Source organism: Xanthomonas sp. XNM01 (assembly GCF_014851915.1).
GTDB lineage: Bacteria > Pseudomonadota > Gammaproteobacteria > Xanthomonadales > Xanthomonadaceae > Pseudoxanthomonas.
Map to the genome: position 1 here is coordinate 342866 of NZ_JACVAP010000004.1, position 112569 is coordinate 455434.

100 protein-coding genes, 2 tRNA genes and 1 pseudogene (1 of these 103 running past the window's edge) are annotated in these 112569 nt (G+C 70.0%); 56 read left to right on the forward strand and 47 right to left on the reverse strand.

Annotation, left to right across the window (positions count from 1 at the left end; translation table 11 throughout):
- Positions 1-247: 247 nt before the first annotated feature.
- Entirely contained in the window at positions 248-988 is a 741-nt protein-coding gene (locus IB242_RS15620) for an SOS response-associated peptidase family protein (RefSeq protein ID WP_192281525.1), read from the reverse strand.
- Positions 989-1117: 129 nt separating this feature from the next.
- Positions 1118-1519, reverse strand: coding sequence for a hypothetical protein (locus IB242_RS15625; protein ID WP_192281528.1), 402 nt, complete (start codon positions 1517-1519; stop codon positions 1118-1120).
- Between the two features lie 259 nt (positions 1520-1778).
- Between IB242_RS15625 and IB242_RS15630 the strand changes: the two genes are divergently transcribed.
- A complete protein-coding gene (locus IB242_RS15630) occupies positions 1779-2099 on the forward strand; it encodes a hypothetical protein (RefSeq protein ID WP_192281531.1) in 321 nt (106 codons plus the stop codon).
- A gap of 151 nt (positions 2100-2250) precedes the next feature.
- Here IB242_RS15630 and IB242_RS15635 read toward each other — a convergent pair whose 3' ends face one another.
- Positions 2251-3201, reverse strand: a complete 951-nt coding sequence (locus tag IB242_RS15635) for a LysR family transcriptional regulator (protein WP_192281534.1) — start codon at positions 3199-3201, stop codon at positions 2251-2253.
- An 87-nt stretch (positions 3202-3288) separates the two neighbouring features.
- Here IB242_RS15635 and IB242_RS15640 point away from each other — a divergent pair, with 87 nt between their 5' ends.
- Entirely contained in the window at positions 3289-4065 is a 777-nt protein-coding gene (locus IB242_RS15640; RefSeq protein ID WP_192281537.1) for an NAD(P)H-dependent oxidoreductase, read from the forward strand.
- A gap of 464 nt (positions 4066-4529) precedes the next feature.
- On the opposite strand, the gene IB242_RS15645 is transcribed toward IB242_RS15640, so the two are convergent.
- Positions 4530-4724 (reverse strand): hypothetical protein, encoded by a 195-nt coding sequence (locus IB242_RS15645; RefSeq protein WP_192281540.1) that lies wholly within the window; start codon positions 4722-4724, stop codon positions 4530-4532.
- A gap of 159 nt (positions 4725-4883) precedes the next feature.
- Positions 4884-5351, reverse strand: coding sequence for a DUF4126 family protein (locus IB242_RS15650; protein ID WP_192281543.1), 468 nt, complete (start codon positions 5349-5351; stop codon positions 4884-4886).
- 501 nt (positions 5352-5852) lie between these two features.
- Here IB242_RS15650 and IB242_RS15655 point away from each other — a divergent pair.
- Entirely contained in the window at positions 5853-7031 is a 1179-nt protein-coding gene (locus IB242_RS15655; RefSeq protein ID WP_192281545.1) for a hypothetical protein, read from the forward strand.
- 253 nt (positions 7032-7284) lie between these two features.
- Entirely contained in the window at positions 7285-7770 is a 486-nt protein-coding gene (locus tag IB242_RS15660) for a pyridoxamine 5'-phosphate oxidase family protein (protein ID WP_192281548.1), read from the forward strand.
- A 171-nt stretch (positions 7771-7941) separates the two neighbouring features.
- Here the strand turns inward: IB242_RS15660 and IB242_RS15665 are convergent, their stop codons facing one another.
- From IB242_RS15665 to IB242_RS15675, 3 genes are all read right to left on the reverse strand, one after another.
- On the reverse strand, positions 7942-9492 hold the full coding sequence (locus IB242_RS15665; RefSeq protein ID WP_192281551.1) for a S41 family peptidase: 1551 nt from the start codon (positions 9490-9492) through the stop codon (positions 7942-7944).
- Positions 9493-9585: 93 nt separating this feature from the next.
- Complete coding sequence (locus tag IB242_RS15670; protein ID WP_192281555.1) at positions 9586-9819, reverse strand: hypothetical protein; 234 nt, start codon at positions 9817-9819, stop codon at positions 9586-9588.
- A 275-nt stretch (positions 9820-10094) separates the two neighbouring features.
- Complete coding sequence (locus IB242_RS15675; protein ID WP_225540714.1) at positions 10095-11195, reverse strand: hypothetical protein; 1101 nt, start codon at positions 11193-11195, stop codon at positions 10095-10097.
- A 168-nt stretch (positions 11196-11363) separates the two neighbouring features.
- Between IB242_RS15675 and IB242_RS20745 the strand changes: the two genes are divergently transcribed.
- A complete protein-coding gene (locus tag IB242_RS20745; protein WP_304952519.1) occupies positions 11364-13856 on the forward strand; it encodes a methyl-accepting chemotaxis protein in 2493 nt (830 codons plus the stop codon).
- Between the two features lie 391 nt (positions 13857-14247).
- Here the strand turns inward: IB242_RS20745 and IB242_RS15685 are convergent, their stop codons facing one another.
- A complete protein-coding gene (locus tag IB242_RS15685) occupies positions 14248-17040 on the reverse strand; it encodes a PAS domain-containing protein (protein WP_225540716.1) in 2793 nt (930 codons plus the stop codon).
- 542 nt (positions 17041-17582) lie between these two features.
- On the opposite strand from IB242_RS15685, the gene IB242_RS15690 reads away from it, so the two are divergent.
- Together IB242_RS15690 and IB242_RS15695 are read left to right on the forward strand one after the other, a co-directional pair.
- A complete protein-coding gene (locus IB242_RS15690) occupies positions 17583-19676 on the forward strand; it encodes a hypothetical protein (protein ID WP_192281558.1) in 2094 nt (697 codons plus the stop codon).
- Between the two features lie 142 nt (positions 19677-19818).
- Positions 19819-20043 (forward strand): hypothetical protein, encoded by a 225-nt coding sequence (locus tag IB242_RS15695; RefSeq protein WP_192281561.1) that lies wholly within the window; start codon positions 19819-19821, stop codon positions 20041-20043.
- A gap of 39 nt (positions 20044-20082) precedes the next feature.
- Here IB242_RS15695 and IB242_RS15700 read toward each other — a convergent pair whose 3' ends face one another.
- The 4 genes from IB242_RS15700 to IB242_RS15715 all read right to left on the reverse strand — a co-directional run bounded on the left by IB242_RS15700 (position 20083) and on the right by IB242_RS15715 (position 22317).
- Positions 20083-20307 (reverse strand): hypothetical protein, encoded by a 225-nt coding sequence (locus IB242_RS15700; protein ID WP_192281564.1) that lies wholly within the window; start codon positions 20305-20307, stop codon positions 20083-20085.
- A gap of 77 nt (positions 20308-20384) precedes the next feature.
- Positions 20385-21179 carry an exodeoxyribonuclease III gene (xth, locus tag IB242_RS15705; RefSeq protein ID WP_192281567.1) on the reverse strand — a complete coding sequence of 265 codons (795 nt, stop codon included), beginning with the start codon at positions 21177-21179 and terminating at the stop codon, positions 20385-20387.
- Positions 21179-21790, reverse strand: coding sequence for a DUF488 domain-containing protein (locus IB242_RS15710; protein WP_192281570.1), 612 nt, complete (start codon positions 21788-21790; stop codon positions 21179-21181). The genes xth and IB242_RS15710 overlap by 1 nt, the downstream gene beginning before the upstream one ends.
- A 17-nt stretch (positions 21791-21807) precedes the next feature.
- Positions 21808-22317, reverse strand: coding sequence for a ferritin-like domain-containing protein (locus IB242_RS15715; RefSeq protein WP_192281573.1), 510 nt, complete (start codon positions 22315-22317; stop codon positions 21808-21810).
- A 229-nt stretch (positions 22318-22546) separates the two neighbouring features.
- On the opposite strand from IB242_RS15715, the gene IB242_RS15720 reads away from it, so the two are divergent.
- A complete protein-coding gene (locus IB242_RS15720) occupies positions 22547-22924 on the forward strand; it encodes a glycine zipper 2TM domain-containing protein (protein ID WP_192281576.1) in 378 nt (125 codons plus the stop codon).
- Positions 22925-23033: 109 nt separating this feature from the next.
- Positions 23034-23603 (forward strand): hypothetical protein, encoded by a 570-nt coding sequence (locus IB242_RS15725; protein ID WP_192281579.1) that lies wholly within the window; start codon positions 23034-23036, stop codon positions 23601-23603.
- 560 nt (positions 23604-24163) lie between these two features.
- Here IB242_RS15725 and IB242_RS15730 read toward each other — a convergent pair.
- The 5 genes and pseudogenes from IB242_RS15730 to IB242_RS15750 form a co-directional block, all read right to left on the reverse strand.
- A pseudogene (locus tag IB242_RS15730) lies at positions 24164-24466 on the reverse strand (biopolymer transporter ExbD); the annotation flags it as partial.
- Positions 24467-24699: 233 nt separating this feature from the next.
- A complete protein-coding gene (locus IB242_RS15735) occupies positions 24700-24915 on the reverse strand; it encodes a hypothetical protein (protein WP_192281585.1) in 216 nt (71 codons plus the stop codon).
- A 232-nt stretch (positions 24916-25147) separates the two neighbouring features.
- Positions 25148-25786: a YiiX/YebB-like N1pC/P60 family cysteine hydrolase gene (locus tag IB242_RS15740; protein WP_192281588.1), complete on the reverse strand. Its 639-nt coding sequence runs from the start codon at positions 25784-25786 to the stop codon at positions 25148-25150.
- A 181-nt stretch (positions 25787-25967) separates the two neighbouring features.
- Entirely contained in the window at positions 25968-26912 is a 945-nt protein-coding gene (locus IB242_RS15745) for a DUF808 domain-containing protein (protein ID WP_192281592.1), read from the reverse strand.
- A 416-nt stretch (positions 26913-27328) separates the two neighbouring features.
- Positions 27329-29464 (reverse strand): TonB-dependent receptor, encoded by a 2136-nt coding sequence (locus IB242_RS15750; protein ID WP_192281595.1) that lies wholly within the window; start codon positions 29462-29464, stop codon positions 27329-27331.
- A gap of 359 nt (positions 29465-29823) precedes the next feature.
- On the opposite strand from IB242_RS15750, the gene IB242_RS15755 reads away from it, so the two are divergent.
- From IB242_RS15755 to IB242_RS15775, 5 genes are all read left to right on the forward strand, one after another.
- Entirely contained in the window at positions 29824-30441 is a 618-nt protein-coding gene (locus IB242_RS15755) for a TetR/AcrR family transcriptional regulator (protein WP_192281597.1), read from the forward strand.
- A gap of 69 nt (positions 30442-30510) precedes the next feature.
- Positions 30511-31629 carry an efflux RND transporter periplasmic adaptor subunit gene (locus tag IB242_RS15760; protein WP_192281600.1) on the forward strand — a complete coding sequence of 373 codons (1119 nt, stop codon included), beginning with the start codon at positions 30511-30513 and terminating at the stop codon, positions 31627-31629.
- Entirely contained in the window at positions 31626-34703 is a 3078-nt protein-coding gene (locus tag IB242_RS15765; RefSeq protein ID WP_192281602.1) for an efflux RND transporter permease subunit, read from the forward strand. The genes IB242_RS15760 and IB242_RS15765 overlap by 4 nt, the downstream gene beginning before the upstream one ends.
- On the forward strand, positions 34703-35986 hold the full coding sequence (gene fabF, locus IB242_RS15770; RefSeq protein ID WP_192281605.1) for a beta-ketoacyl-ACP synthase II: 1284 nt from the start codon (positions 34703-34705) through the stop codon (positions 35984-35986). The genes IB242_RS15765 and fabF overlap by 1 nt, the downstream gene beginning before the upstream one ends.
- Before the next feature lie 74 nt (positions 35987-36060).
- Positions 36061-36570 (forward strand): helix-turn-helix domain-containing protein, encoded by a 510-nt coding sequence (locus IB242_RS15775; RefSeq protein ID WP_343237165.1) that lies wholly within the window; start codon positions 36061-36063, stop codon positions 36568-36570.
- Between the two features lie 109 nt (positions 36571-36679).
- Here IB242_RS15775 and IB242_RS15780 read toward each other — a convergent pair whose 3' ends face one another.
- Both IB242_RS15780 and IB242_RS15785 read right to left on the reverse strand, forming a co-directional pair.
- Positions 36680-39541 (reverse strand): TonB-dependent receptor, encoded by a 2862-nt coding sequence (locus IB242_RS15780; protein ID WP_192281611.1) that lies wholly within the window; start codon positions 39539-39541, stop codon positions 36680-36682.
- A gap of 238 nt (positions 39542-39779) precedes the next feature.
- Complete coding sequence (locus tag IB242_RS15785) at positions 39780-41282, reverse strand: alpha/beta hydrolase (RefSeq protein WP_343237158.1); 1503 nt, start codon at positions 41280-41282, stop codon at positions 39780-39782.
- A gap of 343 nt (positions 41283-41625) precedes the next feature.
- Here IB242_RS15785 and IB242_RS15790 point away from each other — a divergent pair, with 343 nt between their 5' ends.
- The 3 genes from IB242_RS15790 (at position 41626) to IB242_RS15800 (ending at position 45183) form a co-directional block, all read left to right on the forward strand.
- Positions 41626-43335 (forward strand): sensor histidine kinase, encoded by a 1710-nt coding sequence (locus IB242_RS15790; RefSeq protein ID WP_192281615.1) that lies wholly within the window; start codon positions 41626-41628, stop codon positions 43333-43335.
- Positions 43323-44024 carry a LytTR family DNA-binding domain-containing protein gene (locus tag IB242_RS15795; RefSeq protein WP_192281618.1) on the forward strand — a complete coding sequence of 234 codons (702 nt, stop codon included), beginning with the start codon at positions 43323-43325 and terminating at the stop codon, positions 44022-44024. Before IB242_RS15790 ends, IB242_RS15795 begins: the two co-directional genes overlap by 13 nt.
- A 460-nt stretch (positions 44025-44484) precedes the next feature.
- The gene (locus IB242_RS15800) at positions 44485-45183 is read left to right on the forward strand and encodes a DUF1963 domain-containing protein (protein WP_192281621.1); all 699 of its coding nucleotides are present in this window, start codon (positions 44485-44487) and stop codon (positions 45181-45183) included.
- 10 nt (positions 45184-45193) lie between these two features.
- On the opposite strand, the gene IB242_RS15805 is transcribed toward IB242_RS15800, so the two are convergent.
- Positions 45194-47176: an EAL domain-containing protein gene (locus IB242_RS15805; RefSeq protein ID WP_225540719.1), complete on the reverse strand. Its 1983-nt coding sequence runs from the start codon at positions 47174-47176 to the stop codon at positions 45194-45196.
- Between the two features lie 278 nt (positions 47177-47454).
- Between IB242_RS15805 and IB242_RS15810 the strand changes: the two genes are divergently transcribed.
- The 6 genes from IB242_RS15810 to IB242_RS15835 all read left to right on the forward strand — a co-directional run bounded on the left by IB242_RS15810 (position 47455) and on the right by IB242_RS15835 (position 54771).
- Complete coding sequence (locus tag IB242_RS15810) at positions 47455-47796, forward strand: DUF3817 domain-containing protein (RefSeq protein ID WP_192281624.1); 342 nt, start codon at positions 47455-47457, stop codon at positions 47794-47796.
- 144 nt (positions 47797-47940) lie between these two features.
- Positions 47941-48168, forward strand: a complete 228-nt coding sequence (locus IB242_RS15815; RefSeq protein ID WP_192281627.1) for a DUF378 domain-containing protein — start codon at positions 47941-47943, stop codon at positions 48166-48168.
- Between the two features lie 316 nt (positions 48169-48484).
- A complete protein-coding gene (locus IB242_RS15820) occupies positions 48485-50407 on the forward strand; it encodes a S9 family peptidase (protein ID WP_225540776.1) in 1923 nt (640 codons plus the stop codon).
- A gap of 687 nt (positions 50408-51094) precedes the next feature.
- Positions 51095-52591 (forward strand): SulP family inorganic anion transporter, encoded by a 1497-nt coding sequence (locus IB242_RS15825; protein ID WP_192281632.1) that lies wholly within the window; start codon positions 51095-51097, stop codon positions 52589-52591.
- Positions 52592-52737: 146 nt separating this feature from the next.
- Complete coding sequence (locus IB242_RS15830) at positions 52738-53694, forward strand: polysaccharide deacetylase family protein (RefSeq protein WP_192282193.1); 957 nt, start codon at positions 52738-52740, stop codon at positions 53692-53694.
- A gap of 366 nt (positions 53695-54060) precedes the next feature.
- On the forward strand, positions 54061-54771 hold the full coding sequence (locus tag IB242_RS15835; RefSeq protein ID WP_192281635.1) for an outer membrane beta-barrel protein: 711 nt from the start codon (positions 54061-54063) through the stop codon (positions 54769-54771).
- A gap of 190 nt (positions 54772-54961) precedes the next feature.
- On the opposite strand, the gene IB242_RS15840 is transcribed toward IB242_RS15835, so the two are convergent.
- The gene (locus IB242_RS15840; protein WP_192281637.1) at positions 54962-56689 is read right to left on the reverse strand and encodes a M28 family metallopeptidase; all 1728 of its coding nucleotides are present in this window, start codon (positions 56687-56689) and stop codon (positions 54962-54964) included.
- A 101-nt stretch (positions 56690-56790) separates the two neighbouring features.
- Positions 56791-57462: a hypothetical protein gene (locus IB242_RS15845; protein ID WP_343237159.1), complete on the reverse strand. Its 672-nt coding sequence runs from the start codon at positions 57460-57462 to the stop codon at positions 56791-56793.
- 128 nt (positions 57463-57590) lie between these two features.
- Between IB242_RS15845 and IB242_RS15850 the strand changes: the two genes are divergently transcribed.
- Together IB242_RS15850 and IB242_RS15855 are read left to right on the forward strand one after the other, a co-directional pair.
- A complete protein-coding gene (locus IB242_RS15850) occupies positions 57591-58826 on the forward strand; it encodes a peptidoglycan DD-metalloendopeptidase family protein (RefSeq protein WP_225540720.1) in 1236 nt (411 codons plus the stop codon).
- Between the two features lie 157 nt (positions 58827-58983).
- Entirely contained in the window at positions 58984-60363 is a 1380-nt protein-coding gene (locus IB242_RS15855) for a S41 family peptidase (RefSeq protein ID WP_192281643.1), read from the forward strand.
- A 13-nt stretch (positions 60364-60376) separates the two neighbouring features.
- On the opposite strand, the gene IB242_RS15860 is transcribed toward IB242_RS15855, so the two are convergent.
- Both IB242_RS15860 and IB242_RS15865 read right to left on the reverse strand, forming a co-directional pair.
- Positions 60377-60697: a DUF1820 family protein gene (locus IB242_RS15860; protein WP_192281646.1), complete on the reverse strand. Its 321-nt coding sequence runs from the start codon at positions 60695-60697 to the stop codon at positions 60377-60379.
- A 71-nt stretch (positions 60698-60768) separates the two neighbouring features.
- Positions 60769-61461, reverse strand: coding sequence for a rhomboid family intramembrane serine protease (locus IB242_RS15865; RefSeq protein WP_192281649.1), 693 nt, complete (start codon positions 61459-61461; stop codon positions 60769-60771).
- A 201-nt stretch (positions 61462-61662) separates the two neighbouring features.
- Here IB242_RS15865 and IB242_RS15870 point away from each other — a divergent pair, with 201 nt between their 5' ends.
- The gene (locus IB242_RS15870) at positions 61663-63015 is read left to right on the forward strand and encodes an outer membrane protein transport protein (protein WP_192281652.1); all 1353 of its coding nucleotides are present in this window, start codon (positions 61663-61665) and stop codon (positions 63013-63015) included.
- Positions 63016-63078: 63 nt separating this feature from the next.
- On the opposite strand, the gene IB242_RS15875 is transcribed toward IB242_RS15870, so the two are convergent.
- Both IB242_RS15875 and IB242_RS15880 read right to left on the reverse strand, forming a co-directional pair.
- Positions 63079-64254, reverse strand: a complete 1176-nt coding sequence (locus tag IB242_RS15875) for a M20 aminoacylase family protein (protein WP_192281655.1) — start codon at positions 64252-64254, stop codon at positions 63079-63081.
- Between the two features lie 194 nt (positions 64255-64448).
- A complete protein-coding gene (locus tag IB242_RS15880) occupies positions 64449-65258 on the reverse strand; it encodes an SDR family oxidoreductase (RefSeq protein WP_192281658.1) in 810 nt (269 codons plus the stop codon).
- Positions 65259-65421: 163 nt separating this feature from the next.
- Between IB242_RS15880 and IB242_RS15885 the strand changes: the two genes are divergently transcribed.
- Positions 65422-66840 (forward strand): hypothetical protein, encoded by a 1419-nt coding sequence (locus IB242_RS15885; protein ID WP_225540722.1) that lies wholly within the window; start codon positions 65422-65424, stop codon positions 66838-66840.
- An 855-nt stretch (positions 66841-67695) separates the two neighbouring features.
- On the opposite strand, the gene IB242_RS15890 is transcribed toward IB242_RS15885, so the two are convergent.
- The gene (locus IB242_RS15890) at positions 67696-68178 is read right to left on the reverse strand and encodes a YajQ family cyclic di-GMP-binding protein (RefSeq protein ID WP_192281661.1); all 483 of its coding nucleotides are present in this window, start codon (positions 68176-68178) and stop codon (positions 67696-67698) included.
- 96 nt (positions 68179-68274) lie between these two features.
- Here IB242_RS15890 and IB242_RS15895 point away from each other — a divergent pair, with 96 nt between their 5' ends.
- The 4 genes from IB242_RS15895 to IB242_RS15910 all read left to right on the forward strand — a co-directional run bounded on the left by IB242_RS15895 (position 68275) and on the right by IB242_RS15910 (position 71839).
- Complete coding sequence (locus tag IB242_RS15895) at positions 68275-69171, forward strand: DMT family transporter (protein WP_192281664.1); 897 nt, start codon at positions 68275-68277, stop codon at positions 69169-69171.
- A 118-nt stretch (positions 69172-69289) separates the two neighbouring features.
- Entirely contained in the window at positions 69290-70294 is a 1005-nt protein-coding gene (locus tag IB242_RS15900) for a methionine ABC transporter ATP-binding protein (RefSeq protein WP_192281667.1), read from the forward strand.
- Positions 70291-70989 carry a methionine ABC transporter permease gene (locus IB242_RS15905; protein ID WP_192281670.1) on the forward strand — a complete coding sequence of 233 codons (699 nt, stop codon included), beginning with the start codon at positions 70291-70293 and terminating at the stop codon, positions 70987-70989. The genes IB242_RS15900 and IB242_RS15905 overlap by 4 nt, the downstream gene beginning before the upstream one ends.
- Before the next feature lie 49 nt (positions 70990-71038).
- Positions 71039-71839 (forward strand): MetQ/NlpA family ABC transporter substrate-binding protein, encoded by an 801-nt coding sequence (locus IB242_RS15910; protein WP_192281673.1) that lies wholly within the window; start codon positions 71039-71041, stop codon positions 71837-71839.
- A gap of 80 nt (positions 71840-71919) precedes the next feature.
- Here the strand turns inward: IB242_RS15910 and IB242_RS15915 are convergent, their stop codons facing one another.
- Positions 71920-72552, reverse strand: a complete 633-nt coding sequence (locus IB242_RS15915; RefSeq protein WP_192281676.1) for an OmpW family outer membrane protein — start codon at positions 72550-72552, stop codon at positions 71920-71922.
- Between the two features lie 256 nt (positions 72553-72808).
- On the opposite strand from IB242_RS15915, the gene IB242_RS15920 reads away from it, so the two are divergent.
- The 3 genes from IB242_RS15920 to lpdA all read left to right on the forward strand — a co-directional run bounded on the left by IB242_RS15920 (position 72809) and on the right by lpdA (position 77098).
- Positions 72809-73330 (forward strand): DNA-deoxyinosine glycosylase, encoded by a 522-nt coding sequence (locus IB242_RS15920; protein ID WP_192281679.1) that lies wholly within the window; start codon positions 72809-72811, stop codon positions 73328-73330.
- 203 nt (positions 73331-73533) lie between these two features.
- Positions 73534-74937, forward strand: coding sequence for a dihydrolipoyllysine-residue acetyltransferase (gene aceF, locus IB242_RS15925; protein ID WP_192281682.1), 1404 nt, complete (start codon positions 73534-73536; stop codon positions 74935-74937).
- A gap of 16 nt (positions 74938-74953) precedes the next feature.
- Positions 74954-77098 carry a dihydrolipoyl dehydrogenase gene (lpdA, locus tag IB242_RS15930; RefSeq protein WP_192281685.1) on the forward strand — a complete coding sequence of 715 codons (2145 nt, stop codon included), beginning with the start codon at positions 74954-74956 and terminating at the stop codon, positions 77096-77098.
- A gap of 853 nt (positions 77099-77951) precedes the next feature.
- Here lpdA and IB242_RS15935 read toward each other — a convergent pair.
- Positions 77952-78755: a hypothetical protein gene (locus IB242_RS15935; RefSeq protein WP_192281688.1), complete on the reverse strand. Its 804-nt coding sequence runs from the start codon at positions 78753-78755 to the stop codon at positions 77952-77954.
- Between the two features lie 303 nt (positions 78756-79058).
- Here IB242_RS15935 and IB242_RS15940 point away from each other — a divergent pair, with 303 nt between their 5' ends.
- The 13 genes from IB242_RS15940 (at position 79059) to IB242_RS16000 (ending at position 89839) form a co-directional block, all read left to right on the forward strand.
- Positions 79059-79463 carry a hypothetical protein gene (locus IB242_RS15940; RefSeq protein WP_343237160.1) on the forward strand — a complete coding sequence of 135 codons (405 nt, stop codon included), beginning with the start codon at positions 79059-79061 and terminating at the stop codon, positions 79461-79463.
- Between the two features lie 24 nt (positions 79464-79487).
- Positions 79488-80285 carry a F0F1 ATP synthase subunit A gene (gene atpB / locus IB242_RS15945; protein WP_192281691.1) on the forward strand — a complete coding sequence of 266 codons (798 nt, stop codon included), beginning with the start codon at positions 79488-79490 and terminating at the stop codon, positions 80283-80285.
- Positions 80286-80352: 67 nt separating this feature from the next.
- Positions 80353-80634 carry a F0F1 ATP synthase subunit C gene (gene atpE / locus IB242_RS15950; RefSeq protein WP_013534007.1) on the forward strand — a complete coding sequence of 94 codons (282 nt, stop codon included), beginning with the start codon at positions 80353-80355 and terminating at the stop codon, positions 80632-80634.
- Between the two features lie 122 nt (positions 80635-80756).
- On the forward strand, positions 80757-81227 hold the full coding sequence (locus IB242_RS15955) for a F0F1 ATP synthase subunit B (RefSeq protein WP_192281694.1): 471 nt from the start codon (positions 80757-80759) through the stop codon (positions 81225-81227).
- A gap of 1 nt (position 81228) precedes the next feature.
- Positions 81229-81756, forward strand: coding sequence for a F0F1 ATP synthase subunit delta (locus IB242_RS15960; RefSeq protein WP_192281697.1), 528 nt, complete (start codon positions 81229-81231; stop codon positions 81754-81756).
- 84 nt (positions 81757-81840) lie between these two features.
- Positions 81841-83388, forward strand: a complete 1548-nt coding sequence (gene atpA, locus IB242_RS15965) for a F0F1 ATP synthase subunit alpha (protein WP_192281700.1) — start codon at positions 81841-81843, stop codon at positions 83386-83388.
- Positions 83389-83508: 120 nt separating this feature from the next.
- Positions 83509-84372, forward strand: coding sequence for a F0F1 ATP synthase subunit gamma (gene atpG, locus IB242_RS15970; RefSeq protein WP_192281703.1), 864 nt, complete (start codon positions 83509-83511; stop codon positions 84370-84372).
- 105 nt (positions 84373-84477) lie between these two features.
- Positions 84478-84858: a hypothetical protein gene (locus tag IB242_RS15975; protein ID WP_192281706.1), complete on the forward strand. Its 381-nt coding sequence runs from the start codon at positions 84478-84480 to the stop codon at positions 84856-84858.
- 112 nt (positions 84859-84970) lie between these two features.
- Positions 84971-86410 carry a F0F1 ATP synthase subunit beta gene (gene atpD / locus IB242_RS15980; RefSeq protein WP_192281709.1) on the forward strand — a complete coding sequence of 480 codons (1440 nt, stop codon included), beginning with the start codon at positions 84971-84973 and terminating at the stop codon, positions 86408-86410.
- Between the two features lie 111 nt (positions 86411-86521).
- A complete protein-coding gene (locus IB242_RS15985) occupies positions 86522-86944 on the forward strand; it encodes a F0F1 ATP synthase subunit epsilon (protein ID WP_192281712.1) in 423 nt (140 codons plus the stop codon).
- Between the two features lie 229 nt (positions 86945-87173).
- Positions 87174-88220, forward strand: a complete 1047-nt coding sequence (trpD, locus tag IB242_RS15990) for an anthranilate phosphoribosyltransferase (RefSeq protein WP_192281715.1) — start codon at positions 87174-87176, stop codon at positions 88218-88220.
- Between the two features lie 93 nt (positions 88221-88313).
- Positions 88314-89108: an indole-3-glycerol phosphate synthase TrpC gene (gene trpC / locus IB242_RS15995; RefSeq protein WP_192281718.1), complete on the forward strand. Its 795-nt coding sequence runs from the start codon at positions 88314-88316 to the stop codon at positions 89106-89108.
- Positions 89105-89839: a haloacid dehalogenase-like hydrolase gene (locus tag IB242_RS16000; RefSeq protein ID WP_192281720.1), complete on the forward strand. Its 735-nt coding sequence runs from the start codon at positions 89105-89107 to the stop codon at positions 89837-89839. The genes trpC and IB242_RS16000 overlap by 4 nt, the downstream gene beginning before the upstream one ends.
- Before the next feature lie 36 nt (positions 89840-89875).
- On the opposite strand, the gene IB242_RS16005 is transcribed toward IB242_RS16000, so the two are convergent.
- Both IB242_RS16005 and crp read right to left on the reverse strand, forming a co-directional pair.
- Positions 89876-90625, reverse strand: a complete 750-nt coding sequence (locus IB242_RS16005; protein WP_192281722.1) for a sulfite exporter TauE/SafE family protein — start codon at positions 90623-90625, stop codon at positions 89876-89878.
- 57 nt (positions 90626-90682) lie between these two features.
- Positions 90683-91372, reverse strand: a complete 690-nt coding sequence (crp, locus tag IB242_RS16010) for a cAMP-activated global transcriptional regulator CRP (RefSeq protein WP_192281738.1) — start codon at positions 91370-91372, stop codon at positions 90683-90685.
- A 138-nt stretch (positions 91373-91510) separates the two neighbouring features.
- Here crp and speD point away from each other — a divergent pair, with 138 nt between their 5' ends.
- Together speD and sugE are read left to right on the forward strand one after the other, a co-directional pair.
- Entirely contained in the window at positions 91511-92305 is a 795-nt protein-coding gene (gene speD, locus IB242_RS16015) for an adenosylmethionine decarboxylase (protein ID WP_192282204.1), read from the forward strand.
- Positions 92306-92479: 174 nt separating this feature from the next.
- Positions 92480-92803 carry a quaternary ammonium compound efflux SMR transporter SugE gene (gene sugE / locus IB242_RS16020; RefSeq protein ID WP_192281741.1) on the forward strand — a complete coding sequence of 108 codons (324 nt, stop codon included), beginning with the start codon at positions 92480-92482 and terminating at the stop codon, positions 92801-92803.
- A gap of 64 nt (positions 92804-92867) precedes the next feature.
- Here sugE and coq7 read toward each other — a convergent pair whose 3' ends face one another.
- Positions 92868-93509: a 2-polyprenyl-3-methyl-6-methoxy-1,4-benzoquinone monooxygenase gene (coq7, locus tag IB242_RS16025; protein WP_192281744.1), complete on the reverse strand. Its 642-nt coding sequence runs from the start codon at positions 93507-93509 to the stop codon at positions 92868-92870.
- Between the two features lie 210 nt (positions 93510-93719).
- On the opposite strand from coq7, the gene rplM reads away from it, so the two are divergent.
- The 3 genes from rplM (at position 93720) to IB242_RS16040 (ending at position 94775) form a co-directional block, all read left to right on the forward strand.
- On the forward strand, positions 93720-94148 hold the full coding sequence (gene rplM / locus IB242_RS16030) for a 50S ribosomal protein L13 (protein WP_192281747.1): 429 nt from the start codon (positions 93720-93722) through the stop codon (positions 94146-94148).
- A gap of 9 nt (positions 94149-94157) precedes the next feature.
- A complete protein-coding gene (gene rpsI, locus IB242_RS16035; RefSeq protein WP_192281750.1) occupies positions 94158-94550 on the forward strand; it encodes a 30S ribosomal protein S9 in 393 nt (130 codons plus the stop codon).
- A 150-nt stretch (positions 94551-94700) separates the two neighbouring features.
- Positions 94701-94775: transfer RNA gene (locus IB242_RS16040), tRNA-Gln, on the forward strand.
- A gap of 501 nt (positions 94776-95276) precedes the next feature.
- On the opposite strand, the gene IB242_RS16045 is transcribed toward IB242_RS16040, so the two are convergent.
- The 10 genes from IB242_RS16045 to ccoN all read right to left on the reverse strand — a co-directional run bounded on the left by IB242_RS16045 (position 95277) and on the right by ccoN (position 104392).
- Positions 95277-95996 (reverse strand): sulfite exporter TauE/SafE family protein, encoded by a 720-nt coding sequence (locus IB242_RS16045; RefSeq protein WP_192281753.1) that lies wholly within the window; start codon positions 95994-95996, stop codon positions 95277-95279.
- An 8-nt stretch (positions 95997-96004) separates the two neighbouring features.
- Entirely contained in the window at positions 96005-96208 is a 204-nt protein-coding gene (ccoS, locus tag IB242_RS16050; RefSeq protein ID WP_192281756.1) for a cbb3-type cytochrome oxidase assembly protein CcoS, read from the reverse strand.
- Positions 96205-98643: a heavy metal translocating P-type ATPase gene (locus tag IB242_RS16055; protein WP_192281759.1), complete on the reverse strand. Its 2439-nt coding sequence runs from the start codon at positions 98641-98643 to the stop codon at positions 96205-96207. The genes ccoS and IB242_RS16055 overlap by 4 nt, the downstream gene beginning before the upstream one ends.
- A 10-nt stretch (positions 98644-98653) precedes the next feature.
- On the reverse strand, positions 98654-99154 hold the full coding sequence (locus IB242_RS16060; protein ID WP_192281762.1) for a FixH family protein: 501 nt from the start codon (positions 99152-99154) through the stop codon (positions 98654-98656).
- A complete protein-coding gene (locus IB242_RS16065; protein ID WP_192281765.1) occupies positions 99151-100710 on the reverse strand; it encodes a 4Fe-4S dicluster domain-containing protein in 1560 nt (519 codons plus the stop codon). The genes IB242_RS16060 and IB242_RS16065 overlap by 4 nt, the downstream gene beginning before the upstream one ends.
- A gap of 213 nt (positions 100711-100923) precedes the next feature.
- Entirely contained in the window at positions 100924-101223 is a 300-nt protein-coding gene (locus IB242_RS16070) for a hypothetical protein (protein ID WP_192281768.1), read from the reverse strand.
- A 6-nt stretch (positions 101224-101229) separates the two neighbouring features.
- Entirely contained in the window at positions 101230-102168 is a 939-nt protein-coding gene (ccoP, locus tag IB242_RS16075) for a cytochrome-c oxidase, cbb3-type subunit III (RefSeq protein ID WP_192281771.1), read from the reverse strand.
- Positions 102168-102311, reverse strand: coding sequence for a cbb3-type cytochrome c oxidase subunit 3 (locus IB242_RS16080; protein WP_192281774.1), 144 nt, complete (start codon positions 102309-102311; stop codon positions 102168-102170). The genes ccoP and IB242_RS16080 overlap by 1 nt, the downstream gene beginning before the upstream one ends.
- Complete coding sequence (gene ccoO / locus IB242_RS16085; protein ID WP_192281777.1) at positions 102308-102940, reverse strand: cytochrome-c oxidase, cbb3-type subunit II; 633 nt, start codon at positions 102938-102940, stop codon at positions 102308-102310. Before ccoO ends, IB242_RS16080 begins: the two co-directional genes overlap by 4 nt.
- Positions 102941-102952: 12 nt before the next feature.
- A complete protein-coding gene (gene ccoN, locus IB242_RS16090) occupies positions 102953-104392 on the reverse strand; it encodes a cytochrome-c oxidase, cbb3-type subunit I (protein ID WP_192281780.1) in 1440 nt (479 codons plus the stop codon).
- A gap of 309 nt (positions 104393-104701) precedes the next feature.
- On the opposite strand from ccoN, the gene IB242_RS16095 reads away from it, so the two are divergent.
- Positions 104702-107413, forward strand: coding sequence for a bifunctional acetate--CoA ligase family protein/GNAT family N-acetyltransferase (locus tag IB242_RS16095; protein WP_192281784.1), 2712 nt, complete (start codon positions 104702-104704; stop codon positions 107411-107413).
- A gap of 190 nt (positions 107414-107603) precedes the next feature.
- On the opposite strand, the gene IB242_RS16100 is transcribed toward IB242_RS16095, so the two are convergent.
- A tRNA-Met gene (locus IB242_RS16100) sits at positions 107604-107680 on the reverse strand.
- Positions 107681-107797: 117 nt separating this feature from the next.
- Here IB242_RS16100 and IB242_RS16105 point away from each other — a divergent pair.
- Complete coding sequence (locus tag IB242_RS16105) at positions 107798-108394, forward strand: RNA pyrophosphohydrolase (RefSeq protein WP_192281787.1); 597 nt, start codon at positions 107798-107800, stop codon at positions 108392-108394.
- Between the two features lie 171 nt (positions 108395-108565).
- A complete protein-coding gene (locus tag IB242_RS16110) occupies positions 108566-108763 on the forward strand; it encodes a (2Fe-2S)-binding protein (protein ID WP_192281790.1) in 198 nt (65 codons plus the stop codon).
- A gap of 20 nt (positions 108764-108783) precedes the next feature.
- Here IB242_RS16110 and IB242_RS16115 read toward each other — a convergent pair whose 3' ends face one another.
- Entirely contained in the window at positions 108784-109113 is a 330-nt protein-coding gene (locus IB242_RS16115) for a hypothetical protein (RefSeq protein ID WP_192281793.1), read from the reverse strand.
- 163 nt (positions 109114-109276) lie between these two features.
- Here IB242_RS16115 and bfr point away from each other — a divergent pair, with 163 nt between their 5' ends.
- Positions 109277-109747, forward strand: a complete 471-nt coding sequence (bfr, locus tag IB242_RS16120; RefSeq protein ID WP_192281795.1) for a bacterioferritin — start codon at positions 109277-109279, stop codon at positions 109745-109747.
- Between the two features lie 268 nt (positions 109748-110015).
- Here bfr and IB242_RS16125 read toward each other — a convergent pair whose 3' ends face one another.
- The gene (locus tag IB242_RS16125) at positions 110016-112361 is read right to left on the reverse strand and encodes a hybrid sensor histidine kinase/response regulator (protein WP_225540785.1); all 2346 of its coding nucleotides are present in this window, start codon (positions 112359-112361) and stop codon (positions 110016-110018) included.
- Between the two features lie 198 nt (positions 112362-112559).
- Positions 112560-112569: the end of an EAL domain-containing response regulator gene (locus IB242_RS16130; RefSeq protein ID WP_192281801.1), read on the reverse strand. Its footprint extends 1922 nt past the window's final position; 10 of the gene's 1932 nt are visible here — the last part of the coding sequence; the start codon falls outside the window, past its right edge; its stop codon occupies positions 112560-112562.

Below are 112569 nucleotides of genomic sequence, written 5' to 3' on the forward strand. Positions count from 1 at the left end.
CGATAAGTCGTCAACATCGGATCTGGCGAATAACCTAACTTTATGTGTCAATACCGATGATTTCGGCTGGTGCGCACGGTCTCTCACCGCTGACGGGTTGGGTGCTTACGTTTGCCCGGGCGGCATTCCTCGAGAAGAGCCTTCGGCGAGCGTCACTCCGGGGCCCGGTGTCGAAGAGGCGCCGTGTCCCGATGCGGCTGCCGACGCATTCCCCGGCTCGCTTCGATCCCGTCGTATCCGGCGGCGGTCAGTCGTCGGCATCCGCATCGTCCCAGGACGCTTCTTCCTCCTCCAACCGTGATGCGGCTTCCGCGACCGGATCCGCCGGCTCCAGCAGCGTGTAGTCATCGAGCGCGGGATCGTGGATGCGGCGGCTCACCGGGTAGCTCTCCAGTGCGGGCTGCAGGGCACGACGCGCCAGCGTGGCCGGCGAGGTGATGTCGCCGGCCAGCCAGCGCAGGGCGAGGGACGGATCGAGGAAGACCGGGCCGTCCTTGGTGAGTGGCGACGGAATGGCCGGGTTGGGGCCGGTGAGGATGGTGAAACTCAGCAGCGATGCGCCGGTTTCAGCATCGTCCCAGCGCTCCCAGAGACCGGCCGCCAGCAGTGCCAGGCCATCGCTGCGCTGGATGAAGTGCGGCCACGGCGGCGGGTGCTGGCGGGCCCACTTGTAGTAGCCGGACATCGGCACGACGCAGGGACGCTGCTTCCAGGCCTGGGCGAAGACGCGGCTCGTCGGCGCGCGCTCCAGGCGCGCGGTGACCGTCGTGTAGCGGGTGGCCGGCTCCCTGGACCAGCGAGGCACCAGGCCCCAGGCCATGTCCGCCGCAACGGCGCCGCCCGGGTCGGCCATCGCCAGGACGCAGGCGGGCTTGCCCTTGCCGATGTTGTAGCGGTCGGGTGCGCCCGCCAGTGCGGCAGCCACCTCGTCGGGCAGACCGATCGGCAGCACATCGACGTCGGCGAAGGCCTGGGCGAATCGGCGCATGCGGCAAGCTTGGGCGCGGTGTCGTGAGTCCGTCGTGGACCACGCGTGGTTCTGGTGCGGCGCGGGCAGTCGTCTTCATCAATCGGGGCACCTCGGTCCTGCCGGGGCAGGCCAGGCGTGGCGCCGTCGTCACCCGCGTGCCGGGCGGATGGAGATCGCCGGGAAGGCGTCGACGTGGTGGAAGAGGATCCGCGGATGCGCCGGCAGCCCGGCCGCTGCGGCTTCCAGCATCCGGATCAACCCCTGGTCGCCCTGTGCGATGGCCTCGGGCCAGTGCGGATACACCCCGGCCAGCGCGATCTCGAAGGTCGAACTGCCCAGCTCGTCGACGATGTCCTCGAGCAGTCCCCAGTCCTGCGCGGCATCGACCCGCCCGAGGATCTTATCCAGCGACGTGTCCGGATGGAGGCGCCACGCCCACAGGTTCAGCCAGGGCGTACCGACCGAGGTGTCGATGACGGCTTCCACGAGGTCCGCCTCGTGGTGGGCCTGGAGGAATCGGCGGAGTGCAGCCTGCAGGGAGGATTCCATCGGGACGTTGTCGAATGGGAGGCGGGAGGCCTGGGGCAAGGCACTGCGGTGGCGAGTCGGCGTGCAGTGCCACGTTTTGCCGCGCGGGATCGTGGAACGGCGCGCTCTGCTGTCGCCGTGCGGCCATGATGCCGCAGGGAGCTGGCATGCGCTGGACCCTTCTGCTGACGCCACGCGGACGCCGCTGGCGGAATCATGCCGAGGGGCGCGCTGGGTGCGTCCCAGGCAGCGCCACGTCCAGGAGCACAGAAGGGAGACCATGAGCCGAAAGACGCGCATCAGCCTGCTGGCGGTCCTTGTCCTGCTGCTGGTCGTTGCCTGCACGCAGCTGACGCTCTTCGTCACCCAGCCGATCTCCACGGCGCCCGAGGGCAGCACGCTGGTGATGCTGCGCACCGACCGCACCCGGTTCATCGACAGCGCCGATGGCGTCTGCCTGCGTCAGTACGGCGCCGTCTCGGTGTTCTGCCGGCTGGCCATCGTGGGCGAGACCAACCTCCAGGGCGTCGTGCTGCTGCGACTGCCCTTCAGCCAGACCCTGTACGACATCTCCACCGGCGTCCGCCGCTACGCGGAGTGAGAGGTTGCGGCAGGGAGATGCATCCTGCGCTGCGGTCAGGTCGGCCGGTCGCGCCGCGCCTCAATGTGCAGATGTGGGATCGACTGTCTGCTGCGGTGCCCCGCGCGCGATTCCCGCGATGCGTGAGTGCTGGTGGGCGCCGTGATGTCTTTCATTGTGGGAAAGCCGATGGCGCCGCCTCTTTGCTGTGCAGGCGACGCCCATCGTCCTGGCACTGGCCCGCGATGAATTCCCGCAGCCAGCGATGCGCGGGGTCGCGATGCACGCGTTCGTGCCAGAGCATGGCCATGCGGTAGCCGGGCACGGCGACCGGCGGCGGCACGGCCTTCAGCGCGGGCTGTCCGCGCACCAGGCGTTCGGGCAGCACCGCCACCAGGTCGGTGCATGCAAGGGCGGCGGGCACGAACAGGAAGTGTGGGACCGACAGCGCGACGCGGCGTTGCGCGCCCACGGTGTCGAGCGCTGCGTCGGTGGCACCGCGGAAGCCGCCGCCGTCGGGCGAGACGATCACGTGGTCCAGCGCGCAGAACCGCGCCAGGGTGGGGCGGCGCCGCAGAGCGGGATGGTCGGCGCGTCCGACCAGCACGTAGCGCTCGTCGAACAGGGCGCGCTGGCGCAGGCCGCCGGGCGCATCGTCTTCGGTATGGAAGGCCAGGTCGATCCGGCCGTTGTCGGCCTGCGCGGCGAGCTGCCGCGGGACCATCTCGTGGATGGCCAGGCGAATGCCTGGCGCCACGTTGCGCAGCGCCTGCAGTGCGGGCAGCACGATGGTGGTGGCCGCGTAGTCGCTGGCGGCCACGTGCCAGGTCAGCGTGGCGGCGGCGGGATCGAACGCTGCCTGCGGCGCCACGGCCTCGCCCAGTGCATCGAGTGCGGCCCGCAGTGGCGCGTGCAGGGCTTCGGCGCGCGCGGTGGGGCGCATGCCGCGTGGCCCGGGCAGCAGCAGCGGGTCGTCCAGCATGCCGCGCAATCGCGCCAGCTGCGCGCTGACCGAGGGCTGCGCGAGGTGCAGGCGCTCGGCGGCGCGGGTGACGTTGCGCTCGCTCAGCAAGGTGTCGAGGGTGACCAGCAGGTTGAGGTCCAGTCGCCTGATATCGATCATGGTGATACCGGGAATCACGAAAATCCATTTCGACTATAGCCCGGCAGTGGCTAGCGTGGATGCTCCCCCTGCCACGGCCTGCCATGCATGAACATCCTGATCGTCTACGCCCATCCCGAACCGCTGTCGCTCAATGGCGCCCTGAAGGACTTCGCGGTCCGGCACCTGCAGTCGTGCGGGCATGCGGTGCAGGTGTCGGACCTGTACGCGATGCGGTGGAAACCGCTGCTGGACCGCGACGACGGCCTGGACGGCCCGGCCGGTGAACGCTTCGACCCGTCGCAGGATTCGTTGCGCGCGTTCGTGCAGGGGCGGCAGCGTCCGGACATCGCCGCCGAGCAGGAGAAACTGCGCTGGGCGGATGCGGTGCTGCTGCAGTTTCCGCTGTGGTGGTTCTCGATGCCGGCCATCCTCAAGGGCTGGGTGGAGCGCGTGTACGCCTGCGGGTTCGCCTACGGCGTGGGCGAGCACTCGGACACGCACTGGGGCGACCGGTACGGCGAGGGCACGCTGGCCGGCAAGCGCGCGATGCTGGTGGTTACCGCCGGTGGCTGGGAGCCGCACTACGGTGCGCGCGGCATCAACGGACCGATCGACGACCTGCTGTTCCCGATCCAGCACGGCACCCTGCATTACCCGGGCTTCGATGTGCTGCCGCCGTTCGTGGTCTACCGCACCGGCAGGATGGACGCGGCGCGCTTCGAGGCGACCTGCGTGGCGCTCGCTGCCCGGCTTGATGCGCTGCAGACCACGACGCCGATTCCGTTTCGCCGGCAGAACGGCGGCGACTACGCGATTCCTTCGTTGACGCTGAAGCCCGAGGTCGCACCGGAGGTCACCGGCTTCGCCGCGCACCTGGCCTGAGATGGTAGGCCGCATGGCTGGCCGGCATATCGGTCAGGACAGTGCCTGGAGTGGCACGGCGTCTACCGGTGCAATGCCGGCTGTCGACCGGATCGCTGCCGCCGGGCATGTCCGCGTGCGGAGCGGGAGCGCGCCAGCGTCCCGGCCCGGGGCGGGCACGACCACCAGCCTGTCCGCTGAGGACGCGCTGCATGATCGTGCCGCAGCCGGTGCCGGCGCGTCCGCGAGCTGGTTCGCGCGAAGACGGGACCGATCGGCATGATGCGTTCCGGGAGGCGGGGTCACCGGAAGCCGGTGCACGCTGCCGGAGCCACCACACCGCCAGCCATGCCGCGCTGCGCAGGCCGGTCATGCTGCTGGACCGGGACACAGCGCGCACCGGCGGCGTGCCGGCGTGGAACGCGGACACTGACCTGGCTGCCTGCCGTCGTCGGGAGCCCGGGCGATGCGCGGCTGCGCGCCGTTCAGGATGCGGCGAGCGAGGCCTGCAGTGCGGACGCCAATGCAGCGTCGCCATTGACCAGGTCGGTCCATCGCAGCGTCACGCCCTTGCGCTTGCCCTTTTCGACCAGCTTCAGGCCATCGGTGTCGAGGGTGAGCGTGTATGGGCGCCCGTCGATGGCGACTTCGCGGCGCAGCGGTCTGTCGAGTGGCGTCATGGCCATCTTCCGGTGGGGGCACCGGCCCGCACGGACGTGCACGGGCCGGATGCAGGTGGAACGCCCACGGAGTCGTGGGACATCGGCCGGGCATGCATGGTGTCGCACGCCTGGACCATGCCGGATGCGCGCTGCGTCGCCTGGTGGCAACGCTGCGGTTCAGTGTTCCCGCCTGGCCGCATCCTGGGCGATCAGTGCCGCAGCGGCGACGGCGATGGCGTCTTCCACCGCGCCGGTGGGCGTCTGTCCGTAGCGGCGCAGGGCCCGCATGCGCAGGTCGAAGGTCAGGTAGGCGGCGCCGACGGCGACGCCCGCACCGAGCAGGGCCGCGAGGCCACGCTGCCTGCGTGGGGCGAGTGCGGCGCCGGCGATCATGCCGGTGGCGACGCGGGCGACCATGCCGGCCGGCACGATGCGGTCCGGCGCGGTCTTCATCTTGTCGCCGATCAGTTCGCCACCGGCCAGCGCAAGCATGCCGGCGCTGGCCAGCGGATTGGCGAGCAGGCGCGGCGCACCGTTGTCGCGTGGCAGGGTGCCGCTGCGCGCGGCATTGGCGACCGCGGCCAGGGGCGTCATCGCCCGCATGCCCGCGACGGCGCCCATCAGGATCGCGTGGATCAGTGCCATGGGAGGATCCTCGTGCGGTTGGACGGAAGCGACGCCGCGTCGACGTCGCGCTGCCGGCCAACGGTAGGCGCGCGGGCGTGTGCGCGATGACAACGCTGCGGACGGAAAGTGTGCGGGGTGCGGCTGCCGGTGGCGGGTAGGGCCGGTCCGGTGTGATGGCATCGGACGGACGAGTGGCCGGTGCGGCGGGTGCACCGCCGGTGGAGCCTGCACTCGACATCGACGGTGGACGTGGCAGCAGCAGGGCCGCTTCCGCAGACCGAGCGGCTGTGTTCCATGCCATGCACGCGAAGCGTCGATGGCGATGACGCTCCCCCGGCATCACGGCGAACGACATGCGGACGGAGCTGTAAATGCAACGAAAACACGTCCGAAACCGGGCATGCGCGTCCGCAACCGGACATCGGTGAACGCACGTCAAGTCGTCCGGGACTTCCGGCATGTGTCCGCTGCACTGTCGATCGCGATCATGCAGCCCCTCTCCGCGAAATCCCGACCGCCATGCTCCGCACGTTCGTCCTGCTGCTCGCTTCCGTCCTGCCATTGCACGCACTGTCGGCCGATGACGCCACGCGCACCCGCGTGGTCGTGCTCGGCGTCGACCATGCGGTGCAGCTGGTGGCCGCGCAGGATTCGCCCGCCCATCTGGAGGCGTTCCTGGCCAGCACCGGCGCCGACGCCATCTGTATCGAGCGCAGTCCGGAGGCATTCGCGCGCAACGACTTCTACGAGTTCACCTACGAGGTGCAGGACGTGGTGGTGCCGTATGCGCGGCGCCAGGGCATCGCCCTGTGCCCGATCGACTGGATGCCGCCGCAGGAGGACGCGCTGCTGGGATTCGGCCTCGATCTGGAGCAGCCGCCCGAGCTCCGGCCGCAGGCCGGTTTCCAGCAGTTCCTGACGTTCGGGCCGCAGGCGCTGGGGCGCACGCTGTTCCATGCCGACGAGCGCGCCAACCTGGCCAGGGTGCATGCGTGGGCGACGACGCCGGCGACCGATGCGCAGCACGACCTGCCGCGTCGCCTGTACCTGTACCGCACCTTCCTGCAGGCCAGGCGCGTGGCCGCCGCGGCGAAGGCGCACCCGGGCGGCACCGTGGTGGTGGTCGTGGGCGAGTTCCACAAGCACGACATCGAGGACGTGCTGGCCAGGGATCCGGCGCTGGCCATCGTGCAGCCCTCGCACTTCGGCGTGCCCGATGCACGGGCGCTGCAGGCGCACGATCGCCACGCGTACCGGGTCGCGATCGCCAGCTTCAACCTGCTCGGCGCGCAGTCGTCCACCGACGCGGTGGACCTGGCGTTCGTCGAACGTGCCGTGCAGGCGATGGAAGCCGAGGGCGACACGCCCGAGGTGCGCCTGTTCCGGACCCGCCTGGAACTGCGCCAGGGCCGGATCGACCGGCGTGCGGCGATCGCCCGGTATCGCGCCATCGCCGACGCGGCCGGAGACGCGAGGTTCGCCTGGACCGGGGTCAAGGACGCCGCGCGGGTCGATTCCTGGTTCGACCCCTACGGCAACCTCGGCGTGCGCCAGCGTGCGCATCTCGAAGCCGCGCGCGAGGCGCGTGCCGAGGGCGACGAGCGGCTGTCCGCGCTGATGCTGGCCCGCGCCGGTGAGGGGTTGAGCCCGCGCCAGCGCGCCCAGCTGACGGGGTACTGGCAGCGCGCCGCGAAGTGATCCCTGCTGCGTGCCGGGGCCGACGCGTGCGTCGGTGGGCGACATCGCTGGTGTGCGGAGGCCGGAGACACGGGACCTTCATCGGCGCGGGCATCGGCAGAGCAGGCGTCGCGCAGGTAGCAGGCAGGTGGCTGACGTGCATGGTGCGACCCGGCTGGTCCGTCGCCACGACGTGCGCCACCCGCCGGTGGATTCACGCCCGCGCGACCGGGCAAGGCGCCAAGTGGGCGTCCCTGTCCCTGGAGCGAGCACGATGGCGACCCCCGACGAACTGGAAAAGAAGTTCTGGAAGGCCCTGAAATCCGACATGACCGTGATGCTGGGGGTGGACGGCCTGGAAGGCGGCCACACCCGGCCGATGACCGCCCAGCTCGAACATGACGAACACGGGCCGATCTGGTTCTTCACCTCCACCGACAACGCCCTGCTGAAGTCGGTGACCACGCCGCAGCGTGCCACCGCGGCCTTCGCGGCCAAGGGGCATGGGCTGTTCGCGAGCATCGGCGGCGTGCTGCAGGCCGACACCGACCGCGCGGTGGTCGAGCGCCTCTGGAACCCCTTCGTCGCCGCCTGGTACGAGGGCAAGGACGATCCGAAACTGGCCCTGCTGCGCCTCGATCCCGACCAGGGCGAGGTGTGGTTGAACGAGAACAACCTGCTGGCCGGGGTGAAGATGCTGATGGGCATCGACCCGAAGAAGGATTACCGCGACAAGGTGGCCAAGGTCGATCTGGACTAGGGCGGAGTGCGGGCCGGGTCGGGCGGTGTGGAATCTCGCCTGGCCCGGCTTACGCCATCGCCGCGGGGGACTGCACGAGGGCGCGTGCGCCGCGCATGCCGCGGGCGATGACGGACCCGGCTCACGGCGGAGCATGCGGTTTTCGGGGGTGGCGGCGTTGACGCGTCCGCGTCAGTGCCGCGACCGCCCTGGCGGACGCTGGTGCGGTGGAGCGCCGGCCGCCGCATCCGCAGGGCAGGCGCCGCGCGGATCGGCATCGTGCTGCACCAGCGCCAGCGCCGCATGCCAGGCACGGTCCCGCGACAGACCGTTCTCGGAGACGCGCGGCGCCACGTCGCAGTCCGGCAGCACGCCGCGCCCGGCAATGGCGGCATCCCAGTCGAAGCGGAAGCGCAGCAGCGGCATGCCGAGGGTCACGCCGCTGTGCGGCAGGGTCACGTCCCAGCTGTAACCGCTGGTGTTGCCCTCGTAGGTGCCGCCGGTCTCCTCGCCGACGAACACGCCACGCCCGACATGGCGCAGCATCGCCGCCAGTTCGGCGCCGCCGGAGAACGTGCGGCCGCCGATGAGGATGGCCAGGCGGCCCGTGTAGACCGGCGCGGCGCGCTCCCAGTGGCTCATCAGGCCTTCGGGCGGCAGGTTGCGGCGGCCCAGGCGGCCGTCCGCAAGCGGCTGCTGGAACGCCATCTCCTCCGCGTCGAACACTTCGTGCGTGAGCGTGGTGCCGGCCGGACTCGTCACCGACAGCATCCGTCCGCGCGCCTCGACCGAGCGATAGCGCTGCAGCGGCTCGGCGACCAAGTGGGAGTAGAGGATGGCCTCGTTCGGCTCGGAACCGCCGCCGTTCTCGCGCAGGTCCAGGATCAGCCGGTCCGCGCCGCCCTCGTGGATCTCCTCGAACAGGCGCTGGATCACCGCCCGGAAGCTGGTGCCGGCTTCACGGTAGATGCGGTTGGAGAAGGTGGACACCTCGAGGTAGGCAATGCCGGGTGCGACCCACTCCAGCGTGGCGATCCTGCGCGCGCGCCCGGGTGCGGGCGGCCGCTCGCGCATCGGGTGCGGGGACAGCCGGGCCTGGCCGGAGCGGCCGTCGGGCGTGCGGTAGCGCAGCGCGAAGCCGGTCTCGTCGCCACGGATGCGATGGCGCAGCACGGCGTAGCAGCGGCCGGGGCACTCGCGCATCGTCCCGGTGAGGATGTCGCCGTCGCGGGCGGACAGCGACGCCAGCTCGTCCAGCAGGGCATCGGCCGGCTCGCCATTGATCGACTCCACCCGGCTGCCGACCGGAACCGCCCGCGCATCGCCATGCGTGCCGCTGACGAAGATGCCTTTGCCGCTCCAGTGCAGGTCCAGCGGCAGCAGCCGTGCATGCGCGCGCTGCCAGTCGCGTGCGGCGTCGCTTGGGGCTACGTCCAGATGTCCTTCGCGGACGTGGGCCATCAGCCTGGCCACGGCCACGTAGACGTCCATGGCATCGTCGGACGCCGCCGCATCCTGCAGTGCGCGCGTCCTGGCTGCCTCCCAGCCGCCGGGCGGCTGATGCCAGTGGAGGTCCGGCAGCGCGGCCTCGGCCACGTCGATGGCCAGCTGCACGTCGTCGCGTGCCTGTGCGGGCGAGAGCGTCGGGCCGTCCCCGGTGGCGCCGTCCACCGCGGTGGCATGGCCGGGCAGCACGGTGCCAAGTACCAGCACGGTCAGCAGCAGGCGGGGCGGCAGGATCATGGTCACGATGCGTCGCCGATGGGACGCAGACGATACCGCAGGCACGCTCCCGCCCCGTGCTCCGGCACAGCGCATGCGTTCATCGCCGCCGGATCAGGGTCTGGGTGCGAAGCGCAGCGCATGGTCCGGATCGACCCGGTCGACGCGCGTCACCATCTCCATGGCGTACGCCTCGGCGCTGCCACGGGTTCTGAAGAAGGTCTGTTCGAACCGGTGGGTGACGCGCCGCCCGCCGCGCTCGACCGTGATGACGCCGAACCAGAAGTCATGGGCCTCGCCTTTCATCGCGCTGGCGGTCAGGGCGAACCCGTCGATGCTGCGTTTCATGGGCGACCACACGCGGTGGCACCGCGTCGTTGCCGGCTTTCGTGGAGGAGCATGGTGGACTCTGCGGGTCTTCCGCTTCTGGAGAATCGCGGCAGGAGGACACACTGCCGGCCTCTGAACGGAAACCTGATGCCGGGTGTCCGGCAGGTCATCGAGCAGGGAACCACTGTACACGCTTTGGCCATGGCGCATGCGTCGGCACCGTGCGCCGCCACGTCCTGGACGCGCCCTGAGCTTTCGTGCACTCGCCGCGGCGATGGCGACGGGTGCGAAGGTCAGAAGTAGAAGCCGACGTTGAGGTTGAAGCGCGAATGCCAGCGTGCGCGGTCGCCATCGTCGATCGCGATGCCGTTGCCGCCGGCGAACCACATGTTCCTGCCGGCGATCCAGTCCATGTAGGTCAGCATGGGGCCCTTCTGCAGGCTGCAGCCGCTGACGTTCTGCCAGGACTCGCGGACACCCGGGCCGGCATGCACCGGCGCGGTCATGCTCAGGTTGTTGTAGCAGGTGACATCGTCCAGCCAGCCGCGCTTGCCGAACGAGTAGGCCACGTTGGCGGTCGGCACGTCGGCTTCGGCCGCGATCTCGAACGGCGCCAGGAAGGCCGACATCGCGATGCGTTCGCCGGGCACGTCGTACCGGTAGCGGGCCCACTGCAGCTGGGTGGTCCAGCCGCCTTGCGTCCACTGGGCGTGCAGCGCGGCGCCGTGGTGGCCGTGGCGACGGCGGCTGCCGACGTCGAGCACGTGGCCGGAGAACGCGGACCCGCCGAGCAGCAGGGTGCCGCCGGCCCAGTCGCTGCTGCGCTCGTAGCGCAGGTGGACCCTGTCCTGCTCGCGGTAGGGATGCTCCGGCGTCTGCGCCACGTCGAACGAGTAGCGCGCGCTGCGGGCACCGTCGCCGTACTCGTCACCGGAGAACCAGCCCAAGTGCACGGTGTGCCCGTCGCGGCCGTGGCTGAGCACCACGCCCGGGTCGTAGTCGTCCTCGATGCCCAGGTAGTAGCCCGAGCCGAACCAGAAACTGTGCGAGGCGGTGGGCAGCAGTCCGAACGGCACCTGCTGGATGCCGGCCTTCAGCACCAGCGCGTCGGTCGCGTTCCAGCCGACGTAGGCGTGGTGCACCGCGTCGAACCCGTCGTACCAGCGGTGCTGGGCCGACACGAACAGCGGCCCGGTGCCGGCGTCGAGGTCCACGCGCAGCAGCTCCAGGTCCAGCCCCTGGGTGGGGCCGTAGTCCAGCCAGCCGTAGTTGAAGCGCACCGCGCCACCGAGGTCGAAATGCGGAGCGGCCGACGAGCCGTCCGCAGCCTGCGCATGGCCCGGCATCCACCAGGCGGCGGCCAGCATGGCCAGGAGTCGGGCTGCGGTCTTCATCGTCGTCCTGTCATCGGGCGGTCGTGGCGGGCGCGCACTATAGCGGCTCGCGCCGGCGCCGACATGAGGCCGCGGCGCGGGGCTAAAGAAGCTGCGCGCAACGCAGATACCGCTCGCCAAGCGGACCTGCGTCGGTCGGGCCGCTGCCCCTCTCCTGCGAGTAGCCCCATGCGCGTTTCCCTGTTCCGCCGCGACAGCGTCGCCGGCCGTCTGATGATCGGTACCGGCCTGCTGGCGCTGGTGTGTTTTGGCCTGACCGCGGCGATCAGCTACTGGCGCAGCAGCGGTGCGCTGCTCGAGTCGTCGCAGACCGTGCTGCGCGAGGTGGCGCACCACGAGGCCAGCGAGATCTCCAGCGAGATCGAGCTGGCGTTCGACACCGGCGCGGTCCTGGCCAACACCCTGCGCGTGCAGCACGGCAAGCCCGGTTTCAGCCGCGAAGCGGTCGCCGCGGTGCTGCATGAGCAGCTGCGCGTGCAGCCGGGCTGGCTGGGCATCAGCACCCTGTGGGAGCCGGACGCGTTCGACGGCCAGGACGCGGAGTTCGTCGGCGCCGACGGCCACGATGGCACCGGCCGCTTCATGGTGTACTGGTCGCGCCAGAACGGCGAGCTGGTGCGCGAACCGATGCACAGCTACGACGTGCCGGGCGAGGGCGACTGGTACCTGAAAGGCCGCGGCACGCACGCGCCGGTGGTCATCGAGCCCTACTACTACCCGGTGGCCGGGGTCGACACCCTGATGACCACGCTGAGCACGCCGATCATGGACGGCGAGCGGTTCCTGGGCGTGGTCAACGTGACCATCGCGCTCGGTGCGCTGCAGGAGCGCATCGCCGCGCTGCGCCCGCTCGATGTCGGGCAGGCCACGCTGCTGTCGCCGCTCGGCGCGGTCATGGCCAGCGCCGACGCCGCCGAGGTCGGCAAGGTCCGCGACGATGCGGACACCGCGCGCGTGCTGGCGGCGATGAAGGAAGACAGGACGGTCAGCGACGAGGCCGACATCGGTGGCACCCGCTCGCTGCGCGTGTTCGTGCCGCTGCGCCTGGGCGATGCGCCGGAGGTGTTCGCGCTGGGCGTCACCGTGCCCAAGCGCCACGTCATGGCCCAGGCGCGCGCGCTGCTGCTGGTGATCGCGGTGGTCGGCCCGCTGTCGGCGGTGCTGCTGAGCGCGGCGCTGCACGTGCTGCTGCGGCGGCAGGTGCTGGCGCCGCTGGCCGAGGCGGTGCGGGTGTCGGCCGCCGTGTCCTCGGGCCGGCTGGACAGCCGGATCGAACCGCGGCGCATGGACGAGATGGGCCAGCTGCTGCAGTCGATGGGCACGATGCAGGGCCAGCTGCGTGCGGTGATGGAGGCGCAGGACCAGATGGCCCAGCGCCACGACGCCGGCGAGATGAGCTACCGGATGGACGCCTCGCGCTTCCCCGGCGAGTACGGCCGCATGGTCGCCGGCACCAATGCGCTGGTGGCCGCGCACGTGCAGGTGCAGCGCCAGCTGGTGGAGGTGATGTCGCGCTACGCCGTCGGCGACATGGGCGCGGACATGCAGGCGCTGCCGGGCGAGAAGGCCGCGATCAGCGATGCGATGGCGGTGACCAAGCGCAACCTGCAGGCGATCAACGCGCAGATCCTGGCGCTGGCCCAGGCCGCCGCGGCCGGCAACTTCAGCCTGCGCGGCGATGCGCAGGCCTTCGACCACGACTTCCGCGGCATGGTGCAGGGCCTGAACACCCTGATGCAGACCACCGACGCCAACCTGGCCGAGCTGTCGCGGCTGCTGCGTGCGATCGCGGCGGGCGACCTCACCGCGCGCATGTCCGGCGAGTTCCACGGCGTGTTCGCGCAGATGCGCACCGACGCCGACGCCACCGTCGAGCAGCTGACCGCCATCGTCGGCCGCATCCAGCACAGCACCGGCGCGATCAACGAGGCCGCCGCAGAAATCGCTGCAGGCAACGACGACCTGTCGCGCCGCACCGAGCAGCAGGCCGCCAACCTGGAGGAGACCGCCGCCTCGATGGAGGAGCTGACCTCCACCGTGCGCCAGAACGCCGAGCACGCGCAGAAGGCCAACACGCTGGTCCAGGCCACCTCCAGCGTCGCCCGCCAGGGCGGCGAGGTGGTGGCGCAGGTGGTCGAGACAATGGCCGGCATCGAAGGCTCCTCGCGCCGGATCAGCGAGATCATCTCGGTGATCGACGGGATCGCCTTCCAGACCAACATCCTGGCGTTGAACGCGGCGGTGGAGGCCGCGCGCGCCGGCGAGCAGGGCCGCGGCTTCGCGGTGGTCGCCAGTGAGGTGCGCTCGCTCGCGCAGCGCTCGGCCGATGCCGCCCGAGAGATCAAGGGCCTGATCGAGACATCGGTGGACCAGGTCGAGCAGGGCGCGGTGATGGTGCGCCGGGCCGGCAGCACGATGGAGGAGGTCGTGTCCTCGGTGCAGCAGGTCACCGAGATCATGGCCGAGATCTCGGCGGCGTCGCAGGAGCAGAGCGCCGGCATCGACCAGGTCAGCCAGACGGTGATCCAGATGGACGAAACCACCCAGCAGAACGCCGCGCTGGTGGAGGAGGCCAACGCCGCCGCGCGTTCGATGGAGAGCCAGGCGCAGGCGCTGCAGGAAGCGGTGGCGATCTTCCGCCTGCGCGACGCACGCGGCTGACGCGGCCGGCCATGGGCGGACGCCGGAGCGGCGTCCGCCTGGGCGATCAGCGCGACCGGACGCGGATGTCCGGATCCAGCCGCGCCGCGACGATGTGCGGCCGCAGCGCCGTCACGCCGCCAGCAGGGTCCGCCATGCCTCGCGGCGGCCGGCGTCGTCGGTCGACGCGATGAGCCGGGTCAGCGCGGCATTGCGGGTGGACGCCAACGCGTCCGCGGCCGGTGCGGGCCAGGCCCGGGCGCGCGCCGGTCGCCTCCCGGTGTCCGCCGGTCACCGGACCGACCAGCTCCCCGTAGGGGGGCGGCACCGAAGCGCTCGCCGGTGCGCAGCCCGCGCGATGGCGGCGCGTCGCCGCCGCCGGCGGTGAAGCGGCACCGCAGCCTGGCCCGGATCAGCGCGACTCGGCCAGCGCCGCCTGCACGCGCGTGGCCAGCTCGTCCACGGTGAACGGCTTGCCGATCAGGTGCACGTCGGAGCTGAGCACGCCGTCCTGGACCAGCGCATTGCGGCTGTTGCCGGTGGCGAACAGCACGCGCAGCTCCGGGCGCCGCCGGCAGGCCTCGTCGGCCAGCTGGCGTCCGTTGACCTCGGGCATCACCACGTCGGTGAACAGCAGCGCGATGTCCGGATGCAGGTCCAGCAGCGGCAGCGCGCTGGCCGCGCCGTCGGCGGCCAGTACCCGGTAGCCCAGTTCGGTCAGCGCGTCGATGGAGAACTGGCGCACCGCCGCGTCGTCGTCCACCACCAGGATCAGCTCCTGGGCTCCGCCCGCGGGCGACGCGGCGCGGCCGTCGGGCGAGGCGTCCGCCGCGATGCTGGCGACCAGGCGCGGCAGATACACCTTCACCGTGGTGCCCTGGCCGGGCGCGGAGTGGATGCGGACGTGGCCGGAGGTCTGTTTGACGAAGCCGTACACCTGCGACAGGCCCAGCCCGGTGCCCTGGCCGACCTTCTTGGTGGTGAAGAACGGTTCGAACGCCTTGGCCACCACCTCCGGCGTCATGCCGCTGCCGGTGTCCGAGGCGCTGATCAGCACGTACTGGCCTGCCGGCACGCCGGCGTGGTCGCCCGGGGCGGGTGCGGCGACCTCGCAGTTGGCCGTCTGCACGGTGAGCCGGCCGCCGCCGGGCATCGCGTCGCGCGCATTGACCGCCAGGTTGAGGATCACGTTCTCGAGCTGGTTGGGATCGGCATAGGTGCACCACAGGCCGGCGGCCAGCGCGGTCTCCAGGCGGACGCTGCCGCCGAGCGAATGCACCAGCAGGTCGGACATGCCGGCGACCAGGCGGTTGGCGTCCACCGGCACCGGCTGCAGCGGCTGCTGGCGCGAGAACGCGAGCAGGCGCTGGGTCAGCTGCGCGGCGCGGCGGGCGCCGTCGATGGCCATGTCGATGTAGCGCGTCATGCGCGGATCGCCATCGCCCATGCGCGCGGCGATCAGGTCGAGCGGGCCGATCACGGTGGCCAGCATGTTGTTGAAGTCGTGCGCGATGCCGCCGGTCAGCTGGCCCACCGCTTCCATCTTCTGGCTCTGCCGCAGCGCTTCCTCCACGCGGGTGCGCTCGGCGACCTCCTCCAGGACGCGGCTTTCCAGGCGCTCGTTGAGGTCCTTCAGGCGCGCGTCGGCGGCCTTGCGCGCGGTGATGTCGATCACCACGCCGACCACGCGGATGCAGCGGTCGCCGTCGAACACGCCGCGGCCCTTGGCGGCCACCCAGCGCACGATGCCGTCCTCGGCGCCGATGGTCCGGTACTCGACGTCGTAGAGCGCGCGGCGCGCGGGGTCGGCGGCCGCCTCGAACGCGGCGCGGGTCGGTTCCAGGTCGTCCGGGTGCAGGCCGGCGTAGAAGTCCGGCAGCCCGACCTCGACCTGCGGCGAGATGCCGAACATCGCCTTGGTCCGCGGCGGCCAGATCAGCTGGTCGTGCACCAGGTCCACGTCCCAGAAGCCCATGTCGCCGGCCTCGGTGGCCAGGCGCAGGCGTTCCTCGCTTTCGGCCAGCGCGGCCTCGGCGGTCTTGCGTCCGGTCAGGTCCAGCATCGCGCCGATCATGCGCACCGGCTCGCCGGCGCCGCCGCGCAGGACGGTGCCGCGGTCGAGCACCGAGGCGTAGCTGCCATCGGCGCGACGGAAGCGGTACTCGCCGCTCCAGGCGGTCCGGTCGCCATCGATCACCGCGTGGATCGTGGTGTCGATGCGCTCGCGGTCGTCGGGATGGATGTGGTCGATCCACCACTGCGCGCAGGTTTCGGTCCTGTCGTGGCCGAACAGCGTGGCCAGCGCCTCGTTCCAGATCACCTGGCCGTCGGCGATGCGCCAGTCCCAGATGGCGTCGTTGGTGGCGCGCGCGGCCAGCCGGTAGCGCTCCTCGATCTCCAGGTGGCGGGCCTCGGCGGCCTTGCGGTCGGTGATGTCCAGCGAGGTGCCGACCAGGCCGACCACGGTGCCGTCGGCGTCGCGCAGCGGCGCCTTGGTCGACAGCCACCAGGCGCGACGGCCGTCGGGGAAGCTCACCTCCTCCTCGAGCTGTTCGGTGCGGCCGCTGGACATGATCCGCTCGTCGGTGGCCATCACCGCCGCCGCCTGCGCCGTGTCCGCGAGCAGTTCGGCATCGGTGCGGCCGATGTACTCCTCCGGCGGCAGGCCGATCAGTTCGGTCGCGCCGCGGTTGCCGATCAGGATCCGGCCCTGGCGGTCCTTGGCGTAGACCACGCCCGGCGCGGCCTCGACGAAGGACCGCAGCAGGGTCTGTGCCTGGTCGCGCTCGGCCTCGATCCGCCGGCGCTCGTCGATGTTGATGACCACGCCGGGAAAGCGCACCGCCCGCCCGTCGGCGTCCTGGTCGACCCGGCCGATCGCCTCGAACCAGCGATAGCCCTCGGCGGCGCCGGCGCGGAACTGGTGCGTGTAGCGGCCCCTGCGGGCGACCGCGTCGGCGACCGCCTCGGTGAGGCCGGGCTGGTCCTCCGGATGCACCGACGCCACCACCTGGGCCAGGCTCAGGCTGTCGCGCGGCAGCGACGGATCCAGGCCGAACGCCTGGGCGAGCGCATCGTCCACGGTCAGGCGGTCGTGCACGAGGTCCCACGACCAGGTGCCGACGATGGCGCCGGCGGCCAGCGCCAGCTTGACCCGCTCGGTGTCGCCCACGCCGCGGCCGGCTTCCGGGTGCAGCGTGCTCATGCGCGCTCCCCGCAGGCGACGGGCGCAGCCGGGAGGAGGACGTGGGAGCGGGGCGTCATTCTGGGCATCGGAAGCACGGTCAGGACTGCGGGCAGCGAATTCGGGGGCGGCCGCGTCGACGCCGCGCCCCGGGACGGCGCATGCGTTGTGCGGCGCAGGCCCAGGCGGCATCCTCCGCGAGCGGGCCGGCGCCGACAAGGGTCGCCGGCGCCAAGTGGGCCGGGGCCGCCGTACAGGCGGCGTGATCCCGGCCCATCCACGCCGCCGGCAGCGGCCACGCAGGCGATACCTTCACGGACGGAGGCAACCCCATGAGCAGCGCGATGCATCCACGCCGGCGACCGGACGTGCCGTTGTCCGCCGTCCGCCGTCCGACAGCGAGGGATGCCCCGGCGGTCCGGTCCGCACCTGGTCCCGCAACGGCCACCGCAGCGGCCGGGCATGCAGCGCATGCCGGGCGCAGCGCGCCGCGCCCGCGCCGCTTCTTCCTCCACTGCGCACCCGGGCGCCTGCCCGTGGTGCTCGCCGCCTGTGTGTTCCTCATGCCGAGCTTCCTGTCGCCCCTGTTCGCCGCGCGTCGCGATGCCGGGTTCCCGCGCCTGTCCGAAAACGTCGCCGGCACTGTGCGGCAGGAAGTGCGCAAGGTCCTGCACGGGCCGCTCGACGGCCTGTTCGCGGTCCCCGAGCAGCGGCAGGTGATCGCCGTGGCCGGCGGCTATCTTTGGCGGTTCGATGCCGACGGCGTGCTGCTCGACACCCTGTGGGCGCCCGGCGACATGCACCGGATGGGCCTGGCCTTCGGCCGGGACGCCTACAACGACTGGATCTTCAGCGGCGAGCAGGCCTTCAAGCCCTACGCGCCGACCGTGGACGGCAACGCGCTGTCGCCGGAGGCGCTGCATGCGATGTTCGACGCCGCCCGCGCGGTGTCCTTCGACCACGACCATGCGCAGGCCTGGGCGCTGCTCTGGGACGGGCAGCGTGCGTGGAAGGTGGACCTCACCCGGCACCGCGACAAGGTGCATCGCGGCGCCTGCGGCGACCGCCCCCGGCCGCAGCGCCGGCCGGACTGGCTGGACAGCTGCATGGACGGCTACACCCGGACGCCGCCGCTGCGCGAGCTCGCGCCCGAGAGTTTCGCCCGCGATGTCGACGACACGCTGCCGCCGCGGCTGCAGGTGGTCGACTTCGATCGCCGCCACTTCCACCTGGAGGAGGGCATCGCCGGCCAGCTGCTCGGTGCGACCGTCGGGGTCGCGCTCAAGGTGGCCTGGGACACGCCGGGCCGGCTGCCCCGTCGCCTCTGGTTCGGCGATGCGCACGTGCAGCTGCAGGTCCGCGACGAGACGCTGCAATTCAAGGTGTTCGTGCCGCGCGAAGAAGACGGGTACGGCTTCCGCCACACGCTGCGCTGGTGGGAGCCGGCCACGCTGATGGCCGATGCCAGCCCGTGGTTCGACATGCGCATGCGTGGCGAGATGCACTACCCGGGCGAGGAAGCGCTGCTGCGTCACTACGTGGACGACATCGGCCTGTACGTGGTGCGGCCGGTGCCGGATGGCCCTGCCGGCGAGGCGGCCACGCCGGGCTGGCGGCCGGTGTTCGAAGGCCCGGGCACGCGCGGCAAGGCGGTGGTCGGCTCCGTGGAGCTGGCGTCGGGAGCACGCGCGCACCGCTGGCTGCGGGCACCGGAGCCGGCGCGCCGCTTCGAGGGCGACCCGCCACGGGTCCCGGTGGACGGGGTCTGGCCGCCGCTGCAGGCGTTGCCGGTGGCGATGACGGTGGAGTGGGGCAGCCCGTTCGATGCCGATGCGTACACCGTCGTGAGGATCGAGCTGCCACCGGAGGCCACGCGTGCCGCGTTCGCCGCGCTGGCGGGCGCGACGGCGCCGCTGGAACTGGTGCTGCAGGCGCCCGACCTGTTCGGTGCCACCGGCACGATGCAGCTGCTGCTGCGCGGCGACGGGCGCAGCGTCGCGCTGCCCGGCGCACGTCTGACCCACCTGACCCGCCCGCTGTTCCAGCAGCGGTGGAAGCAGGGCGACCCCACCCGCCTGGCCCAGCTCGGCAAGAGCGCGGACGCCGCCCGTACCGGGGATGCCGCCGCGCTGCGGATGTTCCTGCAGCAGGCGCAGGCGATGGTCGACGAAAGCGCGCATGTCGCCAGCCGCGCCGCGGGGGTGACCGCCGCCTACGCCGACCTGCTGATCGCCTTCAACACGGCCGGCGACGCCGCGTCGTCCGGCCTGCTGGTCCGTCACTATCTGGAGCAGGTGCACGCGCTGACCTCGGTGCACACCGCCGATCCGAGCCTGCGCTACAACGTCGGCGTGATCGCCAGCCAGACCCTGGCCTTCGCGCTGCACCGCGCCGATGCGCAGGATCTGCTGCAGGCGACGATGACCACGCTGATCAGCGCGCAGTTCGACCCGGCCGAACAGACCAACGCCACCCTGCTCTACAACCTGGCCTGTTACCACGCCAGCCGCGGGGATCGGACACGCATGCTGGAGCATGTCGCGGCGGCCCACCGGCTGGGCAAGCCGACGGCCCAGTTCCTGCGCGACACCGACTTCCAGCCGTACTGGACGGACGCGGCGTTCCACCAGGCCATCGGTGCGGACCGCGACAGGTGAGCGGGAGCCGGCAGCCCGCGGCATCCCGATCGAACCCGCACGGGCCGGCCGCGCCGCGCACCATCGCACGCACACGCGGGCAGCGCCGCATGCCGTCGACGGCTGCACGCCGCGATGACGCCTGGCGGGCCAGGCTTGCCGCATGACGACGAAAGAAGACATCGACACGCAGCTGGACCTGCTGGAGCAGCGGCTGCAGCAGCTGGTCGCCAAGGTGCCGCGCGAGGAGGTGCTGGACGCGTTCGCGCTGGACGCGCAGGTGCTGACCCAGGCGCCGCCGGTGGAGTACATCGCCTACATCGTCGGCCGGATCGAGCGGATGCTGGCCGAGGCGGGCGTGGTGCCGCTGGAGCGCGGCAAGGACTGAGCGCGGTACGGCGCCGCCCGGCGCGCGCCGGGCCATCGTTCAGGGCGTGAACGCGATCCGGTCGCGCTCGATGCCGGCCACCCGCGCGATCATCAGCCTGGCATGCGAATGCGCGGCCAGCTCGGTGCGGAAGAACGCGCGATCCAGCGTGTGCACGAACGCGCGGCCTTCGCCCCGTACCGTGATGGTGCCGTACCAGTAGTTGTGCGCGTCACCCTGCAGCGCGCCCGGCCGCAGGGTGTAGCTGCCAATGTTGCGGCCCATGGATGCGCATGAGGTCCGTCATACGTGAGCGGCCAGCATACCTGCCGGTGCCGTGGAGCCCGTGTTCACGGCGGCGGTCACGCCGGCGCGATCGTCACCCAGGTGGGTGCGTGGTCGCTGGCCTTGTCCTGCAGCCGCACCGCGCGGTCCACGCCGGCATCGCGCAGGCGCGGGGCCAGCACCGGATTGAGCAGGAGGTGGTCGATGCGCAGCCCGCGGTCGCGTTCGGCATGCTGGCGGAAGTAGTCCCAGAAGGTGTAGATCCGCGCGTCGCCATGCACCTGGCGCAGCGCATCGGTCCAGCCCTGCGCGAGCAGCCGCGCATACGCGGCGCGCACCTCGGGCTGGATCAGCGCATCGCGGCGCCACGCCTTCGCGTCGTAGACGTCGACGTCGGTCGGAATGATGTTGAAGTCGCCCAGCACCGCCACCGGATGCGGCAATGCCACCAGCGTGTGCAGGTGCGCCTCCAGCTGCCGCATCCAGGCAAGCTTGTGATCGAACTTCGGCCCTGGCTGCGGATTGCCGTTGGGCAGGTAGACACTGGCCACCACGATGCCGTGGATGGCCGCCTCGATGTAGCGGCTCTGCCGGTCCCGCGCGTCGCCAGGCAGGCCGCGCCGGCTTTCGAGCGGCATCGTTTCGCGCCCGAGCAGGGCGACGCCGTTCCAGCGGTGCTCGCCCTGCCAGATCGCGCCATAGCCGGCGCGCTCCAGCTCGGCGGCCGGGAAGGCGGCATCGACCGCCTTGAGTTCCTGCAGCGCGACGATGTCCGGCCTGGCCTGCTCCAGCCAGGCCAGCAGCTGCGGCAGACGCGTGCCGATGCCGTTGACGTTGAACGTGGCCAGGGTCAGCCGTCCGCGCCGGGCCATCACGGCGCCCCTGCGGCGAACAGGTCGTCCTGCTGCGGTGGATACACCAGGTCCGCGCCGCGGGCACGCGCGGCCGGATTGCCCGGGTGCAGCTGCGCCGGGCGCGCATCCATGATGTGGCGGACCGCATGCCCGCGGTGCTGCAGCAGGTCGGCGATGAGGCGCCGATGGCAGCGCCACCATGGCAGCTCGGCGCACATCAGCGCGCTGCGCCGCCGTGCCGCGGCCTCGAGCGCACGCGCCAGACCGTCCTCGAACTCCGCACTGGTCATGTGGTCGGCATAGCCCTGGAAGGCGGCGTTGGTCCAGCCGCCGTTGGGCGAGCCGGGCTGCACGCGCCGGCGGCCGCCGAGCTCGGGCAGCCACAGGTAGTCGATGCCTGCCTGCGGCAGCTGTGTCGCCAGGGTCTCGCCGGCGAACCACGGGTGGCGGCGCGAACCGGGGAAGCGCCGCACGTCGATGATCGCCTCGACCGCGTGTGCGGCGAGCAGGGCCAGGAACGCGTCCCAGCTGCGGGTGGAATGGCCGACCGTCCACAGTGCCGGACGCGCGACGGCGGCCGCGTCGTGGGGCGCGGCCGCCGTCGTCTGTCGCGTGCCGGCACCTGGCATGCCGATGCTTCCCGCGCTTACTTCTTCGCCGTCACGCCGGGCGTCTCGGCGCGCACCAGGAACTGCTGGGTGATCTCGGGCAGATGATCCCGCAACCACTTCGCCATCGCCTCTTCCTGCACCAGGATCTGCTCGCACACGCGCTGCGTCTCGGTGTCGCCCACTGCCTGGGCGGCGGCGATCAGCGCGGTGTAGGAGGCGATCTCCATGTTCTCGAACACGTAGCCAGCCATTGCACCTTTCACGATCTCGTCGCTGGCGGTCATCCCACCCACGGCCTGGCCGAGCGCGGCGACCTTGCCCATCGTGTCCTTGAGCACCGACGGCGAACTGCCGAGCCGGGTGATGCATCCCTCCAGCAGCTGCTGCTGGCCCTGGGTTTCGCGGATGTGCTCCTCGATGCGCATCTTCAGCCGCGGATAGTGCTCGATGCGGGCGGCCTGGCCTTTCAGCATCTGCTCGGCCTGCTGCTCCATCGCGTGGGCGTCGCGCAGCCAGTCGAGCAGGTGTTCGCGTGCGTCGGTCATGGTGATCTCCATCGGTTGGACGTGCGTCGATGGTGGCGGGCGGCGCCGTCAACGCATCGCGACGTCTGCGTGATCGATTGGTTGGGTTTCCACGGGCGCAACGCCCACGGCGCGGCCACATCCACGTATGCCAGGTGAACGCGGGCGCGGTGCCACGCTGTTTTTCACCGTTCCATGCCCGGGCGCAGCGCAGGCTGCACCGCAAGCCCCGTCCTCCGGAGATCCCGGTATGAACACCATCCGCAAATCCGTCGTCATCGCGCTCGCACCCCTGGTCCTGGCCGCGGCCGGCGCACACGCACAGAGCGGGACGCGCTATGGCCCCGAGGACGAGGGACGCCGCTTCAACGATGGCAGCCGGGTCGTCTGCGAGAACGTCGAGGTCCGCCGCAACAGCTCCGACCCGAACCGCATCGGCGGGACCGCCGCCGGTGCCGTCATCGGCGGCCTGGTCGGCAACCAGATCGGCGACGGCCGTGGTCGCGATCTGGCAACGGTGGGCGGCGCGGTCGCCGGTGGCGCGATCGGCCGCAAGGTACAGGGCGATCGCCAGGAAGCGCGGGGCGACCGGATCGTCGAAACGCGCTGCGAGCGCGTCTGGCGCTGACCGCTGGCGGCATCAGCTGGCCGGGACGCCGATGCACCCGGTCGGTCCACTGATCGTCTGATGTGGTGCGGGCAGCGATGGAGCTGCCCGCATCTCGTTTTCGTCCGCCATGCGTTCCGCCGCGGTCTGGATCGTCATCCGTGGTGGTCCAGCGGCGTTGGTCGATGCAGGCCAGGACCTCGCGTTCGCGTTCCGGAGCCGCAGGGCTCGACGTCGCTTGCGTTCCATCCAGTACCATGCGTTCCCCGCAGACGGTCCGGCGCGCGCCGGCGAGGACGAAGGAGCGCTGGTGTCCGAAAACCCCTACCAACCAGGTGCGTCGGTCGCGGCGGACGCGGCCGTACCGCCCCGGATCAGTACGCTGCGGGTGTGGGTGATTCCCGTGCTGGTGGGTGCGCTGGTGCCGCCAGCGGTGATGGTGTCGCTGCTGGCCACGGCGGGGTACGGCGTGATGTCGCTGCTCATCCAGCCGATGCTCTTTCTCATGTCCCTGGTCAGTGCGTCGATTGCGACGCTGGGCCTGCGACCGTTTCCCCGTCTGCACTGGGCGCTGCGTACCGTCGCGGTCGCTGCGATGGCCACCGTGCTGTTCTTCGTGATGACCGCCGTCCTGGCCCGTTACATTCCGAGGAATCCAATCGAGATACGCCTGCCCGACGCGCATCTGCCATCCGCATAACGCGCGGGCACGCGGTCGGGGGAGCCCGGAACAGAAGGGCGCGAAAGACGGAGACCTCGAACGCGCCGGAATGGCACGGGATTGGCAATGAGGCAGGTGTTGCCGGCCACGCGATGCGTGCGCTGGTGTACGCGAGCAGCCAGAGATGGAAACAGGCAGGGATGAACCCGTCGCCGCCGCCGGTGCGGGCGCTCGCGTCGACCGGGCGAGGACACGCCGCAGCGACCGCGGCGGCGGGCTGCACGCCGCGCACCGATTGAGAGGAAGGCGGCCCGCGGCAGCCAGGGGAGAGAGGACCTGGTGTCGCCACGCGCCGCCTTCCGCAGCGCCGCCACTGTGCCATCCGGACATGACACTGCGATGCCAGACGGCGCCCTGGCGTTGGGCGCGCCGGAGTGTGGCGCGCCGGGTGTACCGAAGAGACCGCGCTCCGCGTGCGACCTGCGCACGGAACGGCGCCGGCCGGGCCGCCGTCCCGTGTCACGCGTCCAGCGACCGAATCCGATCCTGTGCATGCCCGTGGCCTCGGCGGCGGCGAGGATGCGGGCAATGCCCTCTTACGTGGCGCTGCTGTCGCTGGGGAGCCGCGGTTCGGGCAGCTTGCCGGCGTGCGTCTGGATCTCGATGCGCAGACGGGCCTGCAGGTCGCCGGTGGCGAGCGGCGTTCCGTTCCAGCTCAACCGGTGGCCGGCATCCAGCCGCAGGGCGATCGGTGGTGGCGGTCTCAGTCGTTCGGGCGGAACCGATGTCGCCTGCGGCAGCAGGACATGGATCGACCCCGTCACCAGCGGCGCGGTCACGATGAAGGCGGTCGGCAGGACCAGCATCACGCCGACAAGCGGGGTGACGTTGATGTCGGCCATCGGTCCGCTGGCGCCAGCGGTATGGAACGCGCTGACGCACTTCCTGCGGCGGGGCCGGCTGCCCCGCCCACCCGACGCCTGGCGGCGCCTGCGCGCATCCGCCTGCCGCGGAGCCGCGCGCGTGCGGAAAAGGCCCATGAGCCGGCCCGGACAGTGTCTGCCCGGACCGTGGTGTCGCTACTGCCATGCCGACGCCGCTGCCCCGCGGGCGCGCGACGACGGGGCCGGCCGTGTCAGACGCCGCCGAAGCCGCGGCTGGACTGCGCCGCCGGACGGACCGGCATGTCGACATCGATGCCGGCACCGACCAGCACCGGGTCGCCATGCGGCGGAGTGACACTGCCATCGTCCTGCGCGGTGCCCGGGGTGGTGGTCGGGCGCCGGCGCTGCCATGCCTTGTAGGCGATGAATCCGAGGGTGCCGACCGCGGCCAGTTTCAAGAGCTGCATGGGGATCTCCCGTGTCGAAAAACCGGGCTCAGGGTGAACCGGAACGGGTGATCCGGGCGTGACCCGCAGGACGAAACGACGTGATGGACGCACGGTGCGCGCGGCCGTGGCGGATGGCGTTCCGGCGTGCCAGGGACACGTGGCGGGAGACGGCGCCAGGCGGTCGCAGAGGTCGTTGCCGGCGCGCTCACCCGCGGACAGCCGCGCGGGATGCGGCGCACGGGCGTGTGGTTCACTCGAGCGTGCCGACGCGCTCCAGCACCGGTGAGGCGGCCATGTCGTTGGGGTTGGTGCCGGGCAGGCCCTGCGGGACGTCCATGCCCATGCCGCGGTAGAGCGCGATCCAGTGGCCGGAGATCTCGCCGGTCTTCGGATTGCGGAAGTTCATCGGCTGCAGGGCGAACACCGTGTGGCTGCGGAAGGCGCGCTCGATGAAGTCCGAGCAGTAGTAGCTGTCCTCGTCCTGCACGTAGCTGTGGTTGTAGGGCCGGCCAAGCATGCGCCGGGCCTGGTCGATGGCAGCGGGGATGGTGCCGCGCCGGATCGGCCGGAGCCGGTAGACGACCACCTGCCGCTGCCTGGCCTGCGCGGCGTCGAGAAACGCGTCGAGCGGCTGCTGGCGCGAGCCCTCGCCGTCGGCGTGCAGGACGACGTGCCGGTCGGTGTCGTAGGCCACCAGCGCAACATGGTCGAAGCTGGGCTGGCCGTCACGGCGCGTCGCATCGTCGATCGCGCCGCTCAGGCCGGTCCGGGCCGCCGTGACGAACAGCAGGTCGCCGTCCTGGACCTCCAGGGCGACAGCCGACAGGGGGAGGCCTGCAATCAGCAGCAGGAGGATCAGCGCGAGCGTGGAGCGTCGGGTGGTCGGCATCATCGGCGGAGAACGGAGAACGGAGAACGGAGAACGGAGAACGGAGAACGGAGAACGGAGAACGGACGCAGCGACAGGCAGCACACCAGGCCGCGTCGAATGGGGCTGGATCCGCGATCGAAGCTGGCGGCTGTCGCCAGTGGCGACCACGACACCCGGCACATGGAACGCCGGCGCGTCGTCAGTGCTTCGCTCCACGCAGCCTGCCGAAGCCCATCACCAGCGCGACCACGATGGCGCCGGCGACGATGCCGACCGCGGCATTGATCAGCATCGGCAGGACCGCGCCGAGCACGCTGCCCACCGAGGGCAGGGCGGCCGCATCGACCGCCGCCTCGTTGATCCACTCGTGCACCGCATGCACGCCATGGGTGAGGATGCCGCCGCCGACCAGGAACATCGCGGCGGTGCCGGCCACCGACAGGAACTTCATCAGCCACGGGGCGAAGGCGAGGATGCCGCGGCCGAACGCACGCGCGGCGCGCGTACCGGCGCCTTCGCCGCTGCGCTCGGTCAGGTGCAGGCCGGCGTCGTCGAGTTTGACGATGCCGGCGACCAGCCCGTACACGCCGACCGTCATCGCGATGGCGACCACGCTCAGCACCAGGATGCGCGTGGTCATCTCGGCATCGGCGACGGTGCCCAGCGTGATCGCGATGATCTCGGCCGACAGGATCAGGTCGGTGCGGACCGCGCCCTTGATCTTGTCGCGTTCCATCGCGACCAGGTCGACCGCCGGGTCGGCCAGCGCCTCGACCCGACGTGCGTGCTGCGCGTCCTTGTCCTCGCCGCGGTGCAGGAAGCGGTGCAGCAGTTTCTCCGCGCCTTCGTAGCAGAGGAACAGGCCGCCGATCATCAGCAGCGGCGTCACCGCCCACGGGATCCAGGCGCTGATCGCCAGCGCCAGCGGCACCAGGATCAGCTTGTTGCGGAACGAGCCCTTGGCCACCGCCCAGACCACCGGCAGTTCGCGGTCGGCCTTCACCCCGGTCACCTGCTGCGCGTTCAGCGCCAGGTCGTCGCCGAGCACGCCGGCGGTTTTCTTCGCGGCGACCTTGGTCATCACCGATACGTCGTCGAGCACGGTGGCGATATCGTCGAGCAGGGCGAGCAGGCTGGAAGCCATGGGAGAACCGGTCGGTGTGGGAGGGTGCGGCGAGCGTACAGCCTCGGCGGGTGATGGCGGTATGGCGACGCTGCGTGTCGGGCGTCAGCGCGGCTGGCCCGCTTCGTACGGAGAGCCGATCACAGCGACCTGCCGCGTCGGCGGGCCCTGCCGACCGGAGCCCGCCGATGATCACCGAAGCCCGGTACGCCGCCGCCACCGCATTGCGTTCGACGAAGACGTCCGCGAGGCGGGCAGACGCAACCGTGACGCCCTGTCCGATCTCCATCAGCAGCGTCCGGATGCGGCGACCGGCAGGCGGGCACCGGCATCGGGCAGGCATCCTGCAGTGGACGGCCTAGGCTGCGCGGTGCGGATCGCGGTCGACGTTCCGCTGGCGTGGCCACAGCCCGCCAGGGGAACGTCGTGCGGCAGCCTCAGCGGAAGCGCCAGCTCACGCCGGCGTACACGCCGAAGCCTTCGCCCGGGGTCGAGCGGGCGACGTCGCGGCCGCCGTCGTCGTAGCCGGGCGTCACCGTGGCCGCGTAGTGGCGGTCGCCGAGATTGCGCAGGTCCAGCCAGGTCTGCCAGCGGCCGCCCGGGGCCTCGTAGCCGGCGCGCGCGCCGAAGATCAGATGACCGTCTGCCCAGGCGCTGTTGGCGTAGTCGACCGCCATCCTGGAGGCGTACTCGGTGCTCAGCCCGGCATGTACGCCGGACGGGTGCGCGTAGCGCAGTTCGGCATGGTAGTAGTGGCGCGGCAGGCCGGGCATGCGGTTGTCGCCGAAGCGCGCGTCGTCGCGGTAGCGGAAATCGCTGAACGTATAGGCCTGGCGCAGCGACAGGCGTTCGCCACCGCGCTGCCACAGCAGGCTGTCCAGCCCGGCCTCCAGCCCGCGGTGCACGGTGGGGCTGGCGTTGGATTCGGCGACGATCAGGTTCGGCAGCGGCTGGAGTTCCACCGTCAGCAGCGCGTGGCGCACGTTGGCCTGGTAGACGGCCAGCTCCCAGCGGCCGAGCGGGCCGTCGCCGCGTGCGCCCAGTTCCAGCGTGGTCGCGGTCTGGTTGTCCAGCGCCACCGGCGCGCGCTGGCGGCCGGTGGACGGGCCGTTGCCGGCCGGGAAGGTCTGGCCCGAGCCCCAGATCATCGACCACGGATGCGGCGTTTCCACCGAGCGGCTGAGGTTGCCGAACAGCTGGGTGGCGGGCGTGAGCTGCCAGTCCAGCCCCAGCCGTGGCGCGTAATCCCACGCGGTGTCGGCGATGCGGTCGCTGTTGGCCGGCCAGGTCACGCGCACGTCGCGCCTGGTCTGCACCACGGCCAGGCCGGTCTGCAGGCGCAGCGTCGTGCTCAGCGACAGCGTGTTGGCCACATGCAGCGTGCTGTCGGTGCCGTGGTGCATGAAATCGCGGGTGTGGGTGCCGGCCGGGTAGCCGTTGTTCGGCCGGCGCAGCGTTTCGCGCACGTCGGCGTCGAGGTCGTGGACGATGCGCAGGCCGACGCGGGTGCTGCTGTCGCGGCCGAACAGCGCATGCCGGCGCTCATAGTCGAGCGTGGCGCCGAGCGAGGCGTAGTCCAGCTGCTGCCGGTACAGGCTTTCGTTGAGGTCCATCGGATAGCGGTGGTAGACCAGCCCGGCCTGCAGGGTGGAATCGGCGTCGAGCTGCAGCGTGGTGCGGTTGCCGATCCAGGTGCTGCCCGGCTGCGGGCGCTGCGCGTCGATCGCCATGCTGGACGGGTTTGCGTCGCGCGGGCTGTTGCGGATCTGCGCGCGGGTCAGGCGGCCGGGGGTCTGGTGGTCGGTCTCGCGGTAGCGCAGGAAGAAGCGCGTTTCCAGATCGGGCGTGAGCTGCCAGCCGATGTTGGCCATCGCGCCGCGGCCGCTGCTGGCGGCATGGCGCTGGTAGCCGTCGTGCTCGACGTCGGTGTAGGCCAGGTAGTAATCGACATCGCCCTGCATGCCGCCGTACGCGGCATGGCGCTTGCGGTAGCCGAAGCTGCCCGCCTCGTAGCGCAGTTCCAGGCCGGCATCGTCGCGGCCGCTGCGGCTCACGTAGTCGATCGCGCCACCCAGTGCCAGCGCGCCGCGCTCGAAGCCGTTGGCCCCGCGCAGCACCTCGGCCCGGCCCAGCCACAGCGGTTCCAGCAGTTCGTAGGGCGTGCCGCCGGAGGCGGTCAGCGGCAGGCCATCCAGACTGACCGACACACCGGACGCATGCGCGCCCGGGCCGCGGTTGATGCCCGAGCCGCGGATCGAGATCTTCGCGCCCTCGTTGCCCGGCGACTGCGCGTGGACGCCCGGCTGCAGCGCCAGCACGTCGGCGTTGCTGCTGAGCCGGCCAGCGCGCACCTGCGCCATGTCGACCACGTTGCCGGCACCGGGCACGTCGGCCAGGGCCCGGCGCGCGGCCTCGACTTCCTCGGAGACAGTGGCGGTGACGTGGACCGCATCCAGGGTGACGGCCTGGCCGGATGGGGCCGCGTGAGCGTGCGTTGCGGCCAGCGTGGCGGCGACGGCCAGCGTCAGCGGGGAGAGGACGGGCGTGGTGCTGCGGAACGGAGAAGCGGTCATCGTCGGCATGGATCGTCTGCGGGCCGTGCGCCGGGCGGGCAGGCGTCGCCACTCCACGTGCAGGCACGCAGGGGCGGCATCGCGACCGGATCGGCGAGGCGGGTGGGGGAGCGCATGGGGCGCGGCGCCGCGGTGCACCCTGTCAACTTTTGTGTAGCTCGTAAAGTTAACAGAGTGTGGGTGCATGCGTCACCACCCTGAACGAGTCGGCAACTGGCGTCGTCTGGGCACCGGGCTGGCTGTGTGCCTGCCCCGCTTTGCCGTGGAAGGCTCGGTCTGACACCTGGGCATGCATCCAGGCATGTAACCGCTTCGGTCACTTGTTGTGGGCCATTCGAGCATCTGGCTAGACTGAGCCCATGAATCTCGACACCAGGCACCCGACCGCCGAGCGTGGTCCGGAAGAGCATGAGATCCGCAGCCAGATCGTGGCCGCGGCGACCGAACATTTCAGCCATTACGGCTACGCCAAGACCACCGTGTCCGATCTGGCCCGGACGATCGGCTTCTCCAAGGCGTACATCTACAAATTCTTCGCCTCCAAGCAGGCGATCGGCGAGGCGATCTGCGCGAACTGCCTGCACGGCATCGAGCAGCAGGTCGCTGCCGTCGTCGAGGCCACCGACAGCCCGCCCGAGCAGTTGCGGCGCATGTTTCGCACTGCCGTCGAGGCCAGCCTCGAACTGTTCAACCAGGACCGCCGTCTGTATGAGATCGCGGCCGCGGCTGCCACCGAGCGCTGGCCGGTGGCACTGACCTATGAAAGCCGTATCCACGCGATGCTGCAGGGCATTCTGGAGCGCGGCCGCGCGAGCGGCGATTTCGAACGCAGGACGCCATTGGACGAGGCATCGAAGGCCGTCCACCTGATCATGCGGCCCTACCTCAATCCGCTGCTGCTCCAGCACAGCCTGGACCACAGCGACGAAGGTCCGGCCCTGCTGTCAGGCCTGATCCTCAGGAGTCTGTCGCCCTAGTTGTGACTATTGACAGTAATGGTCACTTGATTTGAGAATGCCGGCTGACCAGTCCTGCACGGGATCCTCATGCCGCGGCATCGTTTCGACAGAGCGTTCGCTCTCTGCACCCTGTTCCTGGCGCTCGCCGCATGCGGCGGCAAGCAGGAAGAGGACCCCCGGACCCAGCCGCCGCTGGTGCGTGCGGAGACCGTGCGCACGGCGGGGGGGCACACCCGATCCTTCACCGGCACGATCCAGGCCCGGGTTCAGAGCGACCTGGCCTTCCGTGTTGGCGGGAAACTGCAGGACCGGCTGGTCGATGCCGGGGAGGTGGTCAGGCGCGGCCAGCCGCTGATGCGGATGGATCCGGTGGATCTGGAACTGGCCGCGGGTGCGCAGCGGCAGGTGGTGGCCGCCGCCGAAGCGCGGGCGCATCAGACCCGGCAGGACGAAGCGCGCTACAAGGCGCTGGTTGCCAGCGGCGTGGTTTCGGTGTCGGCCTACGACCAGGTCAAGGCGACGGCCGACACGGCCGCCGCCGACCTGCGGGCGGCACGTGCGCAGGCTGGCGTCGCCGCGAATGCCAGCGGCTATACGACCCTGCTGGCCGACGCAGACGGTGTGGTCATGGAGACCTTGGGTGAGCCGGGGCAGGTCGTCGCGGCGGGACAGGTGGTCGTGCGCGTCGCCCGTTCCGGCCCGCGCGAAGCGGTCGTCCAGTTGCCGGAGACCCTGCGTCCTTTACTGGGGGCGCATGCGACGGCCAGCGTGTTCGGGCAGGCCGGTGCGCCGATCGGCGCGCGGCTGCGTGTGCTGTCGGGCGCTGCCGATCCGGTCACCCGCACGTTCGAGGCGCGCTACACGCTGGATGACGCGGCTGGCTCCGCACCGCTCGGTGCGACGGTCACCGTCGCGCTCGCCGCCGATGCGGGCCCCGACGACGGGCAGGCGCTGCGCGTGCCGATCGCCAGCATCATCGACCGCGGTGACGGTCCGGGCGTCTGGATCATCCAGGGCGAACCCGAAACCGCATCCTGGCGACCGGTGCGTATCGTCCGGCTCGCGGACGACGCGGCCTACATCGCCGGTGGGCTCAAGGACGGTGAGCGTATCGCCGCACTGGGCGCGCATCTGCTGCGCGATGGCATGCCCGTGCGCACCGGCGACGTGCCTGTCGTACCCAAGGCCGCCGGAGTGGCCCGGTGAGCCGGTTCAACCTGTCCGCACTGGCGGTCCGCGAACGATCGATCACGGTGTTCCTGATCCTGCTGGTCTCGCTCGCCGGCATCGTGTCGTTCTTCAAGCTTGGCCGTGCCGAGGATCCGGCGTTCACCGTGAAGGTGATGACCGTGGTCACCGCCTGGCCAGGTGCCGACGCGCAGGAAATGCAGGATCAGGTCGCCGAGAAGTTGGAGAAACGGCTGCAGGAACTGCGCTGGTACGACCGCAGCGAAACCTACACCCGGCCCGGGCTGGCGTTCACCACGTTGACGCTGCTGGACAGTACACCCCCATCGGAGGTCCAGGAAGAGTTCTACCAGGCCCGGAAGAAGCTCGAGGACGAGGCGGCCAACCTGCCTGCCGGCGTGATCGGCCCGATGGTCAACGACGAATACTCGGATGTCACCTTCGCGCTGTTCGCGCTGAAGGCCAAGGGCGAAACGCAGCGCGTGCTGGCCCGCGATGCCGAAACCCTCCGGCAACGCATTCTGCACGTCCCCGGCGTCAAGAAGGTCAACATCATCGGCGAGCAGCCCGAGCGCATCTTCGTCGAGTTCTCGCACGACCGCCTGGCCACCCTGGGCATCGCGCCGCAGGATGTGTTCGCGGCGCTCAACGGACAGAACGCGCTGACGCCGGCCGGCTCGATCGAAACGCGGGGGCCGAGCGTCTTCGTGCGGCTCGACGGTGCGCTCGACGAACTGGACAAGATCCGTGAGACGCCGATCGTTTCCGGTAGCAGGACCATCAAGCTGACCGACATCGCCACCGTCAGGCGCGGCTACGAGGATCCGTCCACCTTCCTGATCCGCAATGGCGGCGAGCCCGCGCTGCTGCTGGGCGTGGTGATGCGAGACGGCTGGAACGGGCTGGATCTGGGTAGGGCACTGGACGACGAGGTCGGCGCGATCAATGCAGACATGCCGCTGGGCATGAGCCTGACCAAGGTCACCGACCAGTCGGACAACATCGCCTCCTCGGTCGACGAGTTCATGGTGAAGTTCTTCGTGGCGCTGGTCGTGGTGATGCTGGTCTGCTTCGTCAGCATGGGTTGGCGGGTGGGGGTGGTGGTGGCCGCAGCGGTGCCCCTCACGCTGGCCGCCGTATTCCTGGTGATGGCCGCGACCGGCAAGAACTTCGACCGGATCACGCTCGGCTCGCTGATCCTGGCGCTCGGCCTGCTGGTGGACGACGCGATCATCGCCATCGAGATGATGGTGGTGAAGATGGAGGAAGGTTTCGGCCGCGTGGCCGCGTCGGCGTATGCGTGGAGTCACACGGCCGCACCGATGCTGTCGGGCACGCTGGTGACCGCGGTCGGCTTCATGCCCAACGGCTTTGCCCGCTCCACCGCGGGCGAGTACACCAGCAACATGTTCTGGATCGTCGGCGTCGCGCTGATCGCTTCGTGGGTGGTGGCGGTGGTGTTCACGCCCTATCTGGGCGTGAAGCTGCTGCCGGAGATCAAGCGGGTCGAGGGCGGGCATGCTGCGTTGTACGACACGCCGCGTTACAACCGTTTCCGCGACCTGCTGGCTCAGGTGATCGCACGCAAGTGGCTTGTCGCCGGGTCGGTCGTCGGCCTGTTCGCGCTGTCGATCCTCGGCATGGGCGCGGTCAAGAAGCAGTTCTTCCCGACGTCCGACCGGCCAGAAGTGCTCGTCGAGGTGCAGATGCCGTATGGCACCTCGATCGAGCAGACCAGCGAGGCCACCGCGCGGGTCGAGGCGTGGCTGTCCAGCCAGGATGAGGCAAGGATCGTGACGGCGTACATCGGCCAGGGCGCGCCGCGCTTCTTCCTGGCCATTTCGCCAGAGCTGCCTGACCCGGCGTTCGCCAAGATCGTCGTGCGCACCGGAAGTCAGGAGGAACGCGAGGCCCTGAAGCACCGGCTACGCCGTGCCATCGCCGAGGGACTGGCGCCGGAGGCGCAGGTACGCGTCACCCAGCTGGTGTTCGGTCCCTATTCGCCGTTTCCCGTGGCCTATCGCGTCAGTGGTCCCCACCCCGAGGTGTTGCGCGGCATCGCCGCACAGGCCGAATCCGTGATGCGCGCAAGCCCGCTGATGCGGACGGTCAACAGCGACTGGGGCATGCGTACGCCTGTCCTGCACTTCACGCTGCAGCAGGACCGTCTGCAGGCGGTCGGGTTGAGTTCGAGTTCGGCCGCGCAGCAGCTGCAGTTCCTGCTCAGCGGCGTGCCGGTGACCAGCGTGCGCGAGGATATCCGTACTGTCCAGGTGATGGCCCGCACCTCGGGAGAGGCCCGGCTGGATCCTGCGCGGATCGAGGACTTCACCCTGGTCGGTGCGGCCGGCCAGCGCGTTCCGCTGTCGCAGATCGGCACGATGGACGTGCGGATGGAGGAGCCGGTGATGCGCAGGCGCGACCGCGTGCCCACCATCACCGTGCGCGGCGACATCGCCGAGGGCCTGCAGCCGCCGGACGTGTCCACCGCCATCACGTCACTGCTGGAACCACTGCGCGAGCAGCTGCCCGATGGATATCGGATCGTCGAGGCTGGATCGATCGAGGAGTCGGGCAAGGCGATGAGCGCGATGCTGCCGCTGTTCCCGATCATGCTGGCCGCCACGCTGCTGATCATCGTGCTGCAGGTCCGCTCGATGTCGGCGATGGTGATGGTCTTCCTGACGAGTCCGCTGGGACTGATCGGCGTCGTGCCGACCCTGCTGCTGTTCCAGCAGCCGTTCGGGATCAATGCGCTGGTCGGCCTGATCGCGCTGTCGGGCATCCTGATGCGCAACACGCTGATCCTGATCGGCCAGATCCACCACAACGAGGCCGAAGGCATGCAGCCGATGGATGCGGTGGTAGAAGCCACCGTGCAACGCGCGCGTCCGGTGATCCTGACCGCGCTGGCGGCGGTGCTGGCGTTCATTCCGCTGACCTACTCGGTGTTCTGGGGCACCCTCGCCTACACGCTGATCGGCGGCACCCTGGCTGGCACTGTGCTGACCCTGGTGTTCCTGCCTGCCATGTACTCGATCTGGTTCCGGATCGGCGCCGCAGCGCCCGGCCAGATCCGCGGGGAACCCTGATGTTGACGTCCCCCCATCGCAGGCGGATCGTCGTCACCGGCATCGGCATCGTCTCGCCGCTGGGCACAGGCACCGAACACGTGTGGTCACGGCTGCTGCGGGGCGAGTCCGGCATCCGCACGTTGCCCGATGCGCTATGCGAGGGAGTGGGCGCCAGTGTCGGCGGCCGGGTGCTCGGGGAGGCGGAGGATCCGGTTGCCGGTTACGACCGCCATCGGAGCATTACCGACAAGGATCTCCGGAAGATGGACCGCTTCATCGAGTTCGCGATCATCGCGGCCGACGAGGCGCTTGCACAGGCGCAGTGGGCGCCGGCCACCCCGCGTGAGCGTGCGCGGAGTGCCACCGTGATCGCGACCGGAATCGGCGGCTTCGGCGCGATTGCAGCCGCGGTGGAAGCCACGAAGGAGCGTGGTCCGCGCAGGCTGTCACCGTTCACTGCGCCGTCGTTCCTGGGCAACATGGCGGCGGGGCACGTATCGATCCGGCATGGGCTGCAGGGGGCGATCGGTGCGCCGGTCACCGCCTGTGCGGCCGGTGTGCAGGCCATCGGCGACGCAGCCCGGATCATCCGTTCCGGCGAGGCCGACATCGCGATCTGCGGCGGTGCGGAAGCGGCGATCCACCGCGTCTCGCTGGGCGCCTTCGCCGCGGCGAGGGCGCTGTCCACCGGCTACAACGCCACGCCGGTCGCGGCGTCGCGTCCCTTCGACCAGGGCCGCGACGGGTTCGTGATGTCCGAAGGTGCGGGCCTGCTGGTGATAGAAACGCTGGAACACGCCTTGTCCCGTGGTGCGCTGCCGATCGCTGAACTGGTCGGCTACGGCACCAGCGCGGATGCCTACCATCTCACCGCGGGCCCGGAGAACGGGGACGGCGCCCGCCGCTCCATGGAACAGGCCCTGCGTCAGGCAGGCATCGTTCCCGCCGATGTCCAGCACCTCAATGCCCATGCGACCTCCACCCAGGTAGGTGACCGCGCGGAGCTTTCCGCGATCAGGGCAGTGTTCGGACAACGGCCCGATCTTCTGATCGCTGCGACCAAGGCAAGCACCGGCCACCTGCTTGGCGCCGCCGGCGGCATCGAAGCTGCGTTCACCGCGCTTGCGCTGCGTGACCAGATCGTGCCGCCTACACTGAATCTGTGCATGCCCGATGCGCTGGCCGAGGGCTTGACCCTCGTAGGTGCCCGGGCCAGGCCCGCTGTGCTGGAGTACGCCCTGTCCAACGGCTTCGGGTTTGGTGGTGTCAATGCCAGTGTGCTGTTCCGGCGGTGGTCCTGACCGGGCCGCAGGGGGTGGGCGACGGCAGGCAACTACGCTGGGCACGCATCCGTCTGTTGCGAAGGGAGGCGATCGTGGCGGGTGCCTCCCGGGTGTTCCTCGCGCATGGCCTGGAGGGCGTCAGCATGACCCGCATCGCGGCCGAAAGTGCGGTGACCAAGGTCACGCTCTATGCGCACTTCCGCAGCAAGAGCGCTCTGTTCGCCGCGGTGGTGCAGCACTGGCTGGACACCAGCCTCGCGTACAGCCGGCGGCTGGACCTGCCACTGGATGAGGATCTACATGTCCTGCTACCGCTGGTGGCGCACAGCGTTGCGCACGCCGCCGGCAGCGACGTCTATCGGGCGCTGGGTGCACTGGTGCAGCAGCCAGCCAAGCTTCCGCATGCGGTCATAACCTCCTGGTCGGCGCGCTTCCAGCGACAGCATGCATTGCTGGCCGCGGCCTTCGCCATGCGTCATCCGGACACTGCCGATGCACACGCCGACCAGTTCCTGGCCCTGGTGGAACATGGGGCGCTGCGGTCCGACGGTGGCTGGAACACCGAATCGGTGGTCGCACTGTTTCGCATGGCGTATCCCTAGCAGGCGCTGTGCCGGACGCGATCAGGCAGGTCCCGTACAGGGGCTGACCTGCTCGGTGGCACGGGCCCGGAGCCCGCTCCCCGGCTGGCGGCGGGGAGCGGGGTGTCGCTCAGAAGCGCAGGTCCGCGCGCAGGTAGAAGAAGCGGCCGCGCGGAATGTCGTAGGTCGAGGCGTCGTAGCCGTTCAACGAGCACGACAGGCAGATCGGCGGATCCTCGTTGAAGAGGTTGTTGACGCCCGCATTGAGCTGCAGTCCCTTCAGCCAGTCGATCCGGTAGCCCAGCTGCGCGTCGTGGTAGGTGATCGCGTCCAGCGTGTTGGTGCCGTCGGTCTGGTTGCCGCAGATCGGGAAGGCCACCGCGTCGCCGCAGTCCTCGGTCAGCTCGGAGATGTGGCGGATGGTCCACGAGGCGTCCCACGGCCCCTGCCGCCAGCCCAGCGCAAGGTTGCTGGTCCATTCGGGGATCGCGCTGTCGACCACCTCGATGCCGGGCGACTGCGGCTGCAGCTGGCCGTTGGCGCCGCGGGCCTCGTAGCGGCCGACGAAGGTGTTCTTCCAGCCGAGGCTGAAGCGGCCGGCGGCGGTCTGCGGCGAACTCCAGAACAGGTCCACGTCCCAGCCGTCGGTCTTGATCGAACCCAGGTTGGTCAGCCGGTTGTTGAACAGGTTGATGCCGCCGGTGGCGGCGCGGCCGATGCCGTCGCAGTACAGCGGATCGAGCGTGTCCACGCACAGGTCGAGCTGGGTCTGCGCGTCGATGGCCTGGATCGCGCCGTCGATGTGGTGGCGGTAGAAAGTGACCTCGATGTCGAAGCGGTCGGCCCAGTCGACGCTGTTGGCGAACCACGGGCTGTAGACGAAGCCGGCGCTGAAGCTGCGTGAGCGCTCCGGGTCCAGCGCGGTGTTGCCGCCGGTGGTGACCGAGATCTGCGAGTTGGCCTGCTGGAAGCCGCCGGGCACGCCGAGCGTGGCGCAGTTGGCCGCGCTGCCGCGTGGTGGCGTGCCGCCCAGGCCGATCGAACAGGGGTCGGAGATCTGCAGGTCGGCGCGTGCGGCCGAGCCGTACAGCTCGCCGATGGTCGGCGCGCGGAAGCCTTCGGCGTAGCTGGTGCGCAGGACCAGATCGTTGCTCACCTGCCAGCGCAGTCCGTACTTGGGCGTGAACTCGCCGCCGAACGTCGAATAGTCCGAGTAGCGGCCGGCCAGGCTCAGGTCCAGCTTCTCGCCGAAGGTGCTGTCGGCGAAGATCGGGATGTTGAGTTCGAGATAGGCCTCGGTGACGTCGTACTCGCCGGAGGTGGGCTGCGAGGGCACGCCGTTGTAGTCGCCGGCCACGGTCAGCGGATCGGGCTGGTACCAGCCCTCGTACTCGCGGTACTCCAGGCCGGTGGCGAACGAGACCGGCCCTGCCGGCAGTTCGAACAGGTCGCTGCTGAGGTTGGCGGTGGCCAGCTTCAGCGTGTTCTCGGAGCGGTCGCGCACGATCGGCTGGATCCAGCGCAGCATCTCCGGCGTGATCGAGCCGACGCCGCCGAAGATGTCCAGCGGCACGCAGCCCGGCGTGGCGGCGCAGGCGGCCGGGTCGCCCAGGGCCAGGTTGATGTTGCGGATGTTGTAGCTGCCGCGGTTGGTCTGCTCGGCCTCGTTGCTGCTGTACATCGCATTGACGTCCCAGTACCAGCCGCGCCCGGCAGCCTGGAACGAGCCGACCAGGCCGGCGCCGACGTAGCGCGTATCGACCTTCTGGTCGAATACGCGCGCGCCGCCTTCGACCGGCCGGCGGCCGATCATGATCAGGTTGTCGGCCGAATCCAGGTCGAAGCCGAACGGGTTGTACGGGTTGGCCGCGGAAATGAAGATGCCGTCGGCCAGCGGATTGCCGGTGCCGCCTTCGGGACCGAGGAACAGCGGCTCGGGCGCGGCCTGGTTGGTCGATTCGCGCCGGTTGGCCAGTGCCTTCACGTACAGCTGCACGTTGTCGCTGATGTCGAAGCGGAACTGGCCGAACAGGCCTTTGCGCTCGGACGGCGTCAGCACCAGGTTGTACTCGGCGAAGTTGAAGCGGTCGGCGCTGGTGAAGCAGTGGTAGTCGTCGCTGCGGGTGCAGCTGGTGCCGCCGTCGTAGACCGGCGAGGACGCGCCGGTGTTTGGCACCAGGTCGAGCGTCGCGCCGGTGTTGGGGTCGGTGAAGATGAAGCGCCCCTGCGGCGTGGCCGAGCTGCCCAGCGCCACGCCGGTGCCGGGCACCGGAAAGCGGGACTGCGCGCGGTCGCGCGCATACACCGCATCCTGGCGGGTGAAGCTGGCGCCGACGAAGGCGCTGAAGCGCTCGCCGCGCGTGCCCCAGGCCAGGTCGACACCGCGCTGGTCGCCATCGCCTTCGCCGTAGCGGCCGTAGTTCAGCGTGACCTGGCCGCCTTCGAAATCGCTGCGGGTGATGATGTTGACCACGCCGGAGATCGCGTCCGAGCCGTACAGCGACGACGCGCCGTCCTCCAGCACCTCGATGCGCTCGACGATCGCCAGCGGGATCGTGTTGAGATCGGTCGACGAGCCCACGCCCGAGGCCGACGACTCGTTGACCCAGCGGATACCGTCCACCAGCACCAGTACCCGGCGCGAGCCGAGATGGCGCAGATCGACCTGCGCCGAGCCGGCACCGACGCCGCTGCCATCGGGCGGGAAGCCGAAATTGCCCGACGAGTTGAACTTGGCGTTGAGCGCCGAGCCCGAGCCGGTCAGCTGCTGCAGCACGTCGCCGATCGAGGTCAGGCCGGTGCGTTCGATGTCTTCGCGGCTCAGTGTCTGGATCGGGACCTGGCCTTCGATTTCCGCGCGTTTGATCCGGGTGCCGGTGACCTGGACGCGGTCCAGATCGGTGGTGGGGGTGTCCTGTGCGGTGGCCAGCATCGGCAGGGCGACGAGGACGGCAATGGCCAGTGGCCGGTGGTGCAGGCGGATCGTACGCATTCACTCTCTCCTGAAGGAATGGTCCACGCCGGCGCCCCCTGCAACGCGCGGTCTTCAGGTTGTAAGCAATCGGTGAACGGCAAGGTGTGACAGGGCGCCGCAAAAATGGCATCGCGAACGGCAGGGCGCGATGAGCACCGCAGCGGAACCGCGACGCCGGTCCGGTTCGTTCAGCGTCGTGTAGAGGCGCGGCGTGCGTGGGCAGGAGGGACGCCGGCCTGCGTCGGCGCGTCCGTGCTCATCCCGTCGGCCCGGTACTCCCCGCGCGCCTGCGCCAGGGGCGGTGGCGCCACGACCACCACAGACCGGCCGGCAGCAGCGTCAGCGCGATCACCATGGCCAGCGCCGTGCCCCGACCGATGCCGAACATCGACAGCAGCAGCGTCAGCGTGCCGGTCGCGAAGGTGGGCGGCGGCACCTCCAGCGCGGCATCGTCCACCGCGCGGCCACCCAGGAACGCGGCGATGCGCTTGGCGATGTCCGGATGGCCGAGCCACAGCTCGTCGTCGTGGCTGGCGCCGTCCACCAGCAGCAGCTGTCCGTTGCGCAGGCCGGGGAGCAGGGCGCGGGCGTTGTCCGGCGGCGTGCGCCCGTCCAGCGTGCCGCCGATCATCAGCACCGGCACGTCGCTGTGCAGCGGCGCGCGGAAGGCCTCGCCGAGGTCGGGCAGCCCCAGCCCGTCGCCCAGCATCGGAAACGGGAAGTTCAGCGCATCGCCGAACAGGCTCTCGCCCGCCTGCCTCTCGACCAGCGCACGACGCTGCGGGCTCTGGCCCGACGCCACGTCCATCGCCAGCGGCATCGCCTGGAATCCACCCAGCTCCTCGCGCAGCATCAGCACGATCGCCGCAAGCAGGTCGTAGTCGCCGCGTTCGGCCTCGCGCAGCGCCAGCGGCAGCAGCTGCTGGGTGGAGCGGCGGCCGAGCGCGGCGGCGATCGCGAGCTGCGCATCGAATTCGCCGAGCGTCACCTGCCGGCCGCGGTGCATCAGGCTGCGGCCCTGGCCCGGCTGGTCGCGCAGCCTCTGCAGCACGCGCCGCGCCGATCCGCCCAGGTCGTTCAATCCCTGCTGCCGCGCGACGGTGGACAGCTCGTCGAGCAGCGCGTCCGCCGACAGCGGCGCCTTCAGCGTGTCGTCCGGGCCTTCGGCGCCTATCAACACGACGCGCTCGATGCCCGCGCCATGCCGACGCACGGCCGCCAGGGCCAGGTGCGTGCCGTAGCTCATGCCCCAGAGGCTGAGCCTGGGCCTGCCCAGTGCGCGCCGCAGCGCGTCGATGTCGTCTGCGCTCTCGGCGGTGGTGTAGGCGCCCAGGTCGACGCCGGCCTGCCGCCAGTACGCGACGCAGGCATGCGCGGTGGCCCGGAGCGCAGCCAGCGCGGTGTCGCGCTGCAGGGGCTGGGCGTCGTCGAAGCGCGCCGTGTGCGGGCAGGGCGGCGGCGGTTGGGACAGCTCGGTCCCGCGCTGGTCCAGTAGCAGCACGTCGGCCTCGCGGCGGACCTGGTCGAAGACCGGCCAGCGCGGCCCGCGCGCGGTGCCGGTGCCCGATCCGCCCGGGCCACCGGCCAGGTAGACCACCGGTGCGGCGCGGCCGTCGCCACCGGTCGCCGGCAGGCGTACCACGCGCAGGCGGAGATGCGGCCCGTCCGGCTCGGCGTGGCGGCGGGGCACCACCAGGAACCCGGCCTCGGCGGCGATCGTGCCGTGCTCCCTGGTCTCGAACGCGTAAGGCGTGAACACCAGGGGAGCGACGCGACCGGCGGCCAACGCCGGCGCCGCGCAGCTCACGACAAGACAGGCTGCCGTCGCCAGCGCCGCCAGATGCGGAAGCAACCGGACGCGGCCGGCAGGCGACCGGATGCACGGCGATGGACCGGCCGCCGCGGACGGGCGCGGGGCGGGCGCATCGACCGTGCTCGCAGGCGACGGGTGGCAACGACGGCAGGGGATGCGGGACATGACGCGCTCCATCCGGAAGGAAGGCATCCAGCATCCGCGCCGGTCCCGCGCAGCGGGGGCGGCAGACGGCCGAACGACTCCAGCCGGGGGTCCAGCATCTCCATGCAGCCGATACGATGGCCGCATGCAGATTCCGCGCAGCGTCGTCGTCCTCATCGTATGGCTGGCCGCGGTCGCCGCCTGGTGGCTGGCGGCCGCGCGCGATCCGGCCACGGTCCGCGTGCTGGCCGCGGAGATGGCGCCGGCGCGCGTGACCGCCGATGGCCGCCTGCCGACGCATCCGCCGGAGGACCTGGACTGGCGCGCGCTCGACCTGCATGCGCTGGCGGGATGGCACGGGCCGTACTGGCTGCGCTGGCGCGTGCCGGCGGCGGCCGATGCCGGCCAGATCCGCGCGCTGCGCCTGTCGGTGCGCGGGGCCAGCCAGCCGCTGTGGAACGGGCGCCCGCTGCCGCCCAACGGCGTGGTCGGCCGCACGCTGGCAGAGGAACGGCCGGGTCGGATCGACAGTCTCTACGTGCTGCCGCCATCCAACGCCTCGTCTGCCAGCGACACGCTGGCCGTTCTCGCGTCCAGCCACCACCAGCGCGTGCGGCTGTACAGCGCGGACGCCTTCGTCGAGGTCGGGCCGGCTGCGCAGCTTTACGACCGCAGCCTGCTGCCGTGGTTGATCGCGGCGTTCGCCTGCGGTGGTCTGGCGGCGGCCTGCGCCTACTTCCTGGCCGTGCAGCGTGGCCGCCAGCGCATGCCCGGCGCGCGGCTGCTGCTGGCGCTCGGTGCCGTCGGCCTGGCCCTGCCGGTGGTGGAGGCCTGGCGTCCGCTGCTGGGGTATGCCTATCCCTGGCACGCGCCCCGGCTGGTCGCGCTGCTGGCCCTGCATGTGGCGGCGGCGGCGCTGCTGCCGGCCTACCTGGCCCGCCGCTTCGGCGTGGCGGTGCCGCTGAACGTGCAGGGACTCTACGTGCTGGCCCTCGCCGCGGCGGCGCTGCTGCTGCCGAGCTTCGATGCCAGTTCGCTGGCGGCGCTGCTGCTGAGCATGCTGGCGTCGGCCTGGGTGCTGTTGCGTGTCGACGGGCAACGCGAGGAGCGCGTCCCGATCCTGGTCCTGCTGCTGGCCGGCGCGCTGACGATGCCGCTGGTCGGCGGGGCGTTCCTCGACGGCCCGTACTTCCTGCTGCTGGCGGTGCTGATGGGCTTCCTGCTGGTGCGCCACGTCGAACAGCTGCGGGCGATGGACCGGCACAACGCCTGGCTGCGCGAAGAACGCGCCCGCCTGTCGCTGCAGCTGCTGCAGCGTGGCATCCAGCCGCACTGGCTGATGAACACGCTGACCTGCCTGCAGGAGCTGATCGAACAGGCGCCGTCGCGGGCCAGCCGCCTGGTCGAGGCGCTGGCTGCACAGTTCGACCGGCTGTGCGACAGCAGCGCCCGCCAGAGCGTGCCGCTGGAGGACGAACTGGCGCTGTGCCGCAGTCATCTGGACATCGTCGGCCAGGCGCTGGACTGCCCGATCGGGTTCGAGGTGGATGCCGATGACACGGGCCTGTCGCTACCACCCGGCGTGCTGCATGCGCAGGTCGAGAATGCGCTGACCCACGCCGGCGCCGCGGCCTGCGCGCGGCATCCGTTCCAGCTGCGCGTGCAGCGCGTGGCGCAGGGCTGGGTGCTGGAGCTGCGCAGCGCCCGCGGAGCGGCACCGCACCGCGGGCAGGGCACCGGCACGCGCTACATCGAGGCCAGCCTCGCGGCGGTCGCGCCGGGTGGCGGACGCTTCGTGCAGGGGGCCGAGGGCGAGCGCTGGTGCGGCAGGATCGAGCTGACATGCGCATCCTGATCGTCGAGGACGAACCGCTGGTGCGGAAGCGCCTGCTGCGGCTGTGCGCCGAACTGGTGGGTTCGCGCGCGCGTTTCGACGCCGTCGCCGACCTGGAGTCGGCCGGCGACAGGCTGCAGCGCAGCGTCTACGACGGCCTGCTGTTGGACCTGAACCTCGCCGGCGAGGACGGCTTCGAGGTGCTGCGGCGCACCGTGGCCGGGCGCTACCACTGCGTGGTGGTCTCGGCGCACCGCGACCGCGCGCTGCAGGCGTTCGAGCATGGCGTGCTGGACTTCGTGCCAAAACCCTTCTCGCGCGAGCGGCTCGGCCAGGCGCTGGCGCGTCTGCTCGACGCCGGGCATTACCGCGCCGGACAGGCCCGCTACCTGGGTATCTGGCACGCGCGGGGGACGGCGCTGGTCGCGCTGGAGGACGTGCTGTGGATCCGTGCCGACGGCGACTACAGCCAGCTGCGCCTGCGCGATGGACGCAGCGAACTGCACGACAAGCCGCTGGCCGGCCTGGTGGCGGTGCTGCCGCCGGACTTCGTGCGCTGCCATCGCTCCTGCCTGGTCAATCTGCGTCATGTGCGCGGCCTGCATGCAGCGTCGGGCACGCGCTACTGGTTGAGCCTGTCCGACGGCGGCGAGCTGCCGGTCGGTCGCGCCCATGTCGCCGCATTGCGCAGGGAGCTGGGCGTGGCGTGAGCCGCGCGGCGCGCAGTCATCGCGAAACCGTCCGGCAGGCCGTCGGCCGCGGGGAGGCGGCGGTGGCATGGAGGACGTCGTCCATGTCGTAGACGACGCAGGCGTGCTCCCCGCGCAGCATCGGCATCCGGCCGATGCTGGGTCATGCCCCTCCAGGTGCAGCGGCCCGATCGGGATGAGCGTGCCATCGTCCAGCGGCACGGGATGGGGAAGTGGAGCGTGGAGTCCGGACGCTGCGTCGCGGCGTAGTGGCGGAAGATCCGCCTCCTGCGCGCCCGCGACGGCCGGCGTCGTCGCCGGTTGGATGGAAGGCTGGCATCGATGCAGGGACCGCAGCTCCAGTGAGACCCTGGCCGGTCTGGTCCGGCGGCAAGGCGGGACCGGGCGGCCTGCGTCTTGCCGACGGGGGCGGCCTGCGGCGTACTGCGTTTACCCTTGGCGCCCCTGCAAGGAGACCGACATGGACATCGACCGGATCAAGCGCCAGCTGGCGCGGCCCGCCACGCGCTTCTTCGCCGGGGGATTCCGGCCGGCCGGCACCGACGAGGAGAGCTGGATCGGGCGCGTGTTCCTGTTCGCCGACGGCGAGGACGTGCCGGTCGATGCGTCCGGCGCGGCGATGGTGCCGCTGCTGCAGCTGCACCTGCCGACGTTGCCGGTGGTGCCGGCCGCGCTGCAGGGCATCCGGGTGCTCACCATCTTCATCTCCGCGCAGCTGCCCGAGGTGCTCGAGCCGATGGGCGCCAACTGGCTGGTGCGCGAGTACGCCGCGGATGTTCCACTGCAGCGCCGCGTGCTGCCGCCCGCGGACGGGCAGGGCCTGGCGCCGTTCCCGCTGCGGGCCGAGCGCGTGGACGAGGATCACCCGCTGTGGGACGGGGGCGGCGTGCCATGGGCGCTCGCCGAGGAGATCCTGGCGCTGGAGGACGCCGGCCGGATCGCCGGGTACTACGACGTCACCTGCCATGCGTACGAGCACAAGCTCGGCGGCTGGCCGTCGTTCTGCCAGTCCGGGGTCGATCCGGGCGAAGGCTTCGAGTTCATGCTCCAGGTGTCGTCGGACGAAAAGGTGGGCCTCAACGTCGTCGACAACGGCAGCCTGATGTTCTGGCGGCACCACGACAGCGGGGAGTGGGCGCTGTACTACGACTTCCACTGAGCGGCCGCGCTCACCACAGCAGGCAGTCGGTGCCGATCCCGGGATGCCAGCGGCCGGGCGCGTGGCGCTCGCGCGCCAGCCACTCGGCGGCGCCTTCGACCGGCAGCGGATGCGAGAACAGGTGGCCCTGCATCGTGCTGCCGCCCAGGTCCTCCAGCACCGCGAGTTCCTCGCGCGTTTCCACGCCCTCGATCACGCAGCCCAGTCCCATGTCGCGGCTCAGCGCAAGCAGCGATTTGACGATCTTCAGGCTGGTCGGATTGCGGTGGATGCCGCTGACGAAGCGCCGGTCGATCTTGATCCGCGTCAGCGGCAGGGCGTGCAGCTGGCTGAGGCTGGAGAAGCCGGTGCCGAAGTCGTCCAGCGTCACCCCGCAGCCGGTCGCGCGCAGGCGCCGCACCGCCCACTGCACCTGCTCCATGTCGTGCATGACCGCGGTCTCGGTGATCTCCAGGTCGATCCGGGCGGTCTCCACGCCGCTGTCGGCGATCACCTTCTCCAGGCGCAGGACTTCCTCGCTGGTGCCCAGGTCGTGCGCGGACAGGTTGAACGACAGCCCGATCTGCTCCGGCCAGCCGGCCGTGGTCGCCAGCGCCTTGGCCAGCAGCGTCCGGGTGAGCAGGCTGATCAGGCCGGCGCGCTCGGCCACCGGAATGAACTCCGCGGGCGAGACCTCGCCCAGCGCCGGATGGTGCCAGCGCGCCAGCGCCTCGAACGCCAGTGTGCGCCGCTGCGCGGTGTCCACGATCGGCTGGAAGTGCACCGACAGCTCGTGCCCCAGGTCGGCCTTGCGCAGCGCCTGCTCGATCAGCGCATCGCGCTGGATCTGCGCGCGCATGCGGGCCGAGAACAGGCTCACCGTGCCCGGATGGTTGCGCTTGCCGTCGTAGAGCGCGTAGTCGGCGCGCTCGTACAGATCCACCGCATCGCCGGCCAGGTCGGGATAGATCACCATGCCCATCGAGGCGGCGATCTGCAGCGTGGTGTCGTGCAGGTGGAACGGCCTGCGCAATTCCTCGCAGACCCGCCGGCCGAACGTCAGGCGCGCCTCGTCGTCGTCCATGTCCTCGATGATCAGCGCGAATTCGTCGCCGCCCAGACGCGCGAAATGGATGTGCGCGTCGCGCAGCGCGGCCAGGCGCTCGCCGACCTGGGCCAGCAGCCGGTCGCCGACCGCATGCCCGTACAGGTCGTTGACCGGCTTGAAGCCGTCCAGGTCGAGGATGCCGACCGCGAAGCGGGTGCCGTCGGCCTCGGCATCGGCGCAGACCGCTTCCAGCGTCGAGAAGAACCAGCGGCGGTTGGGCAGCCCGGTCAGGCTGTCGAGATTGGCCAGCCGCAGGTTCTCCGACCCCAGCGCCTCGGCGTGCTCGCGCGCGCGGACCAGCTGGGTGAAGTCCTCGTACTGGCGCAGCAGCATCACCACCAGGGTGGTGGTGACCAGGGCCACGTTGATCGCCATCGCGATGAAGGTCGACACGCCGCTGGCGATGAAGAACAGCACGAAGATGCCATTGACGCTGGCAGCGGTGACCAGCATCGCCGGGCGCACGTGCATCAGGCACAGCAGCACGCCGATCACGGTCACCGCCATGAAGAAGGCCACGTGCGACTGGGTGTGGCTGTCGCCGTAGGGGAACAGCGCCAGCGACCAGCAGATGAAGACCGCGGTGATCGGCCACGCCAGCACATTGGTGCGCAGCAGTGCGCGGCGGGCGGTGGCGGTGTCGGGATCGCGCGGGTCGCCGCGCCACCAGGTGATGCAGCGCCACAGGCAGACCAGGCTCATGAGCGCCGGCATGTAGACGGTGAGCCAGCGCGGGGCCAGGGCCATGTGGGTACTGGCCAGCAGCCACGCGTTGATCATCAGCATGACGTACATCAGCGGGATCTGGCGCGCGAATGCCCGGTACTGGGCCTTCAGCAGGGCCGGGTTGTCGGTGTCCACCGACATGTAGGCGCGCAGTGCGGCCCATGAGCGGATCGTCGCCATCTCCTGTCCTCCCCACTCCTGCGGACACCGGTCCGGCACAGGGGGCCGGCAACCGCGTCCAACGGTATACAGCAGGCCAGACGACGGGGTGAAAGCGCAATGGGCGGGTGGATGGGCGGGACCGCGCCGGGTGCTCCCCTGCGCGATTGCGCATTGCAGCAGCCGCGGCCCTTCCCCGCACCGGAGCGGTTGCTGCGTGCGGCATCGCCGTCCGCCGAAACAGTGGCCCGCTGCCCCGTTGCTACACTCGCGCGTTCTTTTGCCCGGAGCCCCGCACGATGCCCGCTGCACCCCCGTTGTCCGCCACCGGCAGGCTGTTCGCCGCTGCCGCATTCTTCGAAGCCCTCACCTGGGCCGGCCTGCTGGTCGGCATGCTGCTGAAGTACGGCACCCAGACCACCGAGCTGGGCGTGTGGCTGTTCGGGCGCCTGCACGGGGTCGCCTTCCTGGTGTACGTCGCGGTCAGCCTGTTCGCCTGGGTGCGCCTGCGCTGGCCACTGTGGGCGGTGCTGGTGGCGCTGCTGGCCGCGCTTCCGCCATTGGTCACCGTGCCGGTGGAAATGTGGTTCCGGCGCAGGGGACTGCTGTCGGCGCCGGCGGGAGATCGGGCAGCCCGATGAGGGGCGGACACGCCGCGACGCCGCGTGCGTCGGACGGTGTGCAGTTCGACGCGATTGGCGCAGGTTTTCCCCTCCACGTCGCCTCCGGTTGACGCGCCGGTGTTCATCGTCGTGTCTCCAGCAGCGTTGGCGAGGAGACATGCGATGAAGGCGATCAACATCATCACCCTGGTCCTGGTGATCGTGGGTGGCATCAACTGGGGCCTGGTCGGCCTCGCCCGGTTCGATCTGGTGGCCGAGCTGTTCGGCGGACAGGACGCGCCGCTGGCCAGGCTGGTCTACGTGCTGGTGGGCCTGTCGGCGCTGTGGCAGCTGGTGCCGCTGTTCCGGGCTGTGTCCAGCGACGAGCGCCGCGCGCAGGCGGGTCGCTGACGCGGGCGGTGCGTGTCGGCAGCAGGGCTCGCCTGCCGCCGTCGTCGTCGTGGCTCCTTGCCACGCACATGCCGCGCAGCGCCTCGTGCCGGATCACGCTGGCCCACGGGCCAGCTGACGCCACGGAGGCAGACATTGGTCATGTGGACCAGTGAACCGCATCGCCCCCTCGGGAGTAGCTGCGGGGACTACGCGCGACGGGTGTTTGCGTTGCATGGATTTGGTACGCGCTTCCTGAGAAGATCCCGGCGGGGACTCAAGGAAGGGAACGATCATGCATCCATGGGCAATGCGCGCCATCCTGCTTCTGGCTGTGATGGTGCCACCGGCCGTCCAGGCACAGCCGCATAAGGTGGACCTGGCGCCATATCTGCGCCAGGCGCAGTACCAGCAGGTCAAGATTTCGCCCAACGGCGACTACTACGCGGTCATCACCGAACTCGAAGACCGCAACGCAGTGGCGGTGGTGCGGCGCGCCGACAATCAGCCGACGGCCAAGATCACCGGCCGCAAGGACTCGGTCATCGAGGCATTCTGGTGGGCCAACGACGAGCGCATCGTCGCGTCGGTGGCCAACAGGCTCGGGTCGCGCGACCAGCCGGTATCGATCGGCGAGCTGCATGCGATCGACGTGACCGGAAAGAACGCGCAGCTGCTGGCCAGCCCTTACGGTGCCGCAGGCCCGCTGGATACGACCGTCCAGCTGACGCTGCAGCAGGGTGTCTACCTGTTCGACACCTTGCCGAACGATCGTCGCAACGTGCTGGTGTCGGCGGTTCCCGCCAGTCGCGATCCCACCGTGCGGGTCGAGCGGCTCGATGTCTACACCCGCCAGCGCAGCGTCGTGGCGACCCCGCCAGTCAAGCGTGCCGAGTTCGTCGCCGACGCCGACGGGCAGGTGAGGTTCGCCACCGGCGCCAACATCGACAACGTGCAGAAGGTGTACTACCGGGACGGCGACGCTGCGGAATGGCGCCTGGTCCATGATGCGGGCCAGAGCGGCCACAACCGGTATCCACTCGGCTTCTCTGCCGATGGAACCCTTGCCTATCTGCAGGTCGAACACCCGGATGGTCCTGATTCCGTCGTCGCCTGGAATCCTGCCGACGGCCAGACCCGCGAGCTGCTGCGCGACGCACGCGTGGACCCCTACCGCATCCTGTACGACCTTGACGGACGCACGCCCATCGGTGCGTCGTTCATGAGCGATCGTGTCCACAACCGCTTCTTCGACGACAACGCACCCACCTCGCGTCTGTACCGCAGCCTGGAAAGATCGTTCAGCGGCGATGCGATCCACATCACCTCGGCCAGCGCCGATGGGCGCCTGGCGGTGATCTACTCGTGGAGCGACCGCAACAGCGGCGACTACTTCCTGTTCGACACGGTCAACAAGAGTGCCGACCGCATCTTCGCGCGCCGCGAGTGGCTGCCGCCGCATCTGGTCCCGCCGAGTACGCTGGTGTCGCTGAAGGCACGCGATGGCCTGCCGCTCGATGCCTACCTGACCCTTCCGCTGGCGGCCGCCGAAGGCCCTCTCCCGCTGGTCGTCCTGCCGCATGGCGGGCCGTACGGCATCTTCGACGAATGGGGCTTCGATGACGATGCGCAGGTGCTGGCCGCAGCCGGCTATGCGGTGCTGCGGGTGAACTATCGCGGGTCGGGAAACTACGGGCGTCGCCATCGCCACGCCGGCGCGCAGCAGTGGGGCGGCACGATGCAGGACGACGTGACCGATGCCACGCGCTGGGCGATTGCGCAGGGGATCGCCGATCCGGAGCGGATCTGCATCTACGGTGCAAGCTACGGTGGCTATGCGGCCCTGATGGGCGCGGCCCGCGAGCCCGATCTCTACCAGTGCGCGGCCGGCTATGTCGGCGTCTACGATCTGACCCTGATGCACCGCGATGCATCCGACCGGAGCCGTTCGACGCGGACATGGGCAGGCGACTGGATCGGTGCACGCGAATCCCTGGCCGGGCGTTCGCCGACCCAGCTGGCAGCCCGGATCAAGGTCCCCGTGTTCCTGGCCGCCGGTGGCAAGGACGAGCGCGCGCCGCTGGTCCACAGCGAGCGCATGGAACGGGCACTGAAGCAGGCGGGCGTACCGGTGGAGACGCTCTATTACGCCAACGAAGGCCATGGCTTCTACACGGAACCGCATCGGCGCGAGTACTACACGCGCCTGCTCGCCTTCCTGTCGACCCATCTGGGTGGCGCGACCGCGAAGTCGAAATGACCGCAGAGGCGTCCTGCTGGACGCGGCGCAGCAGGATGCAGTCTCGAACGCCATGCACCGCCTGGCGCCGGCTCGGGTCGGACTTCAGCCGTGAAGCCTCCGATGACTGGCAGCGGTGTGCGACGGGAGATGGCGTGCCCTGAGCCCGCTGCGTGGGTGCATTGCCGACGATCGGTGGATGTCCGGTCGCCCCCGGCGGCGCCTGTGGCATGTCGACGGCGATGCTGCGCCCCGTCCATTGTCGGCAGGGCGAGGCATGAAGCAGGGTAGCGAGTGCATGGCGTGCGCGGGCGGCTGCATGGTTTGGTGGCGGCGCTGCTGCTCGTAGCCGCGGTGCCGGCCTGGGCGGCGGACGGGCCCGGCAGGCACCTGCTGCGGAGGATTCGCCCGAAGTGTCCGTCGCGGTGCCGCGGATGTCGGCCGCGATGCGCCAACGGCGTGGACGCGGCGACTGTGCCGCAGCGGGCGTGGCTGGGGCTCGTCGCCGGGCGCCACGCGGACGCGGTCGGCACGCTGGGCGGATTGATCGCCGCCCTCGAGGCCCAGGGCGAAGCCGGCCGCGCGCAGCGGTTCATGCCGCCCGGCTGCATCGCAGGAACGCGCGGGCGACCCCGGCGGCGGCGATAATGCGCGCCCCTTGCCCCCGGTCCGGCGCGCGCTGCGCCCGGCCATCGCCGGTCCGCCCCCATGTCCCTGCTCCGAACCGAACTCGCGCAATGGCGCGCCAATCCGCTGCATGAACTGCTGGCCGGCGCGGTCGCCACCTTCGCGCTGATCCCCGAGGTCATCGCGTTCTCGTTCGTCGCCGGTGTCGACCCGCAGGTCGGCCTGTTCGCCTCGTTCGTGCTGAGCATCGTCATCGCCGTGTTCGGCGGGCGCCCGGCGATGATCACCGCCGCGGCCGGCTCGGTCGCGCTGGTGGCCGCGCCGCTGGTGGCCAACCACGGCCTGCCGTACCTGTTCGCCGCCGGCCTGCTGGCCGGGCTGGTGCAGCTGCTGTTCGGCGCGCTGCGGCTGGGCGTGCTGATGCGCTTCGTCAGCAGCTCGGTGCGCACCGGCTTCGTCAACGCGCTGGCGATCCTGATCTTCGCGGCGCAGCTGCCGCACCTGGAAGGCGCCAACGGGGCGACCTGGGCGATGCTGGCGCTGGGCCTGGCGATCATCTATGGCCTGCCGCGGCTGCCGCTGCCAGGCGTGCGCGCGATTCCCTCGCCGCTGATCTGCATCGCCGTGCTCAGCGCGCTGGCGGTGGCGCTGGGCCTGCCGCTGAAGACCGTGGCCGACCTCGGCCAGCTGCCGGGTGCGTTGCCGCAGTGGATGGGCCTGCCGGCGGTGCCGCTGGACCTGGAGACGCTGCGCATCATCGCGATGCCGGCGCTGGCGATCGCGATGGTCGGCCTGCTCGAATCGCTGATGACCGCACGCGTGGTCGACGAACTCACCGACACGCCGAGCCCGAAGAACCGCGAGGCCGCCGGCCTCGGTGCGGCCAATGTCGCCGCCAGCCTGTTCGGCGGCATCGCCGGCTGCGGCATGATCGGGCAGACGGTGAGCAACGTGAAGTACGGCGGCCGCGGGCGGCTGTCGACGCTGTTCGCCGGCGTGTTCCTGCTGGTGCTGATGGTCCTGCTCAAGCCCTGGGTGGCGCAGGTGCCGGTCATCGCGCTGGTCGCGATCATGGTGATGGTCAGCGTGGAGACCTTCGACTGGCGCAGCCTGCGCGGGCTGGCCCGGCATCCGCGCCTGTCCGGCGCGGTGATGCTGGCGACGGTGGCGGTGACCCTGGCGACCCACAACCTGGCCGCGGGCGTGGGCGTCGGCGTGCTGCTCAGCGGCGTGTTCTTCACCGTGAAGGTCGCGCGCCTGCTGCACATCGCGCACGACGACGCTGCCGACGGCACCCGCACCTACCGTGTCAGCGGCCAGCTGTTCTTCGCCTCGGCCGATGCCTTCATCGACGCGTTCGACCCGCGCGACCTGCCGGGCCGCCGGGTCGAGCTGCTTCTGGAGGACGCGCGCCTGTGGGACATCACCGCGGTGGCGGCGCTGGACAAGGTGGTCGGTCGCTTCCGCCATCATGGGGTCACCGTGCGCGTGCATGGGCTGGACCGGCACAGCCGGGGCCTGCTGAAGCGGTTGCGCCGCGATGGCGGGCTGGACGCGCTGGGGATCGACGGCGCGTAGTCCGTCCGGCACGGGTGCGCTGGCCGCGCTGCCCGTACCATGCGCAGCTTCCCCCGACAGGCGGCACCTCCATGGCGATCGGACATGGCAGCGATCTGGCAGCATGCGCCGCACAGCGGCGCGACCGGCCACGCTGGCTGGCCGGCATGCTGGCCAGCGTCGTACTGCTGCTCGCGGGGGCGGTGCAGGCCGAGCCGGTCGACCGCCGCATCGCGATCACCATCGACGACCTGCCGTTCCAGGGGATCGACCGCATGGCGCCGCCGCAGCTGCATGCCCAGCACGTGCGGCTGATCGCGCAGTTGAAGGCCGCCGGCGTGCCCGCGACCGGCTTCGTCAACGAGGCCGGCCTGGAGCAGGACGGCGTGTTGCGCCAGGAGCGGGTCGGCATGCTGCGCGACTGGCTCGATGCCGGATTCGAACTGGGCAACCACACCCGCAGCCATCTGGATCTGCATGCGGTCGGTCTGCCGGCCTACCAGCAGGACATCCTGGCCGGCGAGCGCGTGCTGCGTCCGCTGCTGGCCGGACGCGGGCAGCGTCCGCACTGGTTCCGGCATCCCTATCTGCGTGCCGGACAGAACGCGCAGGAGCGCGCCGCGCTGTCGGCGTTCCTGCAGCAGCATGGCTACCGGATCGCGCCGGTGACCGTCGACAACAGCGAGTGGATCTGGGCCGCGGCCTACCGCCGCGTGCTGAACGGCACGCTGGCGCCGGACGCACGCGAAGCGCTGCTGGAGCGGCTGCGTCGTGGCTACGTGCCCTACATGCTCAACAAGGTCGACTACTACGAACAGCAGTCGCAGGCGCTGCTCGGTCGCGCGCTGCCGCAGGTCTGGCTGCTGCATGCCAACGAACTCAACGCCGACCGCTATGCGGCGCTGGTGGCCGGCGTACAGCGTCGCGGCTATCGCGTGGTGGCGCTGGAGGAAGCGATGGCCGACCCGGCGTACATGCGCGGCGAGGAGGGCTACGACGGCCGGTTCGGCCCCTCGTGGCTGCATCGCTGGGCGATGGCCGAGAAAAAGCCGCGCGCGTTCTATGCCGGCGAGCCGGTCACCCCGCGCTGGGTCCTGGACCTGGCCGGTGTCGAGTCGGAGTAGCCGACCTGCAGCGTCCGCACCGGGACGCAGCGCGCATCGATCCGGTGGACCGCTGACGCATCGACTGCACGCGCGTGAATGCGCTTCCCATGCGCTTGCATTGTCTGGTCCTTTTTCAATCAGTGACTTGGGCGCATTTGCTGTCATTGCATCTGGCATCGTTTCGCGATGCATGCACGCCGGTTCCTCACTGTCATAAACACGACTTGAACCCGGCCGTTAGCGCGACGTGCTCATGATGTGAAGGTTCGATTCCACTTCAGTTTCGGCCGCCTTTACTTGGCCCCCGGCGCGATCGCCAGCGATCACCGCCACACACATGTCCATCCGTTCCGGGCATGTCCAAGACAAAGGAGATTTTCCCCGATGAAGAAGCTGTTCATTCCTGCCGCGATCGCGGCCCTCCTCGCCGCCCCGTCCGCGTTCGCGCAGAGCGCGGCGACCGAAACCTACCGGCCCGGCCAGCAGATCGGCGAAGGCAACTGGTTCGTCAACGGCAACATCGGCCGTACCGACGGCGGCACCGCCGGGCGCTTCGGCACCGGCAACTTCAACTTCCTGGAGAGCAGCGACGGGCGCCGCACCGGCTATGGCGTGACCACCGGCTACCGCTGGAAGGTCGGCGAACGCTGGGGCGTCGGTGCCGAGCTGGGCTACACCGACCTGGGCAACCTGAAGGTGCGCAACGTGTTCAACGACGATGCGGTCAACCAGCGCGAGGACACCAATGCCCTGCGCGGCTGGCTGGCCGGCGCCAACGCCCGCGTCAACCTGACCCCGGAATGGTACCTGGGCGCCCGCGGCGGCTATTTCCGCGCTTCGGACAACAACGGCGACTACTACAACAGCGTCGGCCAGCAGCTGGGCGTGGAGAGCGGCCGTCGCAGTGGCCGCAACAGCTGGTACGCCGGCGTCGGCACCGGCTGGAACGCGACCGAGAACTTCAGCGTCGGCGTGCACTACGACTACTTCCGCGCCAAGTCGGGCACGGTGCGCGATGTCGCGACCGGTGCCGAGGTCGACGGGCCCAAGCGCTCGACCGCGCTGGTCGGCCTGACCGCCGAGTACGCGTTCTGACCCGGCAGTCGATCGCATGAACGGCACGGGCGCCCGATGTGGTGCCCGTGTCGTTTTTCCGGTGGCCGCACGCGCCGGTGGCGGGAGCGGTACGTCGAACGCGGCGCGTCGTCGCGTGCAGCCGGCAGCTCACGAAAAAAACGGGGCCGCACAAGGCGGCCCCGTTCGTGTCGCGCGGTGGCGTCCGGCCTCAGTTGGCGGCCGGCGCCGCCTGCCTGTCGGCCATCATGCGGTCGCGCGCGGCCTTGAAGGGGTTGCCTTCGTACCAGTTCGGCCAGCGGTCGCCGGCGGCCAGTTCGCGACCCACGCCGTACAGCGCGTCCAGGTCCTCGACCACGCCGTCCAGCTTCCACACCTCAGGCTGGTACACGTCGCCCGGCTGGTGGTAGCGGTTGGCGCCGTACTCCTCGGCGATCTTGCGGCCCGCCTCGACGCCGCCGTCGAGCAGGTCGCCGCCGCCCTTGGCGTACAGCGCCGGCACGCCGGCCTTGGCGAAGTTGAAGTGGTCCGACCGGAAGTAGAAGCCGCTCTGCACCGAGGCCTCGCCTTCCAGCGTGCGGCCCTGGGCCTGCGCGATCGGCTTGAGGATGTCTTCCAGTTCCGAGTTGCCGAAGCCGGTCACCACCATGTTGCGCGAGCGGCCCGACACCGACATCGCGTCGAGGTTGATCACGCCGGCGATCTTGTCCAGCGGGAAGGTCGGGTGGGCGACGTAGTACTTGGAGCCGAGCAGGCCCGACTCCTCCAGCGTCACCGCCACGAACACCACCGAACGCTCCGGGCGCTGCTCCTGGTGGGCGAAGGCTTCGGCGATCTCGAGGATGCCGGCCACGCCGGTGGCGTTGTCGACCGCACCGTTGTAGATCACCGGCGCGCCGCCGTTCTCGCCCTCGTGCTTGCCCAGGTGGTCCCAGTGGGCGATGTACAGCACGGCCTCGTCGGCGCGGCTGCTGCCGGGCAGCACGCCGATCACGTTGCGCGACTCCTTGCTGGTGACCGTGCTGGTCAGGTTCACCGACAGCTGCGAGTTCAGCGGCACCGGCTTGAAGCCCGGCCTGTTCGCGGCCTTGTACGCCTCGTCCAGGTCCAGCCCGGCGTTGGCGAACAGCTTGCGCGCCATCTCGGCGGTCAGCCAGCCCTGCACCGGCAGGCGCGGCTCGGGATCGTCGCTGGCCGGCAGGTCGTACTGCGCGCCCGACCACGAGTTCTTGACCACGTCCCAGCCGTAGCTGGCGCCGGCGGTGTCGTGCACGATCAGCGCCGCGGACGCACCCTTGCGGGCGGCCTCTTCGAATTTGTACGTCCAGCGGCCGTAGTAGGTCATCTTCTTGCCGTCGAACAGCGACTCGTCGTCGACGTGGAAGCCCGGGTCGTTGACGAACATCACCACGGTCTTGCCGGTCCAGTCCTGGCCGGCGTAGTCGTTCCAGTCGCGCTCGGGCGCATCGACGCCGTAGCCGACGAACACCACCTCGCTGCCTTCCAGCGTGACGCTGGTCTGGCCGCTGCGGGTGCCGACCACCATGTCGGTGCCGAAGCCCAGCTGGACCGGCTTGCCGTCCAGGGTCAGGCTGGCCGTGCTGGACGGATCGACCGTGGTTTCCACCATCGGCACGTTCTGGAAGTAGCTGTCGCCGTTGCCCGGCTGCAGGCCGATGCGCTGCATCTGCGCGCGGATGTACTCGATCGTGCGCTCTTCGCCGGCCGAGCCGGGCGCGCGCCCTTCGAAGGCGTCCGAGGCGAGCGTGGAGACCATCTCGGCGAAATCGTCGGCCTGGATCGCCGGCTGGAAGGAATGGCTGGAGGCGGGGCCGGCGTCGGCCGGCGCGGCGGCGGTCGCGGCCGGCTCCTCGTTCTTGGCGCAACCGGCCAGCAGCAGGGTGCCGGCGGCGAGGCCGAGCAGGGATTTGCGGTACATCGGGACTCCGGTAGGTCGACGGAATCCCGATTCTAGACCGGACCCACCGGGCAGGCACCGATGACGCGCCACGGCCCGCACGCGGGCCGGGCGCGGTGGGATCAGTCCTGCGGCGCCGTGTCGCTGTCGAAGCGGACCGCCTCGGCGCCGGTGATCGCGCCGGTGCGGGCGCTGGCGTGCACGTACAGGCGCACGGTGCGCTGGAATTCCATCGGGCCTTCGACCACGGCGTCGGGCCCGATCACGATGCGCGGCGTCCGCTTGCTGCCGGTGTTGAAGAAGCCGACGCTGCGCTGCACCTTCACCCCGCCGCGCACATGCGAGCCGACGCCGATGGTGATGTCGCCGCTGACGGTTTCGACGTTGCCGCCGACCTGGGTGCCGACCAGCCCGATCGCGCCGTTGACCGTCTCCACGCCGCCCTGGATGTGGCTGCCATGGTCGATGAAGATGCTGCCGTTGACGGTTTCGACGCTGCCCGAGGCGGTCAGGCCGCGTCCGCTGCGGATCGCGCCGTTGACCGTTTCCAGGCCGCCGACCTGCGCGTCGTTGCCCACGGTGATGCTGCCGTTGACCGTGCTGGCGTCCTTGGCCTGCACGCCGTCGTCGATGCGGATGCTGCCGTTGACGGTGTCCAGATCGCCGTAGGCCTGGCCGGCGCTGGCGGTGATGCTGCCGTTGACCTTGCTGACGTCGTCGGCGGCCAGGGCGGAGGTGGCGACGGGCAGCGCGAGCGCCAGTGCCAGCGCCAGACGATGAAGGGGACGGGTCACGGGAAACTCCTGCTGCGGTGCGGTGTGGAATCCATCTCACCATGGTTGGCTACAATCCGCACCTGTCTGAAGTCACTGGATCTCCTGGCGTGGTCGAGCACCGTTCGCAGGCACGACAAGGCCGACCCATGCGGGTCCGGCACGGGTGGCGCGTGCTGGTCTGCGCGGTGCTGGCGGCAGCGTCCTGCGCGCCGCTGGCCGCGCAGGATGCCGCCAAGACCGAGCGCGAGCTGCGCAAGATCCGCGCCGAGCTGCGCGAGATCGGCCAGGAGCGGCGCAAGCTCGAGGGCCAGCGTGGCGAGGCCGCCGTCGGGCTGCGCCGGATCGACGAGCGCCTGGGCCGTTCCAGCCGCGAACTGGCCGAGACCGAGGCGGCGCTGCAGCGCGAGCGCCAGGCGCTGGCCGAGCTGCAGGCGCAGCGCACCGCGATGGGGCGCGACCTGGACGTGCGCCGGCAGCGGCTGGGCGCGCTGCTGCGCGGGTCGTACGCGCTGGGCAACCACGCACCGCTGAAGCTGCTGCTGGCGCAGGACCGGGTCGGCGACGCGCAGCGGGCGCTGGCGTACTACCGCTACGCCCAGCGCGACCACGCCCGGCAGATCGAGGAGATCGGCCAGGGCCTGCGCGCGCTGGAGACGACCGAGGCCGAGATCGCCGCGCGGACCGCGACCCTGGTCGCACTGCAGGAGCAGCAGAAGCAGCGCACCACCAGCCTGGCGCGCGACCGCCGCGAACGCGCGAGCGCGGCCCGGCAGATCGAGCAGCAGTATGCGGACCGGCAGGAGCGCGAGAAGGCGCTCGGCCAGGACGCGCGGTCGCTGGAACGGCTGCTGGCCAACCTGCGCGCCGCCGCGCGCCGCGCCGAAGCCGAGCGCAAGGCGGCCGAGCAGCGGGCCGCGCGCGAGGCCGCCGCCCAGCAGGGCACGCGTGGCGGCGGCACCAAGACCCCGCCGCGGGTCGCCGCCAGCGCGCCGGCGCCGAAGGTCGGCGGCCTGGGCTGGCCGGCCAGCGGCGATCTGCTCGCACGCTATGGCGGCAAGCTGCCCGATGGGCGCACCAGCAGCGGGGTGCTGATCGGTGCATCGGCGGGAGCCCCGGTCACCGCGGTCGCCGACGGCACCGTGGTGTTCTCCGAGTGGATGACCGGCTACGGGCTGATCCTGATCATCGACCATGGCAACGGCTACATGAGCCTGTACGCGCACAACGAGAGCCTGCTGCGCGACGCAGGCGACCGGGTCAAACGTGGCGACGCGGTCGCCAGGGTCGGCAGTTCCGGTGGCCACGGGCGCCCGGCGCTGTATTTCGAACTGCGCCGCAACGGCCAGCCGGTCGATCCGACGACCTGGTTGCAGCGGCGCTGAGCCGACGCGGCATTCCCGCAGGGCCGCGCCGCGCACGCGCCTGCCCGGCCGGAAGTTCCCGCACCGTGGCGTCCGCGCGGGCGGTGGTTCAATCCGCGTTTACGCGGGTTTCGCGCATAATCGGAGCACGCGCATCCCGCGCGCTCCGGAGCCGTCCATGCGTGTAAGTCGTCTGCTGCCACTGGGAATCCTGTGCCTGTCGCTGCAGGTCCATGCCCAGTCGTCCACGCCTGACGCGGCGCAGACCGGTGCGACCGAACCGGTGGCGGCCAACGACGATCCCGATGCGGCGGCGTCGCCCTCGAAGGTGCCGCTGGCCGAGATCCGCCGCTACGTGGCCGTGTACAACGCGGTCAAGGACGCCTACGTCGACCCGGTCGACGACCACAAGCTGATGCAGTCGGCCATCGCCGGCCTGCTGCTCGACCTCGATCCGCACAGCGCCTACCTGGACAAGGCCGCGGCCGAATCGTTCGACGAGCAGGCCAGCGGCGCCTACGACGGCATCGGCGTCGAGCTGCAGCAGACCCAGGAGGGCACGCTCAAGGTGATCGCGCCGATCGACGGCACGCCCGCGGCCAAGGCCGGTGTGCTCGCCGGCGACGTGATCGTGGCCATCGACGGCAAGCCGATCGCCCAGGTCGAGGGCATGGAGCCGCTGCGCGGCGAATCCGGCAGCCAGGTCACCATCACCGTGATGCGCGAGGGACGGGCGCAGCCGTTCGACCTGAAGATCACCCGCGAGACCATCAAGATCGCCAGCGTGCGCAGCCGCATGCTCGAGCCCGGCCTGGGCTACGTGCGCCTGAGCACCTTCCAGGCCGATACCGGCGCCGACTTCCAGCAGCACGTCGATCGCCTGCAGGCGCAGGCCGGCGGCAAGCTGCGCGGTCTGGTGCTGGATCTGCGCAGCAATCCGGGCGGGCTGCTGACCGCCGCGGTCCAGGTCGCCGACGACCTGCTCGACAGCGGCGGCATCGTCTCCACCCGCGGCCGCATCGCCATCAGCGACAGCCGCTTCGACGCGACCGCAGGCGACCGCCTGAACGGCGCGCCGGTGGTGGTGCTGGTCGACGCCGGCTCGGCGAGCGCCTCGGAGGTGCTCGCCGGTGCGCTGCGCGACAACGGACGCGCCCGCGTCATCGGCAGCCGCACCTTCGGCAAGGGCTCGGTGCAGACCGTGCTGCCGCTGGACAACGGCGACTCGGTCAAGCTGACCACCGCCCGCTACTACACGCCGAGCGGGCGCTCGATCCAGGCCAGCGGCATCGTCCCGGATGTGGAGCTGACGCCGGATCCGGCGCTGTTCGGCGGCGACGATGCGCCGGCCAAGGCGCCGGCGTTCAGCGAAGCCACGCTGCCGGGCCATCTGGTCGGCGACGAGGAAGGGCAGGAGGGCTACCGCGCCGGCCTGCCGCTGCCCGGCGACAAGCCGGTCGACGCGGCGCTGGCCGAGCTGAAGAAGCTGATCGCCGGCGAGGTGGTGGCCAGCAGGCCCGCCGCCGTGGCGCCGGCGCCGGCGCCGAAGGCCGACTGAGGATCCCGCGTGTTCAGCGCGGTTTGAGCGGCAGCGGGAAGGGCGTCACCACCTTCTCGCCGCTGGCCGCGTCGCGGATCGCCGACTGGCCCTTCTTCTCCACTTCCTCCACCCGCACGATGCTCTGCATCGGCAGGTGCAGCACGCGCGTGTTGCCGAACTCGTCGCGCAGCCGTTCTTCGGTCGGGTCCACGACCAGGCCGTCATGGACGTCGAACACCAGCTCGCCGACCTCGGTGAAGCCCCACAGCGCACTGCCGCCGACATGGCGCGCGTACAGCTCGTAGATCTTGCCGTGGTTGAGGAAGGTGACCTTGTAGAGCGGCTTGGCCATGGTGGTCCATGCGGTGCGGGATCCCCGAGCATGGGGATCGGGCCGGAGGCATGCAAGGTGGCGCCCGGCGCTCAGAAGCCCTTCTGGCGGCGCAGCCGACGCGCGATGCCGGCCCGCACCACCAGCGCGAACAGGATGCCGAACAGGAAGCCGGCGATGTGCGCGGCCCAGGCCACCGCACCGAAGGCCGGCCCGGCGTACATGAAAATGACCTGCAGTGCGGCCCAGATCCCGATCAGCAGGAACGCCGGCGCGCGCACGAACTCCAGGAACAGCCCCAGCGGCAGCACCACGCCGAGGCGGGCGCCGGGGAACAGCGCCAGATAGGCGCCGATCACCGCCGAGACCGCCCCGCTGGCGCCGATCACGACCCGGTCGGGATTGGCGATGGAGAACACCGCCGCCAGGTTGGCCACTGCCCCGCCGCACAGGAACAGCAGCAGGAAGCGCCACGGCCCCATCGCCCGTTCGGCGGGCAGACCGAAGATCAGCAGGAACGCCAGGTTGCCCAGCAGGTGCGCCCAGTCCGCATGCAGGAACAGCGCGGTGAACAGGCGCAGCACGCTGCCGTCGCGCAGGGCCGCCAGCCAGGCGTCGCCACCGGTCAGGCCGCGTCCCAGTGCGCCCCAGGCCAGCCACAGGGCGCGCCGGGCATCGTCGGGGCGGCCCAGCGCCCACAGGAAGGCCAGCCAGAGCGTCGCGAACAGCAACGGGGTCGCCCAGCGCACGGCCGGGCGCTGGCGGGAGGGCAGGGACACGAACATCGGCACACTATGGACGAGGGTCCGGATCGCGTCTGCCCCCTGCCAAGAGTCAGGGGTGGGGGATGGTTACGGGAGGGTTAAGCGGTGGCTATACTCGCGTACGGCGTCGTATGTCGGGAGGGGACTCCGACGTGGTGTTGTCCCGGGGGGGACGCTCCGCTGACGCTTCACCTGTACCCCTCATGTCAACGGAGTTAGACGATGCACTCGATTCATGGCTTGACCCGCTTCACCCTGCTGGCCGTCGGCATCGCCGGCGCCCTGGTTGCCGGCGACGCCGCCGCGGCCGCCTTCCAGCTGAAGGAAAACAGTGCCAAGGGCCTGGGCCGCGCGTTCGCCGGTTCGGCCAGTGGCGAAGGCGATGCGTCCATCATCGTCAACAACCCGGCCGGCATGCGCCAGCTCGACGGCCGCCAGTTCCAGGCCGACCTGAGCGCGGTCAGCTTCTCGGCCGAGTTCACCGGCGCCGGCCGCAACGCCGGTCCGACCGGTCCGGGCACCGGCACCCCGATCAGCGGCGGCAACGGCGGCGACGCCGGCAAGATCGCCGCGATCCCGGCCGCCTACTTCTACACCCCGATGGGCGAGCAGGCCCACTTCGGCGTGTCGCTGAGCGTGCCGTACGGCTTCGCCACCAAGTACGACACCGACTGGGTCGGCCGCTACAGCGGCACCAAGACCGAGATGGAGGTCGTCGACCTCGGCGCCTCGTTCTCCTACGACGTCAACCCGTACGTGTCCTTCGGCGCCAGCGTGTTCGTCGAGCACATGACCATCGAGCTGGGCAACGCGATCGACTTCGGCGCGATCATGGCCCAGTCGCGCGTGCCGGGCTATGCGCCGGGCAGCGCCGACGGCAGCCTGAAGGTGAAGGGCGACAACAACGCGTTCGGCTGGACCATCGGCGGTCTGTTCAGCCCGAGCGAAGACACCCACATCGGCATCAGCTACCGCTCCAAGGTCGAGCACAAGATCACCGGCGGCGAAGCCACCTTCGAGGTGCCGACCGGCGTCGCCGGCGTGCTGGGCCAGGCCCGTCCGGGCTGGTTCGTCAACACCGACGGCCGCGCCACCGTGACCCTGCCGGCGTCGGCCACGTTCAGCGTGACCCACAACGTCAACGACCGCCTGACCATCGCGGCCGACGTCACCCGGACCGCCTGGTCGACCGCGTTCGACTCGGTCACCATCGACTACGCCTCCAACCAGGCCGATTCGGTGCTGAACTTCGATTACCGCGACACCACGTTCGCGTCGATCGGTGCCGACTACAAGCTCAACGACCGGGTGACCCTGCGTGGCGGCCTGGCCTACGACCAGACCCCGACCACCGACGCGCACCGCGACGTCCGCGTGCCGGATACCACCCGCAAGTGGGTGACCCTGGGCCTGGGCTACGCGGCCTCGGAGAAGACCGAGTTCAACGTCGGCTACCTGCACATCTTCGCCAGCGATCCGTCGGTCCGCGCGGTCTCGGAAACCGGCAACGTGGTGAACGGCAAGTACGACGTGGTCGGCGACGTGCTGGCGGCCTCGATCAACTACAAGTTCTGATCGACGCGTGCTGAAAGAAGAAGCCCCGCTCCGGCGGGGCTTTTTTTTGCCTGCCCGCAGCGCTCAGGCCAGCGGCAGGGCGCGCTCGACCAGCCGGGTGAACAGGGCCACGCCGTCGGCGATGATCGCGTCGTTGAAGTCGTACGCGGGGTGGTGCAGCGGCCGTTCGCCGTCCGGGCCCGGATCGGTGCGGCCCTGGCCCAGCCACAGGTAGGCGCCGGGGCGGGCCTGCAGCATGAAGGCGAAGTCCTCGGAGGTGAACGCCGGTGCCGACGCCTCGCGCGCATCCAGGCCGCATTCGGCGGCCACCTGCAGCGCGAAGCGCGCCGCGTCCGGGGTGTTGATGGTGGCCGGGTAATAGCGCAGGTAATCGACCTCGATCTGCACGCCCATCGCGGTGCCGACGCCGGCGCAGATCTCGCGCAGCGCGGCCTCGATGCAGTCCTGCACGCCGGGATCGAAACTGCGCACGGTGCCGGTCACGGTCACCAGGTCGGGCAGCACGTTGTGCGCGTGGCCGCCCTCGATCTTCGTCACCGACAGCACCGCCGACTGCACCGGGTCGATCCGGCGCGACACGATCGTGTTGAGCTGCTGGACCAGCTGCGCTGCGGCCAGGATCGCGTCCGGCGTGGTCTGCGGCATCGCGGCGTGGCCACCGCGGCCACGCACCGTCAGTTCGAACTTGTCGGCCGCCGCCATGATCGCCCCGAGCCGGGTCTGCACGCTGCCGGCTGGCAGGCCGGGCCAGTTGTGCACCGCGTACACCGCGTCGCACGGGAAACGCGCGAACAGGCCGTCGCGGATCATCTCCGCGGCGCCGCCCTGGCCTTCCTCGGCAGGCTGGAAAATGAAGTGCACGGTGCCGTCGAAGCGGCGCGTGCGTGCCAGCTGGCGCGCGGCGCCGATCAGCATCGTGGTGTGGCCGTCATGGCCGCAGCCATGATGCGCGCCCGGATGCAGGCTGGCCCAGGCCTGGGTGCCACGCTCGACCATCGGCAGCGCGTCCATGTCCGCGCGCAGGCCGATGCTGCGGCTGCCGGTGCCGACCCGCAGGCTGGCGACCACGCCGGTGCCGCCGACGCCGGTGGCGACCTCCAGCCCGAGCGCCCGCATCGCGTCGGCGGCGACGCCGGCGGTGCGGTGCTCGGCGAAGCCCAGTTCGGGGTGGGCGTGCAGGTCGTGGCGCAGTGCCTGCAGGTCGGGCAGCAGGTCGCGGATGTCGGTGGTGTCGATCACGGCGTGGGCAGTCGATGAAGCGGGAAAGGAGCAGTGTCGCAGCAGGAGCGCTGCGTGCGTGTGCTCGCGCCGGTGTCTGTGCCGGTGCCGGCATCCGAGCGCCCTTGGATGCACCACCGATGTCCCGCGGCGCGGCGACCGGTCGGCTTCGATGAGGTGGTCCGATTGCACGCTGGACGTATGGCGGAACCCGCTCAGGCGTACTGCATCTTCCGGGTCATGCCGCCGTCGACGATGAATTCCTGCCCGGTCACGAAGCCCGACAGGGCCGGCGCCAGCAGATACACGGCCAGCGCGGCGATGTCCTGCGGCGTGCCGACACGGCCTGCCGGGTGCTGCGCGTGGTCGTTCCGGCCCAGCCGCGGCCGCCTCCGCCTGGCGGGCGCCTGCCAGGCCTCGGTCGTGATCCAGCCGGGACTGATCGCGTTGACCCGCACCGCTGGTCCTTCGCTGAGCGCCAGCGCGTGGGTGAGCGCGAGCAGGCCGCCCTTGGCCGCCGCATAGGCTTCGCTGTGCGGCTCGGACTGGTGCGCGCGGGTGGAGGCGATGTTGATCACCGCGCCGCCGCCCGGCGCGCCGCGCAGGGCCGGCAGTGCGTGGCGCGTGCACAGGTAGGCACCATGCAGGCTGGACAGGCGACGCTGCCAGTCCGCAGGCGCCAGGGCATCCAGCGCCGGCGCATGCGGATCGGGCACTCCCGCGTTGTTGACCAGGCCGTCGATCCGGCCGAAACGCGCCAGTGCCGCGGCGACGAAGGCGGCGGTGCTGCGGTCGCCCGACACGTCCAGACGCCGGAACGCCGCGCGTCGCGGCAGCCCCCATTCGCGCAGGCAGGCCTTGCCGGCCTCGCCGTCGAGATCGCCGATCATCACGCTGCCGCCGGCACCGAGCACGGCCTGGGCGATGCCGCGGCCGATGCCCTGGGCGCCGCCGGTGACCAGGATCACGCGGTCCTGCAGCGGGTGCGCCGGCCAGGCGTCGATCGGGGGCGTGATGCTGGACATGCGGGCGGCTCCGTCGTGAAGGCACGCCCATCCTGGCCGACGGCCCGTGGTCGCGCTGTCGCCGGACGCGACCGGGGTGTCATCAGCGTTTCAAACCACTGCGCTGCAATGCGTGGCGGTCGTGCCGGTACTGGCGGCCGGTCGCCGTCCACAGGAATTCCGCATGAAGCCGATGTCCCCGCGCCGCTCCCGCCTGTCCGCTCCCGTGCTGCTGGCCCTGTCGTTCGGCGTCGCCGGCCAGGGATGGGCCGACGACACGCAGCGACGCTGGTTGCCCGGCGATCACCACGTGCACAGCGAATGGAGCGTGGACTGGGACCGCAGCACCGCGCCGCCGACGCCGATCCGCGGCGGCGATTCGCCGTACAGCCGCAGCGAGAACGCGCGGCGCGCGCAGGCCAACGGCCTGGCCTGGATGGTCCACACCGATCACGGTGGCCCCGGACATTCGCGGGTGACCGACGAGCACGCCTGGCCGGCACTGCAGCTGGCCAGGCGCGAGGTGCCCGGCGTGATCCAGTTCCACGGCATGGAGTTCGACGTGCCCGCGGCCGAGCACGCCTCGCTGATCATCGCGCCGGGTCCGGACGAGCATGCGCAGCTGGTCGGGATCGAGCGCGACTACAACCGGCGCGAGGTCGAGGACGGTTCGCGCGACAGCGGGCAGGCGATGCTGGATGCACTGGCGCACATGCGCGGCCTGCAGCCGACGCCCGTGCTGTTCGTCAACCATCCTTCGCGCACCGCCGCCGGCCTCGGCGTGTGGGGCGCGGTGACTCCGGCCGAGCTGCGCGCCTGGCAGGACACCGCGCCGCGGGTGGTGATCGGGATGGAGGGCGCGCCGGGCCACCAGGCCGCTCCGGGCACCGAGGCCGATCACCGCCACCGTGGCTTCTACCGCAATCCCGGGGCCCCGACCATCGGCGGCTTCGACCAGATGACCGCGCAGGTCGGCAGCGTCTGGGACGCGATGCTGGCCGAAGGCCGGCGCTTCTGGATCACCGCCAGTTCCGACTCGCACCGCAACACCGAACTCGGCGGCGCGGACTTCCAGCCGGGCGAGTACAGCCGCACCTATGTCTGGGCCAGACCGGAGGCCGACGACGTCCTCGACGGCATGCGCGGCGGACGCATGTTCGCGGTGACCGGCGACCTGATCGATGCGCTGGAGCTGCGCGTCTCCGCGCCGGGCAATCCGGCCGCGGCGGCGACGCTGGGTGGCACGCTGCACCTGCCGCAGGCGCAGGCGGTGCACGTGGAGCTGCGCGTGCGCGAGCCTGCCGAGCCGAACCGCAATGGCGACACCCCGCGCGTGGACCACGTCGACCTGATCGTCGGCAGCGCGGGGCAGGCCGGCCGGCCGGCGATGCAGGTGCGCCGTATCGAGCGCGGCGGGCTGCGCCGTGAAGGCGAGTGGCTGGTGCTGCGTGATGAGGTCGCGGTGCCGGCGCAAGGGGCGTTCGTGCGCGTGCGCGGCAGCAACACCGACCAGGCCGAACCGGCGCCGGACGTACAGGGCGAGGATCCGTGGCAGGACCTGTGGTTCTACTCGAACCCGGTGTTCATCGAGGTGGCACGCTGACCATGTGGCGCCGGCGCTGGCTGGCGCCCCTGCGGAGAATCACCGCTGCCGCTGCCGCTGCCGCTGCCGCTGCCGCCGTCGCCGTCGCTGTCGCTGTCGCTGTTCTGCTTTTGCCTCCGGCTCTGCTTCTGGACGTTGATCTTCCCGGCGCCGTGAAGCGAGCCGAGCATCGCAGCAGGAGCGGGGACGAAGAGGCCCACGTGTTTGAGCGAAGCGAGTTGTGGGCCGGCCCGAACAGGGGCCAAGGCCCCGCTCCTGCGAGAAGCGCAGGGCACCGGCGCGGCGCAGCCGCGCCGGCTCGCGGACCGGCTGTGCTTTCTTTTGGTTACTTTTCTTTGCACAAACAAAGAAAAGTGACTCGCTCCCACCCGTGCAGCGGGTAGAGCGAAAGCTCTGCTTTTGATTTCGCTCCGGCTTGCTTTTCAGGCGAAACAGCACACGCTGAGGCCGGGGCCGGGGCCGGGGCCGGGGCCGGGGCCAAGCATCAAAGCCAACGGCTTCCGCGCTGTTGCGCGGCTTACTTTTGTCTTGGCAAAAGTAAGCAAAACCGCCGTCGCCGGACGCGATCCGGCGCTACGCGCCGGTCCCCTGCGCTTCTCGCCTAGCGCGGCACGGCGCCCAAACTCGCTTCGCTCAGACAAGGGCGCCTCTTCGGCCGCATCAGGCTGCGATGCTCGGCTCGCTTTACGGCTCGGGTGGATCAAAATCCCGGCAACAGCAACAGCAACAGCAACAGCAACAGCAACAGCAACAGCAACAGCAACAGCAACAGCAACAGCAACGGCGGGGCGCTGCCGGCCGCTGGAACGAAAACGGGCCGCAGTGCGGCCCGTCCGGTCAGCGGCTCTGGCGACGTCAGTCGCGGAAGTTGTCGAACTGCAGCGGCAGGCCGACGTCGGTCTTGCGCAGCAGGGCGATCGCGTCCTGCAGGTCGTCGCGCTTCTTGCCGTTCACGCGCAGCTTGTCGCCGTTGATCTGGCTGTCGACCTTGAGCTTGGCGTCCTTCAGCGTGGCCTGCAGCTTCTTGGCGATGTCGCGCTCGATGCCCTGCTTGACCGTGATCTTCTGCCGGGCGCCGGCCAGGTTGGTCTCGATGTCGCCGAACTCCAGGCAACGCACGTCGATGCCGCGTGCGGTCAGGCGCTGGCGCAGGATGTCGGTCATCTGCTGGAGCTGGAAGTCGCTGGGCGCGGACTGGTTGATGATGTTCTCCTCCAGCACGAACTTCGCGTCCACGCCCTTGAAGTCGAAGCGGGTGGTCAGTTCGCGGCTGGCCTGGTCGACCGCGTTGGTCAGCTCGTGGGTGTCGACTTCGGAGACGACGTCGAAGGAAGGCATGCGGATCTCCCGGCGGGAACGAAAACGGGCCCCATTCTAGGCGATGCGGGCCGTCCGGACAGATGCGCCGGTGCGTGGGCGGAGCGATAATGGCGCATGTCGAACCCCCGTTCTCCCGTGCGCGCGGTGGCCTGGATGGTCGCCGCGGTGGCCTGCTTCTCGCTGATGGATGCGGGGATGAAGCTGCTGTCCGAGCACTATCCGCCGCTGCAGGTGACCCTGCTGCGCGGCGCCGCCTCGCTGCCGTTCGTGCTGGTCTGGGTGCTGGCCACCGCCGGCGCACGCTCGATCATCCCACGGCGCTGGGGCCTGCACCTGCTGCGCGGCATGCTGGGCATGGCGATGATCGGCTGCTTCGTCTACGCGCTGAAGCGGATGCCGCTGTCGACCGCCTATACGATCTATTTCGTGGCGCCGCTGCTGGTGGCCGCGCTGTCGGTGCCGCTGCTGGGCGAGCGGGTCGGGCCGCGACGCTGGACCGCGATCGGCATCGGCCTGGTCGGGGTGATCGTGGTGCTGCGCCCGGGTGTGGACGGGCTGATCTCGTTCCCCGGGCTGATGGTGGTGCTGGCCGCCACCGCCTATGCGATCGCCGCGGTCACCGTCAGCCTGCTGACCCGCACCGACACGCCGCAGTCGATGGTGGTCTGGTTCCTGCTGATCATGGCGGTCGGCGCCGGTCTGGCCGCGATTCCCGGCTGGGTGCCGCTGCGGGCCGAGCATGGCCTGCTGATCGCCGGGCTCGGTCTGTCCGGCGCGCTGGGCCAGATCGCGCTGACCCGCGCCTTCATGAGCGGCGAGGCCTCGATGATCGCGCCGCTGGAATACACCGGCCTGGTCTGGGTGATCGGCTGGGACCTGCTGTTCTGGCAGACATTGCCGGACCGCTACACCTGGATCGGTGCGGCCATCATCGTCGCCAGCGGTCTGTACCTGCTGCGCCGCGAACGCACGGTCGGCGCGGCACGTCCCGGTCAGCTCGACCACTCCTGAACATCGCCCGTGGTTGACTTAGAACAAGACGGAATAAGGTGCAGCCAGGCGGGGCGGGCAGTGCCCGGGCCCACCTGCTAGGCTTCACGCCCCCCATGACGCAGCCGGCCACCCCGCGGTGATCGAGTTTCAGCAGGTCCACAAATCCTATGCCGTCGGTGGCCGCCAGGTGGCCGCACTGCAGCCGCTCGACCTGCGGGTCGAGGCGGGCGAGGTGTTCGGCATCATCGGCCATTCCGGTGCCGGCAAGTCCACCCTGATCCGCCTGATCAACCGGCTCGAGGAGCCCAGCGGCGGGCATCTGCACGTGGACGGCACCGAAGTCACCGCGCTGGATGGCGCCGGCCTGCGCACGCTGCGCCGGCGGATCGGGATGATCTTCCAGCACTTCAACCTGCTGTCCTCGCGGACCGTGGCCGGCAACGTGGCCTTCCCGCTGGAACTGGCCGGCACGCCGAAGGCCGAGATCGCCGCGCGCGTGGCCGAGCTGCTGGACACCGTCGGCCTGCAGGCGCACGCGGACAAATACCCGGCGCAGCTGTCGGGCGGGCAGAAGCAGCGGGTCGGCATCGCCCGCGCGCTGGCGACGCGGCCGAAGATCCTGCTGTGCGACGAGGCCACCAGCGCGCTCGATCCGCAGACCACCGCCTCGGTGCTGGCGCTGCTGGCGCGGATCAACCGGGAGCTGGGCCTGACCATCGTGCTGATCACCCACGAGATGGACGTGATCCGCCGCGTTTGCGACCGGGTCGCGGTGCTCGATACCGGCCACCTGGTCGAGAGCGGCCCGGTGACCGAGGTCTTCCTGCACCCGAAGCACCCGACCACGCGCCGCTTCGTGTCCGAGGCCGAGCATGTGGACGAGGGCGTGCTGCACCGCGACTTCGCCGCGGTCGGCGGGCGCATCCTGAAGCTGACCTTCCTCGGCACCGACACCTATCAGCCGCTGCTGGGCCGGATCGCGCGCGAGACCGGGGTCGACTACAACATCCTGTCCGGCCGCATCGACCGGATCCGCGACACACCGTACGGCCAGCTGACGGTGTCGCTGGTCGGTGGCAACGCCGATGCCGCCCAGGCCGCCTTCGTCGCCGCCGGCGTGCACGTGGAGACGCTGCAATGAGCCACAGCCCGATCGCCGCGGCCGCCGGCTTCTTCCGCCATCTCGACGCCGGCAAGTGGCAGGAGATCGGAGGCGCCAGCATCGACACCCTGCTGATGCTCGGCGGCTCGCTGCCGCTGACCCTGCTGATCGGCCTGCCGCTGGGCGTGCTGCTGTTCCTCACCGGTCCTGGCCGGCTGCATCCGCACCGGGGCGTCTACGGCGTGCTGGCGGTGGTGGTGAACCTGCTGCGCTCGGTGCCCTTCATCATCCTGATGATCGCGATGATCCCGCTGACGCTGTGGGTGATGGGCACCTCGCTGGGCGTGCGCGGCGCGATCCTGCCGCTGGTGGTCGGCGCCGCGCCGTTCTACGCGCGCCTGGTCGAGACCGCGCTGCGCGAGGTCGACCGCGGCGTGGTCGAGGCCAGCCTGGCGATGGGCACCACCACCTGGCAGCTGGTCTGGCGGGTGCTGCTGCCCGAGGCGCGTCCCGGCCTGATCGCCGGCGCCACGGTCACCACGATCGCGCTGATCGGCTTCACCGCGATGGGCGGTGCGATCGGCTCCGGCGGCCTCGGTGACCTGGCCTACCGCGACGGCTACCTGCGCTCGCACACCGACGTGGCCCTGGTCACCGTGGTCCTGCTGCTGGTGCTGGTGCAGATCCTGCAGATGCTCGGCGACCGCCTGGTCGCGCACTACAGCCGGCGCTGAGCCGGCGTACGCCGCCACCTTCCTTCCACCGAACAGGACGATCCCCCCGATGACCCTGATCCGCTTCCTCCTCGCCGGCACCGCCGCGCTCGCCCTGTCCGCCTGCGGCGGCGCCGGTTCGGATGCCGATGGGCAACGCCTGAGCGTGGCCGCCACCGCGGTGCCGCACGCCGAGATCCTCGAGGTGGTCAAGCCGATCCTCGCCGAGCAGGGCGTGCAGCTCGACGTGCGCGTGTTCAACGACTACGTGCAGCCCAACGACCAGGTCGCGCAGAAGCTGATCGACGTCAACTACTTCCAGACCGAGCCCTACCTGGACGCCTACAACCGCGACCGCAAGACCTCGCTGGTCACCGTGACCGGCGTGCACATCGAGCCGTTCGGCGCCTATTCGCGCCGGTTCGCCTCGCTCGAGGCGCTGCCGGACGGGGCCGACGTGGTGATCCCGAACGATCCGAGCAACAACAGCCGCGCGCTGATCCTGCTGCACACCGCCGGCGTGATCCGGCTGGCCGACCCGACCAACGCGCTGTCGACCCTGCGCGACATCACCGCCAACCCGAAGCAGCTGAAGTTCCGCGAGCTGGATGCGGCGATGCTGCCGCGCGTGCTCGACCAGGTCGATCTGGCCCTGATCAACACCAACTACGCGCTCGATGCCGGCCTGAACCCGGTGAAGGACGCGCTGGCGATCGAGAGCAGCGACTCGCCGTACGTGAACTTCCTGGTCTCGCGCGCCGACAACAAGGACGACCCGCGCGTGCAGAAGCTGGCCGCGGCGTTGACCGGCCCGCAGGTGAAGGCCTTCATCGAGCAGCAGTACGCTGGCGCGGTGTTGCCGGCCTTCTGAGCGGCGCCGCTACATCGCTGGCAGGCAAAGAAAAACGGGCCGCAAGGGCCCGTTCTTCGTTCTGCCGGCAGACGGCTGGATCAGAAGCGTGCGCCCAGGCCGATGCCGACGGTCCACGGATCGAGCTTGAGCTCGCTGCCGGTACGCTCGCCGCCGACGGTGGTCTCCGGACGCGAGTGCATGTACCGCGCATCGGCACGGGCGAACCAGGTCGAGTTGATGTTCATGTCGACGCCGACGGTGCCGATCGCACCCTTGGCGGTTTCCACGCCCAGCGGCGCGCCGCCGATGGTGGCCACGTCCAGCCGCTCGTTGCTGAAGTTGGACTCGTAGTAGCCCAGGCCCACGAACGGGCGGAAGGTGTTGTCGGCCTGGCCGAAGTGGTACTGCGCGCTCAGCGCGATCGGCTGCTGCTCGACGGTACCGATCTTGCCGGTGCTGGTGCTGCGCACGCGGTGATCGAACTTGTCGACCGCGCCCCACAGCTCCACCGCGACGTTGTCGTTGGCGTACCAGCTGGCGCTCAGGGTCGGCGCCGGACCACCATCGACCTTCAGGCCGCTGGCCGGATCGTCGGGCTTCATGTGGGCGATGCCGCCGACCACGGCGAAGCGCTTGCCGGAGGCGGTATCGGTGCCGTCCTGCGCGAACGCGGGAGCGGCGGCGAACAGCGCCGGAACCAGGGCCAGACTCAGGATTCGGATCGAACGCATGGGGTATCTCCTGTTCTCGTTTTTTTACGCCCATCGGGGAGTGGGCGCGGCCATGCTGGTCCGCGCTGGATGAATCGCTCCATGCTCGCGGTGTGCGTGCCGCGCAGGCATTCAGGGAACTTTCCGAAGGCGCAGCAGCGACGCGGCATTGCGCCCGCACGCCTGTTCAACGAACTCAACGTGGCGTGAACGCCATGCAGTGCAGGCCGCATGAATCCGCGTGGATCGGTGGCGGCACCGTGGTAGAACGCCGCGGATGGATGACGCCACGCTGCAGGGGCTGCCGCCCCACATCGCCGACGACTGCCGGGTGCTGGTCCTGGGTTCGATGCCGGGCGCGGCCTCGCTCGCTGCCGGCCGCTACTACGCTCATCCGCGCAACCGCTTCTGGCCATTGTTCGGTCGGCTGTGTGGCGTCGACCCTGCCCTGGAGTACCCGGCGCGGCTCGCCGCGCTGCAGGCGGCGGGTGTGGGCCTGTGGGATGTGATCGGGCGCTGTGCGCGGGCCGGCAGCCTGGACAGCGCGATCCGGGACGCGCAGGTCAACCCGCTGACGCAGCAGCTGCGACGCCTGCCCGCGCTGCGCGCGATCGCCTTCAATGGCGCCAAGGCGGCGGCCGAGTTCGAACGCGGCGCCCGCCGCGATCCGGCGCTGGCGGCCGCAGCGGACGGGAAAATGCTGCTGGGCCTGCCCTCGACCAGCCCGGCCAACGCGGCGTTCGACGCCGAGCGCCTGTTCGACGCCTGGTCGGTGCTGCGCGCGCATCTGCAGCGCTGACCGGCAGGCCGGCGACTGCGGTCTGGCGCCGGCCGTGTCCATGGGACATCGTCGCCGATCTCGCCGGCAAAACGGTATCCGCAGCAACTTGTCGCAGGACATCCGGCGCCGAATGGTGCGGACATGCATCGCAGAGGTTGGCGGGGGGGGCGCGGATGGACACAATAGGAGTTTCCCCACGCATTAGATCCGGAGCCTTGGCAATGGCCGAACTCAAGGAAGCGCGCGTTCCCGATATCGGGGACTACAGCGACGTCCCCGTCATCGAAGTCCTCGTCGCCGTCGGCGACACCGTCGCCAAGGATCAGGGTCTGGTGACCCTGGAGTCGGACAAGGCCACGCTGGAAGTCCCCGCGCCGTTCGGCGGCGTGATCAAGGAACTGAAGGTCAAGCTCGGCGACACCCTGTCCGAAGGCGGCCTGGTCGCGATCATCGAAGCCGCCGGCGACGACGCCCCGGCCGCCAAGGCCGAGGCGCCGAAGGCCGAAGCGTCCAGGCCGGCCGAGCCGGTCAAGGCCGCCGAAACCGCGACCTGGGTCGAGCCGGCGCCGGTCGCCGCCACCCCGGACAAGCTGGCCCAGCGCGAGATCGCGCAGGTCCAGGCGACGGCCCCGTCGGCCGGTGCCACCCGCACCCCGCCGGTCGAGTTCAACGCCGACAGCGTGCTGCCGCAGAACGTGCCCTATGCCAGCCCTGCGGTGCGCGTGTTCGCGCGCGAGCTCGGCGTGGATCTGTCGCAGGTCACCGGCAGCGCCCGCGGCGGCCGCATCGACAAGGAAGACGTGCAGCGCTTCGTCAAGGCCGCGCTCAGTGGCGGCGTGCAGGCGTCGGCCGGTGCCGCGCCGGCCGGTGGCGGCAATGGCCTCAACCTGCTGCCGTGGCCGAAGGTCGACTTCAGCAAGTTCGGCGAGACCGAGACCCAGCCGCTGTCGCGGATCAAGAAGATCTCCGGTGCCAACCTCGCCCGCAACTGGGCGATGATCCCGCACGTCACCCAGTTCGACCAGGCCGACATCACCGACCTGGAAGCGCTGCGCGTGGCGCTGAACAAGGAGCAGGAGAAGAGCAAGTCCGGCGTCAAGCTGACCATGCTCGCGTTCCTGATCAAGGCCAGCGCCGCCGCGCTGAAGCAGTTCCCGGACTTCAACGCCTCGCTCGACGCCAGCGGCGAGAACCTGACGCTGAAGAAGTACATCAACATCGGCTTCGCCGCCGACACCCCGAACGGCCTGGTCGTGCCCGTGGTGCGTGATGTCGACAAGAAGGGCGTGCTGCAGATCGCGCAGGAAATGGGCGATCTGGCCAAGAAGGCCCGCGACGGCAAGCTCGGCCCGGCCGACATGACCGGCGGCTGCTTCTCGATCAGCTCGCTGGGCGGCATCGGCGGCACCGCGTTCACCCCGATCATCAATGCGCCGGAAGTGGCGATCCTGGGCGTGTCCAAGTCCAGCACGCAGCCTGTGTGGGACGGCAAGCAGTTCGCGCCGCGCCTGACCCTGCCGCTGTCGCTGAGCTACGACCACCGCGTGATCGACGGCGCCGCCGCGGCCCGTTTCACCACGTATCTGGCGCAGGTGCTGGCCGACATGCGCCGCGTGCTGCTGTAACCGGAGGGCACGAATCATGGCGAACATCGAAATCAAGGTCCCCGACATCGGCGACTACAGCGACGTGCCGGTGATCGAGATCCTGGTCGCGGTCGGCGACACCGTGGCCAAGGACCAGGGTCTGGTCACGCTGGAATCGGACAAGGCGACGCTGGAAGTGCCGTCCACGGCTGCCGGCGTGGTCAAGGAAATCAAGGTCAAGCTCGGCGACACGCTGTCGGAAGGCGCCGTGGTCGTGGTGCTGGAAGGCGAGGACGCCGCGGCGTCCGCACCGGCCGCCGCACCTGCAGCCCCGGCACCGGCCGCCGCTCCGGCGCAGGCTGCCGCACCCGTGCAGGCGGCTCCGGCCGCTGCCGCGCCGGCGGCCCCCGCGGCTTCCGGTGGCGTGGTCGAGGTCCAGGTCCCGGACATCGGCGACTACAGCGACGTGCCGGTGATCGAGATCCTGGTCGCGGTCGGTGACACCGTGGTCAAGGACCAGGGCCTGGTCACGCTGGAATCGGACAAGGCGACGCTGGAAGTGCCGTCCACGGCGGCTGGCGTGGTCAAGGAAATCAAGGTCAAGCTCGGCGACACGCTGTCGCAGGGTGCCGTGGTCGTGGTGCTGGCCGCCGAGGGCGCTGCCGCGCCTGCCGCCGCCGCACCGGCCAGCAAGCCGCCGGTCGCGCCGTCGCACCGCGCCCCGGCCGAGCCGCCGGCACCGAAGCCCGCGCTGGGCACCGGCAAGCCGGCCGACATCGAATGCCGCGTGGTCGTGCTGGGCGCAGGCCCTGGTGGCTACACCGCGGCGTTCCGTTCGGCCGATCTGGGCATGGACACGGTGCTGGTCGAGCGTTACGCCAGCCTCGGCGGCGTCTGCCTCAACGTCGGCTGCATCCCGTCCAAGGCGTTGCTGCACGCCGCGGCGGTGATCGACGAGGTCGCCCACGCTGGCGATTTCGGCGTGGACTTCGGCAAGCCGAAGATCACCCTGGACAAGCTGCGCGAGTACAAGGAAAAGGTCGTCGGCCAGCTGACCAAGGGCCTTGCCGGCATGGCCAAGCAGCGCAAGGTGCGCACGGTCACCGGCGTGGCGAAGTTCGTGTCGCCGAACGAGCTGGAGATCGCCGGCGACGACGGCAAGACCCAGCTGCTGCGCTTCGAGCAGTGCATCATCGCCGCAGGTTCGCAGGCGGTGAAGCTGCCGAACTTCCCGTGGGACGACAAGCGCATCATGGATTCGACCGATGCGCTGGAACTGGCTGAGGTGCCGAAGAAGCTGCTGGTCGTCGGCGGCGGCATCATCGGCCTGGAAATGGCTACCGTGTATGCCGCGCTGGGCAGCCAGGTCACCGTGGTCGAGTTCATGGACCAGCTGATGCCGGGCGCCGACAAGGACCTGGTCAAGCCGCTGGCCGACCGTCTGAAGAAGCAGGGCATCGAAGTCCACCTGAAGACCAAGGCCGCCAAGGTTTCGGCCGACAAGAAGGGCATCACCGTCGGCTTCGAGTCGGCCACCGAGGGCGAGAAGCCGGCGCTGGAAAGCGGCGTGTGGGATCGCGTGCTGGTGGCCGTGGGACGTTCGCCGAACGGCAGGAAGATCGATGCCGAGAAGGCGGGTGTGCAGGTCAGCGAGCGCGGCTTCATTCCGGTCGACCGGCAGATGCGCACCAACGTGCCGCACATCTTCGCCATCGGCGACATCGTCGGTAACCCGATGCTGGCCCACAAGGCCACGCACGAGGGCAAGCTGGCAGCCGAAGTGGCCCACGGCGAGAAGAAGGAGTGGGTGGCACGGGTGATCCCGTCGGTGGCCTACACCAACCCGGAAATCGCGTGGGTCGGCGTGACCGAGACCGAGGCCAAGGCCAAGGGCCTGAAGGTCGGTGTGGCCAAGTTCCCGTGGGCCGCCAGCGGCCGCGCGATCGGCATCGGCCGCACCGAGGGCTTCACCAAGCTGATCTTCGACGAGGAGACGCACCGCGTGATCGGCGGCGCCATCGTCGGCGTGCATGCCGGCGATCTGCTGGCCGAGATCGGCCTGGCGATCGAGATGGGCGCGGAAGCCGAAGACATCGGCCACACGATCCATGCGCATCCGACGCTGAGCGAGTCGGTGGCGATGGCCGCCGAGGTCTACGACGGCACCATCACCGATCTGTACATCCCGAAGAAGAAGTAAGCCGGATCGCAGCATCGATGCTTCAAGGAAACCCCGGCGCAGGCCGGGGTTTCCGCTTTCCGGCGTGGCGAAGGTTGCTGCGCCGGTGCGGTGAGCAGCGTCAGCGTCACGCCGGCTGCAACGCCATGTGCGGCGGTCCGGCCATGGCTGGAGCCGCCATCGGCCCACGCGCGCTGCGCCAGGCGGCCTCCGTGTCAGACCGGTCGGGCGCCGCGCCGGATCACAGCGAGCGGAATCCACCTCCGCGCAGCGGACGCGGACGTGGGATACGCCGCGGCTTCGGCTTGCAGCGACATGGTGTGCGGCGTCCGTTGCCTTTCATGTGCGCCCGGCGCACGTGGTCGTGGCGTCATGCAGCCCAGCCGCGCGGTGCGCTCATGCACTCATGGGCGCGACAGGACGCCGCACTGCCGCGTTTCTCCAGGTCGGGAATCCAGGCGGTCGCGCTCCGCGCGCTGTCCCATCGGTCGTGTGCGGCGGGTGCTGAACGGAGCAGTGTGCTTCGAAGCGCCGGAGTGCGGCGATGCGTGCGTACACCACTGCTTCCGCAGCGGATACGTGGAAGAGGAGTTCCGGGCGGTCTGCGGGATCCCGGCGCCTTGAAGGAGCGCGTGGTCGATGGGAGCATCCCGCATCCCGCATCCCGCATCCCGCATCCCGCCTTGGCATCCGCACGCCAGCGGGCGCTGCGCTGCCTGCGCGGGGAGAGCAGAGCAATCCCGGAGGCAGGGGCCGGCCGGCGCGCATGCCGCACCGGCAGCGGCGACAGGCCACCCAAAAAGGAAAACCCCAAGGCCTGTGGCCTTGGGGTTTCGCGAAGGACGCCGCGCTGCCGCGACGGTCCGGGCGCGTGTCAGAACGCCAGGGTCACACCGACGACCGGACCACGGAAGCGCTGGTCCCAGCCGACGATGCCGTCGCCGCCCATGTGCTTGACGTCCAGCCGGTACCACTCGTAGCCGCCGAACAGGCCGAAGTTGTCGGTGAAGCGGTACTCGGCGATCGCGTTGGCGCGGCTGATGCTGCCGTCGTAGTCGCCGAAATCGCCCCAGCCCGCATCCAGGTACTGGCCCTGCAGGTTGAACAGCCACTTGTCGTTCGGCGTCGCGGTCAGGCGCAGGCCTACCACCGGGGCGTAGCCGTTCTCGCTGGCGCTGTCGCGCCAGGTGTCGGTGCCGGCCTCGGCGTACACGCTGCCCTTGACGCGCGCCCACTCGGCGCCGATCTGCAGACCCACGCTCACCGACTCGGTGTTCACCACGGAGTAGTCGTACAGCAGGCTGGCCAGTTCGAACTTCATCTCCGCCTTGGCGAAGCTGCCGGCGGGGATGGTGATGTCGTCGTAGGAGACGTCGCTGCCCAGTTCTTCGCGACGGTCCTTGTTGTAGTTGAAGTAGTCGAACACCAGCCGCTGGCGTTCGCTCAGACGGAACACGCCATCGATGCGCGGCACGATCTCGTCGCTGCCGAAGTCGAAGTTCTCGGAGAACTCGTAGGGCTCACCCATGAACTCGGTGCGCGCGCTGAAGGTGGTGCTGGCGTCGGCGTTCATCGCGCCGAGGCGCAGAGTGAAGCGGTCCGCATTCTCCTGGGCGGCGGCGGCACCGGCGGCGAGCAGCAGGGAGGCGGTGGACAGGAGGAGCAGAGGGCGTCGCATCGAGAAGGTCTCTCAGGTGGGTCAGGGCGCCACTCTCCGATCCCTCCAGTCCACGGCCCGTGATGCGCTGATCGACGCTTCGTGAAAAAGGTGTTCGCACAGGCCGATAGCGTGCGCTGGCGCACGAAACGAGAAAGCCCCGGCGGACCGGGGCTGGCGCGACGGACCGACGAGGAAGCCGCCTGCGCCCTGATGGGACCACGCCCGGGCCAGCGAGTTCCGCGCTGCGGACGCCGACCTTCGGCGGTTGTCCCTCCAAATGTCCCCCTGCTATAATTTTGCGGCTCGGTGAGGCGCACCTGCGTGCAGCCTCGCATCCGCTTACCTGCAAGGTACCGTCACGTGCTGAACTCCGTTGCCGCTGGCCGGCGACAAGCCGGGCGTGCGATTGCCTGGCAGGTCGTGGCGACACTGCTGGTCGCGCTGCTCTGCCTGACGGCGGGTCTGCGCTGGTCGGCGGCGGCGCTGGTCGGTGGCGGTGCGGTGACGCTGGCGATCTGGCTGGCGGCGCGTGTCGCGCTGGGTGGGGGTGTCGGCAGTGCCGGGCTCGCGGTGACGCGCCTGCTGGCCGGCATGGCGGTGAAATGGATGGTGGTGATCGGCGTGATGGCGCTCGGTGTCGTGGCATGGGGCCTGCCCCCGCTGCCGATGCTGATCGCGGCGGCGGTCGCACTCGTTGCACAGATGCTGGCCCTGGCCAGCCGATAAGATCGACTACAGGAACCGGGACCTATGGCGGGCGAGGCGGAACTGACCCCTACCAGCTACATCCAGCATCACCTGCACAACCTGACCGGTTCGGTCGGCGAGGGCAGCTTCATGACGCTGCACGTGGACACCCTGATCACTTCGGTGCTGATGGGCCTGTTCATGGTGTTCCTGTTCTGGCTGGCCACGCGCAAGGCCACCGCGGGCGTGCCGGGCAAGTGGCAAGCCTTCGTCGAGATCTGCCTGGAGTTCGTCGACCGGCAGGCGCGCGACACCTACCACGGGACCAGCAAGCTGGTGACGCCGATCGCGATCACCCTGTTCTTCTGGATCCTGCTGATGAACCTGCTGAAGATGGTGCCGGCGGATTTCATCGCCAAGCCGCTCGAGCTGCTCGGCGTGCCCTACTGGAAGCCGGTGCCGACCGCCGACGTCAATGCCACCCTGGGCATGTCGTTCAGCGTGTTCTTCCTGATGCTGTTCTTCGCGCTGCGTTCCAAGGGCCTGGGTGGCTTCACCCACGAGTTCCTGACCGCGCCGTTCGGCAAGTGGATGATGCCGTTCAACCTGATCCTCAACATCGTCGAGTGGCTGAGCAAGCCGATCTCGCTGGCGATGCGACTGTTCGGCAACATGTTCGGCGGCGAAATCGTGTTCCTGCTGATCTGGGTGCTCGGCGGCGCCGGCATCGCCGGCATGTTCGCCGGTGCGGCCTTCGGCTTCGGCTGGATGATCTTCCACCTGCTGGTGATCCCGCTGCAGGCGTTCATCTTCATGATGCTGTCGATCGTGTACCTCAGCCTGTCCGAAGACAGCCACTGATTCGCTTCACCCTTCGTTTTCCCTCACCCTTCGCACCAACCCTTAGCAATCCGCTCCGGAGAAAATCATGGAAACCGCACTGACCGCTCTCGCTTCCGTCCAGGCTTCGACCGTTCTGGCCATCGGCATCATGATCGGCCTGGCCGCGCTGGGCGCCGGCCTGGGTCTGGCCATCATGGCCGGCAAGTTCCTGGAGTCGGCCGCGCGCCAGCCGGAGCTGATCCCGGTCCTGCAGGTCCGCATGTTCATCACCGCCGGCCTGATCGACGCCGCGTTCATCATCTCGGTCGCCGTCGGCCTGCTGTTCGCCTTCGCCAGCCCGTTCCTGGTCGGCGGTCTGGCCCCGTAACTGTCGGAACTCCGGTTCCGTCGGGTCTGTCGTCGGTCCGCGCCAGCGGTGCCGGCGACAGCATGTAGGACGTCTGCCGGCGTACGCGCCGGCGGCCTCCCGAGCACAGGCAGAGCGCACCAATGAACCTCAATCTGACCCTTTTCGCCCAGGCGCTGGCCTTCGCCGCGCTGATCTGGCTGATCGCCACCAAGATCTGGCCGCCGCTGCTCAAGGCCATCGAGGAGCGCCAGCAGAAGATCGCTGAAGGTCTGGCCGCTGCAGACCGCAGCCAGAAGGACCTGGCCACGGCCCAGGACAAGGTCAACGATCTGCTGAAGGAAGCGCGCGGCAAGGCCAACGAGATCATCGACCAGGCCCACGCACGCGCCAACCAGATCGTCGATGCCGCACGCGACGAAGCCATCGCCGAAGCCAACCGCCAGAAGGCGCTGGCCCAGGCCGAGATCGACGCGTCGGCCAACCGCGCCCGCGAGGACCTGCGCCGTCAGGTGTCGGTGCTGGCCGTCAGCGGCGCCGAGAAGCTGCTGCACCGCGAGATCGACGCGAACGCGCACAAGGCGCTGCTGGACCAGCTGGCGGCCGAGATCTGACATGAGCCAGGCCCTCACGCTCGCCCGTCCCTACGCCCGTGCCGCGTTCGCGGCCGCGCGCGATACCGGTCGCCTGCCGGCGTGGTCGGAGGCCCTGGCCTTCTCCGCGCAGGTCGCCGCCGACCCGCGCGTGTCCGGCCTGCTGCTCAATCCTTCGCTGACCGACGCGCAGGCCGTGTCCCTGCTCGCCCCGACCGGCGCCGATGAAGCGTTCACCCGCTTCCTGGGCCTGCTGGCCGAGGCCGGCCGTCTGCCGCTGCTGGTGGACGTGGCCGCGCTGTTCGAGCAGCTGCGCGCCGAGGAGAACCACGTGGTGCGTGCCCGCGTCACTTCGGCCGTCGCCCTGTCCGGCGCCGACCTGGAGTCGCTGCGCGCCGCGCTCAAGCGCCGGTTCGGCCGCGAGGTCGAGCTCGAATCCGCGGTCGACGCCGAGCTGATCGGTGGCGCCGTGATCGATGCCGGCGACGTCGTGATCGACGGCTCGCTCAAGGGCAAGCTCGCGCGCCTGCAGACCGCGCTGGCGGGCTGACCGGTCGCCGCAAGCAGACAGTTCACTTTTCAGGTCGTCAACCCGAACCCTTCGTCCGGCGCGCGCGACACCAAGGAAACCAACATGGCTACCACGCTCAATCCCTCCGAAATCAGCGACCTGATCAAGACCCGCATCGAGCAGGTCAAGCTGTCGGCCGAGTCCCGCAACGAAGGCACCGTGACCAGCGTGTCCGACGGCATCGTGCGCATCTTCGGCCTGGCCGACGTGATGCAGGGCGAAATGATCGAACTGCCGAACAACACCTTCGCGCTGGCCCTGAACCTGGAGCGCGACTCGGTCGGCGCCGTGGTCCTGGGCGACTACGAGCACCTGCGCGAAGGCGACGTGGCCAAGACCACCGGTCGCATCCTGGAAGTGCCGGTCGGTCCGGAAATGCTCGGCCGCGTGGTCAACGCGCTGGGCGAGCCGATCGACGGCAAGGGTCCGATCACCGCGCAGCTGACCGCGCCGGTCGAGCGCGTCGCTCCGGGCGTGATCTGGCGCAAGTCGGTCGACCAGCCGGTGCAGACCGGTTACAAGTCGGTCGACGCGATGATCCCGATCGGCCGTGGCCAGCGCGAGCTGATCATCGGCGACCGCCAGACCGGCAAGACCGCGATGGCGATCGACGCGGTGATCAACCAGAAGGGCACCGGCATCAAGTGCGTGTACGTGGCGATCGGCCAGAAGGCCTCGACCATCGCCAACATCGTGCGCAAGCTGGAAGAGAACGGCGCGCTGGCCCACACCATCGTCGTGGCCGCCACCGCCTCCGAGTCGGCCGCGATGCAGTACATCAGCGCCTACTCGGGCTGCACCATGGGCGAGTACTTCATGGACCGCGGCGAGGACGCGCTGATCGTGTACGACGATCTGTCCAAGCAGGCCGTCGCCTACCGCCAGATCTCGCTGCTGCTGAAGCGTCCGCCGGGCCGCGAAGCCTATCCGGGCGACGTGTTCTACCTGCACTCCCGTCTGCTCGAGCGCGCCGCCCGCGTGTCCGAGGAGTACGTCGAGAAGTTCACCGAAGGCAAGGTCACCGGCAAGACCGGTTCGCTGACCGCGCTGCCGATCATCGAGACCCAGGCCGGCGACGTGTCCGCGTTCGTGCCGACCAACGTGATCTCGATCACCGACGGCCAGATCTTCCTGGAAACCGACCTGTTCAACGCCGGCATCCGCCCGGCCGTGAACGCCGGCATCTCGGTGTCGCGCGTCGGTGGCTCGGCCCAGACCAAGATCATCAAGAAGCTGTCGGGCGGCATCCGCATCTCGCTGGCCCAGTACCGCGAGCTGGCAGCGTTCGCGCAGTTCGCGTCGGACCTGGACGAAGCCACCCGCAAGCAGCTGGAGCGCGGTCAGCGCGTCACCGAGCTGATGAAGCAGAAGCAGTACGCGCCGATGTCCATCGCCGACCAGGCGCTGACGATCTACGCCGTCAACGAGGGTTACCTCGACGACGTGCCGGTAGCCAAGCTGCTGGCCGCCGAAGCCGGCCTGCACGCCCACTTCGCCAACACCCAGGGCGCGCTGGTCGAGAAGATCAACGCCACCGGTGCGTGGGACAACGAGATCGAGGCCGCCTTCAAGCAGGGCATCAGCGATTTCAAGGCCACCGGCAGCTGGTAACAGCGGTCAAGGGCAGGGGGTGAAGGGCGACGCGGAGACGCGACGCGGCTTCACCCTCGAGCCGCACAACGGCGCCCCCTTCACCCTTTACCCTTCACAGCGAGCAGAGCGAGCGAGTCAATGGCAGGCGGACGCGAAATCAAAACCAAGATCAAGAGCGTGCAGAACACCCGCAAGGTGACGCGCGCGCTCGAGATGGTCTCGGCCTCCAAGATCCGCAAGGCGCAGGACCGGATGCGCACCTCGCGTCCGTACGCGCAGGCGATGAAGCAGGTCATCGGTCACCTGGCGCAGGCCAGCACCGACTACCAGCACCCGTTCCTGGTCGAGCGCGAGCAGGTCAAGCGGGTCGGCTACATCGTGGTCTCGTCCGACCGTGGCCTGGCCGGTGGCCTGAACAACAACCTGTTCCGCAAGGTGCTCGGCGAGATCCGCGAGCTGAACGGAAAGGGCGTGGAAGTCGACATGGTCACGATCGGCCAGAAGGCATCGACCTTCTTCCGCCGGATCAAGGTCAACATGGTCGGCAGCGTCACCCATCTGGGCGACATCCCGCACCTGGACCAGCTGATCGGCGTGATCAAGGTGATGCTCGACGCCTACACCGAGGGCAAGGTCGACCGCGTGTTCGTGGTGTACAACCACTTCCTCAACACGATGACCCAGAAGGCGACGTTCGATCAGCTGCTGCCGCTGCCGCCGGCGCAGACCGACGTGCCGCAGCACGACTGGGACTACCTGTACGAGCCGGATGCCGGCACCGTGCTGGAGCACGTGATCACCCGTTACATCGAGTCGCTGGTCTACCAGGCCGTGCTCGAGAACGTGGCGTCCGAGCACGCCGCGCGCATGGTGGCCATGAAGGCCGCCAGCGACAACGCGAGCAAGATGATCGGCACGCTGCAGCTGGTCTACAACAAGGCCCGCCAGGCCGCGATCACCCAGGAAATCTCGGAGATCGTCGGCGGCGCAGCGGCGGTCTGACGCACCATCAGGGGGAGGCGACGCCTGCAGTCGGCGCCGCTTGCGGAACGATGTATCGACTGCCTGAACGCTGAACGCCTCATCCACACCAAAGGAATGAACCAGATGAACAAGCTCCTGATCGCCGCCTCGCTGGCCCTGCTGCTCGGCGCCTGCGCCAAGGACGAAGCCGCTGCTCCGGCGTCGGCCGACGCTGCGCCCGCTTCGGCCGCGCCCGCTCCGGTGACCGAGCCGGCTGCAGACGCAGCTGCCGCCGCCGCTCCGGTCGGCACCGGCATGCCGCAGGCGTGCGAGGATTACCTGACCCGCGCCAAGGCCTGCTTCGCCAAGTCGGGCGGCGACGCTTCGGCGGCCGCGTTCCAGCAGGGCGTCGACCAGACCCGCACGCAGTGGGAGTCGATCACCGACAAGGCGGCACTGGAGACGGCCTGCAAGTCGGCCAACGACCAGTTCGGCCAGACCGCGGCCATGCTCAAGTGCGAGTAAGCCGCTGAGCCGGACCGCCCGCGATCCGTCGCGGGCGGTCCTTCCCCGGGGGCTCTGGAAAGCCGCGCGGCTTTCCAGAGCATCCGACACTTTTGGACAAACGAGTAGCGACATGAACGCCACCAACCACCAAGGCAAGATCGTCCAGATCATCGGCGCGGTCGTCGACGTCGAGTTCCCGCGCGGTGAAGTACCGAAGGTCTACGACGCGCTGAAGGTCGAGGGAACGGCCATCACCCTGGAAGTGCAGCAGCAGCTCGGCGACGGCGTGGTCCGCGCGATCGCGCTGGGCTCCACCGACGGGCTGAAGCGCAACCTGGTCGCCACCAACACCGGCCGCGGCATCGCCGTGCCGGTCGGCACCGGCACGCTGGGTCGCATCATGGACGTGCTGGGCACGCCGATCGACGAGGCCGGTGCGGTCGAAGCCGACACCACCTGGGAAATCCACCGCGAGGCCCCGAGCTTCGACGAGCAGGCCTCGGCCACCGAGCTGCTCGAAACCGGCATCAAGGTCATCGACCTGATGTGCCCGTTCGCCAAGGGCGGCAAGGTCGGCCTGTTCGGAGGCGCCGGCGTGGGCAAGACCGTCAACATGATGGAGCTCATCAACAACATCGCCAAGGCGCACTCGGGTCTGTCGGTGTTCGCCGGCGTCGGTGAGCGTACCCGCGAAGGCAACGACTTCTATCACGAGATGATCGAGTCGGGCGTCGTCAACAAGGACAACCCCAAGGAGTCCAAGGTGGCGATGGTCTACGGCCAGATGAACGAGCCGCCGGGCAACCGCCTGCGCGTCGCGCTGACCGGCCTGACCATGGCCGAGTACTTCCGCGACGAGAAGGACGCCTCGGGCAAGGGCCGCGACGTGCTGTTCTTCGTCGACAACATCTACCGCTACACCCTGGCCGGTACCGAAGTGTCCGCGCTGCTGGGCCGCATGCCGTCGGCGGTGGGTTACCAGCCGACCCTGGCCGAGGAAATGGGCGTCCTGCAGGAGCGCATCACCTCGACCAAGACCGGTTCGATCACCTCGATCCAGGCCGTGTACGTGCCCGCGGACGACCTGACCGACCCGTCGCCGGCGACCACCTTCGCCCACCTGGACTCGACCGTGACCCTGTCGCGCTCGATCGCCTCGCTGGGCATCTACCCGGCGGTCGATCCGCTGGACTCCACCAGCCGCCAGATGGACCCGCTGGTCATCGGCGAGGAGCACTACAGCACCGCGCAGCGCGTCCAGCAGACCCTGCAGAAGTACAAGGAGCTGAAGGACATCATCGCGATCCTGGGCATGGATGAGCTGTCGGAAGAAGACAAGCAGGCCGTGTCGCGCGCGCGCAAGATCGAACGCTTCTTCAGCCAGCCCTTCCACGTGGCCGAAGTGTTCACCGGCTCGCCGGGCAAGTACGTGTCGCTGAAGGAAACGATCCGCGGCTTCAAGGGCATCGTGGACGGCGAGTTCGACCACCTGCCGGAGCAGGCGTTCTACATGGTCGGCACCATCGACGAAGCCGTCGAGAAGGCCAAGAAGATCGCCGAGAAGGCGTAAGCCGCGAAGCGAGGGGCGCGAAGGGTGAAGCGACGTGCTTCCCCTTCGCTCCTGAGCCCGCCCGGCGGGCGCTCCCTTCACCCTTCACGCCCTGAGCGAAGCGAGAGATACATGAGCACCATCCGTTGCGACATCGTCAGTGCCGAGCAGGAGATCTTCCGTGGCGAAGCGACCCTGGTCGTGGCCACCGGCGAGCTCGGCGAACTGGGCATCGCGCCGCGCCACGCGCCGCTGATCACCCGCCTGAAGCCGGGCAAGGTGGTGGTGACGCTGGCTGACGGCAGCCACCTGGACTTCGCCATTTCCGGCGGCATCCTCGAGGTGCAGCCGCAGGTGGTGACGGTGCTGGCCGATACCGCGATCCGCGCCGAGGACATCGACGAGGCCGCGGTGCGCAAGGCCAAGGAAGAAGCCGAGCGTGCCCTGTCCGGGCGTGGCGAGGCGATGGAGATCGCCGAGGCGCAGCAGCGCCTGGCCGAGGTCACCGCCCAGTTGCAGGCGCTCGAGCGCCTGCGCCGCAACCTCAAGCACTGATCCACGCCGGCCTTCGGGCTGGACATGGGTGACGTCGACGCCGGCCTCGTGGCCGGCGTTTGCGTTTCTGCGCCGTCACGGTCCGCGTCGACGCACCCGGAGAGCTGGCGGTGGCATCGGCGACGCCGGCACCTGGCTGCATTCCGCCGCCGCGTGGCCGGCAACGGCAGCCGCCGCGCCGGGCGCAGCGGTTAGACTCGCAGTGTTTTCCGTACGCGAACCGCACCGCATGACCATCACCCCCCAGGAAGCGCTGCAGCGCACGATCGAACACCGCGAGATCTTCCACGACGAGATGGTCGGGCTGATGCGCCAGGTGATGCGCGGCGACGTCTCGCCGGTGATGACCGCGGCGATCCTGACCGGCCTGCGGGTCAAGAAGGAAACCGTCGGCGAGATCGCCGGCGCCGCCACGGTGATGCGCGAGTTCTCGCGCACCGTCGAGGTGGCCGACCGCAGCCACCTGGTCGACATCGTCGGCACCGGCGGCGACGGTTCGCATACCTTCAACATCTCGACCTGTTCGATGTTCGTGGCCGCCGCAGCCGGTGCGCGCGTGGCCAAGCATGGCAACCGCAGCGTGTCGTCCAAGTCGGGCAGCGCCGATGTGCTCGAGGCGCTCGGCGTGGCGATCGAGCTGCAGCCCGAGCAGGTCGCCGCGTCGATCGCGCACAGCGGCATCGGCTTCATGTACGCGCCGATCCACCATCCGGCGATGAAGGTGGTCGCACCGGTGCGGCGCGAGATGGGCGTGCGCACGATCTTCAACATCCTCGGCCCGCTGACCAATCCGGCCGGCGCGCCGAACATCCTGATGGGCGTGTTCCATCCCGACCTGGTCGGCATCCAGGCGCGCGTGCTGCACGAACTCGGCGCCGAGCGGGCGCTGGTGGTGTGGGGGCGCGACGGCATGGACGAGCTGTCGCTGGGCGCGGCCACGCTGGTCGGCGAGCTGCGCGATGGCGTGGTGCGCGAGTACGAGCTGCATCCGGAGGATTTCGGCATCGCGATGTCGGCCAGCCGCAACCTGCGCGTCGCCGATGCCGCCGAGTCGCGGACGATGCTGCTGGGCGTGCTCGACGGCGCGACCGGGCCGGCCCGGGAGATCGTCGCGCTCAATGCCGCCGCCGCACTGTATGTCGCCGGCGTCGCAGCGGACATCGGCGAGGGCCTGGAGCGCGCACGCGCGGCGATCGACAGTGGCGCCGCACGTGCGCGCCTGGATGGCTTCGTCGCCACGACGCAGGCCCTGGCCGCGGGCGGCCTGCCGGGCTGAACCGCCAACCGCCATCCGCCGGCCGGTAGGGCCGGTGACGACATGCGAGAATGCGTGCACCGGCCCGGCGCCGGCGCGCAGCACGGGAACTTCATGAGCGACATCCTGCAGACCATCCTGGCCCGCAAGGCCGAAGAGATCGCCGCCCGCCGCGCCAGCGCGCCGCTGGCCGAGGTCGTTGCGCGTGCGCGCAGCGCGCCGCCGGTGCGTGGTTTCGCCGCGGCGCTGAAGGCCGCGATCGCCAGCGGCGACCCGGCGGTGATCGCCGAGGTGAAGAAGGCCAGTCCGTCCAAGGGCGTGATCCGCCCCGATTTCCGCCCGGACGAGATCGCCGTCAGCTACGAGTTCGGCGGCGCGGCCTGCCTGTCGGTGCTGACCGACGAGGACTTCTTCCAGGGCAGCGACGCCTACCTGCAGCAGGCCCGCAATGCCTGCACGCTGCCGGTGCTGCGCAAGGACTTCACCATCGATCCGTACCAGGTGCACGAGGCGCGTGCGCTCGGCGCCGACTGCATCCTACTGATCGTGGCCGCGCTGGACGACGTGCAGCTGGCCGACCTGTCGGGCCTGGCAATGGAGCTGGGCCTGGACGTGCTGGTCGAGGTGCACGACATCGACGAGCTTGAGCGGGCGATCCAGGTGCCGGTGCCGCTGGTGGGCATCAACAACCGCAACCTGCGCACCTTCGAGGTATCGCTGGACGTGACCCTGCAGATGAAGGACGCGGTGCCGCGTGACCGCCTGCTGGTCACCGAGAGCGGCATCCTCGGCGCGGCCGACGTGGCGATCATGCGCGCCGCCGGCGTGCACGCCTTCCTGGTCGGCGAGACCTTCATGCGCGCGCCCGAACCGGGCGAGGCGCTGCGTCAGCTGTTCTTCGATCCATGAGTACGCCGTACCCGAAGCCGCGCGAGGACGCGCCGCTGGTCGTGTTCGACTTCGACCACACGCTCTACGACGGCGACTCCGGCAGCCATCTGTTCGCCTGGCTGATCCGGCGCAACCCGCTGCGGCTGCTGACGGCGCTGCTGGCCACGCCGGTGCTGGGTCCGCTGGTGGCGATGCTGCCGACGCGGCGCTTCGGTATCTCCGGTTACGTGTGGATCGCCACCTTCGGCCTGCATCGCGCGCGCGAGTTCAACCTGTGGATCGACCGCTACGTGGCCACGCACCGCGAGCAGATCGAGCGCAAGCTGCTGCCGCATGCGCTCGAGGTATTCGCCGCGCACCGTGCCGCCGGCGACCGGGTGGTGGTCGCGACCGGCGCGCCGCCCGAGCTGGCGCGCGCGATCCTGTCCTTCGTCGCCCACCAGGACGTGCCGGTGATCGGCAGCCTGATCGGCCCGCGTTTCGGTGCGGTCGGTGCGCGGCGGCACTGCCACAACGAGGAAAAGATGCGGATGCTGCGCGAGCGCGGCTACGCCGACATCGCCATCGCCTATTCGGACAGCCGCGCCGACCTGCCGCTACTGCTGGCGGCCAGGGCGCCGGTGGTGGTCAACCCCAAGGCCTCGGCCATCGCCCATTTCCGCCAGGTGCTGCCGGAAGGGACGCGGATCCTCAACTGGGGCTGCGTCGACCGCGCCGGCGATGCGGTGGCGCCGCCGCACAGGGGCTGAGCGCATGGCGCCTGGCTGGCGCCGCGCGTCACCGCATCACGCCAGCAGTGCGTGTCCGATCTGGTACACGCTGATGCACAGCACCAGCACGCCGACGGCCACCAGTACCCAGGTTTCGCGGACCCGCTTGACCAGCAGCGCCGCCAGCGGCGCGGCGAGCACGCCGCCGACCAGCAGGCCCAGCACGATTTCCAGATGCTGGATGCCGATCGTGAACAGGAAGGTCAGCGAGACCGCCAGGGTGACCGCGAACTCGGCCGCATTGACCGAACCGATCACCGTCCGCGCCTTGCCGCCGCCGGCGAGCAGGGTCGAGGTCGCCAGCGGTCCCCAGCCGCCACCGCCACTGGCATCGAGCAGGCCTGCGAAAAAGCCCAGCACGGGCACCCGCCGGACCTCGCCACGCGGCCGCATGCGGCCGCTGGCGCGCAGCAGGATCAGGATCGCCAGACCCAGCAGGTAGGCGTAGACGAAGGGACGGATCAGGTCGCCGGGGATCTGGCTCAGCAGCCACGCGCCGGCGATGCCGCCGATCACGCCGGGAATGGCCAGGCGCAGGAAGAGGCGGCGGTCGACGTTGCCCATCGCCGCGTGCGAGGCACCGGACGCACCGGTGGTGAAGACCTCGGCGGCGTGGATGCTGGCGCTGACCTGCGCCGGAGGCAGGCCCATCGCCAGCAGGACGGACGAGGACACCAGGCCGTAGGCCATGCCCAGCGCACCGTCGATCAGCTGGGCGCACAGCCCGATCAGGACGAACCAGTAGAAGTCCGGGCCCAGTTCCATCATCCGGTCCCTTGCCTGGCGTGACGCGGCAACGGGCGGCGCGGACGCCGCCGCCGGTCAGCGGGTGCCGTACAGCACCACGGTCTTGCCGCGCGCATGCAGCTGGCCGTCCGCCTGGAGCTTCTTGAGCACGCGACCGGCCATCTCGCGCGAGCAGCCGACCAGGCGCGCCAGCTCCTGGCGCGAGACGCGCAGCTGGGTGCCCTGCGGATGGCTCATCGCCTCCGGCTCCTTGGCCAGGTCGTGCAGGGTGCGCACGATCCGGTCGGTGACATCCAGGAACGCCAGGCGGCTGGCCTTGCGGCTGGTGGTCAGCAGGCGCCGCGAGAGCTGGATGCCGATCGAGTAGAGCAGCCGCGGCGCATCGGCGGACAGGCCGCCCAGCAGCAGCTGCTGCAGTCGCTCGTAGCTGATCTCGGCCAGCTCGCAGGCGCTGCGGGTACGCAGGATCACCTCGCGGCTGTCCGACTCGATGAACAGGCCCATCTCACCGACGAACTCGCCGGCGCCGTAGTAGCCCAGCACCAGCTCGCGGCCGTCTTCCTCCTCGGCGATGATGCTGACCGAGCCGTTGACCACGTAATACAGGGTGCCGGCCGGGTCGCCGGGGCGGAAAACGTCGGTCCGGTTCGGATAGCGCCGACGCTGGCTGTGGGCCAGAAAACGATCGGTGGCGGCCTGATCCAGCGTCAGCGGACTGCTGGCGAAGCGCACTGGGGACACGATGGGAGGAGTCCTGGAGGTCATGGGCGGGGGCGCGGCAGGTGCCGGAAGAGTAGCCGCATGGGGTCGGCGCCGCAAACGCTTCCATACGGTTTGCATACCCCCGTCACCCCATTTGGCCCATAATGCGCCGCTCCCATCCACCCCAGAGGCATGACCGCCGTGGTCAAACCGCTGCCGCGCCTGAGGCTGCAAGGCTTCAACAATCTCACCAAGGCGCTGAGCTTCAACATCTATGACGTCTGCTACGCGGTCTCGGAAGACGAGCGCCAGCGCTACATCGAGTACATCGATGAGGCGTACAACGCCGACCGCCTGACCCAGATCCTGACCGACGTGGCCCAGATCATCGGCGCCAACATTCTGAACGTGGCCCGCCAGGACTACGACCCGCAGGGTGCCTCGGTGACGATCCTGATCTCCGAAGAGCCGGTCATCGACAAGAAGCAGGCCGGCAAGGAGGTCATCTCCGACGCGGTCGTCGCGCACATGGACAAGAGCCACATCACCGTCCACACCTATCCGGAAACGCACCCGCAGAACGGGATCGCGACCTTCCGTGCGGACATCGACGTGGCCACCTGCGGCGTCATCTCGCCGCTGAAGGCGCTGAACTACCTGATCGAGAGCTTCGAGTCCGACATCGTGGTGATGGACTACCGCGTGCGCGGCTTCACCCGCGACATCAAGGGCAAGAAGCACTACATCGACCACAAGATCAATTCGATCCAGGATTTCCTGGCCAAGAACATCAAGTCGCGCTACGAAAGCATCGACGTGAACGTCTACCAGGAAAACATCTTCCACACGAAGATGCACCTGAAGGAGTTCGACCTCGACACCTACCTGTTCGAGGAGAAGGCGCGCAACCTGTCGTTCAAGGACCGGATGCGGATCGAGGCGCTGCTCAAGCGCGAGATCGAGGAACTGTTCCACGGCCGCAACCTGGTCGAGTAACGGGGTTACGTGCGGTTCGGGTGGTGCCGCGTACGCTGGCATCACCCTGAAAACAGGCGGGACGACCCGCCCGCGGCGCAGGCCGCGCACCAGGACCGACGGCGGTCCGGAACCGATGTTCCGGGCCGCTTTCGTTTGTGCGGCCCGGGCATCTTCACTGCGAGGAGATGATGTATGCCGTGGGTGTATCTGGTGCTGGCGGGTGTGCTGGAAGTGGTGTGGGCGGTGGGCCTGAAGTATTCGGAAGGCTTCACCCGGTTGTGGCCGAGCCTGGTCACCGGCGTGGCGATGGTGGCCAGCTTCTGGCTGCTGGCCACCGCGCTGAAATCGATCCCGCTGGGGACCGGCTATGCGATCTGGGTCGGCATCGGCGCGGTCGGCACCGCGCTGCTCGGCATGGTGATCTTCAAGGAGCCGGCGACGGTGGCGCGGCTGGTCTGCATCGGCCTGATCCTGGCCGGCATCGTGGGCCTGAAGCTGGCCTCGCCCGTGAAGTGATCCTGTCGGCCGGGCCTGTCGTCGAGGCTGGCCCGGCCGCGGGCGCCATTCCCCGTCCGAAGCGTCAGAGCCGGTAGGCGACCGCTTTCATCACCCGGGAAGCGGTCGCCATGAGCGCCGGAATCGGCTGCGGCAGCCGGCGCGCACCGGCCTGCTGCGCATGATCGGCGTGGCGCGCCTCGTCCTCCTTCATCACCTGGATGATCTGCCGGCTGCGCTGGTCCGCATCGGGCAGGGTGTGCAGGTGCTCGTCCAGATGCGCTTCGACTTGGCGTTCGGTTTCGACCACGAAGCCCAGGTTCCAGCCATCGCCGCGCAGGCCGGCCAGCGCGCCGATCGCATAGCTGCCCGCGTACCAGAGCGGATTGAACAGGCTGGGGCGGCTGTCCAGCTCGCGCAGGCGCTGTGCGCACCAGGCCAGGTGGTCGGTTTCTTCCTGGGCGGCCTCCATCAGGTGCGCACGGGTGGCCGCCTCGCGCGCGACCGCGGCCTGGCCGAAGTACAGGCCCTGGGCGCAGACCTCGCCGACGTGGTTGATCCGCATCAGCCCGGCGGCATGGCGGCGCGCCGCAGACGGCATCACCGGATCCTCCGCGGTGGCCGGGCAGGGCCGCGCCGGAGGTGGATCGCCGAGCGTGGTTTCCAGGGCGCGCTGGGCCTCGATCAGCAGGCGGTCGAGCGGAGAGAGCAGGCGGCTGGTGGTCATGAGGCGATGCGGGCGGCGGGCCGGGCTGGCCCTGCCCGATTGTCCGTCGCCGGCCGCCGGCCTGCCAAGCCGCGCGGCATGGGCGACTTGCGCAGCGCCGGCTCCGGGGTGTATCCTCCCGCCTCTTTGTTGCACCCTTCACATCGCGAGGCGAAGTTCCCAGCGGCACCTGCCGGGACGGAATCAGCTCGACCAACCACCAGAGTTCCCATGAAGACTTTCATCGCCAAGTCCGAGACCGTCCAGCGCGACTGGTATCTCGTTGACGCCTCCGGCAAGACCCTCGGCCGCCTGGCCGCAGAGCTGGCCAGCCGCCTGCGCGGCAAGCACAAGCCCGTGTACACCCCTCACGTCGATACCGGCGATTACCTCGTGGTGATCAACGCCGAGAAGATCGCCGTGACCGGCAACAAGCTGCAGGACAAGCTGTACCATCGTTTCACCGGCTACATCGGCAACCTGAAGACCGAGACCCTGGGCCAGGCGCTGGAGCGCCACCCGGAGCGCGTCATCGAGATCGCCGTCAAGGGCATGCTGCCGAAGGGCCCGCTGGGCCGTGCGATGTACCGCAAGCTCAAGGTCTACTCTGGTTCCGAACACCCGCATGCGGCCCAGCAGCCGCAGCCGCTGGACATCTAAGGCATAACGATGGCTACCACTCAGAACTACGGCACCGGCCGTCGCAAGTCCTCCACCGCCCGCGTCTTCCTGCGCAAGGGCAGTGGCAACATCACCGTCAACGGCCGTCCGCTGGACGAGTTCTTCGGCCGTGAGACCGCGCGCATGATCGTGCGCCAGCCGCTCGAACTGACCCAGAACACCGACAAGTTCGACATCGTCGTCACCGCCACCGGCGGCGGCACCACCGGCCAGGCCGGTGCGATCCGTCTGGGCATCGCCCGTGCGCTGGTCGAGTACGACGAAGCGCTGAAGAGCGATCTGCGCAAGGCCGGCTTCGTGACCCGCGACGCCCGTGAGGTCGAGCGTAAGAAGGTCGGTCTGCACAAGGCCCGTCGCGCGACCCAGTTCTCCAAGCGCTGATCGGGATCTGGCGACGCCACGTGCGTCGCCACTTGGTGGTCCGGCAGTCTGCCGGGCCGCCTCGAGGAAAAAGTGGTGCATTTCTTTCACTTTTTCCTTCGACGAATGCGTGCATTCCTCGCGGAGGCGCTCTATAATCGTCACCCCTACAGCCCCGTCGCCAAGCGGTAAGGCACCTGACTCTGACTCAGGCATTCGGAGGTTCGAATCCTTCCGGGGCTGCCAAATACGAAAAAACCAACCGCAAGGTTGGTTTTTTTTTTGCGTCGGATCCGGCTGCGCAATCGCAGCGGCGTGTGTTCGCGAATCGGTTCCGTGCTGGCGGCGCGCCGTGCGTGTCTGGCGATGCGCTTCGCAGCTCGCCACGGCCTCCGCGTGGAAGCGTGAAGTGTGGCGAGCTGCGATGGAGAAGCGTTGCCTGCAGCGTGTTCCCGGATGGCATCGGCCGCATCGCGACGGCCGTCGGCGATGCGCAGTGCGCGTCCTCGTGAGCGGTGGTGTCCGTTCTGCCGCGGGACCGGTCTTCGTCCCAGGTGACGGGCGCGCGGAAGGCCGCCGATGCGGCGTCGACACGTCGCCGGACAAGCGCGGACCTGAGTCGGTCAAGGCGGCGCTTTCGTGCGTCGACGACGCGTAGGATCCGCGCCAGGCCTGCGCAGACAGGTGGGCAACAGCTGCCAGCGTGCGCTGCGATGGGGAGCACCGGATGTGATGGCGCGCCTGCGCTCAGGCCGGCATGCAGCCCAGTGCGGCCAGCGGGCCGTGCAGGGCGGGAATGCGCATCAGCCAGGGCGAGGACAGGGTCAGCAGGCCGGCGGCCAGGACGACACAGGCCAGTGCGGTGCGCAGCGCAGGACGCTGCAGCCAGCGGCCCATGCGCGCGCCCGACCAGGTCAGCGGCAGCATCACCGGCAGCGTGCCCAGGCCGAACGCGGCCATGGTCAGCGCGCCGTCGCGGGCGCTGGCCTGCAGCCAGGCGGCGGTCAGCAGGCTGACGCTGAGGCCGCAGGGCAGCCAGCCCCACAGCGCGCCGAGCGCGAGCCGGCGCCAGGCGGTGTCGGCCGGCAGCAGGCGCCGCTGCAGCGGCTGCAGCCAGCGCCAGGCCCGGGTGCCGGGCTTGCCGAGGACGTTCAGCCTGCCGCTGCGGTCCAGCAGGCGCAGCGCGACCAGCACCAGCACCAGACCGGTCGCCATGCGCAGCCCCAGGGCCAGCGTCTCGAGCCGGGCCAGCTGCAGCAGGCCGCCGCCGAAGCCACCGACCAGGGCGCCGGCGAGCACGTAACCGCCGACCCGGCCCAGATTGGCCTGCAGCGCGACCGCCAGGCCGCCGCCGCGCGACATCGCCGAAAAGCCGGTGGCGATGCCGCCGCACATGGCGGCGCAGTGCACGCCACCGAGCAGCCCGGCCAGGGCGGCGGCAACCAGCATCGGCACATCGATCGGCATCGCGGGGGTCAGCGCTCCGGCGGTGCGGCGTCGCCGGGCCGCGCGCGGGACGTGGTGCGGCCGGCAGCAGGGCGATCGTCGTCGTCGAGGATGTCCAGCGCGGGGGTGTCGAGATCGTCGAACTGGCCGCGTTTGACCGCCCAGACGAACGCGCCGATCGCGGCGGCAAGCAGGACCAGACTGATCGGGATCAGCATCAGCAGGATGTTCATCGCGCGGTCTCCGGCAGGGGGGCGTGCGCAGTGTCGCTGCTTCGGCGTTGCAGGCGGGTCAGGCGCAGCGCGTTGAGCGTGACCAGCAGCGAGGACAGCGCCATGCCGAGTGCGGCCAGCCAGGGCGTGACCAGGCCGGCGATCGCCAGCGGCAGCGCCAGCAGGTTGTACAGCGCGGCCCAGGCCAGGTTCTGCCGGATCACACGGCGCGTGCGGAGCGCCAGTGCGATCGCCGCGGGGATGCGGCCCAGGCTGCCGCCGGTGGTGACCAGGTCGGCGGCGCGGTGCGCCAGCGAGGCGCCTTCGCCCATCGCGATCGAGACGTCGGCGCCGGCGAGCACCGGCGCATCGTTGAGGCCGTCGCCGACCATCGCCACGATCCGTCCCTGCGCCTGCAGCTGGTGCACCAGTGCCAGCTTGTCCTCGGGCGACTGCCGTGCATGCACCGCGCCGATGCCCAGCCCGTCCGCCAGTCGCTGCACCGGCGCGGCAGCGTCGCCGCTGGACAGGTGCACCTGCAGGCCGAGCGCACGCAGTGCGTCCAGCGCCTCGACGGCATCAGGCCGGGCGCGTTCCTGCAGCACGAAACGCGCCTGCGGCGATCGGCCGTCTCCGAGCCACAGCGCGCCGTCGTCGTCGCGGCCGGCGGCGAAGTCGGCCCGCCCCAGTTTCCATGCGCAACCATCGACCCGGCCTTCGATCCCGCGCCCCGGCACGGCGCGCACCTCGCTGGCGGCAGCCGCGTCGATGCCGGCGAACGCGGCCGCGATCGGATGCCCGCTGTCGCGCTCCAGCGCTGCCGCGATCCGCAGTGCGGCGGCACGGTCGAGGGGGCCGAAGACGTCCACCGAGGCCAGCTGCGGACGGCCGTCGCTGAGCGTGCCGGTCTTGTCGAACACGATGTCGGTGGCGCGACCCAGGGAGTCCAGCGCATCCGGCCGCACCGCGAGCAGGCCGACCTTGGCCAGGGTGCCGTGCGCGGTCGCCAGCGCGGCCGGGATGGCGAGCGAGAGCGCGCAGGGGCAGCTGATCACCAGCAGGGCGAGGGTGACTTCCAGTGCGCGTTCGGGCGCGTAGACCTGCCAGCCGGCGAAGGTCAGTGCGGCGACCGCAAGCAGGGCGATCACGAAGCGTCCGCCGATGCGGTCGGCGGCGCGGGCCAGCGCCGGCCGGTGCGCCTGCGCCTGGTCGACCAGGCGGACCAGCTGCGAGAGCCGTGTTTCGCTGCCGATGCCGGTGACGCGGATCCGTGCCGGCTGCTCGCGGCACACGGTGCCGGCGTAGACCGTCGCGCCGGGGTGCTTGCGCACCGGTGCCGATTCGCCGGTCAGCAGCGCTTCCTCGAACCAGGCATCGCCGTCGAGCAGGTCGCCGTCCGCCGGGACCGCATCGCCGGCGGCCACGCAGGCCACGTCGCCGGCGGCGAGCATGCCCAGTGGCACCGCCTCGCGGCTGCCGTCCGCGCGCTCGCGCGTGGCGAAGGCCGGCCGCGCACGCGCGAGCGCATCGACCTGGGCGGTGGCGATGCCGCGCGCGCGCTGTTCGAGCATGCGCGCGGCCAGCAGCAGGAACACGAACATCACCGCGGCGTCGTACCAGACGTGCGGGCCGCCGCGGATGGTCTCGGCCAGGCTGGCCAGATAGGCGAGCAGGGTGGAACTGGCGATCAGGGTGTCCATACCGACGTGGCGCTGGCGCAGCTCGCGCCAGGCGCCGGCCAGGAACGGCCAGCCCGAGTAGAACACCACCGGCGCGCACAGCAGGAAGGTCAGCCAGCGGAAGAAATCCCGCGTCGGCACCGGCATGCTGTTGCTGAAATCCAGGTACAGCGCCTCGGCCAGCATCATCGCCTGCAGCGTACCGAGGCCGGCGATGCCCAGGCGCAGGATCCAGCGCCGTGTGTCCTTGGCGCGCGCGCGCTCCAGCGCTTCGCCGCCGGCCAGGTAGGGCCGGTAGCCGAGCATGGCCAGCCGCTGCAGCGGCCGCGACAGCGCGGTGCGCTGCGGATCCCAGCTGATCCGGATGCGGCCGGTCACTGCATTGGCGCTGCTGTCGAGCACGCCCGGTTCGCGCGCCAGGGCGCGGTCGATCAGCCAGGCGCAGGCGGCGCAGCGCATGCCGTCGGTCAGCAGGGTGATCTCGCGGCCGCCGGCGATCGCACGGCTGTGCTCGGCCTGGACATCGTCGCGGTCCCAGACCGCCAGGTCGGGCAGTTCGGTGCCGACCTTCGTGCCGCCAGCGGTACGCAGGCGGTAATAGCCGTCGAGATCGGACTGGCGGATCCATTCGGCCGCCGCAGAACAGCCATGGCAGCAGAAGCGCTGCTCGCGTCCGTCCAGCTGCAGTCGCTCGAACGACGCCGGAAGCGTCTCGCCGCAGTGGTCGCAGGTTCCGGCAGCGGCCATCGCGACCGGGGCGGGAACGGTGGCGTCCATCGCGTCCGCCTTACTCCCGTCCGCCCAGCGAGGGGGCGAGCCGGGTGGCGTGCTGCTGCTTGGGCAGGCGTCCGTGCAGGCGCCAGCTGCCATCGGCGGGCAGCAGTTCGATGGTCCAGTCGTGGCCCGGATCGATCGCAGCCTCGGCGCGCCAGCCGGTCGCCGTGGCCGGCAGATCCAGCCGCACGTCCTCGGCGGCCCTGATCGGATGGCCGAGCACGATCCGCAGCGGCGCATTGCGTTCGAACTCGCCGGTCGCCGGCAGGACCTCGACCACGCCGTCCTCGATCCGCAGCACCGCGCTCAGGCCGCGCTTCCTGGCGGCGGCATCGGGGCCGAGGTTGGTGGTCTGCACCTGCGAGACGCGCTGGACCTCATCGTTGACCGCATCCGCGCCGCCGGCATTGACGGCGATGAAGACCAGGCCCACGCCGGCCACGATCGAGGCCAGCGGCAGGCCGATCACCAGCCACATCACGGGAATACGCCACAGGGGCTTCTTGTCGTTCATTGCACCGGTCCGAAGAAACTGCTTTCGATCTCGCGGCTGGTCCTGCCGTCGAGGCTCTCGACGATGATCCGCACCGCATGGCGTCCGCGCACGTCGTCGTCGGGTGCGGCGGTGGCGGTGACCGGCAGCGACAGCACCTGCTCGGGGCCGGCCTCCACGACGATGTCGCCATCGCGCAGCATGATACCCGGCGTCGCCGACTCCAGCCGGATCCTGTACTCGCGTGCGACCTGCGCCTTGTTGACCAGCTTCAGCGTGTAGTCGTTGTCGACCCGGCCATCGCCGCCCTGGCGGTACAGCGCGTTGCGGTCGCGCAGCACTTCGGCGATCAGATCGCTGCGGTTGCCCACACCCCAGCCCCAGCCGACGATCAGCGCCAGCAGGATGAAGCCGTAGACGAAGATCCGCGGCCGCGCGACCTTGGTGGTGTCGCCATCGATCGCGTTCTGGGTCGAATAGCGGATCAGGCCCTTGGGATAGCCCATCTTCCCCATCACGTCGTCGCAGGCGTCGATGCAGGCGCCGCAGGCGATGCACTCGTACTGCAGGCCGTTGCGGATGTCGATGCCGGTCGGGCAGACCTGCACGCAGATCGTGCAGTCGATGCAGTCGCCGAGCTGGTCCAGCTCGAACTTCGGCAGCGGCTCGGCTTTCTGGCCGGCGCCGGCCAGGGCGATCGTGCCATGCGCCTGCAGGCGGTTGTCGGCGGCGGTCGGATGCTTGCTTGTGCGGAACACATAATCGTAGGCGGTGCGCACGTCGAGCAGGCCGCGGGCGCGCTCGAGCACGCTGCCGAGGCCGCGCTTGCGCGGACCGCGCGGCTCGCCGCGCATGGGGTCGTAGGCGATCAGCAGGGTGTTGCGGTCGAACATCGCGCTCTGGAAGCGCGCGTACGGGCACATGTACTTGCACACCTGCTCGCGCAGGAAGCCGGCGTTGCCCCAGGTGGCCAGTGCGTAGAACAGCACCCAGAAGGTTTCCCAGCCGCCCCACTGCCAGGTGAAGAGACGGCTGCCCAGTTCGGTGATCGGGGTGAAGAAGCCGACGAAGGTGAAGCCGGTCCACAGTGCGAACACCAGCCACAGCGTGTGCTTGGCGCCCTTGCGCAGCAGCTTCTCGCGTGTCCATGGGCCGGCGTCGAGCTTCATCCGCTTGGCGCGGTCGCCCTCGGTCCACTGCTCCATCCACAGGAACACTTCGGTCCATACCGTCTGCGGACAGGCGTAGCCGCAGAACAGGCGCCCGGCCAGCGCGGTGAAGAAGAACAGCGCCATCGCCGCGATGATCAGCAGCAGCGCGAGGAACAGGAAATCCTGCGGCCAGAACACCAGGCCGAACACGTAGAACTTGCGTGCCGGGAGATCGAACAGCACCGCCTGGCGACCGTCCCACGGCAGCCACGGGAACACGTAGAACATGCCCAGCAGCCAGATCACCGCGGCGACGCGCAGCCTGGCGAAGCGCCCGGACACGTCGCGCGGATAGACCTTGCGCTCGCTGACATAGAAGGAGTTGCCCTGGCCGTCGACGACGTCCAGCGGGATGCGTTTGCTCATGGGTGCCTTCCTGCGGGCGACGACGCGCGTCCGCGAGGGCGGACCGGCGTGCTGGCGTGGGCGGATGAAATCATGGTCTGGGGCGTCGCCGCATCGAGGCGGCGTGGCGAGCGGAACGGGGTTTCCGCGATGTCCAGTATCCGGCGACGCCCGCGTGCGCGGTAGCGTCAAATTGTCGCAGGGGGGCTCGTGCAGGCGAGCCCAAAAAGCCGCTTATTTCTCGGGCGGCAACGCGTGGTTGAAGCGACTGGACGGACGCAGCAGGATCCAGGTGAACAGGCTGGACGAAGCGGTCGCCAGCCAGAACACGAAGAAGCCCAGCGAATAGCCGAGCTCCCGTGAAATCTGCAGGTCGGGGAAGGTCATGTCGCGCAGCATCAGCGGATCGACGAAGGCGAAGAACACCATCGTCGCCACGCCGGCAGCGAAGAAGCTGGGCCAGGCGATGGCCCCCACGCGCTGCGCGAGCGGGCGTGGGGGGTGATCGAAACGTGGCTCGCTGAAGTCGCTCACTGCGCGTCAGTCCTTCGCCGGGGCGCTCCCGGTTCCGGCCTCATTATGCGACAGCGACCAGACGTATGCAGCGACCAGGCGGGCGCGGGTTTCGCCGAGCAGTTCGCGGTGCGCGGGCATCACGCCATGGCGGCCGTCGGTGATGGTCCTGGTCAGGCTTTCGCGGGTGCTGCCGTACATCCAGTAGTCGTCGGTCAGGTCGGGCGCGCCCAGTTCCTGGTTGCCCTTGCCGTCGATGCCGTGGCAGGCCACGCAGACGCCTTCGTACAGCTTCTTGCCCTGTGCGGCCATGAAGTTGTTCTGCAGCGTCTCCGGCGCGGACAGGGTGCGGACGTAGGCGATGGTGTAGTCCACCGCGTTGTCGCCGCCCATGCCGGTCAGCACCTGGCCCCAGCCGGGCATGATGCCGTCGCGGCCATCGAGCACGGTTTCCAGCACGCGTTCCGGACTGCCGCCCCAGTGCCAGATGTCGTCGGTCAGGTTCGGGTAGCCGATCGCACCCTGGCCCGAGGAGCCGTGACAGGTGGCGCAGGTGTTGCTGAAGATCGAGCGCCCCAGTGCCAGCGCCTTCTGGTCCTTGGCCAGCACGTCGATGGCCTGGTTGGCGAACGGCTTGAAGGTTTCCTCCAGGCGCGCGTCCTGCACGGCCTTCTCGTCGGCGTGCTCACCGGCCGAGGACCACTTGGAGTAGCCCGGAATCGCGCCGAGGCCGCCGTACCAGAAGATGTAGCCGACCGCGAACACGATGGTGATGTAGAACAGGTTGATCCACCACTTCGGCAACGGCTTGTTGTACTCGGTGATGTCGCCGTCCCAGGTATGCAGGGTCTCTTCCGGGCCCGGATCGTTCGGGCGGCGACGCGCGGTCCACCACAGCAGCCAGACACAGCCCAGCAGGTTCAGCGCGACGATCGCGATGACGTACCACGTCCATCCGGTGCTCATCATGCCCGGTTCCCCCTGTCTTCCTCATCCAGCGGCAGGCGTGCCGCATCCTCGAACTCGCGCTTGCGCTTCGGGCTCCAGGCCCAGATCCAGCCGCCGACGAACATCGCCAGCAGGATGGCGGTGACGATTCCCGAGATCATTGCTGGCCTCCACGCGGCGCATGCCGTCCAAGTCCCTGCAGGTAGGCCACGACCGCATCCAGCTCGGTCTTGCCCTCGACGTCGGCCGGCGCCTGCGCGATCTGCTCGTCGGTGTAGGGGTCGCCCAGGGTCTTCAGCGCACCCATGCGCTTGGCCACGGTGGTGCCGTTGACCTCGGTCTTCTCCAGCCACGGGAAGCCCGGCATGTTCGACTCGGGCACCACGTCGCGCGGATTGATCAGGTGCACGCGGTGCCAGTCGTCGGAGTAGCGGCCGCCGACGCGGGCCAGGTCCGGACCGGTGCGCTTGCTGCCCCACTGGAACGGCCGGTCGTAGACCGACTCGCCGGCCAGCGAGTAGTGGCCATAGCGCTCGGACTCGAAGCGCAGGGTGCGCACCATCTGCGAGTGGCAGTTGTAGCAGCCCTCGCGGATGTAGATGTCGCGCCCTGCCAGTTCGAGCGCCGGATAGGGTTCGACCCCTTCCAGCGGCTCGATCGTCTCGGCCTGGAACATCAGCGGCACGATCTCGGCCAGGCCGCCGAACGAAATGGCCACCGCGATCAGCACCGCCATCAGGCCGATGTTCTTCTCGACTTTCTCGTGTGCGTTGTTGTTGTCGTTGCTCATGTCGGTCCGTCCTCAGGCACGCGCTTCGGAAGCGTCGGGCGCCATCACCGGCGCGCCGGCCAGCGAAGTGGCGGTGCGGTAGGTCTTGTAGGTGTTCCAGGCCATCACGCCCATGCCGGCCAGCACCAGGAGACCGCCGCCCAGGCGGATCAGGTAGTACGGATAGGTCGCGTTGAGCGCCTCGACGAAGCTGTACGTCAGCGTGCCGTCGTCATTGGTGGCGCGCCACATCAGGCCCTGCATGACGCCGGCGATCCACATCGAGGCGATGTAGAACACCACGCCCAGCGTGTGCAGCCAGAAGTGCAGGTCGATGGCCTTGATGGAGAACATCTGCTCGCGGCCCAGCAGCTTGGGCAGCAGCGCGTAGATCGAACCGATCGAAATCATCGCCACCCAGCCCAGCGCACCGGCGTGCACGTGGCCGACGGTCCAGTCGGTGTAGTGCGACAGCGAGTTGACCATCTTGATCGACATCATCGGCCCCTCGAAGGTCGCGATCATGTAGAACGAGATCGCCACGATCAGGAACTTCAGGATCGGGTCGGTGCGCAGCTTGTACCAGACGCCCGACAGGGTCATCACGCCGTTGATCGCGCCGCCCCAGCTCGGTGCCAGCAGCACCAGCGAGAACACCATGCCCAGCGACTGTGCCCAGTCCGGCAGGGCGGTGTACTGCAGGTGGTGCGGGCCGGCCCACATGTAGACCGCGATCAGCGCCCAGAAGTGCACGATCGACAGCCGGTAGGAATACACCGGGCGGCCGGCCTGCTTGGGCACGAAGTAGTACATCATGCCGAGGAAGCCGGCGGTCAGCAGGAAGCCCACTGCGTTGTGGCCGTACCACCACTGCACCATCGCGTCGACGGCACCGGAGTAGACCGGGTACGACTTGGTCAGGCCCACCGGAATCGACAGGTTGTTGACGATATGCAGCAGGGCGATGGCGATGATGTACGCGGCGTAGAACCAGTTGGCCACGTAGATGTGCTTGACCCGGCGCTTGGCGATCGTGCCGAGGAACAGCACCGCGTACGCCACCCAGACCACCGTGATCAGGATGTCGATCGGCCATTCCAGCTCGGCGTACTCCTTGCCCTGGGTGTAGCCCAGCGGCAGGGAGATCGCGGCCAGCAGGATCACCAGCTGCCATCCCCAGAACACGAAGGCGGCCAGCTTGTCGGAAATGAGCCGCACGTGGCAGGTACGCTGCACCACATGCAGGCTGGTGGCGAACAGCGCGCTGCCACCGAAGGCGAAGATCACCGCATTGGTATGCAGTGGTCGCAACCGCCCGTAACTCAGCCAGGGCAGGTCGAAATTGAGCGCTGGCCAGTAAAGCTGTGCGGCGATGATGACGCCGACCAGCATGCCTACGATGCCCCAGACCACGGTCATCACCGCGAACTGACGCACCACCTTGTCGTTGTATGTCCCCTGCACGCTTTGCATGCGGTCCGATCCTCAGTCTGAACGGGGGCGATCATCCGCCCATGAACGTGCCCGGGCATTGATCGTGATCAATGCGCTAACGGACCGTGTCGGGGTACCCGTTTAAATGGCCGTCGCCATGCCCGACGGAAGACCGGGATGCCGGGACTGCCTGCGTTTGCTGGGGTGGCCCTTGGCGGGCAGCTTAGGCGCGCGGGCGCGGCACCGCCTTGGACAGATTGACCGATGGGACAATCTGTCCAAGGGTCGGAGCCTGTGCCGCAGCAGGGTAATGTGTGCCGGAATGCTGACGAGGACGCCGCCGACGCGATGAGTACCTACGCCCTGGAATCGGTCTTCCGCCCGCGCTCGGTCGCCATCGTCGGCGGCAGCCCGCGCGCGCGTTCGGTCGGGCGTACCGTCGTGCGCAACCTGCGCGAAGCCGGCTTCGCGGGGAAGATCGGCGTGGTCAATCCGCGCCATCCGGTGATCGAGGGGCTGGCCACCGTCGCCCACATGGCCGACCTGCCGTTCTCGCCGGAACTGGTGGTGGTGACCACGCCGGCGGCGACCGTGCCGGACGTGATCGCCCAGGCGATCGCCTGCAAGGCCAAGGCGGCCGTGGTGATCACCGCGGGACTGGGCCAGGGGCCGGGCTCGCTGCTGGCGCGGATCGAGGCGCTCGCGCGCCCGCACGGGCTGCGCATCGTCGGCCCGAACTGCCTGGGCGTGATGGCGCCGCACGCGAAACTCAATGTCAGCTTCGCCGCCCGCGGCCCGCTGCCAGGGGATCTGGCCCTGCTGTCGCAGTCCGGCGCGATCGCGGCCGGGCTGATCGAATGGGGCGTGGAGCGCTCGGTCGGCTTCTCCGCGGTGGTCTCGCTGGGCGATGCCCTGGACGTGGACTTCGGCGATCTGCTCGATTACTTCGCCCAGGATCCGAAAACGCGCGCGATCCTGCTCTACGTCGAATCGATCCGCGATGCCCGCAAGTTCATGTCCGCCGCGCGTGCCGCCGCCCGTTCCAAGCCGGTGGTGGTGGTCAAGTCCGGACGTCATGCGCAGGGCGCGCGCGCCGCGGCCACCCATACCGGCGCGCTGGCCGGCGCCGACGCGGTGTACGACGCCGCATTCCGGCGCGCCGGCCTGCTGCGCGTGCTGGCGCTGGACGAGCTGTTCGCCGCGGCCGAGACCCTGGGCCACGTGCGCGCCGCGCCCGGCCGGCGGCTGGCGATCCTGACCAACGGTGGCGGCGTTGGCGTGCTCGGCGTGGACCGGCTGGTCGACCTGGGCGGCACCCTGGCGGCGCTGTCCGAGCAGACCGTGCGCACGCTGGACGCGGTACTGCCGTCGACCTGGTCGCGCGGCAACCCGGTGGACATCGTCGGCGATGCCGATGGCGGGCGCTATGCGGCCGCGCTGCAGGCGCTGCTGGCCGACCGCGACAACGACGCGGTGCTGGTGATGAACGTGCCGACCGCGCTGTCCTCCGGCATCGAGGCGGCCGAGGCGGTGACCCGGACGGTGGCGGCCGCGCCGCGCGGCGGCAAGCCGGTGTTCGGGGTCTGGCTGGGCAACGAACTGGTCGCGGTGGATGCATTGAACCGCGCCAACATTCCCACCTACGCCACCGAGGCCGACGCGGTCCGCGGCTTCATGTACCTGGTCCGCCACCATGAGGCACAGCAGGCGCTGATGGAGACGCCACCGAGCCTGCCCGAGGATTTCGTCGTCGATACCGCCGCCGCGCAGGCGATCGTGTCCCGGGCGCTGGCCGCCGGGCAGCAGTGGCTGGACCCGATCGCGGTGACGCGGCTGTTCGGTGCCTACGGCATCCCGATCACGCCGGTGATCCTGGCCCGTGACGCGGCCGAGGCGATGGCGGCCGCCGCACCGCTGCTGGCGCAGGGCAGCCCGGTCGCGCTGAAGATCCTGTCGCCGGACATCGTGCACAAGTCCGATGTCGATGGCGTGCGCCTGAACCTGGTCAGCGCGCAGGCGGTCGGCGACGCGGCCGAGGCGATCCTGCAGCGTGCGCGCGAACTGCGGCCCGAGGCGCGGATCGAGGGCGTCACCGTGCATCCGATGATCGTGCGGCCGAAGGCGCGCGAGCTGATCGCCGGCATCGCCGACGACGCCACGTTCGGTCCGGTGATCGTGTTCGGCCGCGGCGGCACCGCGGTCGAGGTGATCGACGACAAGGCGCTGGCGCTGCCGCCGCTGGATCTGCGGCTGGCACATGAGCTGATCGGCCGCACCCGGGTCTCGCGCATCCTCAAGGCCTACCGCGACGTGCCGGCCGCCGACGAGCGCGCGGTGGCGCTGGTGCTGGTGAAGCTGGCGCAGCTGGCCGCCGACATTCCCGAGATCCGCGAGCTGGACATCAACCCGCTGCTGGCCGACCGCGACGGCGTGATCGCGGTCGATGCGCGGGTTTCCGTCGCCCCGGCCGGTGCGTTCGGCGCCAACCAGAAGGGCCCGTGGCATTCGCGTTTCGTGATCCGCCCGTACCCGAAGGAGTGGGAGCGCCATGTCGACCTGCTGCAGGGCCGGCGCATGTTCGTGCGACCGGTACGGCCCGAGGACGATGCGCTGTTCCGCGAGTTCTTCGCCCGGGTGACCGAGGAGGACCTGCGCCTGCGCTTCTTCCAGGCGGTGCGCCATTTCAGCCATGAGTTCATCGCGCGCCTGACTCAGCTCGACTACGCGCGCTCGATCGCGCTGGTGGCGATCGACCCCGACAGCGGGCAGATGCTCGGCGCCGTGCGGCTGCTGGCCGACGCCAACTACGAGCGTGGCGAGTACGGCATCCTGGTGCGCTCGGACCTGAAGGGCTACGGCATCGGCTGGCAGCTGATGCGGATCATGATCGAGTACGCCGGCGCGATCGGCCTGCGCATGGTCGAAGGCCAGGTCCTGCGCGAGAACGTGACGATGCTGGCGATGTGCCAGCACCTGGGCTTTCGCACCGAACCCGACCCGGACGACCCGACCGTGGTCAACGTCACCCTGCCGGTACACGCCGAGGACGCCGGCGGCTAGGTCGACCCTGGCGGCGGCTGAGTGCAGCGTGCGAGCGAAGTGGGCCGCCAGCGTGAGGAAGGCGGGGAGCCCGGCCTGCCGACGGGACGCGGACTGGTCGATGGGCGAGCACGCCGGTCACCACCCGGCATCGCGGCCGGCCCAACGCAAAAGCCCCGCACTGGGCGGGGCTTTCGGCGTCTCTTCGCGGTGGTGGCTATGGGTGGACTCGAACCACCGACCCCAGCATTATGAGTGCTGTGCTCTAACCGGCTGAGCTACATAGCCCCGCGGAGAACTGGCAATTTTTCCTGCTTCCGGCCCGCTTGTCAACGTTCCGCTTGCTGGCCCGCTTCCCGGCGTGGCACAGTCCCCGACAGTCGAGATTTCTCAGGAGTCCGCATCGTGATCGATCCGGACGGATACAGGCCGAACGTCGGCATCGTGCTCATGCGGCCGGATGGACAGGTGTTCTGGGCACGCCGCGTGCGCCGGGACGGCTGGCAGTTCCCGCAGGGCGGCATGCGCAGCGACGAGACCCCCGTCGAGGCGATGTACCGCGAGCTGCACGAGGAAACCGGGCTGTCGCCCGAACATGTGGAAGTGCTGGGCGCCACGCCCGGCTGGCTGCGTTACCGCCTGCCAGGGCGGGCGGTCCGGCGCGACGCGCGCCAGGTCTGCATCGGCCAGAAGCAGGTGTGGTTCCTGCTGCGCCTGGTCGGGGCGGAGTCCGAGGTCCGGCTGGATCTCACCGAAACCCCGGAGTTCGACCACTGGCGCTGGGTGGACTTCTGGTACCCGGTCGAGCACGTGGTCACCTTCAAGCGCGGTGTCTACGCGCGCGCCCTGCGGCATCTGGCGCCGCTGGCACGCGGGACCGGTGCGGTCGTCCAGCAGATGCCCGGGACCGCGCAGGAGGCCTGGATGCCGGGCAACGCGGCAGCGGGCCACGATCGCCCGCGCAAGCGTCCGCGTGGCAACCGGGGGCAGCGAACGGCTTGATGACGTTGTCCGGCGTCTCAGGGGACATTGCCGGCCGCGTCCGGTAGTGGGGTCCGGCTTCCCCGGGGCATGCACGACGAATGGCTGAATGCGTTTACGGCTGGAATTGACACCCATTCTCATTCGTAGTCGAATGGCATCACGTTCCGTTGACTGTTCCGAGCCGCCGCCGTGTACGTCTGCATCTGCAATGGAGTCACCGACCGTCAGATCCGCGAAGCCGTCGAGAACGGCTGCTCCAGCGTGTCCGAACTGACCATGCGGACCGGCTGCGGCGCGACCTGCGGCTCCTGCCTGGACATGGCCGCCGGCATGATCGACGACATGCGTGCCGCCCTGCCGCTGCCGGTACTGGCCGCCGCGGCCTGAGTCACGTGGTATGGCCGGCGTCATTGCCGGCCTTCGGCTGATTCCCACACCTGCTTATCCCCAGCGCGTCGACGCGTTGCGTCGATGCCGACGGTGGCACGTGTGATCAATCGGCCTTCCTGAATGGCGTGCTCGGGATTGGTGGAGGAGCGCGTCGGCGCCCCATCTGCTTGATGTCTGCAGCGGTCCGCACGCGTCTGAAAAAAGGCTGGTCTGAAGTCTGCGGTGGAGACGGCTGCGGACACGATGCGCCCGTCACCAAGGACGGGCGCATCGCCATGGACGTTGTGTCGCCGCCGGCCATCAGCGGGGCGCGACATGGTCGCCGAGGAGGAATCGGCCGGAGTCATGGGTGGATCCTCGCGCAGGCGCCTTGCCGGGAGTCGTGGCGGTCGATCTGCCGCGTGGGCCGAAGTGTCCCGAAGCGGCGACGAATGAGCACGATTCGCGTTCCTTCACCTGCACCGATGAAGCGCTAGAGTGCGCCCGTCCCCGCACTAACGGAGCGCAGCCATGAAGGGCGACGCCAAGGTCATCGAGTTCCTCAACAAGGTGCTCTACAACGAGCTCACCGCGATCAACCAGTACTTCCTGCACGCCAAGATGCTGAAGAACTGGGGCCTGAAGGAACTGGCCGAACACGAATACAAGGAATCGATCGACGAGATGCGCCACGCGGACTGGCTGTCCGAGCGCATCCTGTTCCTCGAGGGCCTGCCGAACTTCCAGGCGCTGGGCAAGCTGCGCATCGGCGAGAATCCGCGCGAGCTGCTCGAGTGCGACCTGGCGCTGGAAATGGACGGCATTCCGCTGCTGCGCGAGGCGGTGGCCTACGCCGATTCGATCGGCGACTACGTCAGCCGCCAGCTGTTCGTGAAGATCCTCGATTCCGAAGAGGAGCACGTGGACTGGCTGGAGACCCAGCTGGACCTGATCGGCCGCATCGGCGAGCAGAACTACCTGCTGAGCAAGCTCGAAGACTGAGAGCGCTCCAGCGCGATCGCGCGACGTCCGCGCGATCGCACCGGTGGCGGTCGATCACGTCCCGGCGATTCCGTCGCGTGCGTCGGGTGCAAGGCACCCCATCCGTGACCGCGAAGCAGTGCGTCATCCTGCTTCGGATCACTTCGGATCACTTCGGATCACTTCGCGCCAAGGCCCCCGCCGCGACTGTCGTGTGGCCCGCGATACCGCCGTCACCGTGCTTCCCGCCCGACGGAAACAGTGCGCGGCCGATCGGCCCGATGCCCGATCAGCCCGCAGGCGCGGCATTCGCCGACAGCCAGCCCTGCAGCGCCACGCGCGCGCGCGCGAACTCCGCGATCAGCAGCGCCACCGCGACCGCGGGGCGATCCAGGGCATGCGCGCGGGCGGCCAGTTCGATCCGCTTGGCCGCTGCGGAGAGGGCCAGCGCACCGACGTTGGCGGCGGACGACTTGAGCGAATGGGCGGCCTCGCGCATCGCGTCCAGATCCGGCGTGGCCGATGCCTGTTCCAGCTGCCGGACCAGGCGCGGCGCATCCTCCAGGAACAGGCGCACGATCGAGGCGGCTTCGTCGCCGGCGATCTCGCGCAGTTCGTCGAGCATGCCGGGATCGAGTACGGTCGGCTGCGCGTCGTAGCCGGCTTCGGCGGTCCCGCGCTGTGGATGCGCCGCTGCTGGCTCCACCGGTAGCGCTGCGGCAGGTGGAATCGTGGCAGGTGCAGGAGCAGGTGCAGGAGCAACCACTGGAGCCGACGCTGGCGCTGGAACCGGGGTTGAAGCCGACATCGGCATCGTCGGGTCGGGCGTGACCGGCGCGACGGCCGGCGTCGCCGCGACCACTGCTGCCGGCTCGGGCGCAGATGCGGGTGCAGCGATTCCCGGCTGTGCGAGCCAGTGCGCCAGGCAGGCGGCCAGCTGTTCGCGGGCGACGGGCTTGGGCAGGTAATCGTCCATCCCGGCATCCAGGCAGCGCTGGCGGTCGCCGACCATCACGTTGGCGGTCATCGCCACGATCGGCAGGTGCGGGCCGGAGGGGCCGGCCTCCGCTTCGTGGGCGCGCCAGCTGCGGGTGGCGGCATAGCCGTCCAGGACCGGCATCTGGCAGTCCATCAGGACCAGGTCGTAGTGGCCGGCCTGCATCATCGACAGTGCGACCTCGCCATTGGGTGCGGTATCGCAGCCATGACCGAGCACTTCGAGCAGGCGCTGGGCCACGCGCATGTTCACCGGGTTGTCCTCGACCAGCAGCAGGCGTGCGTTGCTGATCGGCGTTGCCGCTGCCGCGAAGGCGTGTGCCGGCGAAGGGGCGGGTGTGACGGGCGCGGGTGATGCGGCAGGCGCCACCGGGGCCGGCCACGCGGATTCGGCGGGCGGGGGCGCGACCGTCGTGGCAGCCGGTGCGCTGCGCGGTTCCGACAGCAGGGCAGCGCGCAGGTCGGCATCGGCCGACTGGCGCGGCAGCAGCGCGGCGCGGGCACGCAGTTCGTCGGGGATGTCCTCCTCGCCGTACAGCCAGACCAGGCGGACGCCGTCGTGTTCTGCATTGCGGGTCAGCACCCGGTGCAGCGCCCGTGCGCTGTGGCGCAGGCCGTCGAAATCCGCGATGACCGCGGCGTGGGCGACCGGCTGGCGCAGGCGCTCCAGCGCTTCCTGGGTGGTCTCGACGATGCTGGCGGTCAGGCCCCACTGCGGCAGCACGCTGGCCAGGCGTTGCCGCAGCCGCAGGTCCGGTGTGATCGCGAGGATGCGCGGCCCCTGCGCCGGCGCCATGCGTGACTGCACGTCGCCGATCACCTTCAGCAGCGGGATCTCGAACCAGAAGGTCGACCCCTGCGCCGGTACCGATTCGACCCCGATCCGGCCGCCCATCAGGTCGACGATCCGCTTGCAGATCGCCAGGCCCAGGCCGGTGCCGCCGTACAGGCGGGTGGTCGAGGCGTCGGCCTGCGAGAACGCGTTGAACAGCCGCTCCTGCTGCTCGGGTGCGATGCCGATGCCGGTGTCGCGGACTTCGAAACGCAGCAGGTGCTGGACCGGCGTCTCGCCGAGCCGGCGCACGCCCATCCGGATGCCGCCGCGCTCGGTGAACTTCACCGCGTTGCCCAGCAGGTTGCTGAGCACCTGGCGCAGGCGGACCGGATCGCCGCGCACCGGCAGGCGCACGCCCGGATCGATCTCCAGTTCCAGCCGCAGCCGCTTGCCCTCGGCCGGGCCCTGCATCAGCTGCTGCACCGCTTCCATCAGGTCGCGCAGGTTGAAGCTGGTGATCTCCAGCTCCAGCCGGTTCGCCTCGAGCTTGGAGTAGTCGAGGATGTCGTCGACGATGCGCAGCAGCTGCAGCGAAGACTCGTGCGCGGTGTGCAGCATCTCGCGCTGCTCGGGCGCCAGGTTGCCGCGGGCGACCAGCTCGAGCATCGGAATGATGCCGTTGAGCGGGGTGCGGATCTCGTGGCTCATCGTCGCCAGGAACTCGCCCTTGGCCAGCACCGCCGACTCGGCCGCCTGCTTGGCCTGCAGCAGCTGCTGTTCGAGCTGGTCGTGGCGTTTGACGTCGCGCTGCAGCAGCGCGCGGTCGGCCTCGGCCGCTTCGGCGCGAGCGAGCGTGTCGCGCATCCTGGCCCCGGCCCGTGCCGCGGCGACGATGCCGGTCACGCCACCGAGCAGCGCCAGGGCGCCGCCACCGGCCGCGGCCTGCGGCCACCACGCCGGCAGCTGGCCGGACAGGCCCAGCCCGCCGGCACCCACCGCGGCCGCGGCTCCGGTCAGGGCCAGCCAGGCGGCGATGCTGGAAGCGCGCGATGCGGCCATGCGCTACAGCACC

Coding starts and splice junctions, on each gene's coding strand:
- IB242_RS15620 (WP_192281525.1), bottom strand. CDS start 988: ATGCGCCGATTCGCCCAGGCCTTCGCCGACGTCGATGTGCTGCCGATC.
- IB242_RS15625 (WP_192281528.1), bottom strand. CDS start 1,519: ATGGAATCCTCCCTGCAGGCTGCACTCCGCCGATTCCTCCAGGCCCAC.
- IB242_RS15630 (WP_192281531.1), top strand. CDS start 1,779: ATGAGCCGAAAGACGCGCATCAGCCTGCTGGCGGTCCTTGTCCTGCTG.
- IB242_RS15635 (WP_192281534.1), bottom strand. CDS start 3,201: ATGATCGATATCAGGCGACTGGACCTCAACCTGCTGGTCACCCTCGAC.
- IB242_RS15640 (WP_192281537.1), top strand. CDS start 3,289: ATGAACATCCTGATCGTCTACGCCCATCCCGAACCGCTGTCGCTCAAT.
- IB242_RS15645 (WP_192281540.1), bottom strand. CDS start 4,724: ATGACGCCACTCGACAGACCGCTGCGCCGCGAAGTCGCCATCGACGGG.
- IB242_RS15650 (WP_192281543.1), bottom strand. CDS start 5,351: ATGGCACTGATCCACGCGATCCTGATGGGCGCCGTCGCGGGCATGCGG.
- IB242_RS15655 (WP_192281545.1), top strand. CDS start 5,853: ATGCTCCGCACGTTCGTCCTGCTGCTCGCTTCCGTCCTGCCATTGCAC.
- IB242_RS15660 (WP_192281548.1), top strand. CDS start 7,285: ATGGCGACCCCCGACGAACTGGAAAAGAAGTTCTGGAAGGCCCTGAAA.
- IB242_RS15665 (WP_192281551.1), bottom strand. CDS start 9,492: ATGATCCTGCCGCCCCGCCTGCTGCTGACCGTGCTGGTACTTGGCACC.
- IB242_RS15670 (WP_192281555.1), bottom strand. CDS start 9,819: ATGAAACGCAGCATCGACGGGTTCGCCCTGACCGCCAGCGCGATGAAA.
- IB242_RS15675 (WP_225540714.1), bottom strand. CDS start 11,195: ATGAAGACCGCAGCCCGACTCCTGGCCATGCTGGCCGCCGCCTGGTGG.
- IB242_RS20745 (WP_304952519.1), top strand. CDS start 11,364: ATGCGCGTTTCCCTGTTCCGCCGCGACAGCGTCGCCGGCCGTCTGATG.
- IB242_RS15685 (WP_225540716.1), bottom strand. CDS start 17,040: ATGAGCACGCTGCACCCGGAAGCCGGCCGCGGCGTGGGCGACACCGAG.
- IB242_RS15690 (WP_192281558.1), top strand. CDS start 17,583: ATGCCGAGCTTCCTGTCGCCCCTGTTCGCCGCGCGTCGCGATGCCGGG.
- IB242_RS15695 (WP_192281561.1), top strand. CDS start 19,819: ATGACGACGAAAGAAGACATCGACACGCAGCTGGACCTGCTGGAGCAG.
- IB242_RS15700 (WP_192281564.1), bottom strand. CDS start 20,307: ATGGGCCGCAACATTGGCAGCTACACCCTGCGGCCGGGCGCGCTGCAG.
- xth (WP_192281567.1), bottom strand. CDS start 21,179: ATGGCCCGGCGCGGACGGCTGACCCTGGCCACGTTCAACGTCAACGGC.
- IB242_RS15710 (WP_192281570.1), bottom strand. CDS start 21,790: ATGCCAGGTGCCGGCACGCGACAGACGACGGCGGCCGCGCCCCACGAC.
- IB242_RS15715 (WP_192281573.1), bottom strand. CDS start 22,317: ATGACCGACGCACGCGAACACCTGCTCGACTGGCTGCGCGACGCCCAC.
- IB242_RS15720 (WP_192281576.1), top strand. CDS start 22,547: ATGAACACCATCCGCAAATCCGTCGTCATCGCGCTCGCACCCCTGGTC.
- IB242_RS15725 (WP_192281579.1), top strand. CDS start 23,034: ATGCGTTCCGCCGCGGTCTGGATCGTCATCCGTGGTGGTCCAGCGGCG.
- IB242_RS15735 (WP_192281585.1), bottom strand. CDS start 24,915: ATGCAGCTCTTGAAACTGGCCGCGGTCGGCACCCTCGGATTCATCGCC.
- IB242_RS15740 (WP_192281588.1), bottom strand. CDS start 25,786: ATGCCGACCACCCGACGCTCCACGCTCGCGCTGATCCTCCTGCTGCTG.
- IB242_RS15745 (WP_192281592.1), bottom strand. CDS start 26,912: ATGGCTTCCAGCCTGCTCGCCCTGCTCGACGATATCGCCACCGTGCTC.
- IB242_RS15750 (WP_192281595.1), bottom strand. CDS start 29,464: ATGACCGCTTCTCCGTTCCGCAGCACCACGCCCGTCCTCTCCCCGCTG.
- IB242_RS15755 (WP_192281597.1), top strand. CDS start 29,824: ATGAATCTCGACACCAGGCACCCGACCGCCGAGCGTGGTCCGGAAGAG.
- IB242_RS15760 (WP_192281600.1), top strand. CDS start 30,511: ATGCCGCGGCATCGTTTCGACAGAGCGTTCGCTCTCTGCACCCTGTTC.
- fabF (WP_192281605.1), top strand. CDS start 34,703: ATGTTGACGTCCCCCCATCGCAGGCGGATCGTCGTCACCGGCATCGGC.
- IB242_RS15780 (WP_192281611.1), bottom strand. CDS start 39,541: ATGCGTACGATCCGCCTGCACCACCGGCCACTGGCCATTGCCGTCCTC.
- IB242_RS15790 (WP_192281615.1), top strand. CDS start 41,626: ATGCAGATTCCGCGCAGCGTCGTCGTCCTCATCGTATGGCTGGCCGCG.
- IB242_RS15795 (WP_192281618.1), top strand. CDS start 43,323: ATGCGCATCCTGATCGTCGAGGACGAACCGCTGGTGCGGAAGCGCCTG.
- IB242_RS15800 (WP_192281621.1), top strand. CDS start 44,485: ATGGACATCGACCGGATCAAGCGCCAGCTGGCGCGGCCCGCCACGCGC.
- IB242_RS15805 (WP_225540719.1), bottom strand. CDS start 47,176: ATGGCGACGATCCGCTCATGGGCCGCACTGCGCGCCTACATGTCGGTG.
- IB242_RS15810 (WP_192281624.1), top strand. CDS start 47,455: ATGCCCGCTGCACCCCCGTTGTCCGCCACCGGCAGGCTGTTCGCCGCT.
- IB242_RS15815 (WP_192281627.1), top strand. CDS start 47,941: ATGAAGGCGATCAACATCATCACCCTGGTCCTGGTGATCGTGGGTGGC.
- IB242_RS15820 (WP_225540776.1), top strand. CDS start 48,485: ATGGTGCCACCGGCCGTCCAGGCACAGCCGCATAAGGTGGACCTGGCG.
- IB242_RS15825 (WP_192281632.1), top strand. CDS start 51,095: ATGTCCCTGCTCCGAACCGAACTCGCGCAATGGCGCGCCAATCCGCTG.
- IB242_RS15830 (WP_192282193.1), top strand. CDS start 52,738: ATGCTGGCCAGCGTCGTACTGCTGCTCGCGGGGGCGGTGCAGGCCGAG.
- IB242_RS15835 (WP_192281635.1), top strand. CDS start 54,061: ATGAAGAAGCTGTTCATTCCTGCCGCGATCGCGGCCCTCCTCGCCGCC.
- IB242_RS15840 (WP_192281637.1), bottom strand. CDS start 56,689: ATGTACCGCAAATCCCTGCTCGGCCTCGCCGCCGGCACCCTGCTGCTG.
- IB242_RS15850 (WP_225540720.1), top strand. CDS start 57,591: ATGCGGGTCCGGCACGGGTGGCGCGTGCTGGTCTGCGCGGTGCTGGCG.
- IB242_RS15855 (WP_192281643.1), top strand. CDS start 58,984: ATGCGTGTAAGTCGTCTGCTGCCACTGGGAATCCTGTGCCTGTCGCTG.
- IB242_RS15860 (WP_192281646.1), bottom strand. CDS start 60,697: ATGGCCAAGCCGCTCTACAAGGTCACCTTCCTCAACCACGGCAAGATC.
- IB242_RS15865 (WP_192281649.1), bottom strand. CDS start 61,461: ATGTTCGTGTCCCTGCCCTCCCGCCAGCGCCCGGCCGTGCGCTGGGCG.
- IB242_RS15870 (WP_192281652.1), top strand. CDS start 61,663: ATGCACTCGATTCATGGCTTGACCCGCTTCACCCTGCTGGCCGTCGGC.
- IB242_RS15880 (WP_192281658.1), bottom strand. CDS start 65,258: ATGTCCAGCATCACGCCCCCGATCGACGCCTGGCCGGCGCACCCGCTG.
- IB242_RS15885 (WP_225540722.1), top strand. CDS start 65,422: ATGAAGCCGATGTCCCCGCGCCGCTCCCGCCTGTCCGCTCCCGTGCTG.
- IB242_RS15890 (WP_192281661.1), bottom strand. CDS start 68,178: ATGCCTTCCTTCGACGTCGTCTCCGAAGTCGACACCCACGAGCTGACC.
- IB242_RS15895 (WP_192281664.1), top strand. CDS start 68,275: ATGTCGAACCCCCGTTCTCCCGTGCGCGCGGTGGCCTGGATGGTCGCC.
- IB242_RS15905 (WP_192281670.1), top strand. CDS start 70,291: ATGAGCCACAGCCCGATCGCCGCGGCCGCCGGCTTCTTCCGCCATCTC.
- IB242_RS15910 (WP_192281673.1), top strand. CDS start 71,039: ATGACCCTGATCCGCTTCCTCCTCGCCGGCACCGCCGCGCTCGCCCTG.
- IB242_RS15915 (WP_192281676.1), bottom strand. CDS start 72,552: ATGCGTTCGATCCGAATCCTGAGTCTGGCCCTGGTTCCGGCGCTGTTC.
- IB242_RS15920 (WP_192281679.1), top strand. CDS start 72,809: ATGGATGACGCCACGCTGCAGGGGCTGCCGCCCCACATCGCCGACGAC.
- aceF (WP_192281682.1), top strand. CDS start 73,534: ATGGCCGAACTCAAGGAAGCGCGCGTTCCCGATATCGGGGACTACAGC.
- lpdA (WP_192281685.1), top strand. CDS start 74,954: ATGGCGAACATCGAAATCAAGGTCCCCGACATCGGCGACTACAGCGAC.
- IB242_RS15935 (WP_192281688.1), bottom strand. CDS start 78,755: ATGCGACGCCCTCTGCTCCTCCTGTCCACCGCCTCCCTGCTGCTCGCC.
- atpB (WP_192281691.1), top strand. CDS start 79,488: ATGGCGGGCGAGGCGGAACTGACCCCTACCAGCTACATCCAGCATCAC.
- atpE (WP_013534007.1), top strand. CDS start 80,353: ATGGAAACCGCACTGACCGCTCTCGCTTCCGTCCAGGCTTCGACCGTT.
- IB242_RS15955 (WP_192281694.1), top strand. CDS start 80,757: ATGAACCTCAATCTGACCCTTTTCGCCCAGGCGCTGGCCTTCGCCGCG.
- IB242_RS15960 (WP_192281697.1), top strand. CDS start 81,229: ATGAGCCAGGCCCTCACGCTCGCCCGTCCCTACGCCCGTGCCGCGTTC.
- atpA (WP_192281700.1), top strand. CDS start 81,841: ATGGCTACCACGCTCAATCCCTCCGAAATCAGCGACCTGATCAAGACC.
- atpG (WP_192281703.1), top strand. CDS start 83,509: ATGGCAGGCGGACGCGAAATCAAAACCAAGATCAAGAGCGTGCAGAAC.
- IB242_RS15975 (WP_192281706.1), top strand. CDS start 84,478: ATGAACAAGCTCCTGATCGCCGCCTCGCTGGCCCTGCTGCTCGGCGCC.
- atpD (WP_192281709.1), top strand. CDS start 84,971: ATGAACGCCACCAACCACCAAGGCAAGATCGTCCAGATCATCGGCGCG.
- IB242_RS15985 (WP_192281712.1), top strand. CDS start 86,522: ATGAGCACCATCCGTTGCGACATCGTCAGTGCCGAGCAGGAGATCTTC.
- trpD (WP_192281715.1), top strand. CDS start 87,174: ATGACCATCACCCCCCAGGAAGCGCTGCAGCGCACGATCGAACACCGC.
- trpC (WP_192281718.1), top strand. CDS start 88,314: ATGAGCGACATCCTGCAGACCATCCTGGCCCGCAAGGCCGAAGAGATC.
- IB242_RS16000 (WP_192281720.1), top strand. CDS start 89,105: ATGAGTACGCCGTACCCGAAGCCGCGCGAGGACGCGCCGCTGGTCGTG.
- IB242_RS16005 (WP_192281722.1), bottom strand. CDS start 90,625: ATGGAACTGGGCCCGGACTTCTACTGGTTCGTCCTGATCGGGCTGTGC.
- crp (WP_192281738.1), bottom strand. CDS start 91,372: ATGACCTCCAGGACTCCTCCCATCGTGTCCCCAGTGCGCTTCGCCAGC.
- sugE (WP_192281741.1), top strand. CDS start 92,480: ATGCCGTGGGTGTATCTGGTGCTGGCGGGTGTGCTGGAAGTGGTGTGG.
- coq7 (WP_192281744.1), bottom strand. CDS start 93,509: ATGACCACCAGCCGCCTGCTCTCTCCGCTCGACCGCCTGCTGATCGAG.
- rplM (WP_192281747.1), top strand. CDS start 93,720: ATGAAGACTTTCATCGCCAAGTCCGAGACCGTCCAGCGCGACTGGTAT.
- rpsI (WP_192281750.1), top strand. CDS start 94,158: ATGGCTACCACTCAGAACTACGGCACCGGCCGTCGCAAGTCCTCCACC.
- IB242_RS16045 (WP_192281753.1), bottom strand. CDS start 95,996: ATGCCGATCGATGTGCCGATGCTGGTTGCCGCCGCCCTGGCCGGGCTG.
- ccoS (WP_192281756.1), bottom strand. CDS start 96,208: ATGAACATCCTGCTGATGCTGATCCCGATCAGTCTGGTCCTGCTTGCC.
- IB242_RS16055 (WP_192281759.1), bottom strand. CDS start 98,643: ATGGACGCCACCGTTCCCGCCCCGGTCGCGATGGCCGCTGCCGGAACC.
- IB242_RS16060 (WP_192281762.1), bottom strand. CDS start 99,154: ATGAACGACAAGAAGCCCCTGTGGCGTATTCCCGTGATGTGGCTGGTG.
- IB242_RS16065 (WP_192281765.1), bottom strand. CDS start 100,710: ATGAGCAAACGCATCCCGCTGGACGTCGTCGACGGCCAGGGCAACTCC.
- ccoP (WP_192281771.1), bottom strand. CDS start 102,168: ATGAGCACCGGATGGACGTGGTACGTCATCGCGATCGTCGCGCTGAAC.
- IB242_RS16080 (WP_192281774.1), bottom strand. CDS start 102,311: ATGATCTCGGGAATCGTCACCGCCATCCTGCTGGCGATGTTCGTCGGC.
- ccoO (WP_192281777.1), bottom strand. CDS start 102,940: ATGAGCAACGACAACAACAACGCACACGAGAAAGTCGAGAAGAACATC.
- ccoN (WP_192281780.1), bottom strand. CDS start 104,392: ATGCAAAGCGTGCAGGGGACATACAACGACAAGGTGGTGCGTCAGTTC.
- IB242_RS16095 (WP_192281784.1), top strand. CDS start 104,702: ATGAGTACCTACGCCCTGGAATCGGTCTTCCGCCCGCGCTCGGTCGCC.
- IB242_RS16115 (WP_192281793.1), bottom strand. CDS start 109,113: ATGACTCCGGCCGATTCCTCCTCGGCGACCATGTCGCGCCCCGCTGAT.
- bfr (WP_192281795.1), top strand. CDS start 109,277: ATGAAGGGCGACGCCAAGGTCATCGAGTTCCTCAACAAGGTGCTCTAC.
- IB242_RS16125 (WP_225540785.1), bottom strand. CDS start 112,361: ATGCGCGACACGCTCGCTCGCGCCGAAGCGGCCGAGGCCGACCGCGCG.